The organism is Vibrio sp. D431a (assembly GCF_030248655.1).
Taxonomy (GTDB): Bacteria; Pseudomonadota; Gammaproteobacteria; order Enterobacterales; family Vibrionaceae; genus Vibrio; species Vibrio alginolyticus.
This window is the reverse complement of sequence record NZ_JAHGAP010000003.1, coordinates 57,672-157,204: the sequence shown is the minus strand read 5'-3', so window position 1 is coordinate 157,204 and position 99,533 is coordinate 57,672. Positions and strand designations below refer to the sequence as shown.

The window sequence follows — 99,533 nt, the reverse complement described above, 5'->3', positions numbered from 1 at the left end:
TTCAGTGGAACTGGTGAAGCAGGGGCTACAGTAACTCTCACAATTAATGGGAAAAACTACTCTACGGAAGTTCTGGAGAGCGGTACTTGGTCACTAAAAGTTTCAGATCTACTTAGCGACGGTGATTACGACTGGACTGTTGTTTCTGTAGATAAATCAGGCAACCGCGCAGAAGAAAGTGGTCAAGTTACTATTGATACCGTTACTGAAATTGATGGTGGTCTGGACTCTAATTCCGATTCAGGGACAAAGGTTAATTATACAAATGACAAAACGCCAACCTTTACCGGAACTGGTGAGATAGGGGCTACAGTTACGCTCGTGATCAACAAGAAGTCATACAACGTTAAAGTTGATGAATCGGGTAACTGGGAGATTAATGTCCCTAACGAGCTGAAAGACGGGGATTATGATTGGACAGCAATCATCGAGGATAGTGCTGGAAACAGAGAAGACATCTCAGGAAAGGTCACTATCGATACACTAATAACCCTAGATGGAGGTCTTGATCAAGACTCCGACTCAGGTGATTCGAAATCAGATGGTATCTCAAACATCAAGTCTCCGACTTTTAAAGGTACAGGTGAAGTTGGAGCAGAGATAAAGCTGCATGTAAATGGAAAGGACTATCATACTGTTGTTGATTCTGAAGGTAATTGGTCAGTTGCGGTAACAGACGAATTGCCAGATGGTAAATTCAACTGGAGTGTGACAGCTGTAGATGGTGCGGGTAACGAAAAAGAAATTGTCGGCAAGATTGAAATAGACACTACTACATCGCTCACTGCACGTCTTGATCAGAGCTCTGACTCTGGTGATAAAAACAATGACAACATTACACGAGAGCAGTCTCCGTCATTTTCTGGCACTGGCGAAGCTGGATCAAAGATCAAGCTGACAATTAATAACCAAGATTACTCTACGACAGTAGGAGAGGATGGTTCGTGGTTTATAACTGTTAGTGATGAATTGCCAACTGGTGACCACAACTGGGTTGTAGTTGCCACAGATAAGGCAGGAAATACAAAGACGGAGCGTGGTTCAATTAATGTTGACACCTCAACCACAGTTTCAGCTCATCTTGAGTCTGACTCGGATAGCGGGGAGAAAGGCGATAAAACCACAAGTTCTAAAATGCCTTGGTTTGCAGGAGAAGGTGAAGCAGGTGCAACCGTTACACTGAATATTAACGGAAAGAATTACTCAACTACTGTTGGTGAGGATGGGACGTGGCGCATTCAGGTGACAGATGCATTACCAGACAAGGAATATGTTTGGACAGTTGTTTCAAATGATATTGCAGGCAATGAAAAAACGACATCTGGAACCGTTGAGATAGATTCTTCAACAACTGTAACTGCGCGTCTTGCTCAGGATTCCGATACTGGTTCAAATACTTCTGATGGAATAACAGCATCAGAAAATATCGTCTTTAGTGGTGTTGGCGAGGAAGGTTCAAAAATTGTACTCGAAATTGATGGACAAAGATTCGAGGCTACAGTGGAAGCAAACGGTAAGTGGGAAGTTACTGTAGGTCAATTGGATGGAAACCAAAAAGACGGCATTGAGTACAACTGGAAAGTTACGTCTACCGACAAAAGTGGCAACACGGATACGGATAGCGGGAAGATTGTTGTGGATACAACCGATCCTATAAAGCCTACGTTAAACCTCAGAGGGGCAGATGACACAGGTTTGAAAGGCGATTGGACGACAAATAAATCTGACTTCACGTTAAGCGGTAAGGCCGATTTTGGAACAACAGTGATTGTTAGGGTGGGTTCAGATTCGCACAACGTGTCGGTGAAAGAGGATGGCACTTGGACTCTGGATGTTTCGGGGTTAGATGAGGGTAACCACCTCATCACAATAGTAAGTACTGATAAGGCAGGAAATAGCTCGACTCATTCAAAGACAATCTCAATTGATAAGACCAACACAGTAGCTGGTGGTATTGATTCGGCTTCAGACAAGGGTACATCAAACAGTGACGGTATAACTAAAGAAACACGTCCAGCGTTTTCTGGCAGTACTGATGCTGACTCAGATGTTGTCTTGAGAATTACAAAACCTGATGGTTCTGTGATCACTCTAAACACTCAAGCCGACTCAACTGGTAAGTGGGTTATATCCGGTGATCAGCTTCCTTCTGATTTCGCTGACGGTGAATACAGTTATGTTGTTGAATCTACCGATCCTGCAAACAACACAGTTACACATAGCGGTGATTTTGAAATCGATACCAGTATCAATATCTCTATAGGTCTTGATGATCTCACAAACTCAAATGACAAGGATGACGTGGTTACGAATTTCAATAAGCCGCGTGTTTCTGGTCGAGTTGATGCAGGAGACAAGGTCGAGGTGAAAATTTTCGATGATAAAGGACAGCTTGTTGAAACTGTAACTGCCACCGTTAACTCAGACGGAACATGGTATGCAGATGCTAAGACGGAACTTGATGACGGTAATTATGAGTTTAGGGCTAAGGTTACGGATACAGCTGGCAATAGCATGAACAAGAAGGTTGATGTCCTTGTTGATACAAAAGACCCTGAAGATCTAACCGTGAATCTACATGCTGAGTCGGATACTGGTAGTACAGGTAACTGGATGACGCAGGACAACACTCCTAGATTTGTTGGTACAGTCGAGGCTGGTTGTACTGTTGAGTTAACAATTAATCACAAAAAATATTACGCGCAAGTTGATGAACACGGCAATTGGGAAGCGTTAGTGGCTAATGAACTATCCGATGGTGAATATAGCTTTACCGTGGTGGCTAAAGATGTCGCGGGTAATACAACTGAGCATACTGGCTCTATCACGATTGATAAGACTAACAGTCTAGAGTTTGAACTTACAGATGGACAAGATTCTGGTTGGTCAGACACAGATGGTATAACTAGTGAAAACAAACCAGTTTACATAGGTAAAACTGATCCGTTCTCTAGAGTTACGATCACTATGAATACCTCTGGTTCAGACAAGAAAGAGGTGGTTGTAACTGCTAATGCAAATGGGGAGTTTACATTAGAACTGTCAGAATTCTTTACTGGAGAAACAGTTCCTGATGGGGCTTATGACTTTACTGTGGTTTCTGTTGATCAGGCGGGTAACAAAGCAACAAGTAATGAAAAGATAACAGTAGATACAGTAAATCCTCGCAGCCTTACAGTTGAGCTAGATGACAACTCGAATTCTGGCGATAAGAATGACTGGGTAACGAACGACAATAGACCTGTAATTACAGGTACGGTAGAGGCTGGCTGTAAGGTTTGGATTACTATCAATGGTAAGAAACATCCAATTAATGTGAATGAGGATGGTTCTTGGACGTTCAGTGCTCCCGAGTTGCCTGATGGAGAGTATGACTGGGTTGTGCGTGCCGAAGACAAGTCAGGGAACGCTTCAGTTAAGCGCGGTGATATCGTGATTGATACTGCTCCACCAACAGATGTTTCTGGGCGTTTAGCTTCTGTCAGTGAAACTGGTATCAACAATAACGATGGTATCACAAAGAACAATAGTAACCTGACCTTCTCGGGCACTACAGAGTCAGGTACTAAAGTAGTTATTAAAATTCTTGGTGAGTCTTACGAGGCCAATGTGCGTTCAGATGGAAGCTGGACAGTAACAGTTAACAAAACATGGCCTGATGGCGAGTATGACGTGCAGGTAATTGCTACAGATACCGCTGGTAACGTAAATGATGATGTTTGGTTTAAGTTTGAAGTAGATACAGTTAAGCCGACCATTACGGAAGCTGGACTACATCCTGACGATGACAAGGGTGAAAGTTCAACTGATGGAATTACAAATGTGAACAGCCCACGCGTTGTCGGTAAAGCAAGCGCTGATGTCGTTCGTGTATACATTAAGTTTGAAGGTGAGAGTCGCGAAATTGAAGGCGTTATCAATCCTGATGGTACTTATTCAATTAACTTGAGTGATGTTTCTGATGGCACATACAAGTACAACGTTTATGTCGAAGATAGAGCTGGCAATTACGAGAAGAGTCCAACTAAAACAATGGTTGTTGACACTAAGATTTCTGCGAGTGTTGAGTTAGATGCATCAACAGACTCCGGTAAGGACGGGGACTGGGTTACGAATACTATTCAGCCTAAATTTAAAGTAAAAACTGAGCCTCAGAATTTAGTTCATCTTGAAGTGAAAGATGCTAGTGGAGCAGTGGTGTTTACTAAAACTACGCGAGCTGTTTCTGAAACCGTTATGTTTGAACTAACAAAGGATTTGCCAGATGGTCACTTTACTTTTGTAATGACGACTACGGATAAGGCAGGTAACCGCGATGTTCATAATGGAAAACTTGAGATCAAGACTGATACTGTGGTTTCTGGTGGCATGGATTCAACAAGTGACACAGGCGTAGCTGACGACAATCTTACCAACCAGAAAAACCCTACGTTCTCTGGTAAAGCCGATCCTAATGCAACTATTCACATTGCAATAACTGGCGACTTTAATGGCATCCATGAAGAAAGGACGTTCACTGCAACTGCTGATGGAAGCGGTAACTGGAAGTTACGTATCTCCGATGCTCTATCAGAGGGTGATTACACCTATAAGATAACTTCAGTCGACCACGCGGATAACACGAGTAGCCAACCTGTTACTGGATCAATCTCTGTTGACCTAACTGCGCCAAACCTGACAGCTGGACTTAAGACCGATACAGGTGTGAAATCTGATGACAATCATACTGCGGGGATTGAGTCCGGAGCAAATAAGGGTCATTTAGATTTTTCAGGTAGCAGCACATCTGATGATTTATGGAAAGTACAGATTGTTTTAAATGGAAAAACTTACACTGTCCCTGTAAATGGAGATGGGACTTGGGAGTTTGTTGTTCCTGACAAGCTTGCAGATGGGACATATTCTTATCAAGTTTTTGCTTACGATCTAGCGGGTAATAAGACTGAGGTTACGGGCTCTGTGAAACTCGATACTCAAGTTGTTACTTCAGCGACCTTAAGTAGTGATTCTGACACTGGAGACAAAGGTGACAACCTTACGAATTTAGGGAAGCCATCGGTATCTGGTACAGGTGAAAGCGGACTTACTATTACAGCTACTCTCTCAGGTCATGATATTAGCTCGCCAGCTAACCTTGGTTCCACTACCACAAATGATAAGGGTGAGTGGGAGTTTGATTTATCGAAAATCATCAATTTCGACCTGACGGATGGAAGTTACACGATAAATTACTCGGTAACTGATGCTGCTGGAAATAAGCATGATGACACTTACACATTCAATGTAGATAGAACCCCGCCAGTAATTGGTCTTAATGACTACAACGGGAAAGAGGTTGATGTAAATAAACCTCTAATCTCAGGTACGACGGAGCCAAACTCAAAAGTCGTACTTGAGATCGATGGAGAATCATACACGGTTACATCTGATAAGAATGGTAATTGGAGATTTGAACCGGAAGATATGCACGCCCTTCCTGATGGTGAGATTCATTACACGATCACTGCATATGATAAGGCTGGTAATAGTTCAGAGAAGAGTGATTTCTTCTACGTCAACACAGGAACTTCTGTAGAAGGTGGTTTGTCTATCGAGGACGATACTGGATTCTATGACACGGACGGAATTACACAAGTGAAGACACCGACGTTTAAAGGGATCGGTGATGCGAATGCGGAGATAAAAGTAACAATCAGGGATGCGTCTGGCAAAGTGGTTCAGACTTTAGATACGGTTGTTGACCGCAACGGCATGTGGACAGTTAAGGTTCCTAGTGGCTCTGCGCTTGATGATGGTAAATATACGTACGTTGTTGAGGCGAAAGATAAGTCTGATAACACTGCTTCGACAGAACCAAAAGATCTAGTTATAGATAATAGTGTGATTGTTGAAACTCTAAGACCATGGACAGGAAGCTACGGTGGTGGCCGCTTGGTTGATGGTGTATGGAATATCCCTCACGATAATTGGTTTATTAACGGTAAGCTTAAAAACAATGATGCTAACGCGAAGATTACGGTGACTATCAATGGTGTTGATTACATAGGTAATACTGACGACGCTGGTAATTTCTCAGTTCGTATTCCTCTTAAAGATGGAATCTATGATGCGAGCATTAAGATCGAAGATGCTGCTGGTAACACGACTAGCCAGAGTATGAAGTTGAAGGTAGATACCTCAACTGATGAGTTCACCGTCAATAATAACGATGATGTGATTGGAGATGATAACAACTGGGTTATTGGGACATCGAATCCTACGTTCTCAGGTACTCAAGATGCAGATAATGCATGGCAAGTGTCAATTCGATTGTTTGGTCTGGAAAACTACAATTTCACATTCCAATTACCAAAAGGAGTAGGTAACTGGGATTACACGATCCCTGCTGATAAGGCAATTGCGGACGGCAGTTATAGCTACGACATCGTTTACTGGGAGCAATCAGGTAGATACGTATACCACAAAGGCAGTTTGGTTGTTGATACGGTAAACGAACTAATTGGCATCGATAAGATGGAGAAGCAGTTTGATGATGAAGGGAATTGGGAAACGACGAAAATGTCTGGTTTTGCTGAAGGTGGCGCTGACATTAGTATTTTCATTAATGGTGTTTTATTTAAAACCGTAAAGGCATCAAACGGAGGGTCTTGGTCTGTAGATTTACCGTTCGATGCTAATGGTGATTACGATATTAAAGTTGTGTCCACAGATGTAGCCAAAAATACCTGTGAGCTTGAAGAGACTTTAGTTATAGACTTTATTGAGAACTTAACTGTTGATATTCCTAATGGTGGAGAGTTCAACCCTGCTACAACTCCTTTGGGTGGTACAGGTGATGAAGGTATCGCGCTAACTATCAAACTGACTGACGAAAGTGGCAAAGTTGTTACTAAGTACGCTTCTGTTCAGTCAGATGGTACTTGGACTGTTGATTTATCAGGTCTTAAGGATGGCGTTTACACCTACAAAATAACTGGAACAACCAACTGGGATAAAGAGGAGTTGAGTGGTGACTTTGTTGTTAATGCTTCGGCACCAGAAATTGAATACGTTCAGTTAGACACAGACAGCGGCGATGAAGGGGATTGGGTTACCAATGTAGTCCGCCCAACCATATCCGGTAAAGTTGAAGCTGATGCTGTTACAGTAACTATTCAAATTGGAGGCACTAAGTATGTTAGTGGAGTTGATTTCAATCTTAATGCAGATGGAACCTTTGCATTTACGCGACCTACTGATTTGTCAGATGGCGAACATAATATAAAGATCACTGCTGTAGATAGTATTGGGAATGAGTCTGTATACAATGGAAAGATTACCATTCTGGGTAGCGATCCTGAAGTTGAAAGTGCCGTTTTAAATAACGATAGTGGCATTGATGGAGATTGGATTACCAATAATACAACGCCATCATTCTCTGGAAAAGTTTCGGCTACTGTTTCAAAAATGACTATTACATTTAATGGGGCAGATTATGTAAGCGGCAAGGACTTCCATCTTGCTCCTGACGGAACTTGGTCACTAAGTCTTCCGGATAATTTAAGTGATGGTGATCATAGCTTTAAGATTCAGATTGAAGATGCTGCTGGTAACACCAATACATTCGAAAAGAATCTTCATATTGATACGGTTGCTCCTACTTGCGATGGTGGGTTGAGCTCTGATTCTGATGTAGGTAACGGCGTTACTGGAGACCTACAGCCAATATTCGAAGGAACAGGCGAGGCAGGGGCAAGTGTGGTCGTCACAATTGATGGTATTGAGTTTAAGACGAAGGTCGATGCTGAAGGTAACTGGAAGTTAACTTGGGGCAACGAACTATCCGAAGGTCAGCATTTGTTTGTTTTCTACACAGAAGATGCAGCAGGGAACCGCTCAAATCCTAATTATGGACTTGTGGTAATTGATAAGACGGCACCAGATGTAGCATTGACACCACAGGTTGATGGTGATGGACACACTGACGCATTACCTGAATTCACTGGTACTGGCGAGGCGGGAGCAACAGTCACAGTTACGATCAACAATGAAAGTCATGAAGTGAAAGTTACACAGTCTGGGCAATGGTCACTGACTTGGCCTACACACCTTGAGGATGGCACACACACAGTTGAGTACACATCAACTGATGCTGCTGGAAATGTGAGTCAGAGCTCTAGTGTGGATATTATTGTAAACACGCCTGACCCTGTTGAGCCTCCAATGGCGGCAAGAAGCTACTCGATGCCAGTACAAGAGGATTCGGTTGAACACACCGATGAATCTACACACAAAGATATGGAGATCACTGAACCAGTGGTTGTCTTTGGTGGTAATGTTGCCGCTGGTGACATTGTGGAAGTGTGTGTAGATGACGCAAAAGGAGAAGTTATTGCAGATGCTAGTGGGGCATGGGAAGCTGAGATTGCTTTAGAGGATCTAGGTTTATATAGCTACACAATTAATGTTACGAATAGTGATAATGTTAAGAGTGAGATTCAATACGGAACAATATCGCTTATTGATGCAAGTGAAGCTAGAGATCTAGATTATGTCGTCGAATCTGAAGGAAGTGATGATGTAACATGCATGAGCTCATCTCCTGTTTTCTCTGGTGTCTCGGATGCAGGTTCTTTGGTCGAGTTAAAGATTGAAGATAAAACTTATAGTGCTAAGGCTGATAAAGATGGTACTTGGTCTATCGAAGCACACGATGCTGTTGACTTTACCGTGACTCCGTACACTTTAAGCGAGACAACTTCGGGTCATACTGAAATCTCAAGCGGAAATATAATCCTCGGAGAACCAATGAGTGCTTCTTCAGCACCTGTTGTATCTGGCTTAGAAAGTGGAACCAATTCATTTGTCATGCACGATGATTATATTGGTAGGGACATCGAGGATACATAAATTAAGTTATAAGAAAATAAGGGCTGCACTATGCAGCCCTTATTTATTTTTGAGTCTTTAATTCAGAAAACCTAAATTTAAAAGTAAAAGATGGATGAAGATGCTTTAGCGCCTATGGCAGATGCTTTGAGCGCGACTTTGGCTGTATTTATTCTATTGATTTGTTTCTTCGTTATGGCTCAGGTTGATGCAGTTTCTAGACAAATTAAAGTCGAAAATGTGGGTACTCGTGCTCACATCATGGAAAGTCTAGAACTCAATTTTGACAAAATTCGCGACAACAATGGACAGTTTGTTTTTTATAACAGCTTTGCCCCAGAAAAAAATTTGGAAGCAATAAATAAAGTAATCAACAAGATTAAGAAGGAGTGTTTGGACTGCAAAGTACGCATTACATCTAATTACCCTGTTCACAATAGTTCGGAAGATAGAGCAATCAAAAGAGCAATGATTAATGCTTTGAAAATGGCATCAGTCGTAGCCGATAGTGGCTTGGATTACGAAATAAAACCAATAACAAAATTCAATTATTACTTTGTGGAACTGGAGGGATTAAGATAATGCATTTCATAGGATATTTAATATATGCAGCGGTGGTTGCTGCGTTTTTTTATGTAGATAAAGTACATGAACAAATAACAATGGCTTACGAACTGGCAACTGAGATTGTAATTGGTTGTTTAGTGATGGGAGTGTTGCCTCTCCTAGTTTTCTTTATTTTTCATGTTTCGAGAAAACGCGAACTTCAATACAAGCAAACTTTTGCAACAATTTCTGGAGCCTGTGCGTCAATAGTCGTGTCATTGGGTCTAATCGGAACGTTTGTGGGGTTAACGGACATGATCACACAAATCGCTGGCGCAGTAGGTGCTAAGGGAGGAAGTGTTGAAGAGCAAATCTCAGGAATCATGGTAGCTATCGGTAGTTCGCTTGATGCCATGGCCTTTGCGTTCTTGACGTCGGTTATGGGTGTAGCAGGTTCTGTAATTGTCTTAGCTTCAGGCGTTTGTTTCAGGGAGTATTTTGACCCTGATGATTCTAGTAATGGTGACGATATAGAGTTGGATTTTCAGGCTATGCAAAAACTGATTCAAGACAATAACCAAATAAAACTTTACATAAACAAGCTTATTGGCACTTCACTTGATAAGAATGAGGTCGCCTCCATAATTATCAACAACAGCAAACAAGTTGGTGAGCTTACTAAGTCAACAAAGAGGCTGTCGGATATTTATTCTGTAGAGATTGAAAGAGAAGAGGCTTTAAACGACCGTATGGATAGTCAAGATAAGGTAATTCAATCGATGATTAAGCAGCAGCAAGCTCAAGAAAAGGTTCTGTCCAAGCTAATTAAGGCGACAGAGGCTAATACCAAGGCAACTGAAAAATTAATAAAGTATCATAAGTAGATGCATTTATAGATTCATAAGGCCACTTCGAGAGAAGTGGCTTTTTATTTTGTGCCTCATAATCAACAAAAATCTATGCAACTAAGCAAATTCGATTTTTTATTTCTCTGTTTATTTACTATGCTTGGGGCAAATTTAAATAGATATACATGAAGCTAAAATACCTACCACTTGCGCTTACTATGGCGCTGAGCACATCAAATGTGTACGCACTATCGATAAACGAGTTTGTCGATAGTTCTCTTGAAGCATCACCTAAAATAAAAGCCCTTCAAAGCGCTCACGAGGCAGATCTTGAGGCAATTAAGGAGCAAGAAAACTTCTACCACCCATCGCTTAAGTATGAGTTAGATAATAAGATTAATGTAGAGAATCGCTCGGAAGCTCGCGATAGTACGTTAACTCTTCGTTCCAATATTCTTCAAGGTAATCGCTCTGACATTCTTGATAGTCTTCATTCAAAAGCTGACATATCTAAACTGGCGATTGAAACAGAGGCAAGCAACATGCGTGCACAGATTATGTCTTCTGTATACAAAGTTGCACTCTATGAGCACTTGATTAAAGAAGGTGAGCGCATAATCGATCGCGCAAACAAGATAAATGCAGATATCAGCAATAAGGTTGATGGTGGTCTGGCTAAAACTTCAGATTCAACGACCTCAATGGTTCTTCTGAAGGAAATGGAGTCTTCAATCTTGGCAATTAAATTGAAAATTGACCAACTGAAAATTGACTTAGAGAAAACAACAGGTCGCCCGTACCCTACAGATTTAGAAGTCGAGTTGAAAGAAATTGTTAGTTTTATGGCTCAACATCCTGTGCTTTCAGTAGACAAAAACAAATCACTAATGAAGAAACAACTGGAGGCTAAGGTCGCTCGCTTCAATCTTGATGCAGCAGACAACTGGTACAAACTTGATGCTTACGCGAAATCAGAGTTCCAAGAGTACAACTTCAGTAATGCAAATACTGAAGTTGGCTTGCAGTTGACTATCGATTTAGTGAATCCGAGCAATTACTGGAAGGAGCGCCAGAATGTCCACAGATACGATTCTGAGCGCTATATGCTAGAGCAAATGACAAGAGATACTCAATTGGGTCTAGAGGCTCAAATGAACATCCTGAACAGCAATAAGGCGTTATGGGATTCTCTTGTTGAATCTTTAGATTACAAGAAAAGTTTGATCAAAGAGCGTGGTGATGAATATGAGATTAACTTAACTAGTTTGTACGAGTTAATTCAGTCTTGGAGTTCTTACTATGCAACGGTTCAACAAAAAACTGATACAGAGGCGACACTGGTGGACACAATGATCTCTGTACAAGTAATGACAGGAGAACTATGAGGAATCCAAGAACAGAGTTTCTTTGTTCTGTAATTGCTTTAGTAGGGTTCGGTGTAGGACTTAACCTTGCTCAAATCGAGCTTGTTTCGCCAGCTAATGGTTATATTGATGGGGATGCCAACAACATCCTCATTAAGTCACCGATGGTTGGGAATGTAAGTAAGGTGTTTGTTAGTGCGGGTACGGCGGTAGAGCCGGGGACTCCACTAATTGCATTTGATAACCAAGATATAATCTTTAGGACTAAGAGCCTTACAGATAATAAAGCATCTTTAGAACACAGTATAAAAGTAGATAAAGGCGAGATCTGCTATCTCACATACTTGATGAATGTGCTCGAAAGGGAAGATATTTCTTTGTTGCCTAATGGATTAACAGAATGTGGAGTTAAATCCTTGGGTGACCCGCTAGCACTTGGGGTGGCTAAAAGCTTTGAGTGGAAAGTTGCTGACTACTTTGAGTATAAGGAAAGTATCGAAAAGCTGATAGCGGCGAAGAATGTTGAAGAAAAAATTCTCGATAAGAGTTTAAGAATACTTGAGAGTAAAGTTGATAGGCTAGAGAAGCATAATGCCACAAAGCTACAAATTGACGATACGTTACGAGAACTAAATAGTCTTTCTCAACGTAAAAACGAGTACCAGTCAGAAGGGACGCGTCTATCGATCGATATTTCAAACAAAAAGAATGTCATCTATACAGAGATCAGTAATCGCTTAGTGACAACAACAGAAAAGGTGGTTAAGTCTGAAGATGATTTGTCTGTAACCAACTACGAGCTTGAATTGAGTAAATTGAAAATTGCTCGCTCTACGATCCACTCCCCGATTTCAGGTGTTGTTTTGAACGTCGAGGAGAATGTTGGTGAAGACTATTGGTTGGAAGAGTCTGAGAAAGTAATGATTCTTAAAAAGAATGACTCAAACATCGTCGTTAATGCGAGATTTGATACAAAGTATCGCTCAAACATAGCGAACGGAATGAAGGTTAGGATTCAGCCGAGTCTTGCCTCTTCACGTGCAGTGGTCGAAGGAAAGATAGTCCATATTAGCGAGGACTCGTTCAAGGACGATACTAGAGAAGGGGAGAAAAGATATTACAAAGTTAAGATCACTCCCGATAATAAAAATCTGAACTTAGACGAGGGCACTGAGGTTAGGGTATACGGTGTTGGCTGGACAGTTAGCCTATGGGACTACCTGAAAAGTGTGTTTGTTAAGAACGGAGCCAAATTTGAACCATATAACTAATGCTTGGATTTGTAGCTGTATTAGCATCAGCGTTGTTGGGAATTGTGTTGATATTTGTGACCCTTCTGGTGTCATTCATTCAGGCTCAATTGGCACCAACAGCAGGTAAGTACCAATTAGAAAATGACTCGGGTCTGCTGTTTCCGATAGAATCTTACCTTCTGACGGATGAGATTATAAACAAGACAATCGATAGATATATCGAGCGTCGGGGTAACCATGACATTAGCCTTGGAACAACGTGTAGATATGGAGAGCGTCTAGATAAGTTTACCGCTGAAAGGTACACAGCATACAACTTTGTATACCTGACAAAATTTGAAGATGCTGAAGAACATATTAAACACTCAAAAGCCACTGCTCCTACTAAAACTCATGAAAGCAGTCGCTGCTATATCTTGATCACAAAGTACGACCCAAGTGATACAGATAGCGCGATTATTAAATTTAAACACTAGAAATGAAGAGTTCTAACCCAAACAAAGTTGTTAACCAGTATCTAAAGGTCAACTCCTTATTTGATCGAATAGGCCAGTACAAAGGTGGCTCTTTAAAGGATATCTTAGAGAAGAATGTAAGCGACAATGAACATTTGCTTCTGAAGCATACCGTTATCGAGTTTCCCTATGATACTAGGTCTTATATACCACCCACTTTTGTTGCTGAAATAGGGGAAGAGTATTTCCTTGTCTCATATGCTGGAGGAAAGTTTTATTACTCAAACGGCATTGAGTTTGACAACATTTCAGAGGCAAGGTGTTTTTACATTAAACGCAGCACTAGATACTTAAACTCAGAGAGAATTGTTGGCACCCTGTTGAGAAGAACTCCTAGAGTGTCTCTTGTGCTTCTATGTCTAGTTTTCTTTGTAATGGCATCTCCTACATACTCAAACCTTTTTAATTCTCGATTGGTGCATGGGGAGTCCGTATCCTCATTGTTGTTTATATCGGGCATTTTTGTCGTCATTTTCATGATCGAGTATGTGATGAAAAAGTCGATAATGACTGAGGTTAATAGAAAAATAGAGTACGAGACTAAAGCTTCTGAGTACTTCTTTTTTGATGTTGTATCTAAAACCACAACCAAGGACGCGATAGTTCAGTGGAAGACTGCGACTGAATCTGTACTTCAAATATGGAGACATGTCGGCCATGTAATGCTCGATGTCTTAACAGTCATCCTAATCATGGTAGCATTTACATTTCTACTAGGCGTTTATGCCGTTTTCCCAATTACAGTGTATTTCTTGCTTGCAGGTGTAGCCCTTAAGACAAAGTTTGACGCTTATAGAAAGATACTTGCAATGAACCAAATGAACGATCAAAAGCTGACATACTTAATAGGGATGAATCGTTCACGAAGGTTTTTCGGGCTTCTTAATTTTGACATGATTAGAGATAAATGGCGTTCGATGACAGATGAAGTTTCAAGATTTAACGAAAGCATAATGAATCACGAGGAGACTGCATCGGGCGTACTAAAGCTATTCACTTCAACATCGATCGTAATCATCTTCATTGCAGCTTATTTCGCGATACGGGGTGGCTCACTAGAGCAATCGTCGGTTATTGCCTTGATGCTATTAAACGGACGTTGTGCTTCTGGTATCTCAGCCGCTTGTAACCGAATCTATCAGATATTCGTTGCGAAAAGTAAAATGGATGGCGCTGTACAGTCACTTCATCAAGACGATTTGCTGATGAGTTATAGAGGGACTAAATCGCTCAATGTACCTAATGATGGAGTAAATCGATTAGTCGTTAAAGATCTAGCGAAAGGGTATGACGACGACATTGCTTTTGAAGGAGTTAACTTTACTCTTAAATCTGGTGATAGCCTTTGTATAGTAGGGAAGGTTGGTAGTGGGAAAAGTTCTCTAATGAGAATTCTTGCAGGTATAGATACCCCTTCTAAAGGACATTCTTTGTTTAATGGGATATCTGTTTCTGAATACTCGGAAGAATTCGCGACGCGTGAACTGGCTTACTATTCCCCAGAGGACAAGTTCTTGAATGACTCTTTGTATTTCAATTTTGAAATTAAGTACGGCAAAGCGAACAAATCTATCTTTGATAATCTGAAATTCTTTGGGTGTAACTATGTAATGAGTCAAGAGGCAATGTATCAAGATAAAGCGGACTTGTTGAAAGTCTCAACAGGTCAGATGCAAAGGTTACTCATGGTGCGTTCTATAGGAGATAAACCTTCAATGATAATTATGGATGAACCGTGTTCAAATTTTTCTCCAGATGAGGCTAAAGGGTTTATGTCTCAGTTGAGAAGGAAGTTTCCTAAGGCGATTTTGATCTACGCAACGCACAGTCCTATTCTCATGCAGATGGCTGACAACATGCTTGATATGGACAGAGGTGAGGTAATCAAGAATGACAAGGCAAAAGTTCTGAGATCTCCTAATCCTTCTGTTTCAGTCACCTCAAAGCAGGCATAAAACAAAGCCCCTTATCGAAGGGGCTTTAATTTTTTTGGTGCTGGTGGATGTTTATTATCCTACAGACGAAAGAACTAATGCTTGGTAGCCACAGTAAAGTAAAACAAGTAGAACACCGAACGGCCTTGTTATTGACTTGCCTTTGCTATGGCAAAAGGCAACTAGTAGCAGAGAAAAAACAACCATCGCGGGTGTATCACGCATAATCGCCAGTTCATCAACAGCAGCATTCGACATGAAGGCTGGCACCGATAGAACAGCAAGTATGTTAAAAATGTTTGAGCCAATAACGTTGCCGATAGCCATATCAAACTGTTTCTTTCTTACGCTGGCAACTGACGCTGCTAACTCAGGTAAGCTGGTTCCAACAGCGATGATCGTTAGCCCAATAACAAGATCGGACATGCCGAAGAATTTGGCAATAACAACTGAAGACTCAACAATGTAGTTTGATGCAATTGGTAGTCCTACCAACCCAATAATGATGAAAAGAAATGCCTTTGCATTGCTCATTTCAGCAATATCTTGTTCATCTTCAACATTAGATACTGCCATACCTTTCTTGTATTGAATTTTTAGGAACAAGAGGAGGGTCGCGATAAGAACAATCCCTTCGATAATGTTGATTGACTCCGAGAAAACTAGTGCACAAACACCAACGAATGTCGAAAATAAAAAGAATGGAACTTCACTCACAGTCCCTTTGCTAATTTTAATCGGCACTACGATTGCCGTTATACCAAGAATCAGACCAATATTCGCAATGTTAGAGCCAAGTACATTACCAATTGCGGTATCACCCATGCCATTAAGTGCCGCCATTCCGGAAACAACAACTTCTGGAGCTGAAGATCCAAAGGCAATTATAGTCATTCCGATAACGAGTGGAGCTACGCCAAAATTTTTAGCCATAGCTGAAGCGCCGTCAACGAGTTTGTCAGCAGACACGATTAGCGCAATCATGCCTAGTATTAGAATTATGATAGATGTCAACATTGGTTTTTAATACCTGAAGAGTTATGAGTGGTCTAATGTAGCATTATTTATCAGAGTTACTTGTTTTAATGCAGAATAAAAAATACAGTTTTCTCAAAATACAATCGAATGCTTATCAACAAAACACATCTTACGCGCATTGCAGCACTAGCTGTAATGGCAAGCGCTTCTCTTTCAGCACATGCATACACACTCAAAGGTGATGCTGGTGAGGCGACAATCTATGGTCAAATCGGTATTGGTTATGACTCATTCAAAGTGCAAGAAGAAAAACGAACTGACGAAATTACTGTAACACGAAATTCAGAGATAGGATTGACGGGTACTATCGCCAATAATGCACCTATCGATGTTAAATTTGATCTTCGTTCGCGCTACAAGGGCACGGGCGGATTTGAGTTAGATCGATTAAATGCAACTTTTTCTACAGATATTGGTGATGTAGTTGTTGGTCGTGCTGCTAGTTCGTTTGATATGGTGACTCGCGATTTTGACAAGTTTGATGACCACTTCACTGAAGATTTTGAAGTTGGCGATGCGGTTCGAGATCACGAACGCTTATCCTTGAGTCGTACCTTTGACAATGGAATTTATGTTGCTGCTGATGTTGCTGCTGGAAACAGTCGTGCAAATGTAGGAGACATGGTGTCGGTGTCTACAAAAATTAACCTGTTGGAAAGCTTAGATTTTGCAGCAGGTTACGAATATGATGAAACCACATCTAAGTCTAAAGTTTTAAATACCGTTAAGCAGTACAAAACAGGCATGAATTACCAGTTCAACGATAAGTTCGATATGGGACTCATTGTTAACTATAAAGATTTTGCTAACAAAGAAGTTGAGCACCTAACCACATCTGTGACAGGTTCGTACCAGTATTCGGACAAATGGTCATTCAAAGTCGGCGTTGCATCAATCTACGAGTACGCTGATGTAGATCCATACCTAACTGTAGTAACTAGATTGGCAGCTGATTACCAGTACAGCAAGAACCTACGTGGATACATCGGTTTTGCACACAATGACCGTAGTGATCTAGATGGTGGAAAGAATGACTTTATGCATACACTAGGTATGATTTACGACTTCTAACTGCTTCCATCAAAATAGAATAAAAAAGACCAATGATTCTTGAATTATTGGTCTTTTTTTCGTCAAGTAAACTATCCCGAACCATTGTTCTTAGTTATAATGCCACAAGATTAATTTCGTCAAAACACTTAACGAATAAGGCGTAGGCATGGAACTCATTCAAAAAAGTGCCTCAGTAGGGTTGAATAGCATTCGTCGCCAAGCTGAGCAATTACTTGAATTACAGAGCCGTTTAACGAAAAGTGATGATTTTCACAAAGCTCTTGTTATTCTAACCACTCCTAAGCATCCAAACTCAAGGGTCATTATTTCTGGCATCGGAAAGTCTGGGTTGATAGGTAGTAAAATTGCAGCAACTTTGTCGAGCACAGGTACAAACGCAATGTTTGTACACTCAACAGAAGCATTCCATGGTGACTTAGGTATGATTCGTGAGGATGATGTTGTTCTATTAATCTCAAACTCTGGAGAAACAGATGAAGTAATCAAGTTACTCCCGATTATGAAAAAGTGGGGGAACCGTATTGTTTCTATTTGTGGTAACCCGAAATCAACACTAGCTACTCACGCAGACGTAAACTTGAACATCAACGTTGGTGAGGAGGTATGCCCTAACAACTTGGCACCAACTAGTTCTACCACTGCGACTTTGGTGTTGGGTGATGCACTTGCGTGCGCTCTTGTTGATTTCAATCACTTCGAGCCTGTCGATTTTGCAAAATACCATCCGGGAGGGTCACTCGGTAGACGACTACTTCAAAAGGTGTCTGATGTGATGAGGAGTGGAGGACAGCTAGCTTATGTTTCTCCAGACATGTCTATTATGCACACATCTCTTGAGATGACACGCAAACTGATAGGATGCGCTCTGGTAGTCGATGAGAACAAGAATTTGCTTGGTTTAATATCAGATGGTGACCTTCGTAGAGCATGTGTCCAACAAGGTGGTCATTTAAAGACTGATGGTACAGCAAGTGACTGCATGACTCAGAACCCCGTGATGATTGATGAAGATGCTTCACTTGTTTGTGCGTCAGAGTTAATGAAAGAGCGTAAAGTTAAGTTCTTGGTTGTAAAAACTACAACTGGTTATGGTGTGGTTGAGCATTTAGATGTTGTTTAAGGCTCAATTTAAAAAGCGAACACCATTTGAAGATTTTATTGAAGTTTCAAAGCGGTTGTTTCTAAGAGACTGTGCGCAGAAATTCGGCGAGTATAAGCTAGGTGTTCTATGGGCTCTTGTTGAGCCTATAGTTCACATACTTACTTTTACGCTGATGCTTAGTCGCTCGGCGCAAACTCATGATGACTTAATACACATACCGATGTTTGTTATGTCTGGCTTAATTCCTTTTTTGTTGTTCAGAAATACAATAAAGGGGGTTATGACTGCGTGTAAAACCAACAAAGCTGCCTTCTTCTTTCCAAAGGTTAAGCCTTTACATGCTGTAGCATCAAAGGTTTGGTTTGAATGCTTTGTTTACACATTAAGCTTTGTGGTTATATTTTCAACGCTACAGTATTTTTCATATGCACCGGATGAACCTCTTAATGCAGTAATGCTTCTAGGGGCAGTACTGTTCATTATAGCCATAGGCTTAGGTTTAGGTCTTATAGCTATGGTGTTGAGAGAGTTTGTCCCTTCGATAGAAAAATGGATAAACATCCTTCTTAGACCTTTGTATTTTCTGAGTTCTATCTTTTATTCCGTTAGTGTAATTCCCAAGCAATACCATTTTGTTTTTGAATACAATCCTTGCGTTCATGTAATTGAATTCACTAGGCACGCGATGCTTGGGCAAGAGCCAGTTTTTGCTAGCTGGTTTTATTTAGGAGAGTTTGCTCTTCTAACAAACTTTGTTGGTTTCACCCTCTTTGCAATATACAAAGACAAGCTGAGGTCAAAATGATTCGACTCAATAAGATGACCAAGCATTACCGCTCTATCACAGGAAGAAAAAAGGTTATCTATAAGGAGCAAACAATTGATATACCGATGGATCGTGATGTAGCAGTTTTGGGGCGCAATGGCGCTGGTAAAAGCACGCTAATTCGACTCATTGGAGGTATCGAAAAGCCTTCAAGTGGGACAATAGATACGGAATTGTCAATTAGTTGGCCTTTAGGGTTAGGGACTGGTATTCAAGGGAAGTTAACTGGGCGTCAAAACACTGAGTTTGTATGTCGTGTTTACGGGATTGAAAACGTAGAAGAAGCTCATGCGTATGTTCAAGACTTCTCAGAGATTGGGCAAAATTATGATGAGATTGTTGCCAATTACTCTAGCGGAATGAAGTCTAAGCTAGCTTTTGGCATCAGCATCATGATCCGATTTGATGTTCTATTGCTTGATGAAGTTTTGTCTGTTGGTGATGCTCGGTTCAAGAAGAAATGTGAAACAGTTCTGAACGAACTTCGAGATGATGGTTCTCGCATCCTATTGGTCTCACATAGCGAACAGTCTGTTCGAAAGATGTGTCAAGCTGGATTGGTCGTAAATGATGGTCAGCTTGAATACATCGATGATATTGAGACTGCAATTAAAGTATTCAATGGAAACCTCCATGGTAAAAATTAAACAATTTGCAACCACTGCGAAGGGACAACTGACAATTGTGTTTTTGTTGTCGTTTGTGTTCTTCAGTTTTGTAGTGCCTAAAGAATTTACAAGTTCATCTGTTTTTCTTGTAAAGAGTTTGTCTGAGGAGCAAGCAGCTCCTACGGGACTTGAGTTAATTAATTCAACCATCCCGACAAATACAACTACTCCTGTAATTCAGGCGTATGTAGAAAGCCCATCGTTAGCTAAGAAGTTAAATCAGGATCTGGATTTCTTTTCACATATCAAGTCAGGACAAGGTTTGGTTAGCTATTTTCTTTACCGTTCAGGTTTAGATGAATACTTTGAGAAGACAACAAACTTCATTGAATTGACAACTGGTATGTCTGACGATGTGCTTATCTTAAATACCACTGCTTTCTCCCCACAAATGGCGTTTGATGTGAACTTAAAATCAATGGAGGCGATTGAAGCTTTGGTTGAGCGAGTTAATGAGGAGAAAGTGGGTGCTAGGCTAGTCAACGCCGAAAAAATCGTGACTGAAACTCAAGAAGAACTTACGCAAGCTAACGTCGCTTTGGATGCGTATAGAAGCAAACACAATGTTATCAGTCCTGCGGTTGATGTAGAGCTTTCAAGAAAGCACGTTGCTTCGCTGGAAAGTGAGTTGGTTTTAACAAAGGCTGCCCTAGCTGAAAAGCTTGAATATTTGAACCCTACTGCTGTAGAGATTAAGCAGTTGAATGGGAAAATTGTGGCATTACAATCCAGAATTGAATCAGAAAATAGTAGCTTGGTTGGGTTGGCTGCATCTCATGAATACATCGAACTCCAGTTCGATGTAGACATGGCAACCAAGGCGAATCAGATGGCTGTTGCATCGCTTGAACAACTGCGTGTGGAATCGATAAAAAGCACTGTGACAATTGTTCAAATTTCTGAATCAACAAAACCAACGAAAGCAACGTACCCGAGCGTTTTATTCCACTCTATCAATTTAACTGTCATTGCAATGGTGTTAATTGCACTCTTCAAGATGGTTCGCGAACAAGTATTTGAGAGAAAGAAAAAATGAAAAATAAGCTTAATGCGATCCTATTAGGGTCATTTCTTGTAACTGCTTCAAGTTTTGCAAATGCCTCACATGTTAACGAATCGGCCAAACAAGAAGAGATCCAAGCACCCGAGAGTAAATTGATAGGCGAAAGAAGCGTTAACGGCACCCGTTTTGGACAGTCACTGTTTGAGGGGAACTTCAATCAGAAAGCATTTATGGCAGTGCACAGCGACTATGTTTTAAACATTGGTGATGAGGTGGGAGTTAATATTTGGGGCGCTTTTGAGTGGTCGCAGAATCTAATCGTAGATAAGCAAGGTTCAGTTTTCATTCCCCATGTTGGCCCAGTTAACCTTGCAGGCATCAAAGCAGAGAATTTGAACGCGACTTTGAAGAGTGCAATTTCAAAGGTCTACACAAAGAATGTTGACGTGTATGCAACACTCTCGGTCTCAACACCAGTTCAAGTTTTTGTATCTGGTCACGTTAATAAGCCGGGTATGTACAACGGCGCTTCGGGTGACTCTATCTTGTCATTTATTGACTCTGCAAGTGGTATCAATGACTCAAGAGGTTCATATTTAGACATTTCCCTGAAGCGCTCAGGAAAAGAAATTGAGCATTTTAATCTCTACGATTTCTTACTGAAAGGCGAGATTCCATTCCGTCAATTACGTTCTGGCGATGTAATTCATGTAGGTTCCAAGAAGTCTGAAGTTTCCATTACAGGTAATGACGGGAATGTAAGAGTGGAAGTTGCGAAGAAAGTGACGTTAGGTTCTCTAATGCCTTTAGTTCCGCCGCAAAAACTTGATAGCCATGTGCGGATTGAGAGTGTAGATGCTGATAATTACTCAGTCTTATATCTTCCAATTAAAGAGGCTCAAAATGTCTTTGTTGGGCAAGGGGATTCAGTAACCTACATTTCAGACCTGCAAGTTCAAAGTATTGGTGTGCGAGTTGAAGGTGAACATGACTCACAACGTGAAAGGGTTTTAAAACCAAATACGACTCTAGGCGAACTTGTCGACGAAATCAGCCTTAACGAATTTTCTTCAGTTAGTGACATTCAATTATTCCGTGAATCTGAGAAAATCAAACAAAAAGAGTTGTTTAATCAATCTCTTGATGCACTTGAGAAGAGTGTTATGACGGCGAGGAGTGGAACGATTGAAGGTGCTAAATTGCGTTCAGAAGAAGCTTCGTTAATTTTGGGATGGGTAGATAAAGCCAGATTGATGGAGCCACATGGTCAGGTTGTGTTGTCTGGCGATACTTGGCGTGATGTAGTTCTGGAGACAGGGGATGTAGTACGTATTCCTCGCAAGACAAACATTATCTCTGTTAGTGGTGAGGTTCTATTCCCAAGAGCAATCACTAAGACCGAGGATGGGACAGTTATGCAGTACATTGATAGTGCTGGTGGATTGTCGCAAGACGCTAACACATCGAGAGTTCTAGTGATGAAGCCATCGGGTCATTTTCAATCGGTTGACATTGACTCACGCAGTGGCAAAAGGTTTGAGCCACAAGTTGGTGATGTGATCATGGTTTTACCTGACGTGAAAAGCAAGGATATGCAGTTCACTAAAGACATTACTCAAATCATCTATCAGATTGCAATTGCAACATCTGTTGTTCTAGGTATTTAGCAGCTAAATACAAACTTTTTGTATATTACCGTCGCAACAGCGGCGGTTTGCTACCCCTAGTAGCAAATTCGTGTGGTATTATTACAAAAAACATATCAAGCGAATGCCTCATGAGTACAAAGAGCTTAAAGTCTTGTGCTATGAAATGTCTGTCTTTTATTGAAAAGTTTGACAGTTCAAACGCCAAGCGACTTATCCAAAAAAACACTACATTTTCAGTCCCACGCGAAGAATTGCTAACTAATGGTAAAAGAACGATCGTCGGCGTTCGAATCTCTGACTGGAAGAGGGATTTTTTAATTAAAGTTTACCCAGAGTTTAATTGGGTGTTTTTAGGCTTTAAGGTGAAGGTTGAATCGATGGAGCCTTTGATTCAAGAGCTAAGCGACCCTGTGTTTGTTTTTTGGGGCTACAATGAGTTTGAATGTTGCCACAATTATGTCAAATCAAAAGGGTACGATGTATGGCGAATGGAGGATGGTTTCCTTAGAAGTATTGGTTTAGGGGCTAACCATAACCTCCCTATGTCTCTTGTGATAGACAAAACAGGGACTCTGTACTTTGATCCTAGAAAGGAATCGGGGTTGGAGAAACTAATAGTTGAAGGTGAGTTGAGTTCTTCCGAGCTAATTAAGGCTAAAGAACTTATTTCGCAAATTACGGATTGCGGAATAAGTAAGTACAACACTTGTGATCCTGAGTGTGGCAAATCTTATTACAACTCCTTTGCCCCTAAGGCAGATGGTCAAAAGCGTATTCTTGTGATAGGTCAGGTAGAGGACGATGCTTCCATAGTGCTAGGTGGTTGTGGTCATTCGAACGGATCTCTAGTTTATGAAGCGAGGCTTCGAAATCCCGATGCTCAAATTTTCTTCAAGCCGCATCCAGACGTTTTGGCTGGTAAGCGCAAGATAGAAACTCCGCTTTCTCAAATAGAAAATGTTGCGCACATCATTGACAATAACATGTCGCTATCCTCATCGTTTGAATCTATCGATGAAGTGTATGTAATTAGCTCTCTTGCTGGGTTTGAGGCTTTGTTACATAAAATCCCAGTAACAGTCCTTGGTCAGCCTTTTTATGCTGGTTGGGGTTTGACGAATGATGTAAACCCAATTGAGCGAAGAGAGCGCAATCAGTCAAAGTTACCAGAATCTCCGGATGAGCGATTAAATCATCTTTTTGGTATGGCTTACATCAAATATCCAGACTATTTCAACACACTAACTCAAACCAAATCAGGTGTAGATGAAACTACCTTGGCGTTGAAGATTGCAGTTAAGTTGAGAAATGAAAGGTTTGCTCGAACAGTCAAAAAGAACACTCTATCCAGTCAGGTGTTATTGAACTCATGAAGAAAGTAATTGTAATCCCAGCTCGGTATGGTTCGAGTAGACTTGAGGGTAAGCCCTTGCTGCCAATAGATGGTATCCCAATGGTTGTAAGAGTTGCTCAACAAGCAATAAAGGCAACAGGTAATAATGCGAGAGTTGTTGTTGCAACAGACGATATTAGAATTGCAGAGGTTTGCAAAGATTACGCAATCGACTCAATCATGACATCAAAAGAGCATGAGTCTGGAACAGACCGTGTTATTGAGGTTTACGAGACTCTCTCAAAGAATAAGTTCGTAGGTGAAAGCGATTTGGTTATCAATGTTCAAGGTGATGAACCACAGATACCAGTCGAGTTTTTGAAAAACTTCATTGAGTACTGTGAGTCTACTGATGCTGATATGTACACGTCAGCAACAAGGGTTTGTAATAAAGAGTCACTGGTTAACCCAAACGTGGTGAAGGTCGTCATAAGAAAAGACGGTCGCGCACTATACTTCTCAAGAGCACCCATTTGTTTAGGCAGAAAAAGTCTTGATGAACTAATTATGAATAATGCTCATTTAAGGCACATAGGGATTTATGCCTATCGTGGACACTTCCTAAAAGGGTGGAAGCAGTACGGTGCTTCAATCCTTGAAGAATCAGAGACATTAGAGCAACTTAGAGCGTTAGAGTATGGAGCTGAAATTAAGGTTCAGGTAGTTGATTCGGCTCCGCCACATGGTGTCGACACTTATGACGATTACATCAGAGTGTGCGATGATTTTGAGAGAATGCGCAAATTATGTTCTTGAGGCAGCACCCTAGCATCTTGAAGACACCTTATGTGGATATTCATTTTAGCGCGAGACAAAAGAGCATAGACTCGGTTGTTGGTTGGGGATTAAAGCCACTAAGTAAGTTCTTAAAATTGGTCGCAAGCTTAACTCGTTCTGAATACCTAACTGCTGAAGATGGGTTTCTGTGCTACCTAGGGCATCCATGTAAGGGGGCGTCTAGAATGGGTCTGATACTTGATTCTTCAGGCATTTATTATGACTCAAGAAATCCATCGGATTTGGAGGCGTATGTGATTCAACGATCACAAAGCCACATTATTGAATCCGACCTTAAGGTTGTTCGTAGTTACATCAAATGCCTCGTCGATAATGGGGTAGGGAAATACTTCGAAAGAAGAGGGGGTTCCTCGGCTTCATCTGATTATAGTGGTTGTGTAGTTTTGGTTGAGCAGATATTTGGCGATTGCTCAATGAAATATGGTCAATGTTCAAATGTGACCGCAGATGAAGTGATTCGTTATGCTCTAAAGCTTGCAGACGGAAGACCTGTGCTATTTAAAAATCATCCCGACCTAGTTAATGAAAAAAAAGGGAAGGTGGGATTTTTTAGTAAAGCGTCCAAGTCGCTTTTGGAAAAACTCGTTTATTTAGACCCGTGCGTTAAAAATAACGATGTTTTGGCCTTGGCAAGTGACGTTGTCACACTCACGTCGCAATTCGGGTTTGAGGCTTTATTGGCAAGAAAAAATGTCCACTGTTTTGGGCAGCCATTCTATTCAGGATGGGGGTTGACAGTGGATGTTCATGAAAGCGAAAAACTTGTCGACCGCCGTGGCAGTATTTGCCAACCTACTTTAGAAGATCTCTTCTTGGCGGCTTATTCTGACTACACAACTTATGTATCACCAAAAACTGGTAAGCAAATAAAACTGAACGAAATGCTGAAAATTCTTACGGGTCAAGAAATGCCAACTTGTGGTGCCATTTAAAGTGAATGGAATGTCAATTTCAGTATTAAATTGAAGTTCTACTTTCTTCACAATGATCAAATAAAGAATAGCGGCTGTGTTAGTGTGGCACTATAACTAAATAATTAGCTAATTATGAACACAAAAGAAAAAATTTGTCTATTGCAGGGCGCTTTTAGTCCACTTTTTACTTTCCTATCAGATGAACTAACCAAGAATGGAGCAGAAGTTATAAGAGTTAACTTCTGTGCGGGTGACCGACTTTATTCACGTTATGACAAAACATCTAAGATCTACGACTACACAGACATGCCATGTGATTGGGCTGAGTACGTGAAGATGATATTTGTGACGGGCAAAGTTGATGTTGTTGTAGGTCATGGGGATTGCCACTTTTACAACGAAGTTGCTTTCGATGTAGCAAAGGAACTAGGTATAAAGGTTGTTGTTACGGAGGAAGGGTATCTGAGGCCGCATTACATCACCTGTGAAGAAGGTGGCGTAAATGCTAAGTCCCCTCTTATGAACGAAGACTTTTCTTTAGACATGGAACAGGAGAAGCTACCTACTTCTCGCCCAATGGAGGTTGCTGCCTCTTTTAAGGAGCGCAGTTTATGGTGTGCAAACTACTATTTTACTAATTGGTTATTTAAGGATGATTACCCTTTTTATAAGCATCGAAGAAAAGCATCGATCTGTAGTGAAATAAACGCTTGGTTAAAAACCGCGCTTATTACCCTTCGTTCAAAGGGGAAGTGCGACAAAGTTGTTAAGGAGCTTGTTGAGGAAAACAAAGAGTTTTACTTGGTTCCTCTTCAAGTTCAATGTGACAGTCAGATTATCAAGCACTCTGATTACGATGGAATAGAGAATTTTATCTCAGAGGTAATGGAGTCGTTTTCCAAGTATGCGTCTAAAGAGAGTGTTCTTGTTTTTAAGCATCACCCTTACTGTTTGGGGTTTAGCGATTACACACTTGTTCTTGAGTATTTTTGCAATAAGTATGACATCAAAGATCGAGTGATTTACTTAAAGGGCGGACACCTTCCAAGCCTTTTACGATCGGCTGAGGGTGTTATTACAGTTAACAGCACTGTGGGACTTAGTTCTTTGCATCACGGAGTACCAACGTACGTGGCAGGGCGAGCGTTTTTTAATCGAACTGAGTTAACACATCAAAGTGGCTTAGATAGTTTTTGGTCTGAAAAAAACCGCCCTGATAAAGCGGTTGTGAAGAATTTGTTTGCTAAAATTCATTCAAGAGCATTGTTAAATGCGAGCTTGTATTCAAACTTTGAGCATTCAGCAAAAGAAATTGCAAAAAAGATACTAGTTATCTCTAGCAAGTAATTCTTTGCTAGCAAGAGGTCGTATATTCTCAAACTCTACTTGGCATTGATCAAGAGAGAATGGATTACGACCTGTTACATAGAAAGTATTGCAACGGTACTCGAAAACAACAAATTCTCTTTTATTGTTCTCAACTAGTATTGCTGAATAATAGTGATTGTTTTTGAGTTTCATTATATATCCTCCATTAGATTTCCAAAGTTTCGTTTTTTTAGTTCCTTGTCAAAAACTGACTCGAAAAATGACAAGTAATAACTGTCTTTATAATATCCTCTGAAGTTATTTCTCATCTCATAAAGACTGTAATTTTTTAAAAGTCTTTCTCTGATCCATTCCGACATTAATACCTTGCATTTATTCTCAAAGTCTTCAAAGTGAACGCCAAGAATGGTTTTTGCTCTTTTAATTATATGGTCACCTTGTTTAGCTATCTCAAAATACTCTCGAACATCTATCGTTCTTAATCCTTCATCGCTAAGATATCTTGCTTTGAGAGAGTTGGCGCTATGACTAAATTTGTCTTTTTGAATTCTTTGTACGATCCCCTTATTTTCTGCAAAAAGAAGTGCAGCAAGTGCATATCGTCCACTTTTTGTTTCACAAAAAAAAGTAGAGATTCTGTCGTACAACTCATCTTCTGACTTGATTTCACCTCGTCTGAACTCTCTACGTAGAGCCTTTAGTTCTTTAACTGCCATATGAAATTCTCATTTTTGTTTTCTAATTAAAGGTTACAATATTGGTTGAAAAAAAACTTTCAGGATTATGAAAGATGGGAAGTTTGGGGTTTTTGTTTAATATACGTTCTTTTATTTAGTTTAGATGAGAATTTATTTCAACGTATGTAAATGAGTATTATGTAAAGTTAAGGTTTAAAGCACTCTGAAAATTAATTTAATACGTTTTGCTTTTTCTGTGTGAAGAGAAGCAGAATAAAAACAGAGTGCTTTTACAGCTAATTTATTTACACGGAATTAGAACAGAGACTCTTTGTAATCACTGAGTTCAGTGATTGCGTTTTCAGCTATTTTGTGGTGTTCAGCAATTTTCTTCTGATGTAGTTCAATGTACTCGATCAAGCAAGATTTATACGCGTCGACGTCGTTCTTGAATTGTTCGATGTTATCTGTGGTTACTTCGTAAGTGGGTTTATTACAATCATGTGTAGGCGGAACAAACTCAGCAGAAAATGAAGTGTTCGCGATGAATACGGATATGAGCAAAAAGCGCTTCATGAATACCTCTAAAAAAACAAAGGTGACTCGAATGGTCACCTTTTCTGAATAACTAGAGATTTAGGTTATCACGAATGTATATGCCATTCATTGATCATGAAGCTTTATAAAGCAACAGTTGAATAGTTTTTATTTCTATTCAATAGGGTGTTTTTGTAGTCTATCAATAGATCGAAAGTTGATTTACGTTTTGGATCATCTTGTAGGAGCTTTTCAACTTCTTCGCCGTCAAGTTGTTCCGCGTAATCATCTAGACTTAGGTAACAGTTTGCAGTCTTTCCAGCAAAGCGCTGTGTAACGTAGTTAGACCATTCCTTTCTTAGCTGGGTGTCACTTAAGAATGTTTCAGGTGCGTTACGACCAATAATTCTGAATGCCATTGTTTTAATTCGACCTTCAGGAAGGTTGTTATACACGGACAATTTCTCATCCCAGCTTTGAGAAGAAACGAACGATTTGATTTGTTCGTTTTCATCGTCTGTGAAAAAGCCGCCGCAACTTTTGTACAGATTGCTGTCGGTGTCCGTTGTTTCATCCTCGTACTCTCGATTATCGTAAATGTCGATTACACGTTGGACAAACTCAGGATTATTGTCGAGGAATAGTGCATTGTTGTACATTTGCTCTCGTAGCTCCTGTAATCCAACGTGAGCAGATGTTTCGCCTTTTAGTAGGTTGGAATCGAAGATGCACGGAACCTCGTTAATTTTAACGCTAACAACGCCTGAGCGGGGCGTGCCTGTTTTTTCTCGTTCTTCCTTGTTCATCTTAATGGCATTCACAAGCTCTGCATCTGACATAGATGAAAAAGGGGTTGGGTCGACTTGAAGATTCCAAGTCCAACACTTGTTCTGACTTTTGGTACTAAAACCAAGTCTTTTAACAGGGGATACGTACCCCGTGTCAACAAATCGGAAGTTACATAGCCCGAAAATATCGTTAGCCTCGATGAATCGTTTTGCTTCCCATTTGTTTTTCATACCGAAGTACAGTTTTGAGATCTCAGGTGCTCTTTCAAAAGCCATCTTGACTAGGCAAATTAGAGCTTTAACATCATCTACTGCATTGTGTGCGTTTTCGTGAACAATCCCATTTATTTCAGAAAGATGCTCAAGTTTAAAACTCACGCGATTGTACGTAACGCCGTCGCTACCTTCCTTTTCTACAATCGGCCACTTGAATGCTTCTGGTTTAAGTGCGTGAATCAGGCGCATTAATGGTAGGGCGTCGAAGCGGCTTCGTTTTTTATCATACGCCCATTTGTAAGGATCAATCAGGTTGCGGTAATTCAAGAAACGAGTAACCTCGTCGTCAAAGCCGATACTGTTATATCCTACAATCACCGACTCCCACTCTTTCGTCATTACTTGATTAACTTTTCTTGCGAAATCGTATTCGCAAACACCTTTTTCGAGAGTTTCTTGTGGTGTGATTCTTGTAATTAAGCAAGCAACGGGGTCTGGAACGACATCTTCAGAGATCTTGCAATATATGTCATGTACTTCCTTAATGTTAAAGTCAGCATCAGTAGTGATTGCTGCCCACTGAGAAGAAGCACCAGATACTTCTTTTCCAAAAGTTTCATAGTCGTGAAAGATGAAGTTTAATGCCATGTGTTCTAGAGCTCCACTGTGATTTGTCTGTTGGGTAGCATATCGACCAATTGGTCAAAGTTGCAAGAGAAAGTTCCTATGAACGTCTCATAAACAAAGCGCACCTCGGGGTATTTTTCTAAGAACGGCTGAAGTAATTCTTCTTGCTCTTTTTTTGCATCAACAAAATCAGCACATCCAGCGCTTAGTTCAGAGTAGATGTAGGATAGAGCCTGAAGAATGTCTGCTGCTTTGACAAGGTCTTTGATTAGAGTATCTGCAACGTCTTGTCTCAGATAAGGTCTGAGAGTGCTCTGGAGCTCAGTTGGTAAGCAACTGATTAAATCTTCACTTGTTTCTTTTTCGATGATTTTGAAGAGTTTGTTTAACTCTGGGTTCTTACGTTTGTACTTTCCGCTGATATCTTCACAAACTGCTTCCTGTGAATCATGAAACGCACCGTACATAGCTAATTCAAATGGATTTACTGCTGGGAGAGTGCCCATCTCTTCACGTTTAATGCCTAGTAGCAAGCATATATAAGCAACGTGAAGACTGTGATCGTTCAGGTTTTCCTGTTTGGATGGACGACTTTTATTCCATCTTTTGATTCTGTCCATTCTTGAAAGTATTGCTAGAAAAGGACTTTGCTTATTATTCATCTAGTTCTCCATTTTTAATGATAATACCACATATGGTTAACTTATGCGCAAAAAAGTGAAAAGGCTGTACATCCAATGTACAGCCTTTTCAGCGAGGGTAAATATGTTAGTTAAGTACTAACTTAATTTACAGCATCTTTCAGAGCTTTACCTGCTTTGAATGATGGAACCTTAGCTTCAGCGATTTGAATCTCTTCGCCAGTCTTAGGGTTGCGACCTGTACGGGCAGCGCGAGTGCGTAGGCTGAATGTACCAAAGCCAACTAGTGCTACTTGATCGCCATTTACTAGAGTTTTTTGAACGCCTTCTAGAGTTGCTTCAAGAGCAGCTTTAGCTTGAGCTTTGCTAAGATCAGCATTTGCAGCGATCATGTCGATAAGTTGTGTTTTGTTCATTGTTATTTCCTAATTAATTAAAATATTTACATAAAGACTATATATTACTAATTTCAGCTTTATCAAATGAAAATAGTAAAAAAAGCAAAAAAACTTTGAGGTTGTGCATTCTCTGTTCGTATAGTTACAGAAAAAATGAATAAGAGATCTATTTTACTACTACTTTTTGCAACTTTTTCAACAAAGTCTTTTGCTATTGAAGAAGACCATCAGAAACATTTTGCTATTTCGTACGCACTGGCAGTTGGCAGTGATATGTTTTGTGGGGAGGTTGTTGGGGTTACCGAACCTTATGAAAGGATGATTTGTTCTTTTAGTGGCAGTTTTGCTGTCGGTTTGGCAAAGGAGGTGTGGGATGGTACAAAACCAGACAATAAATTTGACGTTAAAGATTTAGGCTTTGATATTGCGGGTGCCTCTTTGGGTTCTTTGACTCCTAAATTACTCCGTGACTGGAATTTTGGCATGTACAAAAGTCTAAAAGGTGATGGTGTTAGGTTTACAGCAAGTTATCAATTTTAATGTTTGAATTAGAAATTCTAATGGCAGTGTTTTGGCGTCACAAGGAATAGTTTTAATTTTCCCAACCAATCTTGTTAATAAAAACTGAATCTTAACTCAAGGCATTAGGTAGGGGGAGAAAACTTGATATTCTGACGGGAAAAACTTTAAATAATTATGTTTTATAAAACAAATTTATCTAAACTTTATATTCGTCTAAGTAATTGAAATATAAGGGTGTTTAGTGGTGGCCCCTCCCAGACTTGAACTGGGGACCGAACGATTATGAGTCATGCGCTCTAACCACTGAGCTAAGGGGCCGTAAAAGTTTGCAGTTTTCCATACATCGCACTGCAAAGCAACATAATACTTCAAGTTTTAAAGTATGGCAACTCAAAGATTAATCGTGTATTTTACGCGCCGTACACTTTCAACGGCAACCAATAAAGATTAGATATGCTAATCAACCCATTGGGATAAGCGTAATCACCCAATGAGCAAAATGGAGCGGCCAGCGGGAATCGAACCCGCGTCATCAGCTTGGAAGGCTGAGGTAATACCATTATACGATGACCGCAAATTACTTCATTCCTAAAAACACTGTAAAATATGCTTAGGGATGAACTCTGAACCAGATCTTACTGCACTCATGGAGTGCACACCTAACGGTGTTTGTTTGTTTTGCACTTCTGCAACCTTGAGCAAAGCCAAGACTTACACGTAAGCACACTAATCCAATGTGCTTACGTGTAAGTTGGAAGCGGGAGAGGGATTTGAACCCCCGACCTTTGGGTTATGAGCCCAACAAGCTACCAGACTGCTCCATCCCGCTTCAAATGGCGGTGAGGGAGGGATTCGAACCCTCGATGCAGCTACAAACTACATACTCCCTTAGCAGGGGAGCGCCTTCAGCCTCTCGGCCACCTCACCTAATAAATGAAAATATTCTTATATTAAACTGGGATTTTACTTAATTGGTGTCTTACTGTTGCCAACTTTAAACCAGACGAATTTTTCATTTGGCTCCTCCAACTGGGCTCGAACCAGTGACCTGCGGATTAACAGTCCGTCGCTCTACCAACTGAGCTATGGAGGAACAAGTTTGGTGCCGACTACCGGAGTCGAACTGGTGACCTACTGATTACAAGTCAGTTGCTCTACCTGCTGAGCTAAGTCGGCACTTACAGAGCTTCATCCGCTCTGTGAAATTAATATATCAATTACTAAATTACTCAGCAAGCGAGACGCGAAAAAAAATCAAAAAAATTTGTTTTAAAAAAATCTTGATCTGGAAGCGGTGTTGTTAAGGCATTGTTTTTTATGCTTCTTCTGATTACAACCTGATGTTGATTAATTTAAACCAACCCGATTCATAATGTTTTCGACTGTAGTAATTCAGATGTTCTTCTAAGTTAGAGATCCATTCCCCGTTGTCACACACTGCTCCATCCTTATTATTTACCATCCAACTAGCTTCGCCCTCGTACACGTTAGCGATAGCACCACCTTCTCGAAGTATGTCGAATGCTTCATCTCGGCTAATTTCATCTCCATCAATTACGAAGACAGCTTCATGACCTTCAGGATATTCCATCCAATGCGTCACACCAAAGAACGGTCTTCCACGGTGTCCCATTCGCAACTGCGTTTCACTGTAGAAGTTATCCAGTGACATGATCCCAGCGGTAACTGATTCGCCTACGACATCATTCGTGATTTTAACAAGGTAGTGTCCACCAATCGTATTTTCAGGCTTTGTTTCTTGTAGGGATTTCCAAGATGGTTCTAGTAGTTTCTCTGCAACTTCCTCTCCACAAAGATCTATTAGTGAGGGTATCTTTTCACCGTACTTTTCCAAACAGTGAATTTCAGCAATTTTGTGTAAATCGCCAACTTTAATCTGGTTGCCTGCAATCAAACCTAATTCGGATGCTTCTAAAATTTTGTTCAAAAGTTCCATTATAGATGCTGATTGATTACCAATTTTTGAATTCATAGGTTCTGCTTTTCTGCTTTGTTGCAAGTGTTCAGGACTATAATCTAAGTCTTTTACTAAATCATTAATTGTTGCATTACCCAAGCAGCTCAATGATTGCTTCTTCGGCATCTCCAATAACGTAGATTACATCTTTACGACGAATGTACTTGTCAGAGTCATCCTCAGGGTTAATGACGATGTGAGTGAAGAAGGTGCTTACGGATGTGTTTTCAGCTGCTAACCGTATTGATGGTATTCCGGAGCCTGCACCTATCTCTAGCACAACACCAACACAAGGGTGATCTTGAATTTCTGCTGTGAATTGAGAAAACCTTACAGCTTGTTTGTTAGAGCGTTCGGAATGGTAGCCCCAGTCTTCAAACATACAGATTGCTGGTCTCAAGGGACTTTCGCAGTGCTCGCAGTATGCAGAATCAGGTAAATTAGATCGCATGGTCTTACGGTCTATCTTTACCTCAGGTGGGTTAACATATCCATGGTTCGTTGAGCATTCTGGGCGAAGGCAGTGCCAGTGATTGATGCTACCGTGGATCTCATGAACACGATCATATCCGTCATGGAAATGTAGTCCATCCACGTTACTTGTTTTTATGAAGCCTTTACGCGGTAGTGCCTCAAGCCAATCATTTATTAGTTTGTATCCGACATGTGGCTTTGTTTCTTTGTAGTCTTGAAGTCTACTTCCATAAAACCCCAAGGCGAGTGAGAAGTCTGCTTCAAATGTGTTTGGTGTTGCTAACTCATAAAACGAAATTCCAATATCTCGGTATGGTGGGTAATGGTTCCAAAACCCTTCTTTTCCTCTAAATGTTGGTAACCCACAAGATGCCGACATACCCGCACCTGTAAAAACAAATGCTGCTTTTGCTTCGTGGATTATTTTCTTTACGTGGCTAAGCGTAATCTCTTTGTCGCCGGATTTTACCTGAATTGCTGAATTATTAGCTTGGATTGTCTTGCTTTGTTTTGTACCCATTTTAAGTCCTCTAAAATAAAAAGAGGTGCAAAGCACCTCTTCTTGTTTACCAAATTTTAAGGACGGGGGGAAGGAGATCTTGGTTGTTTAGGTTCGGGTTTGTTTTCATCATGTTGGTGTTCAGACCTTGCCCAGTCGTCATAAGTAAAGCTTTGTTCACGTTCATCTGTATCGTATTGCGGCATATCACTGTAGTCATGCATAGGCTCATCTGTAAAATAAGATGGTGGTGTAGATGAATTCATGTCATCGTCGACATTGATTGAGCTTTGATCGTATTGATGCCACTGCGGTTCTTGCGTGTCTTCGACTTCATGAATATCTCCGTATTGCTGAGTGGCCGACGCTTCTTTAGACTTCGCTGCATCGTTAGCTTTTTTTAGTTTATTTACAAAGTCATTGCTGTTCATTTGCTTCGAAGCTTTGATTAGCATGTTTCCGATTCCGGCTTGTTCGAATGGCAAAGACTGTGCGCTTATCGTAACAGGTACTTGACGTGTTGTTCCTGTAGACTTGTCTGAGAATTTAACTTCAGCATGGATCAAAGGGAGCCCTGAATTACAAACAGAATCAAGGTCTATTTTTATCTTCTTGATGTTAGGTGGCATACCTTTACATTTCAGAGCTTTTCTTAGTTTGAATGTATTAATTTCAATCGTATTGTCTTTAACTTTTCCAAAATCCTTCAAATCAATTCCGGCGTGTTCGGCTTGAGAAAGTATCGTCACTAAGTTTGTAGCTAAGTACGTTGCGTGCTGGGGTGTTTGTGACAGAATGTCATTTAGCGCTTCATGAGCTTCTACTGATAAAGACTCTTTAACCACAATTTCTTTACCAAGAGATTTATTTTCTCGGTTGTAGTGTTGCAATGTTGCTGTGTAGCTTTTAGCACCTTTTTCCGAATGGTTTAGTTTTAAACTATAGTCTTGGCCTACAATACCTCTTAAGCGCTCATTGATGAGATCTAGTGTTGGCTCTTCATTTGGTCGATCATTACGAACGGCGATTTCACTAATCTCATCAATTATTTCAAGAATTGCCTTACTCGGGCTTTTCGCCTCTCGGATGTCACTCTTCTCCGCATCACTCTTTTGTTCATGAGGCTTCTGTTTTTCAGTCTCTTTACTTTTCTGAGGTGATTTCTTTTCATTCTTGACTTGTTTATTGAGTTTTACGCCAGTAAAGATTTCGCCTTCATAACCGTGCTCTTTAAGAGCTTTTGTTAGTTGGGATGATAGCCTAGTGTTTTCTTCGGCACTTAATGACGGTTGTTCATAGATATCTATTGGATTGAATCCCTTGTCGATTAACGCAATAGCTAATTGATTAAGCATGTTTTCATCATCTGGAAGGAATGATTTATCTACTTTGGCTGTTTTTGAGTGACTGAAAGATATTACAGCTGGAGTGGATGTTGAACCGAGGTGATATGAATCGCGTCCTTCATCATAAGACCAACCTTCAAGTAAACGTAAATCTAGGTTTTTCCACTTAATTTTCGGTGTTGGGTTCTTTTCTGATTGACCTGCGATGTCTGAAAATTGTTGTTCGACTGATGACGGGGGATTGGAATGGATCTCCTCTTTTAAATCATCATCTCGATCAAATTTCTTGCCTGATTTTTCTACAAGTAGGTTTAACGTGTCGACACTGTCTTCTAATTTTTGCTCAAGAAGTTTCTTTCTTAACCAGTATCTAAAGCTTTCCTCTAGATTGATTAAGCGAGTTAGAGTTGTCGCCACATTGGTATCATATGGCTTGTTGTTGGCTAGACCGTCTAAAGTTTTGACGGCATCAACGACAGTTATGGATAAACTGCCATCTACTGTGCTACGGAACTGCTCAATATCTGCGCTCATTTTTATTTAATTGTATTAAATTTCATGAGCTTGTTTAAATTAATTTGGCATTCAGTGATTACTGGCCAGAGAAGGTGTTTTTGTTTGAAAAAATCATAAAAAAAAGCCACCAGTAATAATACTGATGGCATGTGATGGAAAAGTGAGTTAATTAATTTAATCCATCGATAGATTCCCTTACCGCGCAGTAAATGGCTCGGGAAGCCTTTTGAAATTGGTGGAGTGGGGCGGAGTCGAACCGCCGTGTCGAACCATACAATTTCTCGGCGCTACACGTTTAGTTCCAAATTAATTTTCACACAATGACTTCCATGGAACGGGGAAGTAGCCGAAGCGCAAAGTGCTAGCCAGTATTAAAATTCGTTCATTTCCAAGACGGCGGCTTAGACCATGAACTAGCTTGATTGGGTTTGACTAACCTTGATCTCCGTCTTACAAGCTGAAGCTAGAGAGGTTAGGCTATACGCAGGGTATTAAGCTGCTACAGCGAAAGATTCGTCGTTTGCGAATATAGTTTTGCAGTTTTTTAACGCGGCCAACTGCCCCGCGACGTGCTCCTTGAAACGTCGTAGTCCGGTCAAATCCAGAACCACCCCGTAAAGAAATAATACCACAATTAGTGCCTGTGTCACTAGTTATGCGCAAAATATATGAAATTTAAGAAACTGACTGCTTAAGAATTCGACTTTGAGTTCTTTTCCAGTCATTTTCTTTCTTAGTTTCTCGTTTATCGTGTAGCTTTTTGCCCTTACCTAAGCCAATTTTAAGCTTTGCAAACTGGCGGTTCCAGTAAAGCTCGATTGGAACGAGGGTGTATCCTGAACGCTCAACGAGACCTAGCATCTTCTCAATTTCATTTTTATTAAGAAGAAGCTTTCTAACACGAGTAGGGTTTGTTGCCTTATGAGTAGATGCAGAAATCAACGGCACAATTTGCATACCACTAATAAATGCTTCTCCGTCTCTAATGAAGACATAAGCTTCTTTGACGTTTGCTTTACCCTCTCTCAAAGATTTAACTTCCCAACCCTCAAGTTTTAATCCGGCTTGTAAAGTTTCTTCGATTTTATACTCGAAAAATGCACTTCGATTTTTGGCGATTGTTGTTGTCATTCTACACCTACATGAAAATCCAATAAATCAGCCACTCAAAATACCACAAATAATCAGAAACAGGAACGCATCTTGAATGTCAACTCTATATGTATGTGGTATTATTGCTCAAAGATCCAACTCCTTTGGTTACCCGTATGAAAAGACTCATTAATTATCTTGGGGGAGCAGTAGCGCCCCGTAACAAAACAGAACGCAAAGTTAACGCTCTAGAAATCAAGTCAAATCCGCAAGTTTCAATTATTTCTGCTGTTTACGGCGTAGAGTCATACTTGGATGACTATATCGCCTCGGTTGTAAATCAGGGCAAGATTTTTAGTTCGAACGTTGAACTGATTCTAGTTGATGATGCGAGTGTTGATGGCTCTAAAAAGATATGCGAGTCATGGGCTGCTAGATATCCAGCAAATATCAAGGTAATTTCCTTGGGTGAGAATGTAGGTCAATCTGGCGCAAGAAATGCGGGAATTAGAAAAGCTAAAGGGGACTGGGTCATTTTCTGTGATCCGGATGACCTTCTCCATAAAAACTTCTTTAAGCACATGTTTAAAGCTATTAAGGAGAACCCTTCGTGCAATATGTTCTCTGCTCAGCTTCGTAGTTTCTATGAATCAGAAAACCGAGAAATCAACGATCACCCTTTAGGCTGGCGATTTAAAGATGGCTTAAGAGTTGTGGATGTTATGGATAGTCCTCGTGAAATCCATTGTCATGTAAACAACACTATGTTTAAGCGTGAACTTATCATAAAACACGACTTGAAGTTTGATGTGAAAATGCGTCCTGCTTTTGAGGATGCAGTTTTTGCTAACTCATTCAATCTGGTTAACAAGGATTTTAAGCGCTGCTTTGTTAAAGATGCTCGTTACATCTATCGTAAACGCATGGCTAAAGATTCCACATTGGATACAGCTTGGTCTAAACCGGAAAAATACATAAACCAACTTAAGTTTGGTCATTTGGGTATGATTCGTGTCTCTATTGAGTCTCTGGGATTCGTACCTGTGTTCATTCAAAACACAATCATTTACGACTTGGGCTGGTATTTCCGCCGCATGACAAACAAACCTGCTTCGGATTTTCCTCTAAGCATAGAGCAACAGGGTGAGTTCAGGTCTCTTCTTCGTGAGGTGCTTTCTTACATTTCACCTAATGCAATCACCAGATTTAATTCCAATCGAATGCCTGCATACATTCGTGAAATGATGATTACTCTTACTGAAAAGCCTAATTCTTCAAATCACGTTCTGTATGTGCGTGGTGCTAACGCTATGAAGAGAACTATCAAGGCTCACATTTCTCATTCGCCTGAAATTAGCAAATTTGACATTAAGTTCATGGGTTGCTTAAAGCGAATTGAACATAGCATTCTAGGTGAAGTACTTGCTGTAACTACATACGGTTGGACTACACAAGAGAAGATTAATGCTTCTAGTTCTTTGGAAGGAAAGCCGTTGTCAGTTTCAATTGGGGGTAAAGAACTGCGTTCAGAAATATCCAGTATTGATCTATTGGACATGGCAATGCGCGGTAGCACTACCGAGGTATCTCTTTCGGCAAGTGAGAAAAAGCTAATTGAACAAGCGGAAGGAATGGCTTTTGGAAAGCAGGGGTTAAAACATTGCTGGTTGCTACATGATAGACCTGATAAAGCAGACGACAATGCTGAACACTTGATGAGATACCTTCAAAACGAAAGGCCGGATATCAACTCTTTTTATGTGATTGAGAAAGGAACACCTGATTGGCACAGACTTGACGCAGAAGGCTTTAGGCTAATCGAGTGGGGCTCTACCCGCCATTATGCCGCTCTACTTAATGCAGATGAATATCTAAGCTCTCATGCAAACAGTGGTGTTGAAGAAATCTTGCCTCGTAAGAAGTTTGGTTCACATCTAACCTATTCGTACAGATTCCTTCAACACGGTGTGATCAAAGACGACCTCTCTGCGTGGTTAAACAACAAACCTTTTGCTACTTTTCTGACTTCGTCTCCTGCGGAGTACGAATCTATTGTCGCAGATGGCACAAGTTACAGCTTTACTAAAGAAGATGTGTTGATGGCAGGTTTACCGCGTCACGATGCATTGGTTAAAAGATGCGATGAAACTTTAGATAAATCAATTTTGTTCATGCCAACTTGGCGCAAGTACTTAAAGCGAGGTGCAAATGAGTCAAAAGGGCAAGCGAAAAAACGTTTTCTTGAATCAGATTTCTACAAAAACTGGAATGCAGTACTAAGCAGTCCAGAATTAAAATTGATGACATCTCGTGGCTATACCATCAAGTTTTTCATTCATGCTGAACTTTCAGAGTACTTGGATGTTTTTGAGCTGCCATCAAGCATTCAAGTTGTAAAGCCTAGTCAAGAATCGATGCAAGATCTGTTCTGTACAAATCAACTTCTGGTTACAGATTATTCTTCAGTTGCGTTTGAGATGGCTGCTCTTAAAAAAATGACAATGTATTTCCAATTCGACCACGAAGAGTTCTTTAAAGGGCATTCATACTCAAAGGGTTACTTTGACTATGAAAAACACGGCTTTGGTAAGGTTTACTACTCATCAAAAGACATGATTGATGGTTTGTCGAATCTTGAAAGTGATTATGATGAGTTGCTTGAAACTGTTGTGATTCCAAGATGCACCAATGCTCTGCCAAACACTGATGGTGAGTGTTGTAGGAGACTTGTTGAACACATCGAACAAGAACATAGGTATTTTTTTTGGTGAGTAATGCAAAATTTTTTGAGCAAGCTGGACAGTTAGTGTCTGGCTTTTCTCTGGATTCAACGGAGTATATAGAGATATGTACTTCAGATTTAGGAATAGAGACGCACCCGAGTAACAAAGTTTACTCTAAGGATGGAGTGATCCCTAAGGGTTTGAGAATCGCTTACAAAAAGGGCGTCGAGAACTCACAGTTGTTTCTTGGTAAGGACTTTAGAGCTACATCGTCAATTGTGAACGTTGAGTCATCTGGTGTGCTTATATGGATTGGAAACAAATGTAACCTGAAAAAGCTTGTGCTGAGTGCAAACCGTCCCGAGTGTAAGATGATTATAGGTTCAGGGGTTACTACACCATCTAACAATAGATGGACAGCTGGTTTAAATGCTGGTGATACAAACCCATCATTAATAGTCGGTGATCATTGCATGTTTGCACCGGATGTGACCATAAGATTGACTGATGGGCATCCCGTATTTGACATGGACACAAACGAACAGATCAATGTCCCAAAAGGTTCGGTTATTATAGAGCCTTATGTTTGGGTAGGTCAGGGTGCTTATTTGACTAAAGGCGTTAGGGTAGGCGCTTGTAGTATCATTGGTGCAGGTTCAGTTGTGACTAAGGATGTACCTCAGAGGAATCTTTCTATGGGTGTACCAAATTCTTCGATTTCACTTGGTACTAAGCTTTGGTCTAGAGATTACAGTAGTGAGTCGCGTGAATTGATGGAGTACTACAACGAAAGATACCCCTATGACTCACCAAACCCAATCGTTGAGAATCAGATTGGAAATAACGAAAATCAAAATCTATTTGGCAGATTGATAGCCAAATTAAAATTCAAATTATAGGAGCTCCCATCCATGAAAGCTGTTGTGCCAGTTGCTGGTCTAGGCACTCGCATGTTGCCTGCCACGAAAGCAATCCCAAAAGAGATGCTACCGATTGTTGATAAACCACTAATCCAATATGTGGTTTCGGAAATTGTAGCTTCTGGGATTAAAGAAATTGTTCTAGTTACACATTCAAGCAAGAACTCTATCGAAAATCATTTTGATACTAGTTTTGAGCTTGAGACGACATTGGAAAACAGAGTGAAAAACGAACTTCTTGAAGAGGTGCGTTCAATCTGTCCAGCCGATGTCACAATCATGCACGTTCGCCAAGGTGAAGCTAAAGGTTTGGGGCACGCGGTGTTATGTGCAAAACCAATGATCGGTGACGACGACTTTGCAGTTGTTCTTCCGGATGTACTGATAGATGAGTATGACGCCGACTTAACTACAGAAAACCTCGCGGCCATGAAAGCAAGATTTGAACAAACTGGCACAAGCCAAGTTATGGTTGAGTCAGTAAATCGAGATCTTATCCCGCAGTACGGAATTGTCGATCTAGATGGGGCTAAAATTGGTTCAGGTGAAAGTGTTAAGATGACAGGTATCGTTGAGAAGCCGTCAATTGAGTCAGCACCTTCAAACTTGGCTGTTGTTGGTCGTTACATCTTCGATAAAGGTATATGGTCGCGCTTAGCTAACACAGGTGTTGGTGCTGGTGGGGAAATCCAACTTACCGACGCTATCAAGGAATTTATGGTGGATTCTGATGTTGAGGCTCATGTTCTTTCAGGACGCAGCCACGATTGCGGTTCGAAGATCGGTTATGCCAAGGCGTTTATTGAGTACGCAATTCGTCACGGCTCAATTGGTGGCGAGGTCTCTTCGTTCTTGTGTGATAGTGGAATGCTAACTGCAAATATAAAGGTTGCTTAACCTATTTAAGAGAGGGTCGCTGAGCGACCCTTTTTTTATGATCTCATTTTTGAGGTCAATTTCACTGAACGGAATTTTTTTGGTCATCCGCCACTAAGAATGGCGTAACGAACGTTTTGACCACATCGTAAACGAAACTCGCAGGATCATCTGGGCTTTTTATGCTCATGATGGTCGCCTCATAAAGCCCGTCAGGGCGTTGTACTAACCTAATGTCAGTAAGTAACAAGTTATCATCCAGAAACCCGTCAGGGGCGTCTGAGGAGTGTTTTACACGTCTCTCAAGGGTTGTTTCATGACATTCAACCTTCACATCGGTGAAAAGCAATGTTGTTTTTCCCTTTTCAGCTCCTAAAGACTCTTCGGTTCTAATTGATATCAAGGTGTCTTTGTTTGGGCAGAATATCTCGATTGGTCTTATCGAGGAAGAATTGGGGTCTAGTACAGCCGTTGTTTTGCTGGTTGCTCGTAAGATGCCGCCATCATAAACAAACACCAGTATACATATTAGTCCAATCAGTAAAGCAGAGGTGAAAAGGAACGCATAGGCTTTTTCAGACTTCAAATACAAAACAGTCCCCTCAAAGTGAATTAATTTTAGTATTGATACCACAATTTGTTTTTTATGAAAATCGACCCGGGTTGAAAATGAGTTGTTAGTTAACTCTAGGGAGTAATTTAAAGATGTGTTTGTGGATAGTTTTTTTTCTGTTGAGTTAGTTTGTTGTTGAAATAAAACCATTTTAAGTGTTTGATTGCAAATGATTTACTGTTTGAATTTTGAAGGATGTAGTATAATAAAGATACAGTGAAAAAAACCAAAAATTCAAAAAATGTAATGCCTAAAAATTTTAAGTATTGGAGTGGAGAAGAGATTTCTAAGCCTGACCCAAAAAAACATGAAAACTGTATTCTGGTTGTTGGTTCTAACCCAACTGGGTGGCATGGTGCTGGTCTTGCGTTGATTGCAAAAACCTATTGGGGGGCTATACAAAGGCAAGGTAGAGGGCTTTCCGGAAAGTCTTACCTTCTTCCGACAAAGAATTTATCTAAAAACTTCTACGAAAAACAAACGGGTATTACCTATTCAAGGACGGGATTTCGCAGTATTTCATCAACGCAAATTCGCACGAATATAGTTGAGTTATACGAAGTTGCTCTTTCGATGCCAGAAAAGTGGTTTATTGTTCCTTACAGGCGATTTGATCGTAATCTGAATGGCTATTCAGCAGATTTTATGTTCGAGCTCTTTACCAAGGATATACAAGTTCCAAGAAACGTAGTCTTTCATGAAAGTTGGAAAGGGTATTATTACTAAATAACCACGCCATTTCGTGAGCGTGGTTAATCGCTTCTACTCTTCTTCGTCTGATGCTGAGAATCTATATACGTCAAAGCCATCTAGAGATTGTATCTGATCTAGAAGGATGTCTTCGTTATCTGAATCAAGGTTGCCTGCTTCAATGAAGCTAAGAAGAATGTCTTTGATGTCTTCTTCGTCTTTGCCGTTTTCCTGAAGGCGTTCACAAATCTTACCAAGAGCTTCAGCTTCAACGTCACCCTCTTCAAGATATTCAATAAGAATGTTCATGTTCGTTTTTAGTTAAGTCTAACTAAAATATACATCACTTCAAAATTTCTTCTCTTAAGAAAATGAAAAATCCAAAAAAAAGCCGCCAATGGCGGAATTTATTCTATTGGTTTTTTAGTTAGTTTGTTTCTTTCTTAACCTACGACTAGGTTTTATAACATCCTGCGACTAGATCTATGATTCAGCAAGACTAGGGAGGGATTATGAGCGACTAGGTTATAAGTTTCATACTTAGTGGGGATATTTCTGTTTTCAAAAACAATAGAATCACCTGTATTTATGTTTCGTAAATGTGATCTGAAATATCTGGTTTTACTACAATTAATGATCAAAAAGATCACAAGCTGAGCGCTTAGCGGTTTGTTTAATTAATTTGATCTGAATGGTTTGTTTCTTTCGGGGTCAACGACTAGGAAATTCTTGCTTAACGACTAGATATTTTGAATAGGACGACCACCTAGTCGCTCTATGTTTTTTGCGAATATTTATTTGGTTTATACTTTCAAAATCATAGCTGATTAAAATACTGATAAATCAATGACTTAGAGGTGAAACTCAATTCCTGATCAGTAAAAATTTTCGAGTGGCTGTTGATCGCAATGTCAAGGTTGGATATGCTGCGCGTCACTGTGGCATTATTTCTACGGGAATGTGCTCGGAAAATAATCAAAATTAAAACGTTGTACTCCTCCGCTCAAATAAAAAAATTACTACTGGAGGGGTCTTAGATAGTGAGTTAACTATGCATAACCAGAAGCGCAGCAACAACCGAGGTAGAGTAGGTAAAAATACTCTTAGCCATGGTGGGGGCAAGGCGAATCGCACTAATGGCAAAAAGCCATCTTGCGAACAAAAGCCTAGAACACAATTTGATCTCCTTAAGCCCTTACATGAAGCGTTGCACGATTCTGATTTAACTCACACCCAGCGTTTAATTTTGATGACTCTGCATTACTGGATGGATGGCGAAGGTCGATGCTATCCTTCATACAAGACAATTGCGAAAAGAGCATCCCTCCACCGATCTACTGTTGTTCGTAACATGTTGATAATTATCGACAAAGGATGGTTGGCGTACGACAAGGGTGATTCAGCTACGGCTCGCCCAAATACCTATTTCTTAAATTTAGAATTCCTAAACCTAGACGATGGCAAGGCTGACAATAAGGTCAAAATTGTAGATCTAAAAAGCATTCTGACATTTGCTGATGCTAGAGCAGCTCTAGAATTAGATGGTAGCTTGTTCACATACACTATGGTTAAAGATGACCATAATGGTTATACAGTTGAATTTGAGCAACGCGGCTCAGTTTGCTACTTCAGAAGTCAGCATGAAATTGATTTATTGCATAAATTTGAATCAAAAGAGTCAGCTTTCTTGGTCATGCTAAGAGGTTCATTCGTTCAGGGTGAACGCAATAAGCGTACATATAACTCAGAAGACTGATCCGACTAGTTGTTTTTCATCTGCATCTTGGTGTACATGTTTGGCTCTAGGAAATAACATGTTCTAAACGAAAATGTCAGGAACGTGCTTTTAAGTTCCTCTAAATGTACATAAATCATGCAGAACTTACTTGATATACTAGAATCGAATGTTGGTCTAACACCAGAAAAGATAGCTTTGCGCTCGATGAGGGCGGGACAATGGGTTGAATGGTCTTGGAAAGGCGTCGACAATGACGTTAAAGCGTTAAGCCAGTACCTTATTGATATTGGTCATAAGAGCGGTAATTCGGTTGCTCTGATGTCATGTAATCTTCCTGAGTGGACGATTTCTGATTTTGCTGTGCTTGCTTTAAATGGTGTGGTTGTCCCTATTTACACAACAAGTACAAAAGAGCAGACGGAGTACATTCTTCGAGACTCAGATGCCCGAATTTTAATTGTCGGGCAGCATGAACAAGCAAAAGTGGCATTGGAGCTAAAAGCCGATGGTGTGGTTGATCATGTAATTGGTCTTGATTCAGTAAATCTCTCGTCACATTTGTCGACCAGTGAACTCTCAGAAATCGCTCTCTATGATTCTGTCGTAGAAAAGTATGCTAATTCGTACATCGACATGGCAGAAATGTACCGAAGAAGAGGGGCAACATGTAGAGATAGCTTAGCTACTCTTATCTATACCTCTGGTACTACAGGCGAGCCAAAAGGTGTAATGCTGAGTCATGGGAACTTTTTGAGTCAGTTTAAGAATCACGATCTCCATTTAGGGGCTAAGATAAAACTAGATTCCTTGGCACTGTTACCTTTAAGCCATGTGTTTGAGAGAGCGTGGACATTCTATGTTTTGTATCGTGGTGGTAGAAACACCTACTTAGATAATCCTAACTCTTTACAAAAGGCTCTTTCGTGGTTTAGTCCCACCGTTATGTGTGCAGTGCCAAGAGTTTACGAGAAGATGTACACGACTATCTGCAATAAGGTTATGGTTGCACCTAAACACAAGAGGCTATTGTTCAAATGGGCGTTGGACGTCGGCTCGTCATGGGCAAAGTCAAAACAGAGTACAGGTGTTGAGTCCAAGTGGTTATCTTTTAAACACAAACTGGCATCGTTTTTGGTCTTAAGTAAGATCAAGAAAAAGCTATTTCCAATGGCTGAAATGCTGCCATGTTCCGGCGCAAAACTATCAGATGAAGTAAATTTATTTTTTCAGTCGATAGGCTTGCCAATAGCATATGGCTACGGAATGACTGAAACGACAGCGACAATATCTTGCTACACGAGTTCTGAAATGGAACTGGGTACTGTAGGTTCAATTCTGAGTGGTGTTGAGGTTAAGCTTTCCAATGATGGTAACAATGAGATTCTTGTAAAAGGTGACACTGTCATGAAAGGTTACTTCAATAAACCAGAAGCTACAGATGAAGTCTTTACTGATGATGGTTGGTTTAAGACTGGGGATGCTGGAGCCCTAGTTGACGGCAAGGTTGTTTTGACTGAGCGCATCAAAGAGCTAATGAAAACATCTAATGGTAAGTACATTGCTCCTCAGCAAGTAGAGGGGGCTTTAATTCAAGAACCACTTTTTGAGCAGGTTGCTGTAGTCGCTGACTGTAAGAAGTTTGTTTCTGCGCTGATCGTTCCTGCGTATGATTCTTTAGAGCAGTGTGCTAGAGAATTGGGTATCAGATGGAAGTCCCGCACTGACCTTCTTGAGAGTGCGGAAATTCAAGCTCTCATTAGAACCAAGCTAAATGAAGTACAGAAGCACCTTGCGCATTTTGAGCAGGTCAAAGCTTTTAAGCTGCTTCCAAGAGAGTTCTGCATGTCTAGAGGTGAGTTAACACCGACAATGAAGTTGAGACGCAAAGTAATCGAAAGTACATACGCCGCTCAAATACAAGAAATGTATGGTGAGAAGTGCTTCAATTAAGGGAAGTTTGATGTTCAAGTCAGTAAATTTTTTTACAGGTTCTGTTTTGGCTGCAATTTTTGTGGTTGGCACTTCACTGGCTTGGTTTCCTTATGTCAATCAATACCTTTTTGAGGATAACAATAGGCTTGATGTATCAACAATTGAGTTTTCTGGACTGAATGGCAGTTACTATAGTCTTCTGCCATTCGATCGAAGCGGTAAATGGAAGCTTATTTCTGACTGCACCTTGCCAAAGGGTTCACGAATGTCTTTGTTGATCAATGACGTGGTTGCTTCTGGTAAGCCTAGTTCGTTTAGTTATTACTTTGTTGAGTTAGGGAAAGATGAGAGAGGTGTGTCCTCAGGTTGCCCCGCAGACGCTTTCTATGTACATGGCAAAAGGGATTCTATCAAAGCTAGCATTTCGGCAGAGTATAGGCGCGAAAGAATTCTTACTGCACTAGAAAGCAACTCAATCAGGTATCAGAAAGACACTAGTAATTCTAATGAGCCTTAAGAAAACGAAGTGCAGACACTTCAGGCCAAATCGCAATTAACTGGCTTAAAACATCCGCCAGCATCAAAGGTAAATTTATGTCGAATTCTTCCTCGCCAATACCAATGACAATTGGTGAACTATCAGAGTTTGCTTTGGCTACAGGTCTTCCTGTTGATCAGGCAAAGATGTCTGAAATGTCCATGGATGTTGAGTTACAGGTAACATTTGAGTACTCGTCATTTTCTGGTAGCGACTTAATGCAGATTTGTCAGTTGCATGGGGTTCCATTTCTAGATGTGGAAAATGATCCAGAAACAGGCAAAAACCCTTATGAAGACGAATTAGAAACAGAAGTATCTTTTGTAAGTGGCAATAAAGGAGTTCTGGATGATACCAATATTTTGTGGCATTATCGCTATTTGATGTACTTTACTGAATATCCTGAAGAAGGGGTTATTCCTTTAGGCGAGTGCCAAGGTAAATCTACAGGTTGTGATGCGACGTTTCTGCAAGCTTTAGAGGCGTCTATGTTGAACGATGGTGTCTTTTGTATTCTATCAGATAGCAACAAGGCTAAAGATCTCTTCGACAGATTAAGCTTTTATGGAAAGTACTGTTGGAGATCTCCTGCAATTTTTTCAGGTGTTTTGTTTAACGGTGCCCACACAAAGCAACGCGTAAAAAATGAGATTAAAAAGTTGGTATCTCATAAAGATGACACCATATATCTCAATGTCTACGAAACCCTATCAATTCCTCAAGAAGATCGTTCAAAAGATTCTCTTTATGAATTCATAGGCTTCTTCGAGCTGTTTAAGTCCATCCTCCAAGAGGAAGTGTACTTCAGCATGTTGTTCCACGCTGACAAAACAAGCGATTCACCCCGTATGTCATTGGCATTTTGTGACAATGCCAAATCCTCGGCTAGTCAAAGAGAGGATATGCATACTAGGTTGGAAGATTACATTAATTCTAGCCCGTTAGTTCTTAACTGGACAAAAGTGATTAACGACCGCCTATTAAGATATTGTGGTCGCCATGGCTCTACCATTTTGGAGCATACTGTTGCGATGAGTGATTCTGAGTATTACAGGGAAGCAAAAAGACAGTATCCAATCGATGTAGACTGACGCGCTAATTCACAGAAAAATAGGATCATATGAACGTACAAGTTGTGCTTAAAGCGTTTCAGAGTGCAGAGGAATATACGCCTAAGAAATACATGAAAAAAGGTTTTTACAGAAGTGTTTATCGTCTGTATGACACATCATGTGATATCAAGGTTTATGATGCTGACATAAAAGAAGTAATCGAAGGTCAGCCCTTATTTGTAATAACAACCCATGAACGCAAGGATTTTGAAGTTGTAGGTGTACATTCTAACAATGAAGTGAAGTCCAAGTCTTTTCGTCATGTGGGACACTACCTTTACGAAGGTGAAGCAAGAACAGCCGTTCTGAATAATGCATGTGACATACATGAAATGTGCTACGACATAGTTACCATTGATGAGTACAAAGACGGCAGCCACATTGCGCGTTCATGGTACGAATGGGAAGGTGATAGAGAAGATGGGTCGTATATGCCCCTTCCAGACTCGAAGAAAGAAGAGGTTGAAAGAGAGTTCGGTTCCAGTGGTTTATTTTGCGAATCTGTAGACGCTCTAGATTATGACCCAGTCTCTATTCGCGAGGAGGTTCTTTCACTAGGTTTATATCCGCGACAAATCTCAGGGCGCGTATTAGACCTTGATGGCAACCCGTCTTCAGAAGAGATGTCTGATTTAGACAAGAGACTTTCTTGCGTAACTCTTGGCTAACTGCCTTTGAAGTAGGGAGATTGTTTTAAATCTCCCTTTTTACTATCCAATGGGATGTGTACGGACACTAAAAGTGTCCTTTACTAAAATTTTGAATATGGCTATCGATAGTTTTTTTAACGTCTTAGACGTAACTCTATTTCACTTTGTTAGTGCCTTCCTTACAGCATCTGTCTGTCTAATAGTTGCAAAGGCAGTTATTTGGGCTTTGAGAGGTACGAGTGATTACTTTCATTGGTTGGCAAATCGTAAGGATGTCGTGTAATGAAGTTTCCACTTATAGGAAAGAAGCTAAATGTAGGAAAAGCAGAGGCTCAGCTAGGCGAGTTCAATCAGCTTGGTGAGTACCAGATTAAGTCGTACTTCAAATGTGTTGCTGTGGATCGCGCTTCAATTGATGTCGGAAGCCGTAGCTTGGATATTGATTTATGTGACAATGAAGTTGTTTTCCAAGAGTTTTATCGTTGTTCGATTCCTCGGATTAGAACTCAACTTGATGTTGGGGAAAGTGTAAGCCTTGGAGTCTACTTTGTTCGAGTGTTTAGATCTCCTCAAAGAAAAAACAAAGGGTACTGTAGTGCCGCTAAAGATAGTCTCATTTTTTACGATGTAGAATCTTCTTGTTGTGCGGCTGCGTACAATTCGGAGGAAGAGGCTGTTGCTGCCATTAACTCCTATCCAGAAACATTCGATGTGGGATTTAATCAGGAACTTGTGAAGGAAGACCAGTGTTACATTTCAATTGATTTAGTGTGTGGAGCACAAACTGAAAGGATTCATTGGTATAAATTGGCGAACGGAGTTTTTGAACCCACTACAGTCGTTCCTGAGCTCAAAAATGAGGGTCTGTTTCATCAACCAAAGCCTGACGATTGTGACGGGTATCTAATTGAGACATTCAAGTTTGGTTCCTTAGATAACTCTACTCGACAATGGTTCGATATGAATGATGAACCAATAGAGTGTCCATTTGATGATGATGAAGACGTGTATTCGTATAGTGTGTAGTGTTTTCTAGTGTGTGTATTTGCAATATGCGCACACTATTTTTATTAATGTGTGGTTTATAATCGTGTGTCTAGAAAAGATTAATTCTCTGTTTACCAAGTATAATCAAGCGTCTTGCATCCTAAGATCCATAGAGCATCGCAATGCTGAAGTTGCCATGAGCCGGAGGTCTGAACTTCTAAGTTTGCATCAGAAGTGTGTTGATAAAACTGTCTGGTGGGCTCACTTTGCTCCTTCATTCTACATTAATGCGCTGAAGCTCAAGATTAACAATCTACAAGCCAAGATTGAAGAAGAAGGGTATGAATCTCTCTATAACGAAATACAAGAGGCTGTCTCTGTACGCAGGATGGTTGCTATGAAGATTCGTGATAAAGACAGCCTGATTGCCTTGTATGGCCTGTTAAAGGATACTTATGGAAAGGAAGGCTTTCGCGACTCATGGGATGAAGATGAGAAGCAACAAGGGCACTACAGATTTTTAGATTTCTTTGACTTGTTTAACGCGGTTTTTAAGCTTGCCAACCATGAGCATTCTTACATGGATGTGGAAGAGGCGATAAAAGCACACAGGGCGGGTTAAACCTACACGAGTAAAACCACAGTCACAATTGTACCATGACTGTGGTGAGTGTGAATGCTAAGGCGTGTTTCTCGTTCTTTATTCTTTCTTACTTAAGTGTGATAGAACCGCTTCAATACACCTGCTCGAAAGTAAAGTAGAAAGTAACCCTGCACACAAGCATGTCTTAACTATCTCAATGGAAGATGTTGCGTATACTGTCTTTGATAGAGCCATGGTAAGTACAAGGCAAATCAAACCATATAGCGGAAGTTGAATGGTGTTGCGCTCAGAACCTTCTTTAAAAAACCTGATTGCACTGACTCCTGTCTTGATGAACATTAGGGCGATAATTCCTGCACTAAAGTCGATCATTGGGGTGGATAACATCATTGTGTAAAAGAAGGCTTCTCTCATTCCATCTTCATTTTCTGTAGAAATCTCACCATTCACATACTTTGATAGCTCCGTCTTAAGTTCCTTCATTCTCTCTGTATTGCCATCAAAATCCTCAATCTTTGCGTCTATGACGTGAGTTGCAATCTTTTCTGCGTCAGAGATGATGCTGGATTCCCTAAGGCTAGTAGTGAAGTTCTGGTCTAGCATTTCTCGAAATGGGTAAATACTGTCATCGATGGTGTGCGCAATGAAGATTTTTGTATGATCTTTGGCTTCAAACAGAATTGAGACCTTGGCGTTATCACTCTGCGTGCCAAGGAAGGACATGATATCTACAGGTGATTTTTGGCTTATTGCACCCATTTTGTGTTGCAGTTCATCTTGAATCTGGTGATTGGATTTTGCTATGACTATCGCGATTGAAGCTAAGACGAAGAATAGCGTTAAAACGAGAGTTGCCAGAGTTTTTCTAAACAATTAGTTTTCTCCATTAATTCATGATTATGAGTGATTTATCGTTACGTTGTCACTTTTGATGCTGGTGGTTGTTTCTAAAGTGTGTGGTAAAGATGCTGTAATGTGAGTTGTTCTAATGTGTTGCCGCACACAGAAGTTAGTGTGAAATCTGAACATACAAACTGTGGTGTGCGTAAAGAGTTAGTTCCTGAAATTGCTTTATGTGCTGATTTGTATTTTAACACGTAATAGGGAGGGTGTGTTGTGTGTGTTTGTGGGTATTGTGTATAAAAAACAACACTTTATGCTTGGGTGTGTAGGTGTGGTAGGCAGGGTCGTGTACACGACCCTGTGAGTGTTATTGAACTTTAACTCGTGAAGGTGTGGTGCCGTCGCCACCAATAGCTGTAGGCATTATCCACTGAACGCGTGTTAATGATCGGTCTTTGCCGTACCTTTGTTTCCTGAAGTGACCGCGTCTAATGTGAGGTGAGACTTTCCACCCACCAGATGTGCGACTGTAAACTCCCTCAAGATTGTATGTTTTACCAATTCTAACAAAGTCATATGTCTCAAGAATCTGCCTTTCCATCTTTCTGAGTTTCTTGGGATTCTTGATTTGCTTGGTTTTGATCGCTAGTTCAGTGCCTTCTTTGAACACCTTTCTTTCGTTTTCGGTACTATTCATGTAAAGCAATGAATTGAAGACCAACCCGAGAGGTTCATTCATCTCAGTGAAGTTAAAATCTTCTTCGGAAGTCATGCCTCCAGTATGTCCTGTTACGATGTCACCAATGCTGATGTCGTCATCTGCATTGGCGTTGAACATAAAGCTGAATGTAGTTCTGTAACAGCCATCGTCAATGGTCTTAATACCCTCAGGATAAGCAATGAGTAAAATGCTGAGGCATACTAGCTCTTCGCTGTCATCTAGGTTCCCAGAGTCCGATAGACGCTTAAGAGATGGTTCAGTGCGCATGTATTCCATGTATGCGTCACCTAGATCCTTTGGGTGTGCGCTTGTTTCGTAAACATAAGCACCACAAATCTTCTGGTCGTCTAGTGTTGGCAGTTGGGGAGCATTTCTGAAATCAAGGTACATGCTCTTGTATGGGCTTCTTAATAAGCGAACAGGGATCTTGTCTATTCCACTAAGAGATGTTTGGTTTAATAAACCTATCAAGCCATCTGTGTATTCAACTATTGGGTCATTATGGAAATGGTGGTAATGCTCAATGTAATTCGCAACCAAGACGTTATGAGGATCTACGCCGTGCGAATTAAGCATGTCGTTTATGTAAGGGAATCTGTTGAGAGTTATGGTTGTGTACGCGTCAACATCAAAAAAGGAGCCTTTGAAAAACATATAGCTCATATTTAATAATGTTGATAGGTCACCACGTTTAGAGCCACCAATATGTTCAGGTGATAGATATGAGGGTACTAACAGTTTTTCTGCTTCTAATCGTTTCGGGTGAGGCAAATTTTGGAAACCCTTTTCATGCTCATCAGAAAGAAGGTTGTTGATTGAGTTTTGAATAGCCTTCCAATAGTGGGCACCATCGGGCTTGGTTTCGCTAAAATTAGAAAGGTCAATGCTTTTAGGGTTGCTCATTTATGTGCGTCTCGAATCTTACAAACGCACATTAGTCTGCCATGATTGTTTTGCCTGTCAATAATTACAGTGTTTTGGTGTTGCGAGAATCAGCTAATGAACAATTTTTTTGACTGGATACTTTTTCTCAATTTCATCTTTCAACAACATGGCATGAATACGCTCTTCTTCTGACAACTGCGAATCAAGCTCTGCGAGCCTATCAAAAAGCTTAGAGTGAGCTCTCACGACCCCGTTTAGACCAACATATAACCATGCGTAAGCTTTGTCTTTTAAGCCTTGTTCATCATAAATTGCTGAAAGCGTAATATGAGCTATTGCTAGCCCGTCTGAGGCAACGTTCTTGGCAAGTTCAGTTGCTTCTTCAATTTTGCCGTCTTCCAGAAGAAATCCCGCCTTCATGATCTTTGCGTGTGGGATGTCAAAGTCTGCGAATGTATCTATTGTTGATCTCGCTTCACCTAATCTGTTTTGTAGTTTTAACTCCTGTATAAGAAGAGCAAAAGATGTTGAAACTAAAAACTGTTTAGACGTAAACATGTTTTTTGCGAGATCTTCGTTAGTCATATGTTCCGATGCATCTGCAAACTTATTACAAAGCAGCCTAAACTCATCAAGGTCACTTTCTTCTAATTGACTAAACTGCCTTCCTCTTAGGTCGAAGTTTGCAAGGTTGTCAAAATAATATGGGTCAATTGAGGCAAGACTTTTGGAAATTTGCAAAAATTTTTCTTTATGACGTTCTGCCGATAAAACTTTACACAACGATAAAGCTTTATAGTCACCCTTAAAAAGCGAATCTGAAAACTCAGTGTTATGCGTGCTGTCAAAAGGAGAAGGGGTTGGAGATGCTTGCGCTAATGGTGATAGCATTACAACTCCGAGTAGAAGTTTTTTCATTCTTAATGCTCTATATGAGTTAAATATTATTAAAGTTACATAATATTGGAACCGATGGATAGGTTGGAAAGATGGTTAATTTTTGAGTAGGGAAAATTGTGGTACAATCGAAAAACAAACATAAACACAAGACCAGTTAACTGTGAGTTTCCGAATTACAAAGAATAGAATGGGGCTATTAAAATTACTAGAAGCCTCATCTAGCGGTAAATCCGTTAAATGGTTGGCTAGAAAATTAAACAGACCAGAGACGAATGTTCACCGAACACTTTTAGATCTCGAAGAGCATGGTGAAGTCTTTGGTGTGTACGTCATGGAAGAGCTATCTCTATCGAGCCCTAAACATGTAGCGTTTTCAAAATGCGTCGTAAAAAGGATTTACTTTCACAAGAAAGATGTTCGTTCGATAATACAGGCATGTCAGAAGTTTATTGAGCAAACTTCTCACAAAAGGTTAAGTCGTCACATGATGGTTGCAAGAACAAATTGCGAAAGGTTGATAGAGAAGGTTTCTTAGAGTGCCTACTATAAGAGCTTCTTTTCGAATCACCATCTCAACCTTCAGTGGGAGTAATGTTCTTTGTGAAAAAACAAAAAACCACGCACTGCGTGGTTTTTAACGGATTCTCAGAAAGTTGCTGTTCCACTAACAAGTCACCGACATAAAGCTTCTAAGGCTCCCGCGTAAGCGGTTGATATTGCCTCCACCGTTCCGTTGAGAACTATGTCACTAGCTTGGATTTCTATCCTCGTTATGAAAAGCTAGTAATTCACAACAAGTTAATGGAAGGGGTAGCAAGATTCGAACTTGCGGATGGTGGCATCAAAAGCCACTGCCTTACCACTTGGCGATACCCCTATGGCGGTGAGAGAGAGATTCGAACTCTCGATACGTTGCCATATACAAACCTTCCAAATTTGCTCCTTCAGCCACTCGGACATCTCACCTTTTAAAAATCAAATGGTGGAGTTAATCGGGGTCGAACCGATGACCTCTTCGCTGCCAGCGAAGCGCTCTCCCAACTGAGCTATAACCCCATTCATCTTATGTATGGCGGCGAGTTAGAGATTCGAACTCTAGAGGCGCTATTAACACCTGACGGTTTTCAAGACCGCTGCCTTCAGCCACTCAGCCAACTCGCCTAAATATGGCACAGGTGGAGGGATTTGAACCCCCAACCGTCGGATTTGGAATCCGCCGCTCTACCAATTGGAGCTACACCTATACATTTATGGTCGGTGAAGAGGGATTTGAACCCCCGACCATCTAGTCCCAAACTAGACGCGCTACCAAGCTGCGCTATTCACCGAGAATGGTGCGGATAGAGAGACTTGAACTCTCACGCTCTTACGAGCACAACGACCTCAACGTTGCCTGTCTACCAATTCCAGCATATCCGCACTTTGTATCAATTCAAGATTGATACTTGTTGTAATGGCGGCGAGTTAGAGATTCGAACTCTAGAGGCGCTATTAACACCTGACGGTTTTCAAGACCGCTGCCTTCAGCCACTCAGCCAACTCGCCTAAATATGGAAGGGGTAGCAAGATTCGAACTTGCGGATGGTGACATCAAAAGCCACTGCCTTACCGCTTGGCGATACCCCTATGGTGGTGAAGGCAAGATTCGAACTTGCGAAGGCAGAGCCGTCAGATTTACAGTCTGATCCCTTTGGCCGCTCGGGAACTTCACCACATTTTTTCAAGAAGAAGCTCATTGCCTCGTTCTGTTAACACTATAAGATGAGTTTTTATTGCTCGTCAACCCTAAAATCAAAAAAAATAAAAAAATAATTCTTTTAAAAACAGTGGCTTATGTTTGTTTTGGGTGTAAGGGTTCCTGCCAAATAAATGGCATAAAAAAACCTATTCCCTGAGGAAAGGTTCGAGTTAGCTACTTTGGATTTTTATCACTTGGCTGGCTCTTCTTTCCTCATTCATCTGAGGAAAGTTGCTCAGATGACTAGTTTAGTTGCGGGTACGACGAATAAGCAGACGCCGATTGCCACGGAGCTGCTTGTTGAAGTTGTTGGTGTAGAGAGATACTAATCATCTTTTTCTGAAAATTGATTTTTATTAATTACCTTTAAAATATAGCGATATTTCAATAAAATCACAACCGCCCCGAATTTGTAGCATTAAGGCTTGGTTGGTATGAGAATAGATTCCCAAAAACTTCAAAAATTTTTAGAAAAAAATCCCACAGAACAAAATAGAATGGCTCTTGCAAAATTAAATGGAAACGAACCGAGTTGTAGTCTAGTCAAAAGCACTAACCCTAACCCGTCTAAAGGTAAGTCGGTAGCAAAGAAACATTCTTTAAGTAATGAAGGAACAGATGATTTACCTGCTTGGCTTCAGGAGATAGTTTATAAAAATTCAGATGTTTTATACTGCGTAGCGACAAAATCGAAAGCCAAATGCCCACATGTAGCAGCGTTCGTTGGTCTTGCAAAAAACCCAAGCATATACAAAGGGAAGCAAGAACATTTTCTGCAAGTTGCATTGTTTTTAAAGGCTAAAATAGAACTTCCGGAAATGTATGATCTAATGTTTGCTGTTCCAAATGGCGGACTAAGGTCTAATGGAGTGGCAGGCCAAATGAAAGCAGAAGGACAGAAGGGCGGTTATCCAGATATAGGGGTAGAATCTGGTCGAGGAGGTTTCTTTGGTTATCGGCTTGAAGTAAAAACTGAAGTTGGTGTGATTCGTGATGGACAGGTTGAGTGGTCAGTGCGGTTGAATACTCAGAATTACAAAACAGAAGTAGGTTATGGATTTTACGAGTGCTGGGGAAAATTGAAAAAATACTGGGATTTGGCACCTACTGTGGTTTTAAAAAACGAATAAGCAGTGTATTATGAACATCTATCTGGTTTGCCTAAGTCTGCAATAAAGATGGACATAACAACACAAGATAAAGACCTCCCATGTGGAGGTCTTTTTCGTTGCCAATAATGCTACATTTATTGTGAATTCTATTTCTAAAATTAGCTCTTAATGTGATCCACTTAAAGGTTTATTACTTCATTAATGGATTTATTGAAGAAATTTTAAATAAGTTATTGCAACAAGATGCATTAAGTTCTTATTCTTTAATTAAGCAGAGTGTCGAACCTGCTAAGAACCTTTGTACTTTGTTTTGTTTTGTACTTAAACACCCCTTTCACAGGGGTGTTTTGCGTTATTGCTTACTACCGAATGCACTTAAGGTTGGGTTCAACCTTTAAACAAGCCTGTCTGATCTTCTTTAATTCCATTTGAACTTGTTCCATATCTCCACTTGAGAGAGCTACACCTGCACTGTAGTAGATCTGCCCAAGGGAGGCGTATGCTTTAGGTTCTTTGTCTTTGGTTATTGCAGGACTACTTGATTTCGTTTCTAGCATCATCCATAGCTTGTTTATAGTGCCTACGACAAACGCTGACGTATTGCTCCTCGCCACCAATAGAGATTTGATCTCCATCTGTAACAACATTTCCTTGCGAGTCTTTCCTTAGGACAAAGGTCGCTTTTTTGCCGCAGAAACAAATACCGCGAAGTTCTCTGATCTCATCAGCCCATGAAAGAAGATATTTGCTTCCCTCAAATGGTTCACCTTGGAAGTCAGTTCTAAGTCCAAAAGTTAAAACAGGGATTTCGAGTTTATCAACTACGTCGCTAAGCTGCCAAACTTGTTCTTTGGTTAAAAATTGTGCTTCATCTACAAAAATGCACTTGATAGATTTTTGTTCGGCTTTTACGACATTGAAAATGTTTGTTTCTGGCGAGTATAAATTTGCAGGTGCGCTGATTCCGATCCTTGAGTTCACAGTGCCAGAACCCATGCGAGTATCACCATGGAAGTTGAAGATCATGACGTCCATACCGCGCTCTTCGTAGTTGAAAGCGTTTTGAAGTAGTGTGGTTGACTTTCCACTATTCATTGATGAGCAAGTAAAGTACAACTTTGCCATTTATTTGAACCTATCTTGAGTTTGTTTGAGTTTTTTGAACAAAGGTTTTTTGTTCTTTGTTCTCGTTAACTTGTCTAAAATTGTAGCTGTTTTGTTGGATGCCTTTATTTTGCCAGAAGCAATTGCCTGAGTCGCACTAATTACACGTTGTAGCTGTTTGTTTTCGGGGGTTTCGTAAAGAGGCTGAAGCTCTTCGGATAGTAATACCACAAAATGTAGATTTTTTGCTCCAATACCGTCTTGATTCGAAATCAAGTTCGCCGATTCAAGAATGTAGAAGGTGGTTAACCCCATCTCTTCATCAATTGATGAAATGAAGTGATAGATTTCTGAGTCTAGTCTACATCTTCTTAGTGTACATATGGACAATTCGTAGTGTGAGGTTTCCACTGAAAAATCAAATTCATCTGAATTGACAACTTTAGTGTTAGTACATTCAACATCTTTACTTACGATAGGGTGGCGAAAAATTAGGTATCTAGTAGCTATTATATCGGAAGCAATAAATGACACATCACTATCTGCGGCACCACCAGCAATGCTTGTAATTGCTGGAGATATAGTAGGGTAGTCTTCTATTAGCTTGCTTGCTGCAACTATAGGGGAGACAGATAAATCAAAAATAAACTCTAAGTACTTGTGCATGAGTTTGAGTTCGCAATTCCCCATAAAATCAAGAACAAATGCAGTTGGAACCATGTTTTGATAAGAAAGCATCATTTCTGATAATGAGGATGCTTTCTGAGAAGGAGCAATTACCTTATTTTGAATGAATTCTTTAGATTTGATGCAGAAGTATTCAAAATACTCTTTGTGTCTTTCTCCGTAAATCTCTGTCATTTTCGAAGGGTTAAGAAAGGATAAATGATTCATACTAGGTCTCTTCGGTTGATTTTCTGAGGAAAACTTAGGAATTTTTGCTGAAGCATACAAGTAGCAGTATGATGTGTTTTCAAAAACACTTGACATGAAGTGTGTAAGTGGCAGAATACAAAGGTCTATCGCTGTGGTGGCGGTTTATGATTAAGGGTTAGGTTTTATGGTGTTTCACAAACAGGCTTGGTTCAAGAAGACTGATGTGTTGGTTTTGTTGATGCTGGTCGTTTTTAAATGCTCAATTTTGAGTTTTACAGTTGTGTCTGGTAATAGTATGTATCCGGCACTTAGCAAGAATCAGTGGGTTGTTGTTAATCAGCTGGCCTATTCAGTAAGGGTTCCCTTTACTCAAAGCCATTTGACTGATATATCCACCCCAGAAAGGGGTGATGTGGTTGTCTTTAGAAATGAGTCAGGTGTAGCATCAGGGCGCATGACAAAAAGGGTTGTTGGTCTTCCGGGTGACTCTGTGGAGTTTGATGGCCGTGTGCTTAAAGTTAACGGCACTGTTGTAACAGAGTTGTCGACATCGGGTCAGCTTTTAGAGAGCCTAGGAGGGGAATCTTATGCCATCTCTCTAGGTCAAGCTTCAAGGGTGTATTTACCTTGGCAAACAGGCAAATGGTTGGTCAAAGAAGATGAGCTTTTTGTTCTTGGAGACAATCGTTTAGATAGTATCGATTCAAGGTACGATCCAATCGGAAACATAAAATTAGATCAGCTAATTGGTGAGCTGATTCTATAAACAATGTAGTGGTACATATAAGTAATGACATTTTTTGGAAAGCTAAAGCACTCTCTTATCGATTATTTTGCACCAAGCGAAGGCTTGAAGAAGCAAAAGGCGATCAATAAAGAGGGGGCAAAACTAGTCAAGTTAATGGACACATCAAAGCCTTGGTTTGGTCATGGTTTTGTCGTTACTTTGTGTATTGTGTTACTAGTCAAATCAATGCTTGTTACATGGGTTCGCATTCCAAGCGGCAGTATGTCGACGTCTCTTGTAATTGGAGATTGGGTTCTTATGAACAATTCGGCATACTCTTTACGCATCCCATTCACGAAAGAGCACTTAACATCAATCTCGTCGCCAAATAGGGGTGACGTTGTCACTTATAAGTCATATTTAGCTGGGCGTAATCGAACTTTAATTAAGCGCGTTATTGGTATATCGGGTGACACTGTCACTTTGGTGGGAACCAAGTTATACGTTAATGGTAACCTCATTCGAAAAGGTATGGTTGACACTCTTAGCGGTTATGTTGTTTTTAAAGAAGAACTTGAAGGTAAGTCCTATTTTGTTCAATACAAGAAAGGTCAAGTAACTGAATCAGCGGGTTGGCGTGAAGGCTCATGGACGGTTCCGGAAGGGCATGTATTTTTAATGGGCGATAACCGCGACAATTCATACGACTCAAGATTCTCTGAGATAGGTTACGTGCCACTTAAGAATCTAATGGGTAAAGCCATTACAGTTATTGGTCAGCTTAACCCTTCAAAAATGACATTGGAGCGAGTTGGTTGCAGCGTTTATGAAACTTCAGGTCGAGTGCCTATGGACACTAAATGTATTTAGTGTGCTTTGATTGAGTATGTAATTTTTATATGCTCATTCAAAAATGTCTGAATTTCACTTTTTTATTGAGCAGCTAAACCAAATGCCACCAGCGTTGTTGATGTCGATGGTGGCATTTGTGTCTCTCTGTGTAGGTTCGTTCCTGAACGTTGAAATAGTCCGAAGACCAAAATTGTCACAGCTTGATATTTGTGATTTTTTTGAACACAAGTTTGGTTCAAGCGAAGCCTTATTACAAAAGCGGGTAGAATCTGAGTGGGCATCAAGTTCAAGATCTGAGTGTGTATCTTGTCACTCTGAGCTGAGTTGGTTTCACAATATCCCTCTATTTAGTTACCTCGCCCTTGGTGGCAAGTGTGGGTTCTGTAAGGAAAAGATAAGTATCCAATACCCCATGGTTGAACTGTGTACGCTTGTAACGTCTTGTATTTCCTTTGGTTTCCTTTTTGACTACACACTATCACTAGCCTTTGCTGTGTACTTTTTCTTGCTGTGTGTATCAATTATCTTGTGTGTGATCGATATAAAAGACACAGAGATATACGACCTACACAACACACTCGTCATGATAGCTGCAACTCTGTTATTGGCAATAACACCAGAGTTGGACTTAAATGCGGCATTCGAGAATGCTGTAATGGGACTGGTAGGGTTTTTGGTTTTTCTTGCGGTTTTCTCTTGGGTAAGAAAGTTAATCACGAAAGAGGATGTAGGCGTTATGGGCGCAGGGGATGTGCCATTAATTTTCTGCGCAATAATGTGGGGTGTCGGATTGGATTACATCGAGGATGGCTTGACTCTTTTATTCATGATTAGCGTTTCAATGCTAACTTTTGGCTTTACCGTACTTACGAGGTTCTTGATCATGAATGATAGGAGTATGGAAATTCCTGCCGCGCCGACCATATTGGTAGCTATGCACACGCTTATTTGGGCGCAGCTAGGATTTTCATTCTAAGGACTGGTTTTAAAGTAAACGCCAAGCCGTTCGATTTCTTCGAACGGTTCTTTTTCATCCCACACGTATGAGTGGTTTGCATCAACAGGGTCATATATTGTGAACGTGTTGATGCAATCAATACTAGATAAGGCTGACACGACTTTCTCAAGGTCAAGCAGTCGCTCAGGTATCACTAGGCTAGCTGTAAAACTACGTCCAGTTGTGATACAGCCACTGCATTCTAGGTCGTTCAACTTGTCGAAAATGTCATCAGTAAATTCAACGCACTCTGTAATGTTTGTGAAGTCCTTGGTGCCTCGCACATGTACGAGCATTTCAGCCCAGTCTCCCGTCAAGAGTTTTTTATGAAGACGATTGCTTCTTTCTCTGATGGTCAGTCGTTTTATCGTCATACAGCTTTTAGTTCAGAATCAATGTTTCCATCATTTGCTGCTTTGTTGCGAAGATTTACTGCAAAGCTGAAAAGGTCGCTAAAGCGATTGATACCATCGACAAATCTATTGTCTTGTACGTTCCACGGTCTGGTGATACATACTGGGCGGTATACAATGCCTGACTCAATAGCATCTACGAGGTTGTGGGTCGCGTCGTCAATCAGGGATGCGATACCTTCATCAGCATACTTTTTGTAAATATCTGACTTACTTTCTTTGCTTGGATCTACAACATCTAATGAATCAAAGTGAGGTGTGTGGTACTTAAGCCAAGAAAGTGTTTCTTGGTAAGAATTTACGAAAGCTCCTCGCGCTGTCACTATACGGATTGTGTAACCAAGTTCTTTAAGAATGCGAAGACCTTCTAGAGCGCCGTCTGTAGGTTGGATGCGTTTAAAAGCCTCCGAGCATACAACTTCATCCAGAAAGTCTTCGTATGAAGCTTCATGGTACTTATTAAACTCATAGGTTAGGTAATCCTCGATAGTCTTCTTGATACCTGTACGAGCGCTTAAACGAGAAGAGATGTATTCGCCAAATGCGCCGATCACATCATCTAAGTCACAAAGAATGGTTTTGCCAATGAAGTATGGAACCACCTAAACCTCCAAATTTAAAAGTGATGAGCTATGTCGGCCATTCCGTCTTTTAGACGACCGAACTGATCAGAGCTAATGTGTTTAACGCTGTAGTTTTCGGTGTCGACATCAATGAGGTAGCCGTTGCTCTTATTGCCGCATTCGTAGACCAATGATAGAAATCCGTTGTACCAATCTTTGTTTACCTGACATGATTCGTCAGAGGAGAATTTCAACTCCCTAAGGATTGCTTTAGAAATATCGTAGTCTGGTGCACGAAGTGCGTTGATAGTTACCTGTAGCTCAATTTGAAGATTGTCAAATATACGCGCCAAAAGGACTTGCTTGCGATCAAAAGTACTCATGCGCTGTGCAATTTCGTCTTTGACGCCTAATGCCATTCCGCGAGCTTCAGCGACTTCTGAAACGAAAGACTTAAGTGCAACGTCTTTATCTATGAGCGTAAGAGCCTCGGTGAAGTTCTTTTCTCGAATTAGTTTTTCAAGAAGAGTGTCTTCAGGAAGTGGTTTTTCTTCACGGTTTTGGCTCTTTTCTTTGTCGGTCTGAGTATCTTCGACTTTTAAAGTTGGCTTGGTTGCAGCCTTTTGAGGAGTATCAATGATATCTTCAAGTTTTAAGTCTTCAATTGAGCTAGCAGTCAATGATACATGACTTTGGCCGTCTTGTGTGGCATTAACGCTAAATGACATAAGAGATAGCGCAATGCTTGATGTTAAAAAGAGTTTGTTAGTTTTTTTCATAATTAAAAGATGAATTTAACGCCGCTACTGAACTTGTTTTCGCGAACTAGTGTTTCGTGGTTACCAATGTCAGAAGAGCCTTCTACATACAAACTTAAGTTATGGTAAGTGTAATCTCCACCAATGGTTAGAGTAGAGAATGAATCTTTTCCTACTAAGCTGCTGAAAGTTGAGAAGCCATTTTCAAAGACTGACGAGATCGCCATGGTGTATCCAATTTCGCCAGCGATAAAACCAACTCCGGCAGTTGCTAGAGTGCTAGATGTGATGTCGGTGGTGCCGTTTAGAAAAGTACCTAGGTCATCATTGTAGTCGTAAATGTTTACGTCTACTTGTACATCCTGAACATACTTGCCAAAAGATACGTCAAAGTTGTTGTTGTCATCGGCGTACACGCTTACATCAACATCTTTAACCATTACGGTATAACCTACATAAAGGTTGTGTTCCGTTGTTTCTCGGCCAATCACGTTGTGCTCAAAGTTAGTGTCTAGCGAACTTCTGTAGATATTTGGGAAGATTCGTTTAGTAAACCAAGCATCATGTCCGATGGTTAGACTATGGTTGTTATACGAGAGTCCAAAGTCACCTGTGACATTCAGATCATACTCGTTTTCTTGTTCATCGAATTTAGAGCCTATTTCTAAACCAAGGTTAGTATTAACCCCGTTTAGTTGTTGTGTGGCAAGTCGACCGCCCACGAATGAGTTCTGCCAACCAGATTTTGAGTTTTCAATGCCGTACATATAGTTTGCTTCACCGACTACTGAATAGTTGAGGCCACCTAGGTAATCAATTTTTCCTGTAGTAGCAGGCACTATAGAGGTGATGTTAGCGCTAGCCGATAGAGGTACTGCAATGGCTACAGCTAAAAGGGCTGATTTATTCATAAAGTTCTTCATAGTTTTGGTCTAAGTAATTGAAATAATGTAAGTAGGTGAGGAATTTCAAAAGATACTCTTCACTCTCTTTAGGTAGCTTTCCACTGTCAATAATCTTAAAAGCCTCACGACTTTTGATTTGATTTGAAATGCGTTTAACGTTTCCGATTCCGTAGTTGTAAGCAAGAATTGCGGTTTCATAATCACCGCCAAACTGATCAGCAAGCCACTTAAGGTACTTAGCAGCTGCTTCTGTAGACTTTTTCCAGTCAAGTCGCTCATCGGTTCGCTTGTTTACTTCTAACCCTACGTCACGAGCAGTTGCTGGCATAAATTGCCACATCCCAACTGCACCAGCTCTACTTTTGGCGTCAGCAACAAAGCTAGACTCGATAGCAGCGACAATAACCACTTCTTTTGGAACCCTGTACTTGTCAGTGATTTCACGAATATGGTCGCGGTATTTCAGGTAGTTTTTGTACTTTTCATACCCGTTGTCGACTATGAAGCCTTTATGTTCGTGCGCGTAGACGTATAGCGAGGAATGCTCACTCGTCCATGGGTAGTTGCTGTATATTGGGGCAGCAATTGCATTTACTGCTGATAGCAACGTGGTACAAAAAAGCAGTTTGAGTTTCACGATATTTTTACATGAAAGTAGATAATTTAGTCAGAGTATTCAAAAATTATGGCTCCATGTTGGAGCCATAAGTGAATTGATGCGCTTTAATTTGTACGATTGAAGCCTACTTTGTTACTTTGATTGTTCATCTTTTTGATGATCTCAAGTGGAACGTTTGAGCTTGTCATCATCTTTCCTAAAGAAGAGTTTGTTGTTTTGTGTAGTGAGTATCCAATAGGAGTACCACTCCAGTCGTCAGCTATGATGTTCATCAGATTTTCAACACCTGAGCATATTTTGTGGAATGTTTTACCGTCAACACCGCCTTTGTTTGTTGTCAAATAAAGGCTGAAAGGAGACAAAGTGTTTTTCTGCTCGTGAGATTGTTCAATGAGAGCTTTGGCTGCTTTGGCTGCACTTCTAGTTTTGAACGGAATAGGGGCACTAGTGATAACCTTTGCGATCTCAGAGTCTTTTTCAGCGTCCGAGTTAAGATGGTATACACCGTCTTCATCTCTATTGATTGTGCATTTGATTGCTTTTTTGCTAACGCACGACTCAGTTAAGGACTCAGAGATATACTTGTTAATATCTACATTAACAATGACTCTTGGTTCTTCTTGAGTTCGTGAAGCCTTTACACTCACAGTCCTTGCTTTTCTAGAAGAGACGCGGCGCATCTCTTGTTTCTGAGCTTGAATTCTATCGCGATGTGCAATCTCTTGTGGAGTCAGTACTTTTGGCTTGCGACCACGAGGCTTACCTACAGGTTTCGAAGCTAGGTAAGTTTCGTGTAGTTTTGCACTCAGTACATCGCACATCTCGTTGGACTTTTTAATAGCATCTTTATCAAGGTTTTTAGAGATGTTATTAAAAAACTCAAAAACAGTTTCGATGGTTTTCTTGTCTGGCCTTCGTTCCTTTTTGGTGACATTGTCATCAACACTTATGACATCGACGCCGACCGATTCCCAGTGAAGCTTAAAGAGCTCGGCGAAGCCTTTGTAGCAACTAAATAGCTTAACTTTCCCTATTGAAGGTAGTTCTATATAAGCAGTTCCAGTTATGTTTTGCTTTCTTTTGCCTGATAGGATTAGAAAGAATTGAGCGTTTTTATAGAAGTCGGCATTGTGAACTAATGTAGGGATGCCATTATTGAACTTCTTAACGTAGCTTTCTTGCCCATCATTCCAGATAACATCAACTTTAAAAAGATTATTGGAACATGGGTTAAGCAGACTTTTCCAGCTTGCCACAGTTTACCTCCGCGAGAAATGTTGAGTTATAATACCACAAAAAGAACACTAGGTTTTTATATGTCAAGAAATTTTAATAAAATTAAGAAAAACTTTGGCTAAAACACACTTTAAGCAATATCTGTCCGCTCTATTTGAGAAGATAGAGTTAGGAAAACCTACTCATTACAAAAGATTTTTATTGGGACTGGCAGAATCAGGGATAACTCCTAATGAGGTCGAGCATATCTTTCAGGTCGTCAACATAGGTAAGAAGCGATACAGAGTCACGATTAAACCTAGCGCTTATGATGATTACAGGAAGTTAAAGTTAAAAGCGATAGGCAGCGACAAAACAACATCACAAAAAGCCGTTGCAGCGGCTTCTGGAAAAAGCCATTCAAAAAGTGCATCAGGTGCGATGTGTATACTCCACACAGAGTCCCACCAGCTAAATCCACATTGCGTCATTCTTGATCAAGGTATCCCAAGGGAACTTCCAGAGCTTAAGAAAAAAATCTTATTGATCGAAAACTTTGAGTTGTTTCTGGAGTATCAGGCGATGATGAAATTCATTACTGAAAACACCTCTCATGCTGTTGATTTGAAGGATTATGACGTGATGTTTTCACAAGGTTCTGCAATCTTAAATAAGCAGTATCGACCTTTTCTGATGGGTTACCAAGAGGTACTGTGCTTGTTCGATATTGATTACGGTGGCCTTGTGATATTTGATGGTCTAAGAAAGGTTTGTTCTGGAGCAAAGTTTCTTGTGCCTAAAGACGTAGATAAACTTATTGATGAGTATGGGTTTGAGATTACAAAAGAGGAGGCTTCAAAATTGAAAGCGATGACTGGTAATTCTTCATTACCAAAGGTTGTGAAAACAGTTGCAAAAACAATACTTTTGAAGGGCAAGAAGGTAGAGCAAGAAGTGTACCTACTGTAGCCCAAAGACGTGATTTTAAATCAGCCACTTAGGGGAAAGAGTGGCTGACCTTCTACATTAATGAAAGCGGGTTATGCAGTTAGGGCACCTAGTCGTAGCGATAACAAGATATTGTTTTTTATCGATATATCGATGTTCTCATTTTCAAAGTTACCTTGCTTAATTTCAACGCACCCGAGTTCAATTTTCTGTTCCTTCCATCTTGATACAACAACATTCAGGGTATTTTTACTCGCTTTCATGACAAATTGACCTTGGACAAGAAGAGAGTGTGTGTCAGTTTTATTATTCATATCTTCAGACCAAAGCCTCCCGACTTGTCGAGCTACATTATCTGTTCTAAAGATTAAGGGGATATGTTCTGAATTAACTATCTTCTTTCCATTTTCACTGTTAATTAATAGTTCGATTTTATGAAGGAATTTAATACGATTTGAAACTTTAAAACTAAACATATGCAACTCTTTTGTTTCATTTTTACTCAATTATCATTCTGATTCTTTGTAAAGTCCATTTATATTTTTTAAGTTATAGAAAAAATAGCTATGAAAAAACAATCAATATGGATCGTTTGTGGCTTTGATTCAAAGAGTCAAAATTGGATTGTAATCGGGAACTTGAAGCCGATGCTTTCGCCAGAGAAGTTCTACACGACGGTCGAAGGTTATCGTAATCAGTTCAGTCACTTTGGCATCTGGGTTGTTCCAAATGGTTGGGGCATGAATTCTTTGGTTGCTCCGGCAGAAAACATTCGATCAATAGATCAGATATTTCTTGATAAAGACCAGATTAATACATACGACGACATCTTAGAAGATATGGTCTTTTATAAGAATGGTGGGGGCAGAGTAGTTAGAGTCCTTGCATCGCGTGAAGGTTATGTGATGCTGAAAGAGAAGGACAAGGCTCCAGAACTTGTTCATTGGAAGAAGCTTATCGAAGAATATAATCTGAGTGATAAGCTTCTTAAGTAAGGTTTTAGTTTTCTAAACAAGGTTGCGAATTATCAAGCAACCTTTTTTTGTGTCTACGGTTAGCCCGTGCTTTTGGAACTTTTCTTTGTAAAAAGAGATAGGCTCATTTCTTTGGTATTGATCTGTTCTGGTGATAGCTCCGATTGAGGTTTTATTGCCCTCGTAGATAGTCACTATAAGTTCACAGTTATTTTGGTGAATCAAGAGGTCGACTAATCGTTCGAGTGTCTCTTCTAGAGCTCTGTCCTCGCGAATAACATTCAATACGTTGGAACACACCACATACATTATCTGTTCGTTATAAGCGCGTCTCATGGACGCGATATTCGTTGCGTGTGGCAAGTTGTAAGGGTCGTACGGAATGTAATCACCACCAGCCTCTACGATAGCAGATTCGCTATTCGAAAATTTACCGCAGCCAAAGTCGAAAACCTTATACCCTTTTAGGTCTTTTCCCTTTAAAAGATATGAAATTGCTTTTGGCAGTCTGCTTGAATTTATTGAGGTGTTTTTGCTCGACAAAGACTGGGAAGCTGGTGCTGTCGCTAGGGCTTCAAACTCACTATCATTCAACATCTCGGGAGATTTGAATTAAGACGCTATCAATCATGTTCAAATTTCTTTGAAATTCGGCAATCAAGTAGTTTGATTTAGTGAGCGTTGCAGCTTCTACGCAGCTTGTGGCGGCCACTTTTAGGTTGTTGAGTAAATCGATGTTTTCATCGCTCTGCTCTAATTCTAGAAGCGCAAGGATGTCATCAATAATCTCTCCACCATGTTCAATAATATTCTTCATAATTTATTAAAAGGTTATGAATATTTACCAGCAACAAGCAAATAAAAAACCCGCACTTTGGCGGGTTACGTTGTTGTTTAAGTAAAGCTTTATCTAGAAGCCTAACGTTAACTCGATGCCAGAGCTCTTTTGGAATTCAGAGCCGAAGGTTGTCATTAGACTAAGCCCGAGGTTGTTGGTGATCTGATAGCTTGCGCGTAAATCGTATGAGATGTCATCTACAAGAACATCTGCTTTGCCGTAGTCGCGGAAGTTGATGGCATGGTCATCTTTAAAAACGTGGTACTTGATAGTTGCGCCAACACTAATCTTCTTAGTAACTGCTGAACTCACATCTAGAGCGGCGTAAGCAGATTGTGATTTTAGCTCATCTACTTTTTCTTTCTTACCGTCTTTAACTGCGTCAAATTTGTCACCGTCGATCATCATCAAGTCATAACCTAGACCTGTTTTAACTTTAAAGAAGTCATTGTCAAATGCTCTGTACATGGCGTTTGCGCCAAGAGTTTGGATGCCAGTAACATTATTAAAGTCTGCTGATGAAGATGAATACTCTCCACGAACGTCCCATTTTTCAGCTTGAAGCCCGATATGGAAACTGCCGCCTACTTTAATTTCGTCCTCGGACTCTAGGTTGTCGCCGATTCCACGGTTGTCATGGATACCAATACCGATAAAGAATGCTGGTTTGTCGGCTAGTGTTCCTTGAACTGAATTGTCAGCAATACGAACGAAGTCATTAATTTGTTTCTGAGGGTAGACAGGCGGTACAGGTTGTTTAGCTTGCTCAACTTCTACGATAGAAATGTCGTCGCCTAAGATTTTGAAATCGCCTGCTGGAGCAGCAAATGCGTTAGCCGAGGCTAGTGCAGCAACGAAGGCTGCGGTGATAGATTTGTATCTCATCTGTTTTTCTTTCAAAGATACAAATCGTATTTGGACATCACAAATTTAATTCGCCGTATTCGGCTTGGTGCCTGATCTAAATGACGAAGATGTCACAATCTTATTGTTTTCAAGCGAAAGCATGTGTTGTGTTGGCATATGGTACATTACAGTTTGAAACTGAGATTCTTGAGATGCCATTGAGCATTCTGCAAACATCACAGTTGAGCCATCCTTATTCCTTGCTGCCAATGTGTTTTCTATACCTTGATCATTTTCAACAATAATCAGTCCGTACTTAGATGCGTTAGTTCTCAGCACATCTAAAAATGGGATGCAGTGATGTGGTTGGATGATAGTAAAAGACTCAATGCCTGCAACCCTTTTACTTATAGGAGTTACGTAGGCAAATGACTGATCACTCCTTAAACCAAGCATCGTGTCGGCTTTTAAAAGGTGGGTTTGGCTTCCATCCTCTTGTTGTAACTGGCTTGAGAGATCGGTGCTATCGATCGTGGCAATTTCAACACTTAAGAACTCAGGCGTAATATCAATTTCCTTAGGAGTGTTCTGTGTGTTTTCAGATGCCAATGATGATGCGCTAACCGACAGTAGTAGCGTAAATAATGAAAGTTGTTTATTCATCGGAATCATTGTTTCTAATAGTTTGTACTTTTTCGCGTAAGTGTGCAAAAAAGGCAAGTGTGTATCTGTCTTCGTCGGTCTTTCTGTTTGACATGCAGATGTGTAGACCTTTGTGTTTGCTTGAGCAGTCAACTGAAGAGAAGTTTTTTCCGTAAAGTAGGTTGCTACAATTTCCTTTCAAAGCAGATTGGGTGATGTTGTACACATCTATTGATTGAAGAACGACATCATAACGCTCTTCCACACTTTCAATGCCCAAGTTGTCAAGGTTTTCATCAGTGTCACGCTTTAAGTCTGATAAATCCATGAGGGTTTCACGTGCAGAAAAGTTCAAGTCACCACAAATTATTTCGGCTTGCTCGCTGTGGGTTTCATTGATGTTTTGTGTGTGTGCGTGTGTGCTTCCTGCGTTTAAAGCTAGTAAAAACAATACGATAAGGTGTGTGTTAATTTTCATGTGTGTATTCTCAATAGTTTTCTGAAACAAAGGAGTTAAAAGTTTTTCATGTAAGTGTGTGTGAGGTATTGGAACAAAAGTGTGTTGTGGTATTATAGCCGTGTGTTGTGTCCAACTTTATCAAACTTAGGAGAAAAACTGTGCAAAACACAAAAAATCCTTTGCTGTCAGCATTGATTGCTGCGGCATTTATTGTGACTGTTTTGTCTACGACCCTGACAATGCAGTTCTTCTACGCGGATGGTGATACCGTTGCATCTTACGTTCTCGCTGGTATGGGGATTATTCTTGATTGCGTTAAGGTGTTAGCCCCAATGATTGCAATCTACATGTTCATTCGCGGAAACCACTTCTTGGCATTGTTTACTTCGGCTATTGCAGTGATGTTATGTGTAGTTTCATTTGTGGCTTCTGTTTCGGCACTTGAAAAAAACGTATTGAAGCCATCTCAAACAGTTGAAGCTACGGTGATTGAAAATCAGATTGGCCGACTAGAGGGGCTTTATGAGTCGCACATGGCAACCTATAACCGTCGTATTGAGATTGACCATTTGAAAGAGGGCGACAAGAGTTTACAAGCTGCTAAAAAAGTCACAGAGCAAATCCAAGAACTTTACAAACAAAAAGAAGCACTTTCTGAAAATGAAACGACATCTAAGTTTGAAAATGAAATCTCTATTGGTATTGCAGGGATCATCGAGTTAGTAACAATCATGTTGTCTGTTGCAATTTCTATAATTCAAAAAGACTCTAATGAGGTAAGGAAACTCGCGGATAAACCTAGTAAAGAGGAAGACTCTGGTGATACCTCAAATGCACTGTTGGCTGATCTTCATGAACGTATGGTTAATTACCAACAACAACTTACTGATTTATCAAATCAAATTAGTGATGTGACAATGTCACAAAATAGAAGTAGTGATAATGTAAATCCTGAAATTGAACTGACACAGAACGAAAATTCCTTAGACAAACAAGAGGCGGAAGTCTTAGTTGAAATTAAGACAGAACGCCAGTCTGATAATGCTGTTGAATCAATGGATAATACAGAAACTCAGAGTAAACCAGATTCACAGAAAGTTACGACTAAAGACAACGTAGTTACCCCTACGTTTAAAAAAGCTATTGCATCATCAAATATGGCTGATGAGAGCAAAATCTACGACTCTTGTAGTTCTGAAGGTGAGTTAGTTGAAGAGACGCTTGTAGAAGCACAAAACAAGTCTGCAAGGTCGAAATTGATCTCTGAAAAACACAAAAAAATTGTGCAAAGCATCAGGGTTAAAACAGCAAGCGGCGAGTTGAATCCCTCTGTTCGAGGCGTTGATTCAATTACTAGCAATCGCAGGCTTATTCGTGAGACCTTTGAAGGGATGGTTTTAGAGGGTATTCTTGAGAGAACTAACAACGGTTATAAACTAATCAAAGTGGTACATCTCGCAGCATAAGCATCCTTTCACTTAAGAAATCAAAATAAATCCCCCCCATCTGGGGGATTTTTCTTAGAAATCCTTAAGCCATCTCTCTGGCGTTGTAGATAATGAGTTTAAGTTTTTCCCAAGCCTTCCTACTGAAACTAATAGTATTAGATCTGTGACAACAGCCATGTGTATGTTGATGAAGTGTTTGTGCGCTTGAGAATCATAAAAACCATAATTTAAAAGCTGCCTCATAGCTGAAATCAAAAAACAATGTGGCATTATTACTGCGTGTAGGGTTAATATAAGTGCTGCAAATGCTAGGGCTGCGAGCTGTTTAAGCATAAATCCGAAGTGGTTGTTGTTTATATCTAGATAAATAATTTAGGTGAAAATATGAATACTCAATGCTACAAATGTAGTGAAAAAGCTGTAATGTTTGATGAACTTACAGGGAAGGATTCTTGTTTATCTTGCTCTGACACTATTTTTTCAAGTAGTCGTCACCTCTTCTGGAGCAAAGTGAAAAACCGATTCAAGTCTCGCTACGGGATAAATCTCACGTCAAAGATTTATGCCGACATCATTAACAAAGTGAATGAGGGTCAGAGTGTTTGCCTAAAAGGTGGGACTACCAAACAAAGAAATGTTCACAAGGTTAAAGTGTTAGATAGAGATGTTTTCGTTGTCGTGCATCATGGAAAAAGAGGTTTGAATAAAGAAGGCTTTATCGTCACAGCCTTGCCAGATACTCCTTACATAAAAGTTCGTGAAAATGGCTTAGAATTCTCAATGAGAGTAAAGTCTTATTCAAACTCCCGCAAGCCACGCAAGAAAACGAAAGCGAATAAAAGTGAGAGTTACATAAACTAAAACAACGAACTAAAAATGAACAACTTAATTGATTGGTATTTGGTTCTGAATGATTTGGCATGTACCGAATAGCAACAAGAAACGTCGCCAAGTTCGAATTGGTTTGTACTGGTGGCATCTCATATTTACTTTTACTAGGTAAGAAAAATTATGCTTAAAAGCAAAGTGGTTAATGTTGGTGATGTACAGGTTGCTAACGACCTGCCATTTGTATTGTTTGGTGGAATGAACGTTTTAGAATCACGTGACATGGCGATGATGATTTGCGAGAAGTACGTAGAAATTACAGACAGGTTGGGTATCCCGTTTGTATTCAAAGCTTCTTTTGACAAGGCGAATCGCAGTTCTATTAATTCATACCGTGGTTGTGGTATGGAAAAAGGTATCGAAATCTTCCGAGAGCTGAAGAAAGAGTTCGGGGTAAAAATTATTACAGATATTCACACTGAAGAACAGGCACAGCCTGTTTCAGAGGTGGTTGATGTCATTCAATTACCTGCGTTTCTAGCAAGACAGACTGACCTTGTTGAAGCCATGGCTAAAACAGGTTCAGTGATCAATGTTAAAAAGCCACAGTTCATGAGTCCTTCGCAGGTTGGGAACATCATTAATAAGTTTGAAGAGTGTGGGAACGACAAGATAATTCTATGTGAGCGCGGTTCATGTATGGGTTATGACAACCTCGTTGTTGATATGCTCGGGTTTGGTGTAATGAAAAAAGCATCAAGCGGTAGCCCAATTATTTTTGATGTCACACATTCACTTCAAAATCGCGACCCTAGCGGTGCAGCATCAGGTGGACGTAGGGAACAGACAGTAGAGCTTGCTTCAGCAGGTATAGCTACAAAGATCGCAGGCTTATTCATAGAGGCTCACCCAAACCCTGATCAAGCCAAGTGTGATGGCCCTAGCGCTTTGCCTCTAGTAAAGCTTGAGCCTTTTCTTAAGCAAATGAAGGCGCTAGATGATGTTGTAAAATCTATGCCTGAAATAAAAATTGCATAATTGTATTGTTGAGACGCCACGGGCGTCTCATTTTGTTATCAGGAGAAGATTGTCGTGATTATTGACGTTGTTCAAGATATACATGCCAGAGCCACAGATCTCGAAAAGACTTTGAGGTCTCTAGGTTATACAAAGAAAGGCGATTGTTGGAGTAGCAGAAGAAGGAAGATGTTGTTCCTAGGTGATTATATTGATGGTGGTTCTGAAAACAGAGAAACGATCAATATAATTAGAGAGATGGTTGAAAATAACGCAGCGTTCGCAATATGTGGTAACCATGAGCTAAATGCTATTGCTTTTGCTACAGTCAATCCTGAGACAGGTGATTACTATCGTAAACATACTGCGTCGAATCTAAAGCAACACAATAAGTTTCTCGAAGAGTTCCCGTTTGGTTCAGATGAACACAGGGAAGTAATTCAATGGTTTAAGAGTCTTCCTTTGTTTGTTGAATTTGAGCACTTTTATGCAGTTCATGCATGTTGGTGTAACGACTCAATTGACCTAGTAAAAGCCAAGTTACCGTGTAACGATTTAAGTGATGAATCGAGACTTGATGAAGCTTTGACTGAAGGCACTGAGCTATACCGCGCAATAGATAAAATTCTCAAAGGAGTTGAGGTCGAGCTACCCGATGGTGTTACTTATAAAGATGGGTATGGCAAGACTAGAAGCAAAGCACGTTTGAAGTGGTGGGAAGTTCCATTTGCAGAATCATTGGTAGATTGTGTTGCTTCAATACCATTAGAAGCAAAACAACAATTGAAAGGATTGCCCAAGCCAAGTAGTTTTTATTTCCCTCAACCAATAAAACCTGTCTTTTGTGGGCATTATAAGATTGAAGAGCAAATGAATTGGTCAGGTCGCGTGATGTGTTTGGACATCTACGGTGATAATAGTGAAGGGCTTTGCGTGTATAGCCTTATAAACCAGAATCACCCAATGCTTGGTTACTTGTCCTTCTCTGGTGTTAAGACTGGTAAGGACTTTGGTGTAACACAACTCGCGGGTTGCCTTGGTAAAATCTCAGACACTCTAATCTCGAATGGAATTGATAAGAGGGGTGGTCTGGTAGTGGATGAAGCCTCCAATGTTCTTATGGCTCAACGGAGTGCGATTAAAGATCTAAGGGGGGCGTTGCGCCATATGTCTATTAACATTACTTGCACCTGTAAAATGAACCACTGCGCAGAATGTGAAGATCTTAGGAAAATCAAGACGGCTTTGGATAATTCCGCTGTATTTGAATATTTATAGTTACGACGTAACGGAATGAGTTTAGAAGTCTCTTTATAGAGTATTAATTTCAAATAACAAGAGGTATTAGTGTGTTAGAGATTCTTGAGTTTGTAAATTCAAGTGTAAACAAGTGGATTGGTAGCACTTTGTTTTTGTGTTTTGTAATAACAGCACTTGGTCATGCAGGTCAGAGGCTTCTTCTTGGATTGCGCGGGAAGGGGAGTAAAAATAACACTTGCGTTGAATGCAGCGCGGAATTCGAATGATCTGCAAGAACGATGCTAATTCATGCCAAGTGACTATAGACTTTGCTTATGACGAAAACGGTCAGTTTGTGTATGTTCATGAAATAGGTGAGGGTGAGCGAGCACTTACCTGTCCTATATGTTTTGAAAAGGTAGCTGTATGTGAATCAGGCGGTAAGCCTAAGTTTTTTAAGCATGAGAATAAGCAAGAGTGATGCTAACAGGCTTGTCAGCTTGTGTGCGTAGGTGAATCGATTGGTTAGCTCTAGAAGAGCTAATTTTTTTCTTAAAATATCAGTGCCTTGTCATTGTATGGTAGGTGCTGTATTAAAGTTGGAATGTGTAGAGTCAAAAATCGTGACGCTGAAAGTTTGAGCTGTTATTGACTAAAGATCAACCAACAAGATCGAAAGTTAAAACGATCTCATTAATAAATGTTAGTGGTCACTTACATTTGTGGTTCTAAAAAGAGCTAAACTAATAAGTCATCATGCCTAAAATATAGGACGTGACATTTCGGTAATGATAACTCATTCTTTTTTCAACAATATATAAGCAGTTACAGGGTTACAGCTTTAGAGAGTCTTTAAGTGTAAAAATCGATAAATTCAGTACGAATACCTCTTTCGTACTTTATAATCGATAAACATTAAGTCCAAAAAATAGACAATCCTTTATGATTTTAAGGTGCCAATTTGATCAATTAGCACCTTATGTGGTTTGTCGCTAAAGAATGTTAATTTTTACCATCCACATTAAAAATGTGGTGGGATGACTCTTACAAGGCCATCTTTTTCATCGACATGAAAACTGTGGAACTGAAGTTCTTCTTCTAAACGTTCAGACCAAGAAGCTCGTTCAAAGTGTGAAGCGGGGTTGTGGTAGCAAACAAAGCCATCATTGTCGATCGCAAAATGATTGATACAGTCATGTTCCCACAAAACTATCTCGCCATCCACTTCGTACACCTTAAGACCAGTTGGTGACTGGTAGGTCTTAGCTTGCCCCATGATGCTGGAGATAGAGATCTCGCTGTTTATTAACTGAGATGATTTGACCGAATTCCTTTTGAAGGATGCTTCGTATTTTTCTCCAAAACTCATAAGTCTGCCATGCTAAGTCTTGACGTCTCGCTCCAACCGCTACGCTCTAGTTTGACCACATCATATTCATTAATCGATAGTTTGCTGTACTTCTTGTAGTTCTCGAAGTCAGCAATTGCCGATTGGAATGTAGGGTACGATTCTTTCTCCATGTTCAAGTCTTCCATAGGCACATGCTTAAAAATCACTTCTTGAATCACTGGTTCTTCACGTGGATTAAACATGTTCCCAGTGCCGCTGTACGGGTCGTACTTCACGATAATCTTAAGGAATTTAGTTGTGTCCTCTTTAGGCTGCATGATAAAGCGCATTTGTTGTTTTTTGTGTTTCATTGGATTACCCGTTGTAGGTTTGTGGCTTGAAAAGTTATGACGTAACGCTATATGTAAAACTAACCATTTTTACATATAAACTGTTGTTTATTTGGTCAAAAAGGCTCTGGTTTTAAAGGCAGAGATTGGTCTTTTGGCCTAAAAGCGTCAGATTGAACTCATCTTTTGTGTCAGTGCAGTAGACAATCAGGTGAGTAATTTATCGACATTGTGTATTCAGGGTCTATTGCTGCTCTTTGCTTATTGGTATTTTAAAAGTTCCTTTTCTATGGATCATAGTTGTGCCGCTGATATAGCGGAGGCATGTAAACTCGAATACCTTATGGGTTCGTGTGATGCCGATAAGCGAGCGCTCAAGTGTACTTTCACTGTCACCGCAGAGATTCTGTTGCGTAACGGCTTCTTTAGATGGGACGTCAGCTTCCCAAGCCTTTTGTGCATCCTTTTTGCTGATTTCGATTTTCTGAATATCAGTTAATTCTGTTCGAGTGCTCTCGCATCCAATTAGAGCAAGGCATACCACGGCTATGCTTGCAGCAGCTTTAATCATCTTCATACCTTAATCTCACTAAAGAATCTTTGAATAAACATGCATTAACTACTTATCAATGGGAAGTTAATGCTTCTAGTAATTCGCTGGGCATATTTGGTTAATTTTGTGGCATTGTAGCTAAATTGAGTCGTTCTTTCTTTAATTTTTATGGGTATTCACGAATAGTATGTACGTGAATTTATAATATCTGTATAGTTGCAATTGTTAAATTCGTAAAAGAGTGAGTATTAATGATGGGTGCTATAAAGTTTTCCATGAATGGCTACAGATCTAACTTGGTTAGCGAAATGTCAGAGCTTCGCGAAGCTATATTTAGTGTTATTGATAATCTAGATTTGGATGACAAAGAAGAATTAATAGATAAGTTTGACACTGTAGCTTGTAGCGTTAACTCACTAAATTGGGTATCGATTGAAGGTGATGATGATTTTAGTGACATGTCTAATTCACCAGAAATACCGCTTCTTGGGGATTATGGCGAGTAAAGTGCTAAATCTACCAAACGTCCTAGTAACCAACACAGAAGATCTAGACGAAACCTACATAATCCACGCACAGTCAAACAGTCCCGTTAGGCTGTGTGGGGAATGCAGGTTGTTCAACACAGTTCTAGTTGGTAAGCGCATTCAACCAATCACAGACACTACCATGCACGGCAAACGTGTGGAGATTAAATTCACAAGAAAGCGCCTAAAGTGCAAGGACTGTAACTCAACGTCATTCGAGTATCTTGATTGGCTATCGCCTGACTTCCGTATGACTAAACGTGCTGAGAGAAACATAGCACGCAAAGCTGGTAAAGCACCATTCATCCACATAGCTAGTGAGCTTGGTATTTCCGAGGGAACGGTTAGAAACGTATTTCAAACCTACGTAGAGCTAATCGAGAGCAAGCACGACAGGATAGCTCCTAGAGTTCTTGGGATAGGCGAAACTCACTTCTCAAAGAAGATGCGCCTCTTTATGACGGACATCGAGAAGAAAACCTTGCTAGATATGCGCAAAGATAGATCTCAAGATGCAACCCAGAAAGCAATCATGCGCCTTACAAACTGGAAGAACATTGAGATCGTCTGCATTGATATGTGGCGACCATACCTAAGAGCTACAAAGCAATTACTACCTGACGCAGTCGTAATTATTGACCCCTTCCATGTAGCAAAGATGGCTAACGAGGCAATGGAGAAAGCACGTAAGGCTGTGCGTAAAGAATTGTCAGACAAAGAGCGTAAGAAGCTCAAGAACGACCGCAAGATACTTCTTAAACGCAGAGACAATATCAAGGGGCTTAATGAACTCGCATCATTCGAGTTCTGGACTAATGAGTTTCCTGAGTTAATGGAAGTCTACAACGCTAAAGAGGCGTACTTTGGCATGTGGGATATGCCAACCAGACAGCTTGCCGAAGAGTATTGGGAGAACTGGAAAACCCAATCCACGCCAGCAATTCTAAAGCACTTTGCACCTGCTTTAAAGGCTTTCGATAACTGGCATGAGTACATCTTCAATTGGTGGGATTATCCATACACAAACGATGTCACTGAGAGCCTGAACAGTGTCATTAAGGGCGTGTTTAGAAATGGTCGTGGTTACAGCTTTGAAGTGCTTAGAGCTAAATTGCTTTACACAAAAGGTGGCTTGGAAGTTTCAGAGCTATCTATCAATAAACCACGCATTGAGCCTCTGGAGATGATCATGATTGATGAACCAGAAATGTCACTTCATGGCTTTAGGCACAACATGGCAAGACGACTATTTCAAATACACCTAGATAATCAAAATACACACGACTAGGTATTAACTGAGTGAGTTATCAGGATAGTATGTTATATAAGCGATACTCACTCTATTCGTGAATACCCATTTTTATAAATGACGTCTTTCTTAACTGGTTTTCTTTCCCAAAGTTCATGATCCTGCTTCGAGCTGAAAGTTCCTGTTACTGAAGGGAGCATAATGTCTCCATGGCCTAGATTGATCTGTTTTAAACAGACGTAGTCATATTGATGGCTTACGCCTATCTGTTTACCTTCGTAGATGACAAGCTTGTCCTGCTCGCTCTCACATAACTTCTTCGGTGTTGGTTGTCCCTTAAAGAAACTAATTTTGACTATAGGTTTGTTTTCATTTTTTGCTGCTTCAAATTCAGTTTCAACTTTGTTTGAGCAGCCTGATAGAGTAATGAGAGCAAGTAGGGTGAGCTTCAATTTCATCTTTTTTAAGCGTTACCATCCAGATTGTTTGATCGAATTTCTATCAAAATATCGCTTACTTCACGTAGACCGCGCACACGAAGCTCTGTTTCACGTTTTAAGCTCTCTGACAGTGCGTTGAAGTGCTTTTTGACTTTGTTTTCATACTCGTTAATACACTCTTCCATTGTGTCGAATAGATTCAAATGTGTTTGTGCACGTCCACATGGAGTGTCATCAAATACCATAGGGAAAATTTCCCCAGTTGCATCGCTTCTTACGTATGATTTGCCTTTGTAATTCGCGTGTTTGTTGATCTCAATTGGTTTAACATTAATCGAAACCTCGCCTGTAATTGAATTCGGGTAAGGGGCGTATGCACATGCATAAACAACATCACCTCCAATTCCGGTCTCAGACCATGGCTTGAACTTTATTATATTCTTCAAGAGATATTCCTTATTGATTTGTCTATTTCATAATCATTGTACAGTCTTCTGGCGTGATTAGCCTTGTAATTGCGTGTTTTTGCGTGTTGAGTGTGGCATTATTGCTAAAGTTTGTGATTTTTGATTAACCCTTACAGATAGGAGTCAGTTTCGTTGAATACGCTTATTAAGAAGTGGTCTGAAGATGCTGCAAAAACTTTGTATGTGCCAATTGATATAGAGTGTGGTGGTTTGCAGCACGCAATGCATAATGAATACCCTGAAATCCCAGAAGGGACAACTGGTGCTCAGTTTTACCCAATTCTTGAAATTACAGCCAAATTCTACGACGGTAACTTCCAAGAGTTGGCTGAACCTATGACGTTTGTTATTCAGCATGACATTGATGACCTGAACCAACGTTGCTCGCAGTGGGTTAAGAACCAATTCGGCGATACTCTATTTCACGAATGTCATTCCTCTGAGACTTCACTAGAAGAGGCAGATAAGGCGATCGCAAAGAGAATTAGAAGCTTTGGTGCATCAAAGTCCTTTATTCTCGGTAACTCAGTAGACCTCGATCGTTCCTTTGTTCAGTTCCAGATGCCGGAGATAGCTAAGTCTTTGCATTACCGTTTGATTGACGTTTCTACGCTCAAAACAATCTTTCAAGATATGTTTGGTAGCGCTGCCGTTTACAAAAAGCGAGAGACTCATAGAACAGAATTAGACATCACAGAAACAATGGAGGAGTTGGCTTTTTATCGTAAGAATTTCATCAAGTCCCGCTTGGAAGTTGTGACTGAAATGTCTCGTCCTAAATCAAAATCTAAGGCGGTTTAGCCGACATGGCTTATACAGCCCTAAATTTCTTTTAATTAGGAACTAGGGCTGTTTCAAGTGACCTATAGTGGTGTTTATTTTTACTTCGTACAATTTTGGTTCTAAGGAAGTTTTGTGGCAGATTCAAAGTTTAACCAATTCGCACTGATCCTCGTTTTTGGTTTCATGGCAATATGTTTTGTGGGTGCTTTATACGGAAGTAATGCCGTGGAGTCTTTGCTTCAAATCGGATAAGAGCTGTATTCAAATTTTGATACGTTATGATGTATCCGTATCGTAATATTGATACGCAGTTTTCAAATCAAGGCAACTTCGAGCATCTTTAAGTCCTTCTCTGGAAGAGCGTCCTGTTTAGATCTTATGGTGCTAACTTAATGTTTCTATTGTAATTTATATTGTTCATTAGGGGGTTGAAAAACAAATACTCAAATTCTAAGAGATTGGTAGATTTGATATTTGAAGGACAACTCATAATGAAAAAGAAGCTATTGAAGCTTGCTGTTGTTGCACTTGGTGCAATGACCCTTAGTGGCTGTAACCTAGTAATTGGTGAAGGTGTAAGTGTACCAGCTGCACACGTAGGTAAGGTTTTTGGTAAAGATGGTTACAAAAATCAACTACATCACACGAGTCGATTCCGTTTAGACCGCTGTTTTGCCTACTGCGACAAGTTAGTAACGCTTTCTGTTGCTGATATGAACTATCAAGAAGTTTATGAGCAGCTGATCCCAGCTGATGAGCTAAAGATGACCTACACTGTGAACACTGTTCTAAGCGTGCGTCCTGACTCTGTAGAACAGTTGTTCAAATCAGTCCCTGCAAATGCATACAATCAAATTTCGCTGAAGGATGTGTACTTTACGTACGTTAAAACACGCATTCGATCAGCTACTCAAGAAGTTATAGCGCGTTACACAATCAACCATATTGCAAGCAACATCACCGAAGTTGAGCAAGCTCTACGAGCAGAGTTGGATAAGACTCTAGAAGAGACTCCTTTTATGCTTAAGACTACGGGTATAAACAATCCACAATACCCAGATGTGATTACTGAAGCGAAGGAGAATGCAGCGAAGCGACGCGAGATGTTGGCTCAAGAAGAAGCAGAGCTTCAAATTCAACGTGTAAAAATGGTACGTGACCTAGAGCAAGCTGAAAAGCAAGCTGAGATTGATCGCGTTAAGGCTGAGAGTGAGCGTGCTGTTAACAAGATTATGTCTGACTCGGTTAACGAAAACTACGTGATGTACAAGCAGCTAGAGGCTCTTGGCAACATCGCTACTAGTGAAAACAAAGTGTTTGTGCCTTTCGGTGTGCTGGATACGGTGGGTGCAAGTACGATGATGCTGGGTAACTCTAAGTAAATAGAGTTTAACAGTAGGTTCGCATTAGCGAACGGAAAAAGGGCTAGCATTTTTGCTAGCCTTTTTTCTTTCCTGAAGAAAAACAGCAATAGAGCATTACAGTAGCAATTACATGTGGCATTATGACACTAATTTTAATGGAGGTTATATGGCAGACAAAGAAAGTAAAATCTGGGGCGTAAGAGTAAAAACTGAGTCAGGTGACGAATCTGTTCATGGTTACTGGAGTCAAAAACCAACTGATGATCAGATTGCAAAAGTTCTCATTAAGGAACTTGAATCAGAGATAAAGTACTGGGTAGAGGACGAAGGTAAAGACATGAATTGGGCTGCCTTGAACCCATCAGAAGCAATTGAAATTGCGTGTCTTTATCCTGTTTTGTTTAGTCTTGAGTCAAAAGACTAAAATCGCCAAAAGAAAACTTTTCAATGATAAGTTTATGATGATGTTGAGTAGGTCTTAGTTGTTTGGCTTTAAAGTGGTATTATTACTCTAATTTTTATTGTTGGAGCTCTTTAAAGTGAACTCTTTAGAACCAGAACATGCTGATTTCTTGACTCGGCTTATGGGCGATTCTTTTTTGAACTTCAGTGTTGCTACTTTGGGAATGTTTTTTTTCTTTTTCATTATTGTGCACGCTGTATACAAGATGCTGAGCACTGGAAATAAGAGACGTGCAGGTCTTTAAAGCCAGAAATTTCTTTCTAGAGTTAAAAGGTTAAAGCGTGGAAGTTTTCAACATTGTTTTAAAAGCGTTAAGTGATGCAACAGGGCTTGGCGGCTTGCCGTTGGCGTTTGTGGCACTATTCATGCTTATGGTGGTGTTTAAGTTTGTTTCTTCGACAGTACTTAAGATTGCATCAATATGCACTATCTTTGCGTTGGTATGCCTAATTGCCGAAGGTAATATGGATGTTCAGGGTGTTGAGGCAATTAAAGGCCATATTCAATCATCATTAGACGACATGATGGAATTGTTTGGCGGCTACATTGATGAATTGTCGTCATTTTTTGATAGGGAGTGGTAACTAAAATGAAAAAGGTACTTGGTGGTTTCCTAGTATTTTTTATTGCTGTTTGGGCATACGTCGAGTGGTTAAGTGTTTCACCGAGGATTTTTTCTCTGGACGAGATACTAACAGCAGAGATCTCGAAAGAGGCAGATCGTACAGTGGTGGGCGCAGCTTCAACGGCGACTCATGCATATGTTTTGAGCCAAATTCTTCATGACAAGAATGGTGGTTATACTGCTAAAGGTTTTCTCTATCACTTAGGTATTATGGACAATATGCCTAGCTTCGAGGTTGGGGCTATCAAGGCTTCGTATGAGTTCGCTAACGTTGGTTTAAGTGAGTCATTCACTAAACAGGTGTCTAATGACACTTACGATGATAAATTGAAATCAAGTCAGACATTTCTGAACTATCCGCCGCATAAGTGGACGTATCCTTCTTCATTGAACAACTACAACAGGTCTTTGGAAGGTATCAGGGAATTCATTCCTAGAATGCTAGACAAAAACCAGCCAGATGCTCAGTTTTACACGCGCTCGAATGGACTAAGAGCTTATTTCACACGCCTTCAAGGTTTATTAGGTGACTACAATGGCAGTCTTACAGAGTCTGTGGGTCGCTTCCAGTACAATACAAACCTCGAATTAGATTTGGATGGTGAGGCATCGACTAATGAGCCAATTGGTAAGGTTATCAAAACACCTTATCTGAAAGTTGATAACGTTTACCACCAAGCTCGTGGTGTGGCTTGGGCAGTTGTACATCATCTGCGAGCAATAGAGCGTGATTTCAAAGATGTTCTTGTTGCTAAGAACTCATTGCGTTCATTAAGGCAAATGATCTATGAACTAGAGCAGACTCAAGGCACAAGATGGAACCCGATGGTTCTGAACGGTGATCCTGATGGTTACATTCCAAATCACTCATTAGTTTTGGCGAATAGGTTTGGTCGCGCAATCATCATACTTCAGAAGTTAACTTTAGAAATGAAGGAAGGGTAGTAAAGCATATCAAAATAATTTGGTTACAATGTAACATTGTGTGTTTTTTGTCTAAGTCATTGATTAAAAACCCATCAATACCAATTGTTTTGGTTATTTTGCACTCAAACTTGCTGCTCAAGGAACACATTTAGCGGTACTTGGGCTGCTTTGCTCAAATTTAAAGCGTAAAAAGGTAGAAAATGAAACCAACAAGAACACCTGCTTTATGGCAACCTCATGAGTTCGTGAATGAGAATCAGCTTTCGAAGTTATCAGAGATGGATAGGTTGATGTTCGATTGTTGGCGAAAAGGTCTTAAGCGTCGTGACATTCTCGATTTGGCAAAAGAGATAGAGTCATCGACAACTGAAGAAGATGTGAGCCTTTATTTTAAGGCAATGTTTGATAGAGAGTTGTCACCTAAGTCTAAGTATCTAGTTAGGGGATAAATAATAAGCTGTTGGGAGACCAACAGCTTTTTTAGTATTAAACCTTAGATTTCTGAAACCCTATAGACATCATTACTCCTATTAGAAGTGTGATGATGGACAAGACTCCTCCTATAGTAAGGTATTCAAAGGTAAATTCACTACTGTTCTCTTTGGTGAGTTCTGCAATGAAGCGCGTTGCAGACATCGATACAACTAGACAAGAAAAGAACATTCCTTTTTTAAGAGTTCCGCGATCGGATGTGTACATTGCCAAGAGTAATAACAGGTACAGGCCAGCCTCAATAAGTTGAGTGGGATACCTTGGTATGTAATCGATCCGTTCAAAAATAACTCCCCAAGTTTCATTCGTCGGCACACCGTAAACTTCTGAGTTCATGAAATTACCTATGCGAACAAAAATTGAGAACAACAACACCGGATACACGAGCGAATCAAGTAGTTCACGAATGTTCACTTTGTACTTTACGTAGTACAGCGTAATCCAGAGGGATAGTGCAATTATGCCTCCGTGACTCGCGAGTCCACCTTTTCTAAAGTTGAACAAAAGTGAGGGATCTCTAAGTAAATCAGATGGCTCATAAGCCAGAAGATGGAAAGCTCTGGCACCAATCACTATTGCGATAATGCCACCAAAATAAAGTATGTCTATCTGGTTTTCAGAGTAGTTAAGTTTACTTAACTTATGATGCATTGACAGATACACGGCTGCGAGGGCGATCGAGAAAATAACTCCATACCATCGTATCTCAAGTCCGAATACAGTAAATGCTACTGGATCAATTGCCCATGTAAGCATTGGAATACCTCAGTTTTGGTTATAAATTGGAAGGGTATTTGTCCATCTCATCATCTAAGTTTCCTTTGATAATGTCATTGTAAACAGCAGTAATGTGGGTACATTCACGTAGATTCCAATCAGAATCTAGCAACTGTTCGAAGGATTTAGCTATCCCCGAGTCACCAACTTGGTAACCTTGCGGACTATAAACGCGAATCCCTTCCATAGACAATATGTGTGCGTACCCTTCTTTGACAGGGCGCTTTACCACACCTTTCATGCTTGCTTCCCATGGTGTCCCACGGAATTCTCTGAACATAGTATCAGATAGGTAGGGCATAGTGTGCTCAATCCCGAAGTGTTTGCACATGATTTCGTGCTGTATGATTTGCATACACTCTTTTCTCTTTACCTTTTCGAACATCATTTCTCGATATTCATCAGGTCGATGCTTGTAGTACATTACAGCTTTTTTACTTTCTAGGTAATTGTATTCTGCCCCAAGTCCTGAAATTATAATATCACCACCAATTTCACTTGCTAGTTTGTACAAATGGTACATTGGCCTTGTGCATTCAATTTCAGTTTTCTTTCGACACTTTAAAGTCCTGACAAGCTTAACTACGTCCCCTTTAATTGCTTCAACATTCGAGTCCAAGATTATTTCTTCGAATGGAATTCCTAAAGCTTTTGCATTATTTTTCGCTACTTTGAAATCTCTACTTTCATGAGTGTCCATTCTGAACGAAACTGCGACCGCATTAAGCCCTAACTCATAACATGAAAAAAGTATTGAATTACTGTCCATTCCACTTGATAATGGAACTATTATTTTTTTATTTTTATGTATTTTTAATTCATGTTCTATGGCTAATTTTACGTTGAGCATAAATCCCTTCCAAATAGTTTTATCAGTAAGTTTTTATAGTAAGTAGAATATTTAATTAATGGTGGTCAAGTGAAAAGAGTGAGAAGGATCGAGCCTTCATCTTTTGAGGTGGTTAGCTCTTCCATTGGTAAAAGAAAAAAGAAAGAGCCATCTCAACCTCCTCGTAGTGATAAGCAGTTTGTAGATATAATTCATAATCTTAGGTCGAGAAATATTTTTTTGGCGTACACGCTTGAAATGCAAGCGCTGACAGGGCTTCGGTATAGTGATTGTAGTTGTTTAAAGTTCACGGATTTTTATAGAAATGAAGAGTTCGTCGATTCCTTTGTTATTTATCAACAAAAGATTTTTTATAACAAAGTTACTCGGCTAACTAAAAAGGGTGAAAAAACTGAGGCTGAAATATTAAGGGCAGCATTTGAAGCATCTAAGGTTCTTATATATACCAATGAACGTATAAAACAAATAGTTGAGGAGTGTAAGGTATTTAACGGGCACAGGGAGTTTCTTTTTGCTAATTCACACCATAGAAGCAAAGGACGTCCAATGGATATTAGAAATGCGGATTATCATTTAAAAAAGGTTGAGACAGATCTCAAATTGAATTTTAACTTAGGTACGCATTCGTTTAGAAAAATATTCGCACTAAAACTATTAGCCAATAATGTTACTTTAGAGAAAATACGCGACTTGCTTGGACAAAAAAGCTTAACGTCCACCAGCAAATATCTGAGTACAATTGATGTTGAGCTTCAGGCTGTAGTGTCTGAATTGAGCTACAAAGCTGGCTAAATCATTTTCAAGAATTTAAGTCGTTGGTGCATTGCTAATTCAGAAACATTGTATATGACTGCCAATTCGCTAATCGACGTCACTGACTTTTTTAAAATGTGGTATTCCAAGGCTGCTTTAGGCATCAGGTAAGCGCCAGTTTGTTTTTGGCACATAGAGTCTCTGAAGTTTCTTGTGCTAGGGTTAAATTGGTTTTTTGATAGTGCCACATCTTGCTTTGGGCTGTGTACCTTTATACAAGAATACATAAACGCGAGGGTGTATCTGGTTTTCATGCTTTTCAGATCACCGATTACGCGACATTCAAAGCTTCCATTTTTTGCTGCCACGATAGTGTTTCGGTCGTCGTTTGGATAGACGACCACATTATCTGGCTTGCATTTAATTAAGTCGACTGGGATTTTCCAGTCCCAGTTCGGCAAACCGTCAGTTTTCATCGAGCATCCTTCTTTACTAATTACCTTTCATGGCAGTCTCTAAGTCGGCGAACTGTGCCGACTCATAAGGTGACGCATTCAAAGTCATCGTCCAATGAAGTTGTACTGTTTGTTTTTAAATGACTCTTTGTTTGAGGTGATCAGCTTTACGTATTGCTTAATGCTCTTGCAGATTTTCACTGCAATATGCTGGGGTACGAAGTAGTTTCCTTCTTCATCTTTGATGTAGACGCCATCTACCGCAAGACGCGTTTTTCTGAAATGCGTGTCAATGAATTCTACAGAGTATTCTGTCTCTTCTTCGATGATAGTAGCGGGTGTCTTGCGTTTGTTTATCATTGTGCACATGGGAACGCAAAGAACGATGTTTGAACCGTGAGGGCAGATTATGTCGCAATGCATCCTAGCGTAGCCTGTAGAGCCCGTAGCGGTGCTAAATAGGATTCCATCGCCGCTCATGTCATCATCTGACAAATCTTGCGTGTGATTGAATGACGTCATTTTAGCGCGGTAACGTACACAGGCAGCATCGAGACGGTCTGCCCAAGCATCGTTGAAGACGTAGAATGACTTTTCTACACCGTTGATGTCCGTTGCTGTAAGTTCAAAACGAGGGAACAACTCAATGTCATATTGGTTCTTTGCAATTTCCTCAAGAACTTCATCGATGTTTTCAGGTGTTACATCGATCAGGTTTGCTCCAACGGTGCCACCGTTTAGAGCTAAAATAGGTTTGTTACCACGAGATGGGTCACGTACTGTTGAAAGTAGGGTGCCATCACCACCAATTGCTAAGAAAGCATCAGATTCCTCGGGTGAATCCACTATAGTGAAATGACGTTTTACTGCTTCATAAATCCATGAGCATCGTTCACTGTTGAAACGATCAAGAGGTAGGTAGAATTTTTCTATCATAGTTCATTCTTTTATTTTTTTGACTCAGCCCATTCTCTACCAATTGCTTGTTATTGAAAAGATAAAATGGCGCTATTGCGCCATTTTGCTATCAAACGTGACAAACGAAGGTCTGTGCTTAGTTGCTCTTGAGATTGTTAATCCCGATACCTTTGGTATATAGACAGCGATCGTCTGTTTTGAATACTCAGGTCGCTCTAAGGATATAAGATCGATTAACGATTCTTTTTGGATTCTACCTTTTTGAAGTGCGCAGATTCGCTTCATCGTTTCGATAAGAGGTTCGGTTGTGTACTCTTCCCACTCAGATAGCATCCACATACCATGCTTAGATGCTTTAAAGCGCTTGTCAGAGCTTATGTTACCGATGTTTTGGACGGTGAGTTTATTCTTGTCACAGCCAGCTAGGTCATCATTTCGAAGTTCGTTTACTTTGTCTCGAAGCTCTCTGAGGTTCATAGGAGAACCATGAGTTCGAAGTACTTCGTGTGCTACTTCAAGTGCGGTTAAGTGCCACATTTTGGCTTTAATGATGCCACCAGTTACATTGCAGAACTTGCCATGCGAAATTATCTTGGTGACTTCTGATACGTCTAGGCTGCTCGAAGGTGTTGATTTTAAGAAAGCCTTATGAACCTTAGTTGCCAGCTCTTTTAAATTGTGCTCTTTAGCGCATGTGAGTTCTTGTCTGGCAAGTCTAGCTACGTCTTTGATTTGGACGCTGTTGGCTTTACCTTTTTTTGCGTACAGTCGTTCTTTGAAATGCTTAATGCTTTCAATGCCTACATCAAAGTAACCGAATGATTCCATAAGAACTTTGATTTCTGGCTTATCGTTATGATCAACTTCGCCACTGAAAATGATACGTGTCGCTTCACTACGTGTAAGGATATAGCCTTTAGCCTTAATGCGCGTAGATACCCATTCAAAGTGTTTAACTTGTTCTTCGTTAACGAAGTGGTTGTTGACGCACTTTCCAGAGAAGAAGTTTTCGATCAACTCGAATATTCTTGATTCAAGTTGCTTGACACGTTGATGAGAAATGCCGATATGTTTTGCGACTTCTAGTCGTGGTTCAGCTTCATAGCCATCAAAGCCAAATCGGCGGTTGATGATGTGTTGTAGTTTCTCGACGTTTACAGAGGTTAGTAACTCAAAGTTTTTTAATACATAATGTAAAGTGTCGCTAAAAGTGTTTTTAGAAACATCTTTAGGTTGTTCAATCTTATTGAAGTGCTCAATCATCTCAATGCATTGCAAACGAGCTTTGTTACTGTTCTTTGTTCCAACACCTTTGCGGTTCATTAAGTGCTCTTTGAAAATAAAGATTGCAGCATCTAGGGCGTTAGAAACTCCGTTTTCGAATAGCACTTCTTCTACACGGCGGGTAAGCTTTAAATCAGATACAGGCGCATCTTTTAGGAGACTTCTAGCGATGCTGTAAGATTCATCTTCAATAAGAGGGTAAATCTCTTGTAAACGAGAACTTAATTCTTCCGCGATTTTAGACACTTTTGTCACTTCGAATCGTTCTAGGCTCTTAAGATTGTTAGTCTCAATCTTTCTGACCGCATCCCTGAGGGAGGTACATTCGTTTGTGATAACCCATTTTTTCTTCAGGTATGCAGGAAGAGATAGTTGACTGATCTTAACTTCTTTAAGGATGTCAAAGTTTTCTAAACCTTTGATGGAATGGATGTGTTTTTCAGTGTTGAGAATGTGATCCAAAGTAAGACCTCTAGGAATATCATTTGGGTTATAATCTAACCTTGTTTTAGTTATTGTACCACATTGTTTTTTGCTAATGATTAATGTAAACGTTAATTGAGGGTGGAAATATCTTTGAATTCGGTATTCTTATAACGAAAATTCAAATTTTGGGATGATTGTGAAAGAAAACTTTGTATCCATGCAGAATGAAGCAGTAAAGCGGTCTGGTTATGAGTGCATTGCGTTCATAATGCTTTTAGCGATTGCGGTATTTTTGATAGCGGTTTCAACTTTAGCACTTATCTCGGATTCGTTTGCAGTCATGCTAGTTGCTTTTGCTTCGATGATTTTTTCTTAGAAGACAAAGGTGATGTAAGCCATCACCAAGCATCGATTTCAACGTAAGGGATTACACCGTTGTGGTGAGTTTGAATGATCTCATCTCTGGCGCTGTTTCCAATAGACATACAGCAGCCATATCCGAATGCTGGAGAGTAAATGGAGTTGGGATCTTTACTGATTTCCTCATACTTGCCACAACCATGCAGACCTTTGTCGTCGACCTCAAGGAACGCGCATTGTGTATGGTCTTCATTCCATTCGCCATAACCACAGGGCGTCTTCTTGCAGCACATGCCAGAGCGGACGCAAGCCTTGACCATCATTTTGTCTTGATTCATGAGATACCTAGATAATCGCAGGGATATCCCCAAATTATCTCGTTAGCACCTTGAACAAGCAAGGGAAATATCGGCACTTTACTCCAAGTGCTTTAACTAACTGATTTTATGGTGTTAATATGTATGAAAAGATGACTCCACAAGAGTGGAAGCAAGCAATAGGTTCTGTTGCAGGTGCTGGATACATTCCAGTGCTGTTAGTTTTTTTGCCTTTGGCTTATGCTTTCGCGTCGAGTTATATCAACCAAATTTAAACCAAGAAGGGATTGAGTCTTGTACTTAGCTATTGATGCTCAATACAATGAAGAAACACGTGCTGGTAAAATTGCTGGTGTTCTCTTTGAAAATGAGACCTCATTAAAACCAGTGTCAGTTCACATAACTGATGTCGAGGGCGTTCTGGACTATGAGTTCGGTTCCTTTTATAAGCGTGAATTACCATGCATTGAGAAACTAATCACTGAACACGCTCTGTCGCCGGATGTCGTTATTGTAGATGGTTTTGTGGATATAGATGGCAAACCTTGCCTTGGCGCTAAACTTCATCAGTCTTTTGACGGGAAGTTCGCGGTAATTGGTGTCGCCAAGAATCGATATGTAAACGTGGAAGAGTCATCTTGCGTAACTCGTGGTAACTCACGCCGACCTGTCTATGTGACATCAATAGGTGTTGATGCAACTGAAGCAAAGAGATTTGTTCTCGAATGTAGCGGACAACACCGAATTCCAACGATGCTTAAGTTAGCTGATAGCTTCTGTCGTATGGACTTAGAAGAAGGCGTCTACCATGTAGAAAAGATGGTTAGAGGCAATTTAAATAATTTTGTAAAGGTATCAGATGTCGGTAAGTAAGCTCCGCGCTCCGTTTACAGCTCAACAAGTAAAGATGTTCAAGGAATATCAAGAAAATCCAATGTTTCATCCTTACACTTGTACGGGCTGCACACCTTCAAAGCCTCTAAAGATTAAAGAAGAGGGCTTGTATTGTGAGGGTTGTGCTCATGAGCAGAAATGGATCTTTGCTCTTCCACTATAGAAAGTGGATTAAGAGTAAAGTGATCAGAGTGGCGCATAGTGTTATGCGCCATTCTTGTATTAGAAATAGAACTATGTCTCTTTGAGAGTTCATCTTTGGCTAATCCGGCTTATGTGTACTCGCATTCTATATCATAGGATTAAGCCTGTGTTGCTTGTTCACTTGGGTTAGGAGTATCAGGCTATTTTATTGCTTATTAATTTCATTAACTCGGTTCCCGATCTCACCAGTTTTAATGTAATCATTACAGTCATACCAAGATAGACAGATTATTTTGTAGATCATCTCAACTATGTGTTTAGCGGCCAATGGGCGAAAAGTCGCCATGTTATGTAGATAAAAACACAAACATAAAACACTTAGAGTTACGAAGATGATTATGAATGCTACGGAGGCGTAGAGCCCTCTCAATAGTTTCATTTTGAAGTCCTGTGTTTAAAAAACAAAATCATCCTAACACACGGGTCTAACCGGATATCAAAGTTTTTAAGTCGTAACGCACTGTTCGGTTGATCGTTAGTCATTGTGGGCTTATTGCTAAAACTTAAGGCAGAAAAATAATACACTTACTTAAAGAATGATTAAATAATGCCACACAATCCCGAATATCAAGAGCTTGATTCTTACGATGAAGCTTTACGTGCTCATGTACAAGACAATATCCCAATAACCAGCAACGAAATATTAGATGTTTTGTTGGAGCGATATGCACCAGAAATTGGAAAGGAATACGAACTGTACCGAGGTTTGAACTTCTCTAGCAAGGAAGATCTTGATGGTTTCTTGGATTCTCTGAAGGATGGAGAAATACATGAATCTGCTCTAACCACCAGCTGGTCGATGTGTCGTGCAACAGCGTTGGGTTTCGCTACAAGCAAGAAGACATATAACGATAATGATTTGATGGAGATCCTAGCTAATGGAGAAACTGTTTCTGGTTATGAGGGCGTACTTCTTAAAACGACCGTAAGGGCAGAACACCTGATAAACGTTAGTGCGGCTCCATTTAAAGCAGAGAGTGAAATGCTCATGCTACCATCAACAGAAACAAAGGTTGCCCTGACTCACTTTATGCCTAATAAACGCGCTGTAGAGGCTTGTGACGACATTAATGAGTTAATGCAGACTACTGAGCTTCAGGCTCTCAAAGACTACATTATTAGGAACCACGCTGCCGAATTGAATGCTGAGACAGTAACTCCGCTTATTGAGAGTGCCATTGGTGAGTTTTTAGCTGAAAGAAATGCAATAAAGGAATCCTCGACGATCAATGAGCTTATCATGGGTGATGTAGAGTCTGGCAAGTTAACGGTTATGGATAATTACATGTACCAAACAGTTAAAAGCAGTTCGGGACGGACAACTCATTTCGTTAAGATGAACTCAGGGGAGATATTTACAGTAACCAATATACCTAAAACGTCTAGAGAAATTGGTAACGTAGAGCTTGGAGCAGAAATGCCGTATGGGCTTATGGATAGGTATGAGGATGAATTGCTTAGTCCTGAGCAGGTATCTCTTGCGAGAACGTACTTTGATGGTTTTGCGAAACAGGCGTTGGAAGTCATTGAAGACTTTGGCGTGACATCATTTGATTACAACCTGCAACGAGGGTTCTCTTTACTAGCCTCCGAACACTTAACTAATGAACTCTATAAAACAGTAGCTTTTGAAGAAGCTCGAAAAGTAAACCTTTTGCAGGCTAACCTTAGTCGTGTCTCATCTAAGAAAGAGATCAATGAATTTACTAATGAATTTGTTTCTAGGCTAAATAACATCCTTGGTGCAGCAAAGGTGAGAAACGTAGTAGAGTCTGAAGAAGTGGTAAGGGATAACGGTAGGGTTGTAGTTAGGCCAAAGCTATAAACTGTGATTTCTTATGGTTTCTGGGGGCGCGATTTCTTTGTAGATTGTGCCCTCTATTTCTTTTTAAAATAACCAACTAATGACTATAAAGGAGAGTGTGCAATGGGTAAGAAAGCTCATTTGATTTGTGCTAAATGTGGTGATGATGAATACATAAAGTTCAAATACATCGCCCCTTCCACAGAAGATTGTGGAACTGGTGTTTTCATTAGTTGTGGGAATTGTGGCGAATTGACTAGTGTAGAGGAGTGGAACGAATTCAATAACAGAACGCCTGTCGACCTGATTAAAGGATGTCCTTAATCCTCAGTTCCCCTACAAATTTATGACTGCATTTTCTTTTGTGTTTGGCGTATTTAGCGTATTTGTCTCATTTGTTGGACTCGAAGATGATATACATGTTGCACATACTAAGGTGATGGCAAATAACTTAATCTTGTTTCGCAAGTGGAGTATCCTAATTTTCAGGAATTATGTTTTAAAAAACATAATTTTTTGTAATGGGCTGAAATTAAACGTAATCTAACGTCATGAATTCCAGATGATTTTTTAGTAAATACTAACTCTGTAGTGCATTAGTCAATACGTTGGCTAAATTTGATGTTTTTTATGCTTTTTTAAAACAATTTAACAAAGAAAACTCAAAGAACTATATGTCGAAATGTCATGAATTGGATTATCAAATCCACGGAGAAAGTATTCAGGTTGTAGAAGTAGAACTTGACCCTAATGAAACTGTAGTGGCTGAAGCTCAGACCATGAACTACATGGAAGACGGGATTAAATTTGAAACTAGAATGGGTGATGGTTCCCCAGCCAGTGAAAGCTTGTTTGGTAAGGTTAAAGGGATCGCGAAACGCACATTTACAAATGAAAGTTTGTTTATGACTCACTTTACCAATAGTGGGGATTCAAAAGCTAAGATTGCTTTCGCTTCACCTTTTACAGGGAAAATCATTCCTCTTGATTTATCTGAGCACGATAACGAGATTATTTGTCAGAAATCCTCATTCCTTTGTGCAGCAAAGGGAACATCTATTTCGGTTCATCTTACTAAAAAAATAGGTGTAGGATTCTTTGGCGGTGAAGGATTCATTATGCAGAAGCTGTCTGGTGACGGCATGGCGTTTATACACGCTGGTGGTCACATCCAGAAGGTAGAACTTGATGGTACGAAGAAGCTTCGCGTAGACACTGGTTGCCTTGTCGCGACTACAAAAGATATTGATGTCAATATTACTCGTTCGGGTGGACTAAAGACGATGATATTTGGTGGTGAGGGTTTGTTCCTTACTGAGTTGTCTGGCAAAGGCACTGTGTGGATTCAAAGCCTTCCGTTTTCGCGATTAGCAGACACAATCATTGCACGTGCACCTTCATTGGGTGGTAGCACTGCGGGTGAAGGTTCTATTCTTGGTAGTGTCTTCAGAATGTTTGATTAACACTAAATGCTCAGATTTTTACTCTGGGCTTTTTTTGTACTCAAATAATACTGGTATGCAAGATTAGTTTTTTAATGATATGCGTACCTTTCTTGAATAATTACAACAACAAAGAGCATTTAATGAGAAAAAGTAGCTTGTTGCCATTTTTAGTGATGGCGAGCCTTCTAGGGGGCTGTGGCGGTAGCGATACATCGCATACTGACAGCAATATTGAAACGCCGGAACCGGATGTGAAACCCGATCCGACTCCTGATCCAGATTTGAAACCAGACCCAAAACCAGATCCGGATGTTAAGCCAGACCCAAAACCAGACCCAAAACCAGATCCTGAGCCTGAGCCAGATCCGGAACCAAAGCCTGAACCAGAGTACGATTACAGTACAAGCAACACTTTTGTTTTCGACAGTCTTGAAATGGCTGGGGATTACAAGTCACTAGACATTACTTGGTCAGACATAGTTTTTGATAAAGAGTACTGCACAGAAGACGGTGACAAATGTCAGGACGGCACCGAGAAGCTTTCTTTTTGTTACGACAACGCCTTAGCTGAACATAACTGTAAAGTGATCGCTGAGGACTTGAAGGACGGTTCGGCAACTGTAGATATCAGTAAATCAGTTAGCTTTGGTATCAACCCAGCTTTTCGAATCATGGCAACATTCTCTCATGGTACTTACATGAGCAATGCATTGTATGTCACTCCTCGTATGGCTGACGATATGACCCAAACAGTCTTCAACCCTGAGGGGCAGTGGCATGGAGGTTCTATCGGCAAACTACTTCAAGTCTCTCGTGACGGCATGATTGCTGTAAGCCCAGATGTTCAATTGACAGACCCTATTTCTGGAGATGAAAAGTCAGGTGTTTACATCTTTAAGAAGGATGCAGGTAAATTTGCTATATCTCAGATTTACAGGGAGCCTGATGTTGGTTACAGCATGGGGCTAGGTGAATCTATTGCAATGAGTGCTGATGGTAAAGTCATTGCTGCTTTTGCAGTTGGTTTAGAAAGCTGTAGTGATGACCTAAATGCTTTAGATAACATGTGTTCGGGAAATGCTGGTGGTATCTTTATGTTAGAAGATGACGGCACCGGAAACTACGTACCATCTCTCATAGTCCCTGATAAAGCAGAAACTACAGGCACCGACATGAAATTAGTAATGTCCGGTGACGGTAAAACGTTATTCACGGTTGGGCTTCCTTCAGATTCACTGGTTACCGCTTACCAAAAAAATGAACTAGGTAAATGGGTTAAGGTGCACACTTACACAGAACAGCACCAAAACGTCTACAGCATTCATGATATCGAAACGAATCATGATGGCTCTTTAGTTGCGTATGCACTTGGGACTAAGTTTGTTCGTGTTCTTTCATTCAGCGATGTTGATGGATTTAAGAGCCATCAGAGTATTCTTCATCCTTTGACAGTAGGCGAAGAGGACATTGAAGAGATCGTTATGACACCCGATAGCAAGTTAATGGCAATTGGTTCTCCTGATATCGAGGCACCTTATGATAGTGGCGATATGGGTGTGGTTGGTATCTACAAATTAGAAGACGGAAAGTACAAAAAGATCCAAGTTCTGTTCCCGCATATTTTGAATGATGACAATGACTTTGGCGAAAAAGTAGCTATCAGTCCTGACGGTTCTTTTATAGCGGTATCAGAGGGTGGATTACGTTGGAGTACAAATGATGGTGTGCTAATCACAGGTGAACCAGAAATGGAATGGCGTTTTAGTGATGAAGTGGGCGGTGTTTCCATCTTCAAGGTTAATGAAGAGGGTACTTACGACTTTTCGAACTACATCGTCCCTAAAAGTGTTCATGAACGTCAAACCGGATTTGCTGCAAGTGAATCTACAATTTCTATTACTGATGAAGGCAAGATCATTGTTGGAGCTTACACTATGAAAGAGACTGTAGGTTCTGATGTATATGGCGGATTCTTCGTTTACTAAGTTGACGTAGTAAGCTGAAAGCCCAGATTTACATCTGGGCTTTTTTATTTGGTTTTCAGAGCCATTTTTCCTTATAGAGCCCTGCCAATACTGCTCCACAGAATCCGAATGCAAAAATGGTAAAATGTAATCCAATAATTGTAGATTCGAGGTGTGGGATTAGTAAAAACGCTACACCGTAACCTATTGCACCGCCTGCGGACTTGTACTTAGCAAAGCACTTGTAAGCGACTTCAGGCTCATCAAGGTTGCTAGAAACCTTTGTTAGAGCAGCAATAAAGTTGACCGTCCACACTTTAGATGTGACCTCTAGTGATGCGTACGCAAGCAAAAAGACAACTGCGGCTTCCTGTAATTCTAATACTGTCTTATCTATAGTGCTCAAGACGATAAATACACATGAAAGAAGCGAAGCGAATAAGCCTACAGACATATGAATTATGTATTTTTGTGGGTTTGGCCTGCGATGTACGAGAAAACCAATTGCGGTCATTAAGCTGATTAATGTCCCAGCTATTACCATTACGTTGTCACTAAATCCGAGTTCCCCAGCGAATTTTATGATCGCCATAGGTATGACAAAGTATCTAATGAAAAACATAGGGATGTTGGAAACTAGTGAAAGAGAGCAAAGCGCAATTACACTCGAAGGAATGTACCTAGACTCTCTCTTGTCTCTATTCTCCCTCTGGGTTCGTTCTAATGCGAATGTAAGGATGATTCCTATCACTGACAGGATGATGAAATACAAGTTAGCATTAGTTTCTGATGTGTACCCAATTAGGGGGCTTGTCACCATCGAAACAAGTAATCCGAATAATAACGCAAGTCCAATAACGTATCTGGTATCTACCTTATGTCTTTTGGCTATTGATACATACTCATCCATCATTCCAATGTAAAACAAGTCACGAGAAAGCTGCATTGACGCTATAAACGCGCATAGTCCAATACCTATTGGGGTAACCCCAAGTCCAGCGAGCAATAGGCACACTGATGATATGAGTAATCCACCTTTAGCTAGAGAAGTTGTCTTTGAGACTAATAGAGGTAAAAAGGTTAGGGTGTAAAGGAATGCTAATAGGCCAATAATTTCTCTTTCAGTGTACCCAGTTTTACTAGTCCATAGTGTAAAGAACGCGGTTCCTGTTGTTGCAAGGATTGTTGCAGCTTGGCATTTTAACCACTGGGGATTGGTTAGAAGATCGAGCTTGATTGATTTCATTTATTTCTGCTTAAGGTAGATCATTAATACAAAAATACCAACCTTGACTAATACGCTGTAACGTATTATTCATAAGAAATACGCTATAGCGTATAGGGGAATAAAATTACTCTATAGCGTATAGATTGACAAAAATACGCTACAGGGTATTATCATGAAAAAATACTCTTTAGCGTGTTATGAGAGGCTTGTATTATGATTTATAACCCACAGGGATTAGCGACCGCATTTAAACTCGAAAGAGAAAGACGCGGCGATTCCCAAAACGATGTCGCTAAAATGGTAGGAGTTCGACAGGCAACTGTGAATAGTTTCGAAAATAAACCCGAGACTACGAAACTAAAGACAGTATTCAAAATCCTTTCTGCTTATCAAATGGGCTTAGACGTTAAATGCGGAGAAGTTAAATCCGTAAGTGAAAAAGATGAGGAAAACTGGTGAAAACACTTCATGCTTACATGAACGGTCTTTATGTCGGTGAATTCAATAAGGCCAAGAACGGGGCTCACTCATTCATTTACGCTAAAGAATGGCTAGAGAGTGACTTTGCACGTCCTATCTCTCTTTCTTTGCAACTACGGAAAACTAGACACTCTAGTGATGCGGTGATCAATTTTTTCGATAACTTACTACCTGACGTCACAGAAGTAAGAAATCGCATCGTAGCTCGATATAAAGCTGATTCATCACAAGCATTTGATCTCTTAGAGCACATAGGTCGAGATAGTATCGGTGCTCTAACGCTTCTTCCAGTGAAGGGTGAGCCGAACTTCAAACAGCTTGAAGGGCGAGAGTTGGACGTCGATGGATTAAGGGATGTACTTACAGCCCATATGTCTAAAGTGCCTCTTGGTATGAGGGAGGATTACGATGATTTCCGTATTTCCGTTGCTGGCGCACAGGAAAAGACGGCATTGCTTAAGTTGGATGGGAAATGGCATATCCCTGTGGGAAACACTCCTACTACTCATATTTTAAAGCT

Annotated in this window: 96 protein-coding genes, 16 tRNA genes and 1 other RNA gene (1 of these 113 only partly in view); 55 read left to right on the top strand and 58 right to left on the bottom strand. The window is 40.3% G+C overall.

What is annotated here, in order from left to right:
• From KJB35_RS05060 to KJB35_RS05030, 7 genes are all read left to right on the top strand, one after another.
• Nucleotides 1-8,889, top strand: an 8,889-nt coding sequence (locus tag KJB35_RS05060) for an Ig-like domain-containing protein (RefSeq protein ID WP_285469415.1), incomplete at its 5' end; no start/stop codon positions are given.
• A gap of 90 nt (nucleotides 8,890-8,979) precedes the next feature.
• Complete coding sequence (locus tag KJB35_RS05055) at nucleotides 8,980-9,450, top strand: hypothetical protein (protein ID WP_285469414.1); 471 nt, start codon at nucleotides 8,980-8,982, stop codon at nucleotides 9,448-9,450.
• Nucleotides 9,450-10,298, top strand: a complete 849-nt coding sequence (locus tag KJB35_RS05050; protein WP_285469412.1) for a hypothetical protein — start codon at nucleotides 9,450-9,452, stop codon at nucleotides 10,296-10,298. The genes KJB35_RS05055 and KJB35_RS05050 overlap by 1 nt, the downstream gene beginning before the upstream one ends.
• Nucleotides 10,299-10,447: 149 nt before the next feature.
• Nucleotides 10,448-11,647, top strand: a complete 1,200-nt coding sequence (locus KJB35_RS05045; RefSeq protein ID WP_285469411.1) for a TolC family protein — start codon at nucleotides 10,448-10,450, stop codon at nucleotides 11,645-11,647.
• Complete coding sequence (locus KJB35_RS05040) at nucleotides 11,644-12,897, top strand: HlyD family efflux transporter periplasmic adaptor subunit (RefSeq protein WP_285469410.1); 1,254 nt, start codon at nucleotides 11,644-11,646, stop codon at nucleotides 12,895-12,897. The genes KJB35_RS05045 and KJB35_RS05040 overlap by 4 nt, the downstream gene beginning before the upstream one ends.
• Nucleotides 12,897-13,355: a hypothetical protein gene (locus KJB35_RS05035; protein ID WP_285469408.1), complete on the top strand. Its 459-nt coding sequence runs from the start codon at nucleotides 12,897-12,899 to the stop codon at nucleotides 13,353-13,355. The genes KJB35_RS05040 and KJB35_RS05035 overlap by 1 nt, the downstream gene beginning before the upstream one ends.
• 530 nt (nucleotides 13,356-13,885) lie before the next feature.
• The gene (locus tag KJB35_RS05030; protein ID WP_285469406.1) at nucleotides 13,886-15,349 is read left to right on the top strand and encodes an ATP-binding cassette domain-containing protein; all 1,464 of its coding nucleotides are present in this window, start codon (nucleotides 13,886-13,888) and stop codon (nucleotides 15,347-15,349) included.
• A 54-nt stretch (nucleotides 15,350-15,403) separates the two neighbouring features.
• Here KJB35_RS05030 and KJB35_RS05025 read toward each other — a convergent pair whose 3' ends face one another.
• Complete coding sequence (locus KJB35_RS05025; protein WP_285469404.1) at nucleotides 15,404-16,345, bottom strand: calcium/sodium antiporter; 942 nt, start codon at nucleotides 16,343-16,345, stop codon at nucleotides 15,404-15,406.
• 108 nt (nucleotides 16,346-16,453) lie between these two features.
• Here KJB35_RS05025 and KJB35_RS05020 point away from each other — a divergent pair, with 108 nt between their 5' ends.
• From KJB35_RS05020 to KJB35_RS04975, 10 genes are all read left to right on the top strand, one after another.
• On the top strand, nucleotides 16,454-17,437 hold the full coding sequence (locus KJB35_RS05020) for a porin (RefSeq protein WP_285469403.1): 984 nt from the start codon (nucleotides 16,454-16,456) through the stop codon (nucleotides 17,435-17,437).
• Between the two features lie 148 nt (nucleotides 17,438-17,585).
• Entirely contained in the window at nucleotides 17,586-18,560 is a 975-nt protein-coding gene (locus KJB35_RS05015) for an SIS domain-containing protein (RefSeq protein WP_285469402.1), read from the top strand.
• Nucleotides 18,550-19,347, top strand: coding sequence for an ABC transporter permease (locus KJB35_RS05010; protein WP_285469401.1), 798 nt, complete (start codon nucleotides 18,550-18,552; stop codon nucleotides 19,345-19,347). The genes KJB35_RS05015 and KJB35_RS05010 overlap by 11 nt, the downstream gene beginning before the upstream one ends.
• On the top strand, nucleotides 19,344-20,015 hold the full coding sequence (locus KJB35_RS05005) for an ABC transporter ATP-binding protein (protein WP_285469400.1): 672 nt from the start codon (nucleotides 19,344-19,346) through the stop codon (nucleotides 20,013-20,015). Before KJB35_RS05010 ends, KJB35_RS05005 begins: the two co-directional genes overlap by 4 nt.
• Complete coding sequence (locus KJB35_RS05000) at nucleotides 20,002-21,072, top strand: hypothetical protein (RefSeq protein ID WP_285469399.1); 1,071 nt, start codon at nucleotides 20,002-20,004, stop codon at nucleotides 21,070-21,072. The genes KJB35_RS05005 and KJB35_RS05000 overlap by 14 nt, the downstream gene beginning before the upstream one ends.
• Entirely contained in the window at nucleotides 21,069-22,706 is a 1,638-nt protein-coding gene (locus KJB35_RS04995) for a polysaccharide biosynthesis/export family protein (RefSeq protein ID WP_285469398.1), read from the top strand. The genes KJB35_RS05000 and KJB35_RS04995 overlap by 4 nt, the downstream gene beginning before the upstream one ends.
• 140 nt (nucleotides 22,707-22,846) lie before the next feature.
• The gene (locus KJB35_RS04990) at nucleotides 22,847-24,061 is read left to right on the top strand and encodes a hypothetical protein (RefSeq protein ID WP_285469397.1); all 1,215 of its coding nucleotides are present in this window, start codon (nucleotides 22,847-22,849) and stop codon (nucleotides 24,059-24,061) included.
• Entirely contained in the window at nucleotides 24,058-24,837 is a 780-nt protein-coding gene (gene kdsB, locus KJB35_RS04985) for a 3-deoxy-manno-octulosonate cytidylyltransferase (RefSeq protein WP_285469396.1), read from the top strand. Before KJB35_RS04990 ends, kdsB begins: the two co-directional genes overlap by 4 nt.
• The gene (locus tag KJB35_RS04980; protein WP_285469395.1) at nucleotides 24,828-25,811 is read left to right on the top strand and encodes a hypothetical protein; all 984 of its coding nucleotides are present in this window, start codon (nucleotides 24,828-24,830) and stop codon (nucleotides 25,809-25,811) included. The genes kdsB and KJB35_RS04980 overlap by 10 nt, the downstream gene beginning before the upstream one ends.
• 114 nt (nucleotides 25,812-25,925) lie before the next feature.
• On the top strand, nucleotides 25,926-27,140 hold the full coding sequence (locus tag KJB35_RS04975) for a capsular biosynthesis protein (protein ID WP_285469394.1): 1,215 nt from the start codon (nucleotides 25,926-25,928) through the stop codon (nucleotides 27,138-27,140).
• A 173-nt stretch (nucleotides 27,141-27,313) separates the two neighbouring features.
• Here the strand turns inward: KJB35_RS04975 and KJB35_RS04970 are convergent, their stop codons facing one another.
• The 5 genes from KJB35_RS04970 to KJB35_RS04950 all read right to left on the bottom strand — a co-directional run bounded on the left by KJB35_RS04970 (nucleotide 27,314) and on the right by KJB35_RS04950 (nucleotide 31,024).
• Nucleotides 27,314-27,838: a hypothetical protein gene (locus KJB35_RS04970; protein ID WP_285469393.1), complete on the bottom strand. Its 525-nt coding sequence runs from the start codon at nucleotides 27,836-27,838 to the stop codon at nucleotides 27,314-27,316.
• 276 nt (nucleotides 27,839-28,114) lie between these two features.
• On the bottom strand, nucleotides 28,115-28,375 hold the full coding sequence (locus KJB35_RS04965) for a hypothetical protein (RefSeq protein WP_285469392.1): 261 nt from the start codon (nucleotides 28,373-28,375) through the stop codon (nucleotides 28,115-28,117).
• A 104-nt stretch (nucleotides 28,376-28,479) separates the two neighbouring features.
• Nucleotides 28,480-29,988 (bottom strand): exodeoxyribonuclease I, encoded by a 1,509-nt coding sequence (sbcB, locus tag KJB35_RS04960; RefSeq protein ID WP_285469391.1) that lies wholly within the window; start codon nucleotides 29,986-29,988, stop codon nucleotides 28,480-28,482.
• A 5-nt stretch (nucleotides 29,989-29,993) separates the two neighbouring features.
• A complete protein-coding gene (yfbR, locus tag KJB35_RS04955; RefSeq protein WP_285469390.1) occupies nucleotides 29,994-30,629 on the bottom strand; it encodes a 5'-deoxynucleotidase in 636 nt (211 codons plus the stop codon).
• A 122-nt stretch (nucleotides 30,630-30,751) separates the two neighbouring features.
• Nucleotides 30,752-31,024, bottom strand: coding sequence for an HU family DNA-binding protein (locus tag KJB35_RS04950; protein WP_285469389.1), 273 nt, complete (start codon nucleotides 31,022-31,024; stop codon nucleotides 30,752-30,754).
• Between the two features lie 135 nt (nucleotides 31,025-31,159).
• On the opposite strand from KJB35_RS04950, the gene KJB35_RS04945 reads away from it, so the two are divergent.
• Nucleotides 31,160-31,546 carry a hypothetical protein gene (locus tag KJB35_RS04945; RefSeq protein WP_285469388.1) on the top strand — a complete coding sequence of 129 codons (387 nt, stop codon included), beginning with the start codon at nucleotides 31,160-31,162 and terminating at the stop codon, nucleotides 31,544-31,546.
• Between the two features lie 224 nt (nucleotides 31,547-31,770).
• Here the strand turns inward: KJB35_RS04945 and KJB35_RS04940 are convergent.
• The 11 genes from KJB35_RS04940 to smpB form a co-directional block, all read right to left on the bottom strand.
• Nucleotides 31,771-31,846, bottom strand: a tRNA-Ile gene (locus KJB35_RS04940).
• A 182-nt stretch (nucleotides 31,847-32,028) separates the two neighbouring features.
• Nucleotides 32,029-32,102: transfer RNA gene (locus KJB35_RS04935), tRNA-Gly, on the bottom strand.
• 178 nt (nucleotides 32,103-32,280) lie between these two features.
• A tRNA-Met gene (locus KJB35_RS04930) sits at nucleotides 32,281-32,357 on the bottom strand.
• 5 nt (nucleotides 32,358-32,362) lie between these two features.
• Nucleotides 32,363-32,455, bottom strand: a tRNA-Ser gene (locus tag KJB35_RS04925).
• A 90-nt stretch (nucleotides 32,456-32,545) separates the two neighbouring features.
• Nucleotides 32,546-32,621, bottom strand: a tRNA-Asn gene (locus KJB35_RS04920).
• Between the two features lie 7 nt (nucleotides 32,622-32,628).
• Nucleotides 32,629-32,704 (bottom strand) — tRNA-Thr (locus tag KJB35_RS04915).
• A gap of 154 nt (nucleotides 32,705-32,858) precedes the next feature.
• Nucleotides 32,859-33,632 (bottom strand): hypothetical protein, encoded by a 774-nt coding sequence (locus tag KJB35_RS04910; protein WP_285469387.1) that lies wholly within the window; start codon nucleotides 33,630-33,632, stop codon nucleotides 32,859-32,861.
• On the bottom strand, nucleotides 33,598-34,500 hold the full coding sequence (locus KJB35_RS04905; protein WP_285469386.1) for a Sir2 family NAD-dependent protein deacetylase: 903 nt from the start codon (nucleotides 34,498-34,500) through the stop codon (nucleotides 33,598-33,600). The genes KJB35_RS04910 and KJB35_RS04905 overlap by 35 nt, the downstream gene beginning before the upstream one ends.
• A gap of 56 nt (nucleotides 34,501-34,556) precedes the next feature.
• The gene (locus KJB35_RS04900; protein ID WP_285469385.1) at nucleotides 34,557-36,359 is read right to left on the bottom strand and encodes a hypothetical protein; all 1,803 of its coding nucleotides are present in this window, start codon (nucleotides 36,357-36,359) and stop codon (nucleotides 34,557-34,559) included.
• Nucleotides 36,360-36,574: 215 nt separating this feature from the next.
• Nucleotides 36,575-36,955: a transfer-messenger RNA gene (gene ssrA, locus KJB35_RS04895) on the bottom strand.
• 61 nt (nucleotides 36,956-37,016) lie between these two features.
• Nucleotides 37,017-37,472 carry an SsrA-binding protein SmpB gene (gene smpB / locus KJB35_RS04890; protein WP_285469384.1) on the bottom strand — a complete coding sequence of 152 codons (456 nt, stop codon included), beginning with the start codon at nucleotides 37,470-37,472 and terminating at the stop codon, nucleotides 37,017-37,019.
• A gap of 137 nt (nucleotides 37,473-37,609) precedes the next feature.
• Here smpB and KJB35_RS04885 point away from each other — a divergent pair, with 137 nt between their 5' ends.
• Genes KJB35_RS04885 through galU form a run of 3 tightly spaced genes read left to right on the top strand, consistent with a single transcriptional unit; the run spans nucleotide 37,610 to nucleotide 41,973 of the window.
• Nucleotides 37,610-40,204 (top strand): CDP-glycerol glycerophosphotransferase family protein, encoded by a 2,595-nt coding sequence (locus KJB35_RS04885; RefSeq protein WP_285469383.1) that lies wholly within the window; start codon nucleotides 37,610-37,612, stop codon nucleotides 40,202-40,204.
• The gene (locus KJB35_RS28430; protein ID WP_285469382.1) at nucleotides 40,201-41,055 is read left to right on the top strand and encodes an acyltransferase; all 855 of its coding nucleotides are present in this window, start codon (nucleotides 40,201-40,203) and stop codon (nucleotides 41,053-41,055) included. The genes KJB35_RS04885 and KJB35_RS28430 overlap by 4 nt, the downstream gene beginning before the upstream one ends.
• 12 nt (nucleotides 41,056-41,067) lie before the next feature.
• On the top strand, nucleotides 41,068-41,973 hold the full coding sequence (galU, locus tag KJB35_RS04875) for a UTP--glucose-1-phosphate uridylyltransferase GalU (RefSeq protein ID WP_285469381.1): 906 nt from the start codon (nucleotides 41,068-41,070) through the stop codon (nucleotides 41,971-41,973).
• Between the two features lie 61 nt (nucleotides 41,974-42,034).
• Here the strand turns inward: galU and KJB35_RS04870 are convergent, their stop codons facing one another.
• On the bottom strand, nucleotides 42,035-42,715 hold the full coding sequence (locus KJB35_RS04870; protein ID WP_285469380.1) for a hypothetical protein: 681 nt from the start codon (nucleotides 42,713-42,715) through the stop codon (nucleotides 42,035-42,037).
• Between the two features lie 66 nt (nucleotides 42,716-42,781).
• On the opposite strand from KJB35_RS04870, the gene KJB35_RS04865 reads away from it, so the two are divergent.
• Nucleotides 42,782-43,291, top strand: a complete 510-nt coding sequence (locus KJB35_RS04865) for a hypothetical protein (RefSeq protein WP_285469379.1) — start codon at nucleotides 42,782-42,784, stop codon at nucleotides 43,289-43,291.
• 36 nt (nucleotides 43,292-43,327) lie between these two features.
• Here the strand turns inward: KJB35_RS04865 and KJB35_RS04860 are convergent, their stop codons facing one another.
• Nucleotides 43,328-43,564 (bottom strand): hypothetical protein, encoded by a 237-nt coding sequence (locus tag KJB35_RS04860; protein ID WP_285469378.1) that lies wholly within the window; start codon nucleotides 43,562-43,564, stop codon nucleotides 43,328-43,330.
• Between the two features lie 742 nt (nucleotides 43,565-44,306).
• Here KJB35_RS04860 and KJB35_RS04855 point away from each other — a divergent pair.
• The 7 genes from KJB35_RS04855 to KJB35_RS04825 all read left to right on the top strand — a co-directional run bounded on the left by KJB35_RS04855 (nucleotide 44,307) and on the right by KJB35_RS04825 (nucleotide 50,834).
• Nucleotides 44,307-45,011, top strand: a complete 705-nt coding sequence (locus tag KJB35_RS04855; protein WP_285469377.1) for a helix-turn-helix domain-containing protein — start codon at nucleotides 44,307-44,309, stop codon at nucleotides 45,009-45,011.
• 117 nt (nucleotides 45,012-45,128) lie between these two features.
• Nucleotides 45,129-46,943: a long-chain fatty acid--CoA ligase gene (locus KJB35_RS04850; RefSeq protein WP_285469376.1), complete on the top strand. Its 1,815-nt coding sequence runs from the start codon at nucleotides 45,129-45,131 to the stop codon at nucleotides 46,941-46,943.
• Nucleotides 46,944-46,953: 10 nt separating this feature from the next.
• Nucleotides 46,954-47,442, top strand: coding sequence for a hypothetical protein (locus KJB35_RS04845; protein WP_285469375.1), 489 nt, complete (start codon nucleotides 46,954-46,956; stop codon nucleotides 47,440-47,442).
• Between the two features lie 77 nt (nucleotides 47,443-47,519).
• Nucleotides 47,520-48,554: a hypothetical protein gene (locus KJB35_RS04840; protein WP_285469374.1), complete on the top strand. Its 1,035-nt coding sequence runs from the start codon at nucleotides 47,520-47,522 to the stop codon at nucleotides 48,552-48,554.
• Between the two features lie 29 nt (nucleotides 48,555-48,583).
• Nucleotides 48,584-49,243 (top strand): hypothetical protein, encoded by a 660-nt coding sequence (locus KJB35_RS04835; RefSeq protein ID WP_285469373.1) that lies wholly within the window; start codon nucleotides 48,584-48,586, stop codon nucleotides 49,241-49,243.
• A 264-nt stretch (nucleotides 49,244-49,507) separates the two neighbouring features.
• Nucleotides 49,508-50,251, top strand: coding sequence for a hypothetical protein (locus tag KJB35_RS04830; RefSeq protein WP_285469372.1), 744 nt, complete (start codon nucleotides 49,508-49,510; stop codon nucleotides 50,249-50,251).
• Nucleotides 50,252-50,408: 157 nt separating this feature from the next.
• A complete protein-coding gene (locus tag KJB35_RS04825; RefSeq protein ID WP_285469371.1) occupies nucleotides 50,409-50,834 on the top strand; it encodes a hypothetical protein in 426 nt (141 codons plus the stop codon).
• Nucleotides 50,835-50,912: 78 nt separating this feature from the next.
• Here KJB35_RS04825 and KJB35_RS04820 read toward each other — a convergent pair whose 3' ends face one another.
• The 13 genes from KJB35_RS04820 to KJB35_RS04760 all read right to left on the bottom strand — a co-directional run bounded on the left by KJB35_RS04820 (nucleotide 50,913) and on the right by KJB35_RS04760 (nucleotide 55,877).
• Nucleotides 50,913-51,689 carry a hypothetical protein gene (locus KJB35_RS04820; RefSeq protein WP_285469370.1) on the bottom strand — a complete coding sequence of 259 codons (777 nt, stop codon included), beginning with the start codon at nucleotides 51,687-51,689 and terminating at the stop codon, nucleotides 50,913-50,915.
• A 337-nt stretch (nucleotides 51,690-52,026) separates the two neighbouring features.
• On the bottom strand, nucleotides 52,027-53,283 hold the full coding sequence (locus tag KJB35_RS04815) for a hypothetical protein (RefSeq protein WP_285469369.1): 1,257 nt from the start codon (nucleotides 53,281-53,283) through the stop codon (nucleotides 52,027-52,029).
• Between the two features lie 93 nt (nucleotides 53,284-53,376).
• Nucleotides 53,377-54,183 (bottom strand): hypothetical protein, encoded by an 807-nt coding sequence (locus KJB35_RS04810; RefSeq protein ID WP_285469368.1) that lies wholly within the window; start codon nucleotides 54,181-54,183, stop codon nucleotides 53,377-53,379.
• A 784-nt stretch (nucleotides 54,184-54,967) separates the two neighbouring features.
• Nucleotides 54,968-55,042, bottom strand: a tRNA-Gln gene (locus tag KJB35_RS04805).
• Between the two features lies 1 nt (nucleotide 55,043).
• Nucleotides 55,044-55,131 (bottom strand) — tRNA-Ser (locus KJB35_RS04800).
• Nucleotides 55,132-55,145: 14 nt separating this feature from the next.
• A tRNA-Ala gene (locus KJB35_RS04795) sits at nucleotides 55,146-55,221 on the bottom strand.
• Between the two features lie 14 nt (nucleotides 55,222-55,235).
• Nucleotides 55,236-55,326: transfer RNA gene (locus tag KJB35_RS04790), tRNA-Ser, on the bottom strand.
• Nucleotides 55,327-55,332: 6 nt separating this feature from the next.
• Nucleotides 55,333-55,409, bottom strand: a tRNA-Trp gene (locus KJB35_RS04785).
• Nucleotides 55,410-55,416: 7 nt separating this feature from the next.
• Nucleotides 55,417-55,493 (bottom strand) — tRNA-Pro (locus tag KJB35_RS04780).
• A gap of 4 nt (nucleotides 55,494-55,497) precedes the next feature.
• Nucleotides 55,498-55,584 (bottom strand) — tRNA-Leu (locus tag KJB35_RS04775).
• Between the two features lie 35 nt (nucleotides 55,585-55,619).
• A tRNA-Ser gene (locus tag KJB35_RS04770) sits at nucleotides 55,620-55,710 on the bottom strand.
• 6 nt (nucleotides 55,711-55,716) lie between these two features.
• A tRNA-Gln gene (locus KJB35_RS04765) sits at nucleotides 55,717-55,791 on the bottom strand.
• A 1-nt stretch (nucleotide 55,792) separates the two neighbouring features.
• Nucleotides 55,793-55,877 (bottom strand) — tRNA-Tyr (locus KJB35_RS04760).
• Between the two features lie 460 nt (nucleotides 55,878-56,337).
• Here KJB35_RS04760 and KJB35_RS04755 point away from each other — a divergent pair.
• Nucleotides 56,338-57,033 carry a hypothetical protein gene (locus tag KJB35_RS04755; protein ID WP_285469367.1) on the top strand — a complete coding sequence of 232 codons (696 nt, stop codon included), beginning with the start codon at nucleotides 56,338-56,340 and terminating at the stop codon, nucleotides 57,031-57,033.
• 516 nt (nucleotides 57,034-57,549) lie between these two features.
• Here KJB35_RS04755 and KJB35_RS04750 read toward each other — a convergent pair.
• Both KJB35_RS04750 and KJB35_RS04745 read right to left on the bottom strand, forming a co-directional pair.
• Nucleotides 57,550-58,140, bottom strand: coding sequence for a thymidine kinase (locus tag KJB35_RS04750; protein ID WP_285469366.1), 591 nt, complete (start codon nucleotides 58,138-58,140; stop codon nucleotides 57,550-57,552).
• The gene (locus KJB35_RS04745) at nucleotides 58,141-59,013 is read right to left on the bottom strand and encodes a hypothetical protein (RefSeq protein ID WP_285469365.1); all 873 of its coding nucleotides are present in this window, start codon (nucleotides 59,011-59,013) and stop codon (nucleotides 58,141-58,143) included. It lies immediately after the preceding gene.
• Between the two features lie 166 nt (nucleotides 59,014-59,179).
• Here KJB35_RS04745 and lepB (KJB35_RS04740) point away from each other — a divergent pair, with 166 nt between their 5' ends.
• From lepB (KJB35_RS04740) to KJB35_RS04730, 3 genes are read left to right on the top strand one after another with little or no spacing between them, the layout of a single operon-like run.
• Entirely contained in the window at nucleotides 59,180-59,761 is a 582-nt protein-coding gene (lepB, locus tag KJB35_RS04740) for a signal peptidase I (protein WP_285469364.1), read from the top strand.
• 24 nt (nucleotides 59,762-59,785) lie between these two features.
• Nucleotides 59,786-60,592, top strand: a complete 807-nt coding sequence (gene lepB / locus KJB35_RS04735) for a signal peptidase I (RefSeq protein WP_285469363.1) — start codon at nucleotides 59,786-59,788, stop codon at nucleotides 60,590-60,592.
• 43 nt (nucleotides 60,593-60,635) lie between these two features.
• Entirely contained in the window at nucleotides 60,636-61,550 is a 915-nt protein-coding gene (locus KJB35_RS04730) for an A24 family peptidase (RefSeq protein ID WP_285469361.1), read from the top strand.
• Here KJB35_RS04730 and KJB35_RS04725 read toward each other — a convergent pair.
• The 6 genes from KJB35_RS04725 to KJB35_RS04700 all read right to left on the bottom strand — a co-directional run bounded on the left by KJB35_RS04725 (nucleotide 61,547) and on the right by KJB35_RS04700 (nucleotide 66,085).
• The gene (locus tag KJB35_RS04725; RefSeq protein ID WP_285469360.1) at nucleotides 61,547-61,945 is read right to left on the bottom strand and encodes a hypothetical protein; all 399 of its coding nucleotides are present in this window, start codon (nucleotides 61,943-61,945) and stop codon (nucleotides 61,547-61,549) included. The genes KJB35_RS04730 and KJB35_RS04725 overlap by 4 nt on opposite strands.
• On the bottom strand, nucleotides 61,942-62,586 hold the full coding sequence (locus tag KJB35_RS04720) for a hypothetical protein (protein WP_285469359.1): 645 nt from the start codon (nucleotides 62,584-62,586) through the stop codon (nucleotides 61,942-61,944). Before KJB35_RS04720 ends, KJB35_RS04725 begins: the two co-directional genes overlap by 4 nt.
• A gap of 14 nt (nucleotides 62,587-62,600) precedes the next feature.
• Nucleotides 62,601-63,275: a hypothetical protein gene (locus KJB35_RS04715; protein ID WP_285469358.1), complete on the bottom strand. Its 675-nt coding sequence runs from the start codon at nucleotides 63,273-63,275 to the stop codon at nucleotides 62,601-62,603.
• A 53-nt stretch (nucleotides 63,276-63,328) separates the two neighbouring features.
• The gene (locus KJB35_RS04710; RefSeq protein WP_285469357.1) at nucleotides 63,329-64,216 is read right to left on the bottom strand and encodes a hypothetical protein; all 888 of its coding nucleotides are present in this window, start codon (nucleotides 64,214-64,216) and stop codon (nucleotides 63,329-63,331) included.
• Nucleotides 64,209-64,847, bottom strand: coding sequence for a lytic transglycosylase domain-containing protein (locus tag KJB35_RS04705; protein WP_285469356.1), 639 nt, complete (start codon nucleotides 64,845-64,847; stop codon nucleotides 64,209-64,211). The genes KJB35_RS04710 and KJB35_RS04705 overlap by 8 nt, the downstream gene beginning before the upstream one ends.
• Before the next feature lie 86 nt (nucleotides 64,848-64,933).
• Nucleotides 64,934-66,085 carry a hypothetical protein gene (locus KJB35_RS04700; protein WP_285469355.1) on the bottom strand — a complete coding sequence of 384 codons (1,152 nt, stop codon included), beginning with the start codon at nucleotides 66,083-66,085 and terminating at the stop codon, nucleotides 64,934-64,936.
• A 94-nt stretch (nucleotides 66,086-66,179) separates the two neighbouring features.
• On the opposite strand from KJB35_RS04700, the gene KJB35_RS04695 reads away from it, so the two are divergent.
• Entirely contained in the window at nucleotides 66,180-67,013 is an 834-nt protein-coding gene (locus KJB35_RS04695; protein WP_285469354.1) for a hypothetical protein, read from the top strand.
• 71 nt (nucleotides 67,014-67,084) lie between these two features.
• Here the strand turns inward: KJB35_RS04695 and KJB35_RS04690 are convergent, their stop codons facing one another.
• A complete protein-coding gene (locus KJB35_RS04690; protein ID WP_285469352.1) occupies nucleotides 67,085-67,468 on the bottom strand; it encodes a hypothetical protein in 384 nt (127 codons plus the stop codon).
• A 90-nt stretch (nucleotides 67,469-67,558) separates the two neighbouring features.
• Between KJB35_RS04690 and KJB35_RS04685 the strand changes: the two genes are divergently transcribed.
• The gene (locus tag KJB35_RS04685) at nucleotides 67,559-67,987 is read left to right on the top strand and encodes a hypothetical protein (RefSeq protein WP_285469351.1); all 429 of its coding nucleotides are present in this window, start codon (nucleotides 67,559-67,561) and stop codon (nucleotides 67,985-67,987) included.
• 12 nt (nucleotides 67,988-67,999) lie between these two features.
• Here the strand turns inward: KJB35_RS04685 and KJB35_RS04680 are convergent, their stop codons facing one another.
• The 5 genes from KJB35_RS04680 to KJB35_RS04660 form a co-directional block, all read right to left on the bottom strand.
• On the bottom strand, nucleotides 68,000-68,563 hold the full coding sequence (locus KJB35_RS04680) for a hypothetical protein (protein WP_285469350.1): 564 nt from the start codon (nucleotides 68,561-68,563) through the stop codon (nucleotides 68,000-68,002).
• Nucleotides 68,553-68,783, bottom strand: a complete 231-nt coding sequence (locus KJB35_RS04675) for a hypothetical protein (RefSeq protein ID WP_285469348.1) — start codon at nucleotides 68,781-68,783, stop codon at nucleotides 68,553-68,555. The genes KJB35_RS04680 and KJB35_RS04675 overlap by 11 nt, the downstream gene beginning before the upstream one ends.
• A 93-nt stretch (nucleotides 68,784-68,876) precedes the next feature.
• Nucleotides 68,877-69,689 carry a hypothetical protein gene (locus KJB35_RS04670; protein ID WP_285469347.1) on the bottom strand — a complete coding sequence of 271 codons (813 nt, stop codon included), beginning with the start codon at nucleotides 69,687-69,689 and terminating at the stop codon, nucleotides 68,877-68,879.
• A 45-nt stretch (nucleotides 69,690-69,734) separates the two neighbouring features.
• Nucleotides 69,735-70,313 carry a hypothetical protein gene (locus KJB35_RS04665; RefSeq protein ID WP_285469346.1) on the bottom strand — a complete coding sequence of 193 codons (579 nt, stop codon included), beginning with the start codon at nucleotides 70,311-70,313 and terminating at the stop codon, nucleotides 69,735-69,737.
• Nucleotides 70,306-70,770, bottom strand: coding sequence for a hypothetical protein (locus KJB35_RS04660; RefSeq protein ID WP_285469345.1), 465 nt, complete (start codon nucleotides 70,768-70,770; stop codon nucleotides 70,306-70,308). The genes KJB35_RS04665 and KJB35_RS04660 overlap by 8 nt, the downstream gene beginning before the upstream one ends.
• Nucleotides 70,771-70,910: 140 nt before the next feature.
• On the opposite strand from KJB35_RS04660, the gene KJB35_RS04655 reads away from it, so the two are divergent.
• The 4 genes from KJB35_RS04655 to KJB35_RS04640 all read left to right on the top strand — a co-directional run bounded on the left by KJB35_RS04655 (nucleotide 70,911) and on the right by KJB35_RS04640 (nucleotide 75,323).
• Nucleotides 70,911-72,218 (top strand): hypothetical protein, encoded by a 1,308-nt coding sequence (locus KJB35_RS04655; RefSeq protein ID WP_285469344.1) that lies wholly within the window; start codon nucleotides 70,911-70,913, stop codon nucleotides 72,216-72,218.
• 366 nt (nucleotides 72,219-72,584) lie between these two features.
• Nucleotides 72,585-73,061, top strand: coding sequence for a hypothetical protein (locus tag KJB35_RS04650; RefSeq protein WP_285469343.1), 477 nt, complete (start codon nucleotides 72,585-72,587; stop codon nucleotides 73,059-73,061).
• Nucleotides 73,062-73,211: 150 nt separating this feature from the next.
• Nucleotides 73,212-74,066, top strand: coding sequence for a 3-deoxy-8-phosphooctulonate synthase (kdsA, locus tag KJB35_RS04645; RefSeq protein WP_285469342.1), 855 nt, complete (start codon nucleotides 73,212-73,214; stop codon nucleotides 74,064-74,066).
• 54 nt (nucleotides 74,067-74,120) lie between these two features.
• Entirely contained in the window at nucleotides 74,121-75,323 is a 1,203-nt protein-coding gene (locus KJB35_RS04640) for a metallophosphoesterase (RefSeq protein WP_285469341.1), read from the top strand.
• Nucleotides 75,324-76,305: 982 nt separating this feature from the next.
• Here the strand turns inward: KJB35_RS04640 and KJB35_RS04635 are convergent.
• The 3 genes from KJB35_RS04635 to KJB35_RS04625 form a co-directional block, all read right to left on the bottom strand.
• Complete coding sequence (locus KJB35_RS04635) at nucleotides 76,306-76,653, bottom strand: hypothetical protein (RefSeq protein ID WP_285469340.1); 348 nt, start codon at nucleotides 76,651-76,653, stop codon at nucleotides 76,306-76,308.
• Nucleotides 76,650-76,985 carry a hypothetical protein gene (locus tag KJB35_RS04630; protein WP_285469339.1) on the bottom strand — a complete coding sequence of 112 codons (336 nt, stop codon included), beginning with the start codon at nucleotides 76,983-76,985 and terminating at the stop codon, nucleotides 76,650-76,652. The genes KJB35_RS04635 and KJB35_RS04630 overlap by 4 nt, the downstream gene beginning before the upstream one ends.
• Before the next feature lie 223 nt (nucleotides 76,986-77,208).
• Nucleotides 77,209-77,535 carry a hypothetical protein gene (locus KJB35_RS04625; RefSeq protein ID WP_285469338.1) on the bottom strand — a complete coding sequence of 109 codons (327 nt, stop codon included), beginning with the start codon at nucleotides 77,533-77,535 and terminating at the stop codon, nucleotides 77,209-77,211.
• 290 nt (nucleotides 77,536-77,825) lie between these two features.
• On the opposite strand from KJB35_RS04625, the gene KJB35_RS04620 reads away from it, so the two are divergent.
• Nucleotides 77,826-78,023, top strand: a complete 198-nt coding sequence (locus tag KJB35_RS04620) for a hypothetical protein (RefSeq protein WP_285469337.1) — start codon at nucleotides 77,826-77,828, stop codon at nucleotides 78,021-78,023.
• On the top strand, nucleotides 78,013-79,332 hold the full coding sequence (locus tag KJB35_RS04615) for an ISL3 family transposase (protein ID WP_285469336.1): 1,320 nt from the start codon (nucleotides 78,013-78,015) through the stop codon (nucleotides 79,330-79,332). Before KJB35_RS04620 ends, KJB35_RS04615 begins: the two co-directional genes overlap by 11 nt.
• A gap of 47 nt (nucleotides 79,333-79,379) precedes the next feature.
• Here KJB35_RS04615 and KJB35_RS04610 read toward each other — a convergent pair whose 3' ends face one another.
• Both KJB35_RS04610 and KJB35_RS04605 read right to left on the bottom strand, forming a co-directional pair.
• The gene (locus tag KJB35_RS04610) at nucleotides 79,380-79,751 is read right to left on the bottom strand and encodes a hypothetical protein (protein WP_285469335.1); all 372 of its coding nucleotides are present in this window, start codon (nucleotides 79,749-79,751) and stop codon (nucleotides 79,380-79,382) included.
• 5 nt (nucleotides 79,752-79,756) lie between these two features.
• Nucleotides 79,757-80,179: a hypothetical protein gene (locus KJB35_RS04605; protein WP_285469334.1), complete on the bottom strand. Its 423-nt coding sequence runs from the start codon at nucleotides 80,177-80,179 to the stop codon at nucleotides 79,757-79,759.
• Between the two features lie 153 nt (nucleotides 80,180-80,332).
• On the opposite strand from KJB35_RS04605, the gene orn reads away from it, so the two are divergent.
• The 6 genes from orn (at nucleotide 80,333) to KJB35_RS04575 (ending at nucleotide 84,811) form a co-directional block, all read left to right on the top strand.
• Nucleotides 80,333-81,001, top strand: a complete 669-nt coding sequence (gene orn, locus KJB35_RS04600; RefSeq protein WP_285469333.1) for an oligoribonuclease — start codon at nucleotides 80,333-80,335, stop codon at nucleotides 80,999-81,001.
• Between the two features lie 473 nt (nucleotides 81,002-81,474).
• Nucleotides 81,475-82,365, top strand: a complete 891-nt coding sequence (locus KJB35_RS04595) for an SPFH domain-containing protein (RefSeq protein ID WP_285469332.1) — start codon at nucleotides 81,475-81,477, stop codon at nucleotides 82,363-82,365.
• A gap of 148 nt (nucleotides 82,366-82,513) precedes the next feature.
• On the top strand, nucleotides 82,514-82,771 hold the full coding sequence (locus KJB35_RS04590) for a hypothetical protein (RefSeq protein ID WP_285469331.1): 258 nt from the start codon (nucleotides 82,514-82,516) through the stop codon (nucleotides 82,769-82,771).
• 320 nt (nucleotides 82,772-83,091) lie between these two features.
• On the top strand, nucleotides 83,092-83,394 hold the full coding sequence (locus KJB35_RS04585) for a hypothetical protein (RefSeq protein ID WP_285469330.1): 303 nt from the start codon (nucleotides 83,092-83,094) through the stop codon (nucleotides 83,392-83,394).
• Between the two features lie 5 nt (nucleotides 83,395-83,399).
• Entirely contained in the window at nucleotides 83,400-84,380 is a 981-nt protein-coding gene (locus tag KJB35_RS04580) for a DUF2333 family protein (RefSeq protein WP_285469329.1), read from the top strand.
• A gap of 182 nt (nucleotides 84,381-84,562) precedes the next feature.
• A complete protein-coding gene (locus KJB35_RS04575; protein ID WP_285469328.1) occupies nucleotides 84,563-84,811 on the top strand; it encodes a hypothetical protein in 249 nt (82 codons plus the stop codon).
• Between the two features lie 37 nt (nucleotides 84,812-84,848).
• On the opposite strand, the gene lgt is transcribed toward KJB35_RS04575, so the two are convergent.
• Together lgt and KJB35_RS04565 are read right to left on the bottom strand one after the other, a co-directional pair.
• Nucleotides 84,849-85,610 carry a prolipoprotein diacylglyceryl transferase gene (gene lgt, locus KJB35_RS04570; protein ID WP_285469327.1) on the bottom strand — a complete coding sequence of 254 codons (762 nt, stop codon included), beginning with the start codon at nucleotides 85,608-85,610 and terminating at the stop codon, nucleotides 84,849-84,851.
• 19 nt (nucleotides 85,611-85,629) lie between these two features.
• Entirely contained in the window at nucleotides 85,630-86,481 is an 852-nt protein-coding gene (locus tag KJB35_RS04565) for an asparagine synthase-related protein (protein ID WP_285469326.1), read from the bottom strand.
• A 69-nt stretch (nucleotides 86,482-86,550) separates the two neighbouring features.
• Here KJB35_RS04565 and KJB35_RS04560 point away from each other — a divergent pair, with 69 nt between their 5' ends.
• A complete protein-coding gene (locus tag KJB35_RS04560) occupies nucleotides 86,551-87,273 on the top strand; it encodes a site-specific integrase (protein ID WP_285469325.1) in 723 nt (240 codons plus the stop codon).
• Here KJB35_RS04560 and KJB35_RS04555 read toward each other — a convergent pair.
• From KJB35_RS04555 to KJB35_RS04540, 4 genes are all read right to left on the bottom strand, one after another.
• Entirely contained in the window at nucleotides 87,270-87,710 is a 441-nt protein-coding gene (locus KJB35_RS04555; protein WP_285469324.1) for an ImmA/IrrE family metallo-endopeptidase, read from the bottom strand. The genes KJB35_RS04560 and KJB35_RS04555 overlap by 4 nt on opposite strands.
• Nucleotides 87,711-87,794: 84 nt before the next feature.
• Complete coding sequence (locus KJB35_RS04550; RefSeq protein ID WP_285469323.1) at nucleotides 87,795-88,625, bottom strand: NAD(+)/NADH kinase; 831 nt, start codon at nucleotides 88,623-88,625, stop codon at nucleotides 87,795-87,797.
• Nucleotides 88,626-88,697: 72 nt separating this feature from the next.
• The gene (locus KJB35_RS04545) at nucleotides 88,698-90,353 is read right to left on the bottom strand and encodes a hypothetical protein (RefSeq protein WP_285469321.1); all 1,656 of its coding nucleotides are present in this window, start codon (nucleotides 90,351-90,353) and stop codon (nucleotides 88,698-88,700) included.
• A 362-nt stretch (nucleotides 90,354-90,715) separates the two neighbouring features.
• Nucleotides 90,716-91,015, bottom strand: a complete 300-nt coding sequence (locus tag KJB35_RS04540) for a hypothetical protein (RefSeq protein WP_285469320.1) — start codon at nucleotides 91,013-91,015, stop codon at nucleotides 90,716-90,718.
• Between the two features lie 273 nt (nucleotides 91,016-91,288).
• Here KJB35_RS04540 and KJB35_RS04535 point away from each other — a divergent pair, with 273 nt between their 5' ends.
• The 5 genes from KJB35_RS04535 (at nucleotide 91,289) to KJB35_RS04515 (ending at nucleotide 97,326) form a co-directional block, all read left to right on the top strand.
• Entirely contained in the window at nucleotides 91,289-91,867 is a 579-nt protein-coding gene (locus KJB35_RS04535; RefSeq protein ID WP_285469319.1) for an endonuclease V, read from the top strand.
• A 772-nt stretch (nucleotides 91,868-92,639) separates the two neighbouring features.
• Nucleotides 92,640-93,917, top strand: a complete 1,278-nt coding sequence (locus tag KJB35_RS04530; protein WP_285469318.1) for a hypothetical protein — start codon at nucleotides 92,640-92,642, stop codon at nucleotides 93,915-93,917.
• A gap of 102 nt (nucleotides 93,918-94,019) precedes the next feature.
• Complete coding sequence (locus KJB35_RS04525; RefSeq protein ID WP_285469317.1) at nucleotides 94,020-94,220, top strand: hypothetical protein; 201 nt, start codon at nucleotides 94,020-94,022, stop codon at nucleotides 94,218-94,220.
• Nucleotides 94,221-94,570: 350 nt separating this feature from the next.
• The gene (locus KJB35_RS04520) at nucleotides 94,571-95,359 is read left to right on the top strand and encodes a TIGR00266 family protein (protein ID WP_285469316.1); all 789 of its coding nucleotides are present in this window, start codon (nucleotides 94,571-94,573) and stop codon (nucleotides 95,357-95,359) included.
• Between the two features lie 122 nt (nucleotides 95,360-95,481).
• Complete coding sequence (locus KJB35_RS04515; protein WP_285469315.1) at nucleotides 95,482-97,326, top strand: WD40 repeat domain-containing protein; 1,845 nt, start codon at nucleotides 95,482-95,484, stop codon at nucleotides 97,324-97,326.
• Between the two features lie 55 nt (nucleotides 97,327-97,381).
• Here KJB35_RS04515 and KJB35_RS04510 read toward each other — a convergent pair whose 3' ends face one another.
• Entirely contained in the window at nucleotides 97,382-98,551 is a 1,170-nt protein-coding gene (locus KJB35_RS04510) for a hypothetical protein (RefSeq protein ID WP_285469314.1), read from the bottom strand.
• A 195-nt stretch (nucleotides 98,552-98,746) separates the two neighbouring features.
• On the opposite strand from KJB35_RS04510, the gene KJB35_RS04505 reads away from it, so the two are divergent.
• Both KJB35_RS04505 and KJB35_RS04500 read left to right on the top strand, forming a co-directional pair.
• The gene (locus KJB35_RS04505; protein WP_285469313.1) at nucleotides 98,747-98,992 is read left to right on the top strand and encodes a helix-turn-helix domain-containing protein; all 246 of its coding nucleotides are present in this window, start codon (nucleotides 98,747-98,749) and stop codon (nucleotides 98,990-98,992) included.
• Nucleotides 98,989-99,533 carry the start of a type II toxin-antitoxin system HipA family toxin gene (locus KJB35_RS04500; RefSeq protein WP_285469312.1) on the top strand. The gene runs 772 nt beyond the window's last position, so only the first 545 of its 1,317 coding nucleotides appear in the window; its start codon is at nucleotides 98,989-98,991; the stop codon falls past the right edge of the window. The genes KJB35_RS04505 and KJB35_RS04500 overlap by 4 nt, the downstream gene beginning before the upstream one ends.

What these genes read in the sequence shown, in the direction of transcription:
- KJB35_RS05055 (WP_285469414.1), top strand. Translation starts at nt 8,980, where the DNA reads ATGGATGAAGATGCTTTAGCGCCTATGGCAGATGCTTTGAGCGCGACT.
- KJB35_RS05050 (WP_285469412.1), top strand. Translation starts at nt 9,450, where the DNA reads ATGCATTTCATAGGATATTTAATATATGCAGCGGTGGTTGCTGCGTTT.
- KJB35_RS05045 (WP_285469411.1), top strand. Translation starts at nt 10,448, where the DNA reads ATGAAGCTAAAATACCTACCACTTGCGCTTACTATGGCGCTGAGCACA.
- KJB35_RS05040 (WP_285469410.1), top strand. Translation starts at nt 11,644, where the DNA reads ATGAGGAATCCAAGAACAGAGTTTCTTTGTTCTGTAATTGCTTTAGTA.
- KJB35_RS05035 (WP_285469408.1), top strand. Translation starts at nt 12,897, where the DNA reads ATGCTTGGATTTGTAGCTGTATTAGCATCAGCGTTGTTGGGAATTGTG.
- KJB35_RS05030 (WP_285469406.1), top strand. Translation starts at nt 13,886, where the DNA reads ATGAAAAAGTCGATAATGACTGAGGTTAATAGAAAAATAGAGTACGAG.
- KJB35_RS05025 (WP_285469404.1), bottom strand. Translation starts at nt 16,345, where the DNA reads ATGTTGACATCTATCATAATTCTAATACTAGGCATGATTGCGCTAATC.
- KJB35_RS05020 (WP_285469403.1), top strand. Translation starts at nt 16,454, where the DNA reads ATGCTTATCAACAAAACACATCTTACGCGCATTGCAGCACTAGCTGTA.
- KJB35_RS05015 (WP_285469402.1), top strand. Translation starts at nt 17,586, where the DNA reads ATGGAACTCATTCAAAAAAGTGCCTCAGTAGGGTTGAATAGCATTCGT.
- KJB35_RS05010 (WP_285469401.1), top strand. Translation starts at nt 18,550, where the DNA reads ATGTTGTTTAAGGCTCAATTTAAAAAGCGAACACCATTTGAAGATTTT.
- KJB35_RS05005 (WP_285469400.1), top strand. Translation starts at nt 19,344, where the DNA reads ATGATTCGACTCAATAAGATGACCAAGCATTACCGCTCTATCACAGGA.
- KJB35_RS05000 (WP_285469399.1), top strand. Translation starts at nt 20,002, where the DNA reads ATGGTAAAAATTAAACAATTTGCAACCACTGCGAAGGGACAACTGACA.
- KJB35_RS04995 (WP_285469398.1), top strand. Translation starts at nt 21,069, where the DNA reads ATGAAAAATAAGCTTAATGCGATCCTATTAGGGTCATTTCTTGTAACT.
- KJB35_RS04990 (WP_285469397.1), top strand. Translation starts at nt 22,847, where the DNA reads ATGAAATGTCTGTCTTTTATTGAAAAGTTTGACAGTTCAAACGCCAAG.
- kdsB (WP_285469396.1), top strand. Translation starts at nt 24,058, where the DNA reads ATGAAGAAAGTAATTGTAATCCCAGCTCGGTATGGTTCGAGTAGACTT.
- KJB35_RS04980 (WP_285469395.1), top strand. Translation starts at nt 24,828, where the DNA reads ATGTTCTTGAGGCAGCACCCTAGCATCTTGAAGACACCTTATGTGGAT.
- KJB35_RS04975 (WP_285469394.1), top strand. Translation starts at nt 25,926, where the DNA reads ATGAACACAAAAGAAAAAATTTGTCTATTGCAGGGCGCTTTTAGTCCA.
- KJB35_RS04970 (WP_285469393.1), bottom strand. Translation starts at nt 27,838, where the DNA reads ATGGCAGTTAAAGAACTAAAGGCTCTACGTAGAGAGTTCAGACGAGGT.
- KJB35_RS04965 (WP_285469392.1), bottom strand. Translation starts at nt 28,375, where the DNA reads ATGAAGCGCTTTTTGCTCATATCCGTATTCATCGCGAACACTTCATTT.
- sbcB (WP_285469391.1), bottom strand. Translation starts at nt 29,988, where the DNA reads ATGGCATTAAACTTCATCTTTCACGACTATGAAACTTTTGGAAAAGAA.
- yfbR (WP_285469390.1), bottom strand. Translation starts at nt 30,629, where the DNA reads ATGAATAATAAGCAAAGTCCTTTTCTAGCAATACTTTCAAGAATGGAC.
- KJB35_RS04950 (WP_285469389.1), bottom strand. Translation starts at nt 31,024, where the DNA reads ATGAACAAAACACAACTTATCGACATGATCGCTGCAAATGCTGATCTT.
- KJB35_RS04945 (WP_285469388.1), top strand. Translation starts at nt 31,160, where the DNA reads ATGAATAAGAGATCTATTTTACTACTACTTTTTGCAACTTTTTCAACA.
- KJB35_RS04910 (WP_285469387.1), bottom strand. Translation starts at nt 33,632, where the DNA reads ATGCCGAAGAAGCAATCATTGAGCTGCTTGGGTAATGCAACAATTAAT.
- KJB35_RS04905 (WP_285469386.1), bottom strand. Translation starts at nt 34,500, where the DNA reads ATGGGTACAAAACAAAGCAAGACAATCCAAGCTAATAATTCAGCAATT.
- KJB35_RS04900 (WP_285469385.1), bottom strand. Translation starts at nt 36,359, where the DNA reads ATGAGCGCAGATATTGAGCAGTTCCGTAGCACAGTAGATGGCAGTTTA.
- smpB (WP_285469384.1), bottom strand. Translation starts at nt 37,472, where the DNA reads ATGACAACAACAATCGCCAAAAATCGAAGTGCATTTTTCGAGTATAAA.
- KJB35_RS04885 (WP_285469383.1), top strand. Translation starts at nt 37,610, where the DNA reads ATGAAAAGACTCATTAATTATCTTGGGGGAGCAGTAGCGCCCCGTAAC.
- galU (WP_285469381.1), top strand. Translation starts at nt 41,068, where the DNA reads ATGAAAGCTGTTGTGCCAGTTGCTGGTCTAGGCACTCGCATGTTGCCT.
- KJB35_RS04870 (WP_285469380.1), bottom strand. Translation starts at nt 42,715, where the DNA reads ATGGTTTTATTTCAACAACAAACTAACTCAACAGAAAAAAAACTATCC.
- KJB35_RS04860 (WP_285469378.1), bottom strand. Translation starts at nt 43,564, where the DNA reads ATGAACATTCTTATTGAATATCTTGAAGAGGGTGACGTTGAAGCTGAA.
- KJB35_RS04855 (WP_285469377.1), top strand. Translation starts at nt 44,307, where the DNA reads ATGCATAACCAGAAGCGCAGCAACAACCGAGGTAGAGTAGGTAAAAAT.
- KJB35_RS04850 (WP_285469376.1), top strand. Translation starts at nt 45,129, where the DNA reads ATGCAGAACTTACTTGATATACTAGAATCGAATGTTGGTCTAACACCA.
- KJB35_RS04845 (WP_285469375.1), top strand. Translation starts at nt 46,954, where the DNA reads ATGTTCAAGTCAGTAAATTTTTTTACAGGTTCTGTTTTGGCTGCAATT.
- KJB35_RS04840 (WP_285469374.1), top strand. Translation starts at nt 47,520, where the DNA reads ATGTCGAATTCTTCCTCGCCAATACCAATGACAATTGGTGAACTATCA.
- KJB35_RS04835 (WP_285469373.1), top strand. Translation starts at nt 48,584, where the DNA reads ATGAACGTACAAGTTGTGCTTAAAGCGTTTCAGAGTGCAGAGGAATAT.
- KJB35_RS04830 (WP_285469372.1), top strand. Translation starts at nt 49,508, where the DNA reads ATGAAGTTTCCACTTATAGGAAAGAAGCTAAATGTAGGAAAAGCAGAG.
- KJB35_RS04825 (WP_285469371.1), top strand. Translation starts at nt 50,409, where the DNA reads ATGAGCCGGAGGTCTGAACTTCTAAGTTTGCATCAGAAGTGTGTTGAT.
- KJB35_RS04815 (WP_285469369.1), bottom strand. Translation starts at nt 53,283, where the DNA reads ATGAGCAACCCTAAAAGCATTGACCTTTCTAATTTTAGCGAAACCAAG.
- KJB35_RS04810 (WP_285469368.1), bottom strand. Translation starts at nt 54,183, where the DNA reads ATGAAAAAACTTCTACTCGGAGTTGTAATGCTATCACCATTAGCGCAA.
- KJB35_RS04755 (WP_285469367.1), top strand. Translation starts at nt 56,338, where the DNA reads ATGAGAATAGATTCCCAAAAACTTCAAAAATTTTTAGAAAAAAATCCC.
- KJB35_RS04750 (WP_285469366.1), bottom strand. Translation starts at nt 58,140, where the DNA reads ATGGCAAAGTTGTACTTTACTTGCTCATCAATGAATAGTGGAAAGTCA.
- KJB35_RS04745 (WP_285469365.1), bottom strand. Translation starts at nt 59,013, where the DNA reads ATGAATCATTTATCCTTTCTTAACCCTTCGAAAATGACAGAGATTTAC.
- lepB (WP_285469364.1), top strand. Translation starts at nt 59,180, where the DNA reads ATGGTGTTTCACAAACAGGCTTGGTTCAAGAAGACTGATGTGTTGGTT.
- lepB (WP_285469363.1), top strand. Translation starts at nt 59,786, where the DNA reads ATGACATTTTTTGGAAAGCTAAAGCACTCTCTTATCGATTATTTTGCA.
- KJB35_RS04730 (WP_285469361.1), top strand. Translation starts at nt 60,636, where the DNA reads ATGTCTGAATTTCACTTTTTTATTGAGCAGCTAAACCAAATGCCACCA.
- KJB35_RS04725 (WP_285469360.1), bottom strand. Translation starts at nt 61,945, where the DNA reads ATGACGATAAAACGACTGACCATCAGAGAAAGAAGCAATCGTCTTCAT.
- KJB35_RS04715 (WP_285469358.1), bottom strand. Translation starts at nt 63,275, where the DNA reads ATGTCATTTAGCGTTAATGCCACACAAGACGGCCAAAGTCATGTATCA.
- KJB35_RS04710 (WP_285469357.1), bottom strand. Translation starts at nt 64,216, where the DNA reads ATGAATAAATCAGCCCTTTTAGCTGTAGCCATTGCAGTACCTCTATCG.
- KJB35_RS04690 (WP_285469352.1), bottom strand. Translation starts at nt 67,468, where the DNA reads ATGTTTAGTTTTAAAGTTTCAAATCGTATTAAATTCCTTCATAAAATC.
- KJB35_RS04685 (WP_285469351.1), top strand. Translation starts at nt 67,559, where the DNA reads ATGAAAAAACAATCAATATGGATCGTTTGTGGCTTTGATTCAAAGAGT.
- KJB35_RS04680 (WP_285469350.1), bottom strand. Translation starts at nt 68,563, where the DNA reads ATGTTGAATGATAGTGAGTTTGAAGCCCTAGCGACAGCACCAGCTTCC.
- KJB35_RS04675 (WP_285469348.1), bottom strand. Translation starts at nt 68,783, where the DNA reads ATGAAGAATATTATTGAACATGGTGGAGAGATTATTGATGACATCCTT.
- KJB35_RS04670 (WP_285469347.1), bottom strand. Translation starts at nt 69,689, where the DNA reads ATGAGATACAAATCTATCACCGCAGCCTTCGTTGCTGCACTAGCCTCG.
- KJB35_RS04665 (WP_285469346.1), bottom strand. Translation starts at nt 70,313, where the DNA reads ATGAATAAACAACTTTCATTATTTACGCTACTACTGTCGGTTAGCGCA.
- KJB35_RS04660 (WP_285469345.1), bottom strand. Translation starts at nt 70,770, where the DNA reads ATGAAAATTAACACACACCTTATCGTATTGTTTTTACTAGCTTTAAAC.
- KJB35_RS04650 (WP_285469343.1), top strand. Translation starts at nt 72,585, where the DNA reads ATGAATACTCAATGCTACAAATGTAGTGAAAAAGCTGTAATGTTTGAT.
- kdsA (WP_285469342.1), top strand. Translation starts at nt 73,212, where the DNA reads ATGCTTAAAAGCAAAGTGGTTAATGTTGGTGATGTACAGGTTGCTAAC.
- KJB35_RS04635 (WP_285469340.1), bottom strand. Translation starts at nt 76,653, where the DNA reads ATGAGTTTTGGAGAAAAATACGAAGCATCCTTCAAAAGGAATTCGGTC.
- KJB35_RS04630 (WP_285469339.1), bottom strand. Translation starts at nt 76,985, where the DNA reads ATGAAACACAAAAAACAACAAATGCGCTTTATCATGCAGCCTAAAGAG.
- KJB35_RS04625 (WP_285469338.1), bottom strand. Translation starts at nt 77,535, where the DNA reads ATGATTAAAGCTGCTGCAAGCATAGCCGTGGTATGCCTTGCTCTAATT.
- KJB35_RS04620 (WP_285469337.1), top strand. Translation starts at nt 77,826, where the DNA reads ATGTCAGAGCTTCGCGAAGCTATATTTAGTGTTATTGATAATCTAGAT.
- KJB35_RS04615 (WP_285469336.1), top strand. Translation starts at nt 78,013, where the DNA reads ATGGCGAGTAAAGTGCTAAATCTACCAAACGTCCTAGTAACCAACACA.
- KJB35_RS04610 (WP_285469335.1), bottom strand. Translation starts at nt 79,751, where the DNA reads ATGAAATTGAAGCTCACCCTACTTGCTCTCATTACTCTATCAGGCTGC.
- KJB35_RS04595 (WP_285469332.1), top strand. Translation starts at nt 81,475, where the DNA reads ATGAAAAAGAAGCTATTGAAGCTTGCTGTTGTTGCACTTGGTGCAATG.
- KJB35_RS04590 (WP_285469331.1), top strand. Translation starts at nt 82,514, where the DNA reads ATGGCAGACAAAGAAAGTAAAATCTGGGGCGTAAGAGTAAAAACTGAG.
- KJB35_RS04580 (WP_285469329.1), top strand. Translation starts at nt 83,400, where the DNA reads ATGAAAAAGGTACTTGGTGGTTTCCTAGTATTTTTTATTGCTGTTTGG.
- KJB35_RS04575 (WP_285469328.1), top strand. Translation starts at nt 84,563, where the DNA reads ATGAAACCAACAAGAACACCTGCTTTATGGCAACCTCATGAGTTCGTG.
- lgt (WP_285469327.1), bottom strand. Translation starts at nt 85,610, where the DNA reads ATGCTTACATGGGCAATTGATCCAGTAGCATTTACTGTATTCGGACTT.
- KJB35_RS04565 (WP_285469326.1), bottom strand. Translation starts at nt 86,481, where the DNA reads ATGCTCAACGTAAAATTAGCCATAGAACATGAATTAAAAATACATAAA.
- KJB35_RS04555 (WP_285469324.1), bottom strand. Translation starts at nt 87,710, where the DNA reads ATGAAAACTGACGGTTTGCCGAACTGGGACTGGAAAATCCCAGTCGAC.
- KJB35_RS04550 (WP_285469323.1), bottom strand. Translation starts at nt 88,625, where the DNA reads ATGATAGAAAAATTCTACCTACCTCTTGATCGTTTCAACAGTGAACGA.
- KJB35_RS04540 (WP_285469320.1), bottom strand. Translation starts at nt 91,015, where the DNA reads ATGAATCAAGACAAAATGATGGTCAAGGCTTGCGTCCGCTCTGGCATG.
- KJB35_RS04530 (WP_285469318.1), top strand. Translation starts at nt 92,640, where the DNA reads ATGCCACACAATCCCGAATATCAAGAGCTTGATTCTTACGATGAAGCT.
- KJB35_RS04525 (WP_285469317.1), top strand. Translation starts at nt 94,020, where the DNA reads ATGGGTAAGAAAGCTCATTTGATTTGTGCTAAATGTGGTGATGATGAA.
- KJB35_RS04520 (WP_285469316.1), top strand. Translation starts at nt 94,571, where the DNA reads ATGTCGAAATGTCATGAATTGGATTATCAAATCCACGGAGAAAGTATT.
- KJB35_RS04515 (WP_285469315.1), top strand. Translation starts at nt 95,482, where the DNA reads ATGAGAAAAAGTAGCTTGTTGCCATTTTTAGTGATGGCGAGCCTTCTA.
- KJB35_RS04510 (WP_285469314.1), bottom strand. Translation starts at nt 98,551, where the DNA reads ATGAAATCAATCAAGCTCGATCTTCTAACCAATCCCCAGTGGTTAAAA.
- KJB35_RS04505 (WP_285469313.1), top strand. Translation starts at nt 98,747, where the DNA reads ATGATTTATAACCCACAGGGATTAGCGACCGCATTTAAACTCGAAAGA.